Below are 113814 nucleotides of genomic sequence, written 5' to 3'. Positions count from 1 at the left end.
CCCGGCGGCAACAGAGGATACCCGCCCCGCGCTCCCATTGCCGTCTGATCTTGCCGCCCCGGCTTTGCCGGAAAGCACGCCACAGGCGGATGTCAGCGACCGCAGGCCCCAAGCAGTCACCCTGTCGCAACGGCCTGTGGCCCGGCCCGCTGACCGCCCGCAGCGCGCCCCTCAAGCATCAACCTCGCCCGGTCCGGCACAGACCCGCCGAACCGCAGCAGGACAAGGCAATGGCGCGGCACGGGGCGCATCAGAAACCGCGCCTGTGGCAACCTTGTCCTCAGCCGCACGTCAAAGCCTGATGGCCCGCTGGGGCGCGCAGATCAATGCGCGGATTGAACGACGCAAACCCCGGGTGACCGGGCAGGGCGTCGTGACCCTGCAATTGCGCATCGGGCGGGATGGCCGGTTGCAACATGTGGCTGTGGCCCGGTCATCGGGCAATGCGCAGATTGATCAGGCGGGCCTGCGCGCGGTGCAGCGCGCGGGCCATTTCCCCGCCGCGCCCGAGGGCCTGTCAGAACCGAGTTACAGGTTTGATCTGCCAATTCGGTTTCTGTAACGCAAAAACAAGACGGGCGACATCAGGGATGCGCCCGTCTGTAAAAGCCCCGCAACCGGGGTATGGGGCCGATCAATCGACCGCGTCGATATACATCGCTGTCAGTTCAGCCGTGGTATAATCGGCTGCGTTCACACCCAGAAAAGCCGCCAGTTGCTGATCGCCCTGATTGGTCACGCTGTTCTGTGTCGACACTGTTTCGCGCCCGTCCCGCAGGATGTGGTTCACGGTGATCGCATCGTCATCAGCCAGCGCGTTGGACAGCTGAATCAGCTCTGACGTGGTGTAAACACCGGGTTCAACACCAACCGACGCCGCCAGTTGGGCATCGTCAGCAACAGCAGGCAGGGCAAGGGTAACGGCCAGAACGGCGCCGAGGGGAAGAAATGTGCGTGTCATGATCTTATCTCCGTTGATCATCTGGCAGACCGCTCTGGCCTGCGCTTCATGAATGGGAGATGGGGATGGGCAGAGGATGAAACTTGAACCGGTCCGGCAGGTTTTTGAACCAAACTGTTTAGTTTAATTTTGTGCCTGTAATTCAAGCCTGATCAGGGCTGAACCTCAGCTCATCAGAGGCTCCGCCGCTCTTATGCGACAGCTTTCGCCACGATATCAGGGTGCTGCCCAATAACCTGCACATAGGCCACAGCAAAGTCGGGGGCTGTCGCCCGTGCCTGCTCCCAATCACGAAGTGTACCGACAGGCACGTGGAAGCGGCTGGCAAATTCAGTCTGCGAAAGGCCAAGCCCGGTTCTGGTCTTGCGTATCAGCCGGGCCCGCTGACCACGATCCATTGCCTTTTGTGTCACTTCAAAATCTTCTGGGTCCGATGGATCAGAAGACAAAATAATATGCTCTTTCTTCACCTTTGTTGCTCCTTCTCACAGAAATGAAGCGGGGCCGTTCATCCTGCCAGGTGAACACGCCGGTAAACACCTTCTCATCCACAACGCCGATCACCTTGAACCTGTCTTCTCCAGAGACTGTTGCATTAATCGGTTGAGGCTGCGCTGCTTTTACCCGCAAAGGTGCTGGCCAGGATGTCGGCCAGATTATCGGCATCTTCCGTGGTGAACGCATCCGGTTGATCACTGTCGATATCGAAAACCGCGATCAGATTCCCCGCAGCATTCCAGACCGGGAGAACAAGCTCTGACCGGGTGGAAGACGCGCAGGCGATATGGCCCGGAAACGCCTCCACATCCTTCACAAGTTGCACCTGACCCGTGCGTGCCGCCGCGCCGCAGACACCCCGGGAAAACGGGATTTGCAGACAGCCATGGCCACCCTGATAGGGGCCGATTTTCATCATCTGCGGGGCGGTGACCCGGTAAAACCCGGTCCAGTCGAACCGGTCATCCGAATGGTGAACCTCGCAGACAAGGGTTGCCATGAGCGCGACCTCATCAGTTTCGCCCTCGGTGAGGCTTGCGATTGTTTTTGCGAGGGCTGTGTAATCCGCATGCATGGCCTGAGCCTTTGGTATGTGACAGGAGCGCGGGGTGGGATTGGAGAACCTCACGCTTTCCGGGATATTTATGAAGCAGAGAAGGTCAGACCCGTTCAATGGCAATCGCGGTGCCTTCGCCGCCGCCGATACAAATAGTGGCGATACCGCGTTTCAGATCACGTTTTTCCAGCGCGTTGAGAAGCGTCACCATGATACGGGCCCCGGACGCGCCAATCGGATGACCAAGCGCACAGGCCCCGCCATTCACATTGACCTTGTCGCGCGTCAGGTTGAAGGCCTGCATGAAAGCCATGGGAACGACGGCAAAGGCCTCGTTGATCTCCCAGAGGTCCACATCTTCGGGCGTCCAGCCAAGGCGGGTGAGAAGCTTTTCGGCGGCGGGTACGGGGGCAGTGGTAAACCAGCCCGGTTCCTGCGCGTGGGAGGCATGGCCAAGGATGCGGGCGCGGATCGGCAGGCCCTTTTCACCGGCAGCGGTTTCGCGGGCAAGGAGCAGGGCCGCGGCCCCATCAGAGATGGAGGAGGCATTGGCCGCCGTGACCGTACCGTCTTTGCGAAACGCGGGTTTCAGCTGCGGGATCTTGTCGGGGCGGGCATTGCCGGGCTGTTCATCGACGGAAATCTCTGTGCTGCCCTTGCGGGTCGCAACCGTCACCGGCGTCACCTCATCGGCGAAGGCACCGCTGTCGATCGCCGCCAGCGCGTTGGACAAAGAGGTCAGCGCATATTCATCCTGCGCCGCGCGGGTGAACTGATATTTCTCGGCGCAATCCTCGGCAAAACTGCCCATCAGGCGGCCCTTGTCATAGGCATCTTCAAGACCATCCAGGAACATATGGTCGATGGTCCCGCCATGGCCGATGCGGGCCCCGCCGCGCATATCGGGCAAAAGGTAAGGCGCGTTGGTCATGCTTTCCATGCCACCTGCGACGACCAGATCGGTCTGTCCAAGCGCCAGCTGGTCATAGGCGATCATCGCGGCCTTCATGCCGGAACCGCACATCTTGTTCAGCGTGGTGGCCGGCACCTCCTGACCAAGGCCCGCCTTGAACCCGGCCTGCCGGGCCGGGGCCTGCCCCTGACCGGCGGGCAGAACACAGCCCATCAGCAGTTCATCGACCTGATCGGGCGCGGCGCCTGCCTGCGCCAGCGCCGCCTTGATCGCAACACCCCCCAGATCCGCCGCAGGGACCGGTGCGAACGCACCCTGAAACCCACCCATCGGTGTGCGGGCGGCACCGCAGATCACAACCTTTTCCATGTCATCCTCCACATCTCATCCGTTCCCCTTCGATACCGAATGGTAAGGATTGCCGTCTAGGCTGTACCGCAGCAAAGGCGGAAGGAACAGCTATGAACCTCGTCAGAGAAACCGCAGGGCCGATCACGATCATCCATGTGGAGGAAGACCGGATAGACGCCTCGGTCGCGATTCAGTTCAAAGACAGTTTTCGCGCCCTGATCGAAGACGACACAGGCCCGGTTGTGCTGAACCTGGGAAAGGTGAATTTTCTGGATTCAAGCGGTCTGGGCGCGCTGGTCGCAGCCCGTAAATTGCTGGGCGCGGGCCGGGTGCTGGATCTGGCAGGGCTGCAACCGACCGTCACCAAGGTGATGACATTGACCCGGATGAACACGGTTTTCAATATTCACGAGGATGTACCACAGGCGGTTGCAGCCCATGGGGCGACACTTTCGGCCGGGTGACGGGAACCTTTGAACAGCAAGACCACCCGTGAGCAAAGCAATGACGCCGTGACCGAGCCTGCCAGACAGATCGAAACCCGGGCGGATATGACCCTCTGCCTCGATTTTCCGGGCCACCCGAATGAGATTCGCCGCGCCCTGACCCGGATCGGCAGGCATATGGACCGGCGGAAAATCAGCCGGGATCATGCCCGGGCAGTGACACTGGTGCTGGCCGAAGTGCTGAACAACATCGTGGAACATGCCTATGCGCATCGGGATGACGCGACGATCTATATCTCCGTGACCGCCGCAACCGCGCTGGTGACCTGCGCCGTCTGCGATTGCGGCTGCGCCATGCCCAACGACCAACTGCCGCAACCCAAGGCCCATCACCTTGATCAGACCAAGGTTGAAACCCTGCCCGAAGGTGGCTTTGGCTGGGGGCTTATTCACCAGCTTGCCTCGGATTTGCGCTATAGCAGGCAGGGCTACGAAAATCATCTGAGCTTCTCGATTGCCCCCCCGCCAGGGCCGCTCGACTGACATGTCAGGAATGCTTTGCATGGGGGCAAATTGCCACGATAGGGTCACAATCGCTCCGCAAACTGGCCCTTATACACAGCCATAAACGGTTTTGTAGCTGCATAGGCTTCCCTCGGCGTCGTGTCTTAAAGCCCCCACCCAGCGGCGCGACGTCGAGGTACTATGCAGGTTTCCCGCTTGTTCCCCACCGCACATCGCCTAATTTGATCCCAGAACAGATATCGGGAGCATAACGGGCATGCGCGATTTCCATCATCCGGGCCGGTCACCGGTTTTCGCCGAAAACGGGATGTGTGCAACATCGCATCCTCTGGCCGCGAAAACCGCGATCAACCTGCTGGAACAGGGTGGCAATGCGGTGGATGCGGCCATTGGCGCGGCGGTTCTGCTGGGGTTCTGCGAACCGCAGATGACCGGGCTGGGCGGCGACATGTTTGCGCTGGTCAAACCGGGCAACAGTGATCGGATCATCGGATTAAACGCCTCGGGCCGCGCACCGGCTGGCCTGTCCGCCGATACCCTGCGCGCAGCAGGGCATGACATCATACCCCTGAACCATCCGGCCGCCGTGACCGTGCCCGGCGCGGTGGACGGGTTTTGCCGCCTGCACAGCGATCTGGGGCAGATGCCGCTGCCCGATATTCTGGCCCCGGCAATCCACTATGCCGAAGCCGGCGTGCCCGTCGCCCCGCGTGTCTCCGCGGATTGGGCGGAAAGCGATGCGGCGCTTACGGGGGTGGCCCGGGACCGGTTCCTGCTGAAGGGTGCGGTGCCGCAACCGGGGCAGATATTCCGCGCGCAGGGCCAGGCCGACGTTCTGCGCAGGATCGCCGCCGAGGGTCGCGCCGGGTTTTACGAAGGTGAGGTCGCGGCCGATATGGTGGACAGTCTGCAAGCGCTTGGCGGCACCCATACCAGGGATGATTTTGCCGCAACCGCCTGTGACAGCGTGACCCCGGTCCGCACGCATTATAAGGGGGCGGAACTGATTGAACTGCCGCCCAATGGTCAGGGGTCCACCGCGATCCTGCTGGCCAATATGCTGTCCGGCTTCGATATCGCGGAAATGGCGCCCTGGGGGGTCGAACGCGCGCATCTTGAGCTGGAAGCCACCAAACTGGCCTATGATGCGCGGAACCGCTTTATCGGCGACCCGGGCCACAGCCCCCGCGCCGATCACCTGACCGCGTCTGACACCGCCAAAGCGCTGGCCGCCCTGATCGACCCGGACCGGGCAATGGCCAATCCGACAGCCCTGTCAGATGCCGTACATAAAGAGACGATCTATATCACCGTGGTCGACCGGGATCGGATGGCCGTGTCGCTGATCTATTCGATCTTCCACAGTTTCGGATCAGGTCTGGCCAGCAACAAATTCGGCATTCTGTTCCAGAACCGGGGTGCCGGGTTCAACCTGATCAAGGGCCACCCGAACGAGGCCGGGCCGGGCAAACGCCCGATGCACACCATCATTCCCGGCATGATCCGCGAGTCAGGTGGCAGTGTGATGCCCTTTGGCGTCATGGGGGGCCAGTATCAGGCGACAGGACATGCCCGTTTTCTGAGCAATATCGTCGATTTCGGGATGAGCCCACAGGCCGCAATTGATGCGCCGCGCCTGTTTGCCGATGGCGGCCATGTGAATATCGAACGCGGCTATGCGCCGGATGTGCGGCAGGCGCTGGAGGCCAAAGGCCACAAGCTCAACATCCCGGCCCTGCCGATCGGCGGGGCGCAGGCCATTCGCATCGATGCCGCCACCGGGGTGTTGCAAGGTGGGTCTGACCCGCGCAAAGACGGTTGCGCACTTGGATATTGAGAGAAACCGCCATGCCTGTCACACCTGTAAAAACACCTGTCGCCAACGCCAGGGCGGAGATCACCTCGCTTTCGCCGGCCCAGACGCAGGCAGAGGTCGCCGGCGTCCGGTCTGCCGATTGATAAACCCGAAAGCTGACCAAAAGCGTTTCGGGTAAACCTTGCATCGAAAAAGCTGCATCTCAAGCACCGGTCCAAAATTTTGCAACATACATGTATGACACGGAGGGCAGCGCCCGAACCGAGGGGTGGGCGAGAAGCGCCCGCCCGTGGGGCGGTCCGGGCGGGAAGGTGATGTGGGGTTGAGCAGAGTTCCAGGCCGAAGCTATCGCCTTTGGCTCGAACGCGTTTTTCAATACGATCTGTTTCAGGTGAAACCCGAAAAGCCGTAACTCAGTTCAGCTGATATTCCAGCGGATAACGACCATCCTGAAAATCCCCGAAAAGCTCGGGCAGGTCGGGGTGATCAACCGGTTCCCCGGTATTGTCAGGCACCAGATTTTGTTCAGACACATAGGCCACGTAATAGGTCTGATCATTCTCGGCCAGAAGATGATAGAATGGCTGCGCACGGGACGGGCGGCTGCCCTCGGGGATGGCATCATACCATTCCTCGGTATTGGAAAACTCAGGGTCTATATCAAACACAACCCCGCGAAACGGGTGTTTTTTGTGCCGAACCACCTGGCCCAGATTGTATTTCGCATGGCTCTTAAGCATAGCGGCGCCCCTTTGAACCCTGACTAAACCGAGCTACGGGGCCTTGTCCATCCAACTGTGCCGAAATAGGGAGAAACAGATTGTGAACTCAGGTTTGACAGTTCCGGCCCTGACCAGCCCCCTGTTTCTTCTGAAACTCTGCCCGTCATCCGCCTGCTGATCATGTTGGCGCCGATGTGATGGGCCGCACTGCATGTGGCCATTCCCACAGACCAAAAATTCCCGTATACTGTGACAAAATATAAGATGAACCTGAGCAGGCAGATTTTATGAGACAGGCGGTATTCTTCCTGATTCTACTGGTATTGGCAGGCTGTGGGCGCAATTACTCCGCCCCGCGCGACCTGGATAATGCCTGTTCCATCATCAATGAACGCCCGGCCTATTTCCGCGCGATGCGTGCGACAGAACGCAATTGGGGGGTGCCGGTGCATGTGCAGATGGCCACGATCTATCAGGAAAGCCGGTTCATCGGCGATGCGCGCACGCCATTCCGCTATGCGCTTGGGGTGATCCCGCTTGGGCGCCAAAGTTCAGCCTATGGGTACAGTCAGGCGCTGGATGGCACCTGGGACGAATACCGCCAGCAAACCGGCAACCGCGGCGCGCGGCGTCATAACATCAATGATGCGACCGATTTCATGGGATGGTATATGACCCGGACGGTGGAACGGAACAACGTGCCCCTGAATGACGCCCGCAACCAGTATCTGGCCTATCATGAAGGGCATACAGGCTATAACCGGGGCAGCTATAACGCCAAACCATGGCTGTTGCGCGTTGCTGATGAAGTTGCCGCCCGCGCCCAGACCTATCAGGTGCAACTGGTCAGCTGTCGCCGCTGAACCGGAGGTTTTATCGCTCTATAGCTTCGGCCTGAAAGCCTGAATCACCCCGCACCATGCTCCTGCCCGGCGGTTCGGGCTCTGCCCTCCGCGCAATGCATATGTGTTGCAGAATTTTTGTCTGGGGCTTCAGTCGTCCAGACCCCGGGCCCGTATTTCCTGCGGGATATTGAACAGCCGTGCGCCGACACGGGCGTCGGTATCCAGATCTCCCAGGATAACCGTGGTGTCACTCCCCGCCTCATCGGTGATGATCCACTGGCGCAATTCCACCGGGTCGCCGGTGAAGACAAGGGTGATCTGGCCGATCTCGGGACGTTCGGGGTCCTGCGCCACAACCCGGGTCGATGTGCCGTCGCTATTATGCCCGATCACCATGCCCGAGCGGCCCAGATCCACATTGCGCGCCAGGATCAGATGCAGGGGTGTGCGCCGTAGCGGGTATTGTTCAGGCCGCGCGTTTGACCTTGCGTCAAAGATCGCCACCTGACCGCCGCCTGCGATGACCAGCAGGTCATCATCGCCGCCGCCATATTCGAACCGCACCCGTCCGGGGCGTTGCAGATACAATGTACCGGTCGAGATCGAGCCATCGGCATTGATCTGGGTGAAATCACCCTCGGCGCTGCGCAGAGTGTTGAGATAGCCGGACAATTGCGACAGCGGAATCGCTTGTGCAAAAGCCGGAAAGGCGGTGGTCATGGCCAGCGCCAGGGACAGAAGAAACCGTTTCATAAGGTCAATTTAGTCAATCCAACCGCCAGTTACACCTTACCTGCGCAGGATCGGCGGAAATTCACCCTTGTTCCGGCACCAGAATCTCGCGTTTGCCCACATGATTGGCCGGTGAAACCAACCCGCTTTCTTCCATCTGCTCCACCAGACGGGCGGCCTTGTTATAGCCGATCGCCAGTTTGCGCTGGATATACGAGGTGGAGCATTTGCGGTCATTGATCACGATCTGCACCGCCTGATCATAAAGCGCATCTTCCCCATCGGTGTTGCCGCCCAGGCCAAGCACCAGATCGATATCGCTTTCCTTGTCATCATCGGGCCCGTCCAGAACCGAGGCTGCGTAATCCGGCGGGCCGAAACTTTTCAGGTGGCGGACGATTTCTTCAACCTCTTCATCGCTGACGAACGGCCCGTGCACACGGGTGATTTTCGCGCCGCCGGCCATGTAAAGCATATCGCCCATACCCAGAAGCTGTTCAGCCCCCTGTTCGCCCAGAATGGTACGGCTGTCGACTTTCGAGGTCACATGGAACGAAATCCGCGTCGGGAAATTCGCCTTGATCGTGCCGGTGATCACATCGACCGAGGGGCGTTGCGTCGCCATGACAATATGAATGCCGCTGGCCCGTGCCATCTGTGCCAGACGTTGGATACAGGCCTCGATCTCTTTGCCCGCAACCATCATCAGATCGGCCATTTCGTCAACGATGACGACGATATAGGGCATTTTCTCGGGCGCGAATTCCTCGGTCTCGAAAACCGGTTCGCCGGTCTCATCGTCAAACCCGGTCTGGAAAGTGCGGCTGAACATCTCTCCCTTGGCAAGCGCTTCGGCGACGCGGCTGTTATAGCCGTCGATATTGCGCACACCCATCTTGGACATCTTGCGATAGCGTTCTTCCATCTCGCCCACGGTCCATTTCAACGCGACCACGGCCTTTTTCGGATCTGTCACAACCGGCGAAAGCAGATGCGGGATCCCGTCATAGACGCTGAGTTCCAGCATCTTGGGGTCAATCATGATCATCCGGCAATCCTCGGGCGAAAGCTTGTACAGCAGGCTGAGGATCATCGTGTTGATCGCCACGGATTTCCCCGAACCGGTGGTCCCCGCGATCAGCAGATGGGGCATTTTCGCCAGATTGGCGACAACCGGGTCTCCGCCGATATCCTTGCCAAGCGCCAGGGGCAGTTTCTGGGTGCCGTCGCCAAAATCCCGGCTCGACAATATCTCGCGCAGGACCACTTTTTCGCGATGCTGGTTGGGCAGTTCGATGCCAATCACGCTGCGCCCCGGCACGGTTGAAACCCGGGCTGACAGGGCCGACATCGACCGGGCGATATCATCGGCCAGGCCGATCACGCGGGAGGCTTTGAGACCCGGCGCCGGTTCCAGTTCATACATGGTGACAACCGGGCCCGGGCGCACGCTGACGATCTCGCCCTTTACGCCGTAATCATCCAGCACGTTTTCCAGCATCCGGGCATTTTCCTCCAATGCCTCGTCGCTGAGATGATGCCGTTCCACCGTGGTTTCGCTGGACAGAAGCGACAGCGGCGGGAATTCATAGGCGGGCGTCTCTGCCTCCAGCGGCAAAGAGGGTTGCGCATCTGCCATCGCCGCCCGCGAGGGGGCGGCTTTGCGGGCCGGGTGTTGCACAACTTTCTTAGGCTCTGCCGGTGGCACCGCAAACCCGGCGGCGGGTGACGGGGCCGCATCCAGTTCAGCCACCCGTTCGGAATGGGGCAGTTGGATCATATCATGCGCCGCCTCATCGGCAGCGGTGGCGGTCAGGGGCGGCTCTACCCGGGCCAGGGGCGGAACACCGTGCTGGGCGATCCCGGCTTTGTGCCGGGCCATGGCGGCCTGTGGCGCGGTCAGCGGGCGGCGGACACGGTTCTTGATCACATCGGCGATTTTCTCGCGAATCCGGTCATCATCGGGCGCATCGATATCCGCGCCCGCAACCGCCTGGCGTTCCGGCAGTTCGGGTTCCAGTTCGGGCACCCGGTCACGGCTGCGCAACAGCGGCACCCGGTCAAACAGGCTGGACCGCGCGGCGGGGGCCGTCAGGTCCGGCTCCACCCGCGCAAAGCTGTCATCCTCGTAGTCCATCGCCTCTTGCCGGGCGGCGGCCCGGGTCTGGCGCCGCTCCTGCAAAGACAGGGCAGCCTGCCCCGCGCCCCGGCCCGCATGGCCGAAAACCGTGGCCAGGCCCGCGATGGTCGAAATCAGACCGATAATCAGAAACCGCAGGCCCACGCGCATCTCGGCCCCGTTCACACCCAGAACAAAAAGCCCAAAACCGATCACAGCCCCAAAACTCAACGCGGCCAGAAGTTTCAGACCAAAGGCCGCACCGAAGGGCAGAATATTCAGCAAAGCGCCCAGAACCGTATCTCCGAACAGGCCACCCAGTCCGAAACTGTGGGTCCAGCCCGCAGGCGGGGCATAGCTGGCCGCATAAATCGCGGCCAAAGCCACGGCAATCGGCAGAAACACAACCCGCCCGATGGCCCGCTCAGACCCGTAACAGAACATGAACCGCACACCCCAGACAAAGGCGCCGATCGCCAGACCATAGGCGCCATAGCCCACGATCAGCATCAGAATGGCGGCCACGGAAGCCCCCATATGACCCAGAACATTCTGCGGCACCGCATCGGTGGCGGCTGTCCAGTTCGGATCCTCAGGCGTGTAAGAGACCAGCATCAGCGCCAGCCCCACACCCAACAGGCACAGCGCCAGCCCCATGATCTCTTTGCAGCGCTTTTCAAGCATCGCCTGCATGCGGCTGTCCAGAAGCGGGTCACGCTGTCGTGTCTGATAGGCCATAGTCTTACCTCACCGATACAGGCAGTCGCGCAGCTTGATCAGCCCGCGCTGCATTTCTTGTTTTTCTGCCACCATGGCGACGCGAATCCGGTCTGCACCCGGGATATGCCCGCCAACCTCGCGCGCCAGATACGCGCCCGGCAGCACCCGAACACCGGTTTCGCGCCAGAGTTTCATGGTGGCCGCCTCGCCATCATCCACGGGCAACCACAGAAAGAACCCGGCCTCGGGCGGGGCATAGCCCTGAATATCGCCAAGCACCTCATCGGCGATGGCATATTTCTCGGCATAAAGCGCGCGGTTGGCGATCACATGATCCTCGTCCCGCCAGACCTGTTCGGCCACCGCCTGCAGCGGCATCGGCAGCGGCGCGCCCGCATAGGCGCGCAATTGTTTCAGCCGCGCGATACTGTCCTTGCCACCGACGGCAAAGCCCGATCGCAGACCCGGCAGGTTGGAGCGTTTGGACAGGGAATGGAAAATCACCACCCGGTCCGGGTCCGCGCCGATCTCATGAGCCACCTGCAACGCACCCGGAGGTGGCGTGCTGCGATAGATTTCCGAATAGCATTCATCCGCGAAAATCTTGAAATCATACTGTTCGGCCAAGGCGATCAGATCGGCCCAGTAGGCCCGGTCTGCAACCGCGCCCTGCGGGTTTGCAGGGGAACAGATATAGGCCACGGCCACCCGCGCCAGCACATCCCCGGGCAGGCTGGTATAATCGGGCAGATTGCCGGTTGCCTCGGTCGCGGGCACATAGACCGGTTCGGCCCCCACGGCCAGGGCGGCCACGGCATAGACCTGATAAAACGGGTTCGGCGTCAGCACCACGGGCTGTTTTCCACCCCTGGTCTCGGGGCAAAGTGCGATCAGTGCGTTGAACAACCCCTCGCGGGTGCCGTTCAGGGGCAGGACCTGGCTGGCTGCATCAACCGGCACGCCATAGCGCATCTTCACCCAATCGGCGATGGCCTGTTGCAGGCCGGGCGCGCCGTCATTCGCGGGGTACTGGCCAAAGCTGCCGATATTTTCAGCCAGCACATCCTTGACCCAACCGGGGAAGGCGTGGCGCGGCTCGCCGATGGTCATCGCAATCGGCTTGGCCCCCGGTTCATGGGAATCAAGCAAGGTCCGCAAACGCGGAAACGCATATTCTGGCAGGTTCGAAAACCGCTGGGGGAAATCCATATGTGCCTCGGTTTCAGGATCATGACGCCCTGATTTGCCCATAGGTTACCGCCCGGGAGGCCTCGGGTCCAGAAAAACGCGCCATTTCAGGGCGTAAAGGGGCCGTGCCTGTGGCGCTTAGGTCAATGCGGCCTCAGCAGCGGCTGCGATGCGCAGAAGTTGTGGCTCTGCCATCGGCGGACACAAGATCATGATACCGGTTGAGGGCACACCGGTTGGCAATGTGACAGCGCAAAGCCCCATCAGGTTGCCAATCCGGGTATTGCGCAGGGTCAGAAGGTTTTCTGTCACGAAATAATCGTCATCGCTCAGCAACCGGGCGGCATTGGCGGGCAGGTTTGCCGCCGAGGGCAGCAGCACCGCGTCATAGGCGGCAGTGTCGCGCAACCAATCCTGCCGCAGCCGGCGCAGCCGCCGCCATCCGGCAACGAAATCCGGGCCGCTGACATTGCGCCCCTGGCGAAACCGCTCCCGGATACGGTCAAACATCTTGTCAGGCGCGGCCTCGATCGCGTCGCCCCAGATGCCATAGGCCTCGGCGGTGTAAAGCATCAGCGTGGTTTCCATCGCCTCCTCGATGGCAGGCACAGGCCCGGTGTCGATACTGGCACCTGCGGCACGCATCCGCGCCACCGCAGACTGGAACGCGGCGCCGGGCGCATCGCGGACATTGCCGGAATAGGGCTCTAGCACCAGAAACCGCTTGCCCGACAGGCTCGCATTGCCAAGGTCGACCGGGTTTGTGCCGCCCAGAACCGCCAGCAGACGGGCCGCATCCTCCACCGTTCTGGTCAGCGGGCCAACCGTGTCGAACCGTTCAACCAAAGGCACAACACCTTTCAGGCTCAACTGCCCATGGGTGGGTTTCAGCCCGACCAGATCATTATAGGCCGCAGGCAGGCGCACCGAGCCGCCGGTATCCGAGCCGATGGCCCCGGCGGCCAGACCGAACGCCACCGAGGTCGCCGCCCCGGAAGAGGAGCCACCGGGCACCAGATCAGGATCATTCACATTGGGCGGTGTCGCCGTGCTTGGGTTCAGCCCCAGCCCGGAAAACGCCAGTTCCGTCATATGGGTCTTGCCCAGACAGACCAGCCCGGCCCGCGTGGCACGGGCCAGAACCTCCGCATCCTCCTCCGGCACACGGCCTTTCAGAAGCAGCGATCCGGCCTCGGTCGGCAGGCCCGCCGTATCAAACAGGTCTTTCCACGAGATGGGCACCCCGTCCAGCAGCCCGCGCCGCACACCGGCCCGCGCCCGCGCGGCCGCCGCCGCCGCTTCGGCCCGGGCCCGGTCCGGCGTCAGCATGGTATAGATGCGATCCGTATCGGGATGCGCGGCGCAGGCCTGCAGATACGCCTCGGTCAGATCCCGCGGGTCAATCTCCCCCGCGCCGATGGCGCGCCCCAGATCACTTGCGCTTAAGCCCTGCCAGTCGTCCCGCATCGTCCCGCCCTCGTCATGGTGTCGCGGCTGACGCTATCTTGGTGGCTTCCGTTGGACAATCCTCGGTGCAGCTGCATAGTCGCCCATATGGCATATGACGCGGATATCCTGATTGTCGGTGGCGGGCTGAACGGCCCCTGCCTGGCGCTGGCCCTTGCCCGGGTGGGGATATCCTCGATGGTGCTGGATGCGCTTGGTGCCGAAACGCAGGCGGCAGATACATTCGACGGGCGCTCTTATGCGCTGGCGCTTGCCTCCACCCGGTTGCTGGATGCTTTGGGCCTTTGGGGCGATCTGTCTGACCATTCCCAGCCAATGCTTGAGATCACCGCCAGCGATGGCCGCGCAGGCGAAGGCCCGGCGCCGTTTTTCCTGCATCTGGACCATGCCGAGATTGAAGAAGGCCCGATGGGCCATATGCTGGAAGACCGCTATCTGCGGCAGGCGCTGCTGAAGGCGATGACGGCTGAACCGCTGATTACCCACCGCAGCGGCGCAAGGGTGACCGGCCAGGACATCAGAACCCATGCAAGGGTCACACTGGAAGATGGCACAAAGCTGACCGGCCGCCTGCTGGTCGGGGCGGATGGCCGGCAAAGCGGCACCGCCGCCCGCGCCGGGATCAAGCGGACAGGGTGGGATTACGGGCAAACCGCGCTGGTCTGTGCCATCGCCCATGAAAAGCCCCATAATGGCATCGCCCATCAGTTTTTCATGCCGCCCGGGCCGCTGGCCATCCTGCCGCTGCCGGGCAACCGGTCGTCGATTGTGTGGAGCGAAACACACAAAGCCGCCACGCGGATCCATGCACTGGATGGTGCAGGGTATCTTGCCCATCTGCGCCCCCGGTTCGGTGATTTTCTGGGAGAGATCAGCCTGGCAGGTGCGCGGTTCAGCTATCCGCTTGGACTGAGCCTCGCCAACAGCTTTGTCGCCCCCGTCTGGCGCTGGTCGGCGATGCGGCCCATGGGGTGCATCCGATTGCGGGTCAGGGGCTGAACCTGGGCCTTCGCGATGTGGCGGCGCTGGCCGAGGTGCTGACCGATGCCAAACGCCGGGGCGAGGATTACGCCGCGCTGGATGTGCTGGAACGCTACCAGAGCTGGCGCCGGTTCGACACGGCAAGCATGGCCGCCGCGACAGATGCGTTCAACCGTCTGTTTTCCAATGACAATCCGATTCTGCGCGCAGGCCGCGATCTGGGCATGGGCATGGTGAACGCCCTGCCCGGCCTGCGGCGGCGATTCATCCGCGAGGCCGCAGGCCTCACCGGTGATGTGCCCCGCTTGCTGCAGGGGCGGCCGTTATAGTCCCGGCATCGGAGTATGATGGGATGTTCAGAACACTGCCATATGCTCAGGCGGGGCCGGTCAGGAGTGAGGCAGCGTCGTTCTTATTGGATCCGGCGTTTCACTCCAGCTTCCTCGCCTCATCTTCCAGCATGATCGGAATGCCATTGCGGATTGGAAAGGCCAGATGCGCGGCTTTCGAGATCAGCTCCTGCGCCCCGGCATCATAGCTGAGCGGTGCATGGGTGACCGGGCAGACCAGCGCCTCTAACATGTGCCGATCAATCGGGGCTTCCGGCCTCATTGCAGAATATCCTCACCCGTGCCGCCCCGCAGTGCAAATTCGATCAATGTGACAAGTGTTTCCCGCCGGGTGGTCAGCGATGGCGCCTCCAGCAGCGCCTGCTTTTCTTCGGGGTCAAAGGGGCACAGCATCGAAAGCGAGTTGATCAGCAATTCATCTTCCGCGTCTTTCAGGCTGTCCCAATCCGTCGACAGATCAAGCGCTTCGAAATACCGTGACAACAGGGTCAGAAACTGCGGGCGATCAAATGTTCTGTCTTTTTCAACCCCGCCCAGATCATCATCGAACCCGGCCCAGGACACATCAGCCTTCAGATAGGGGCTGAAACCCGAGACCTCACGGGTCACGCGATAGCGCGATATCCCTGCCAGCGTGATCATATAGCGCCCGTCTTCGGTTTCCGAAAACTGCGTCACCCGGCCGGCACAACCGATGGAATGCAACCGTGTCTCGGTCTTTCCGGGGGTTTCCATGGGCTGCACCATTCCGATCATCCGGTGCCCGGTTTTCAGCGTATCATCCATCATCGCCAGATAGCGCGGCTCGAAAAGATGCAGGGGCAGGCGCGCGCGGGGCAAAAGCAGGGCCCCGGGCAGGGGAAAGACCGGAATTGTCTCAGGAAGATCCGCAGGGGATATCAGACCGGACATATCGCGCCCGCCGCTCAGGCGAAGATCATCGAGCTGAGCTTCCGGCGCCCGGCCAGAACAATCGGGTCTTCCGGTTTAAGCGCATCGAAAATGGTGAAAAGCTGAGATTTGGCGGCGCCGTCATTCCACTCCCGGTCGCGCCGGAACAGATCAAGCAGTTGCTCCACGGCATCCGGCACCTGACCGGCGGCATGCAGCGCCAGCGCATAATCGAACCGGGCCTGATGATTGGTCGGGTCAGCCTCAACCGCGGCGGCCAGTTCACTCAGCGGCCCGGCATCTTCGGCCTGCCGGGCAAGCTCCAACTGCGCGCGGGCGGCTTCAACCTCGGCGGCGCTGGCAATTGCGGCGGGCGCATTGTTCAGCAGCGCCTCGACCCGGTCCAGTTCACCCAAAGCCAGATGGGCGCGCGCCAGCCCGCCAAGGGCAGCGGGGTTTTCCGGCTCTTCCCCGAGGATCGCGGCAAAGGTCTGTGCCGCGTCCACCACGGCCCCCTCGTCCAGCATCGCCTCTGCGGCTTCAAGCGCCTCGGCCAGCCCGTTATCTTCACCTGACAGGGCGCTCAGCTTTTCGACAAACTGTTTCACTTCGGCCTCTGTTACGGCGCCCTGAAACCCATCCACCGGTTGACCCTGATGGAAGGCATAGACCATGGGGATCGACTGCACCCGCAACTGCCCGGCGATCTGCTGGTTCTGGTCTATATCGACCTTGACCATTTTCACCTTGCCCCTGGCCGCTTTCACCGCCGCCTCAAGCTGCGGCCCAAGGGTTTTGCAGGGCCCGCACCAGGGGGCCCAGAAATCGACGATGACAGGCACGGTCTGACTGGCCTCGATCACATCGGCCATGAAACTGGCATCGGTGCTGTCTTTGATCAGATCGGCCGCGCCCGGGGCATCCTGCGTCTGTCCAAATTCAAGCATGGCATGTCTCCTGAAATCCGTGTTGCCCGTTATATGCCTGTACGCATGGCTGTCGCCAAGGGGTCAAAGATCGAATGTGGCAAAGACCGGCGCGTGATCCGAGGGTTTCTCCCACCCGCGGACATCGCGCAGCACGCGGGAGCCATGGGCGGCAGCGGCAATATCGGGCGTGGCCCAGACATGATCAAGCCTGCGGCCCTTGTCGGCCGCATCCCAATCGCGCGCACGATAGGACCACCAGCTGTAAAGCGGCCCTTCGGGGATATCCTTGCGGGTGACATCCACCCATCCTGCGCTGTCCTGCACCTCGGCCAGATGTGTCACCTCAATCGGCGTGTGGCTGACAACTTTCAGCAGTTGTTTGTGAGACCAGACATCATCTTCACGCGGGGCGATATTCAGATCCCCCACCAGAATGCTTCTGGCGGGTGTCTCCCCATGGAACCAATCCCGCATCTCGGTCAGGAAATCGAGCTTATGGCCGAATTTCTCGTTGATCTCCCGATCCGGCACATCGCCACCTGCGGGCACATAGAAATTATGCACGGTGACGCCGTTTTCCAGCCTGGCGGCCACATGGCGGGCATCGCCCTTGCCCACGAAATCGCGATGACCCACATCTTCCAGCGGCTGTTTCGACAGGATCGCCACACCGTTATAGCCTTTCTGCCCCCGGGCTACGATATGGCCATAGCCCGCATTGGCGAACACCTCGGCAGGGATCAGATCGACCGGCGATTTACACTCCTGCAGGCACAGAATATCGGGGGCCTCTTCGCGCAACAGTCTGGTCACGAGATCGGCGCGCAAACGAACCGAGTTGATATTCCAGGTGGCAAGGGTGAAGGACATCGGCAATTTCTCCTCTGGCAGAGAGCGTGGCCCTATAGCGTTTCGACGTATTGTTGAAACGCCTTTCGCCTTCGGCTCAAACACCAAAGCCGTTGTCTCTGCATCCATGTAAACTCGAAACGCTTTAGCCTGCCACCCCGCCTGTCTTCAACCCATGTTCGTGTTTTGGTCTATTTGATCTTTGAAATTTCGCCGACATGATAAAAAAGGCCCGAACCAAAAGGCCCGGGCCAGTCCAACAGGGAGGTTGGGAGTAATGCGTCACGCAATTATGGGCTGTCGCCGGATTGCCCTCAAGCCGAACAATGCAAACGTCACGCAATCAGCCGGTACCCGCCGGATTCCGTCACCAACAGACGGGCATTCGAGGGATCGGGCTCAATTTTCTGACGCAGACGGTAGATATGTGTCTCCAGCGTATGGGTGGTGACACCGGCATTATAGCCCCAGACTTCATGCAAAAGAATGTCACGGGCCACAACGCCATCCTGCGCGCGGTAGAGGAATTTCAGAATATTCGTCTCTTTCTCGGTCAGGCGAATCTTCTTGTTATCTTCGGTTTCCAGCATTTTCATCGCAGGCTTGAATGTATACGGCCCAAGCTGGAACACCGCATCCTCGGATTGCTCATGCTGGCGCAACTGCGCGCGGATACGCGCCAGAAGCACCGGAAATTTGAACGGTTTGGTGACATAATCATTGGCGCCCGCATCAAGGCCCAGGATCGTATCGGCGTCGCTGTCATGGCCGGTCAGCATCAGAACCGGGCATTTGACACCCTGTTTGCGCATCAGACGACACAACTCACGACCATCGGTGTCGGGCAGGCCCACATCCAGGATCACCAGATCGTAAATCGCCTCTTTCGCGCGCTCCATCGCGCCGACACCATTGCCAGCTTCGAACACGTCGAATTCTTCGGTCATCACAAGCTGTTCAGACAGCGCCTCGCGCAGGTCCTCATCATCGTCGACCAGCAGGATCTTCCGTAAAGTGGCCATGGTGTCTACCTCATTTCCCTGTTCCTGAACACCGACATGCGCGCCTTACGTCAACTTGGCAAGATGGTCGAAAAGAACCTCACGCAGCCGTGTCACTGCGGGAGGGAATGTTTCAAAATACGACAACACAGGGTATGGGACTGAAAACACCCCGCTATGGGAGAAAAGATGAGCCTGATCCCCACCCCGTCGGAACTGATGGCCCGTGCCCGCACTGATCTGCATGTGGGGCTGCCTGTTGTGTTGGGGCATACAGGTGGTGGTGGCATTGTCGCTTTGGCCGCCGAACGGGTCACTGATACAAGACTGGACGATTTGCGCGTTCTGTCGGCCGAAATCACAATTGCCATCACCGCCCGCCGGGCGGAAACCCTGAAAGCGCGCGCCTATGACGGAGATCTGGCCCGCCTGCATCTGCCTGTCGATGCCGATGCCCTATGGGTACACAACATCGCAGAACCCGCCGATGACCTGCGGGCGCCGTTGAAAGGGCCGCTGCACAGCCAGCGTGATGGCACTGCGGGGCTGCACCGTCTGGCGCTGTTGCTGGCAAAATCGGCGCAGCTTTTGCCAGCGGCGGTTATTGTTACCATCCCCGACCCGCGAGCCGTCGCCGATGATCACGGCCTGACATTGCTTTGGTCCGAATCTGCCGCGGCCGATCTGGCTGCCCACCACCCGCTGCATCCGGTGGCCGCCGCGCGCCTGCCGATGGAGGCCGCCGAGGCCGGGCGCCTGCATATCTTCCGACCCGAAAATGGCGGGATCGAACATTACGCGATCGAAATCGGCCGCCCCGACCGCACCAGGCCGGTTCTGACCCGGCTGCATTCGGCCTGTTTCACCGGCGATGTGCTGGGCTCGCTGAAATGCGATTGCGGGCCGCAATTACACACGGCACTGGCCGAGATCGGCAAGGAAGGCGCGGGCATATTGCTGTATCTCAACCAGGAGGGGCGCGGGATCGGGCTTACCAACAAGATGCGCGCCTATTCTCTTCAGGATCAGGGGTTTGATACGGTTGAGGCCAATCACCGGCTTGGCTTTGAAGACGATGAGCGGGATTTCCGCCTTGGGGCCGGGTTGCTGAAGACCATGGGGTTCAAGGCCGTGCGGTTGATGACGAACAACCCCCGCAAGGTCGAAATCATGGGTCAGATGGGTGTCACAGTGACAGAGCGTGTGCCGCTGATCACCGGCACCAACCGCCATAACGCCCATTATCTGGCAACCAAGGCCAAAAAATCAGGGCATCTTCTGTGACGCCCGCCGATCTGGTGTTGACCCCGACCGGCCTGCGCTTCATGGGGCGCAGCTTGCCTTGCGTGATCGGGCGGAGCGGTATCACAACCGCAAAACGCGAAGGTGATGGCGCAACGCCCGCAGGTGCCCACCGGATCATCGGCTGCCTCTACCGCCCTGACCGGATCGCCCGCCCCTGTCCATGGACCGTACCGCTTGCACCGGGGGATTTGTGGTCCGATGATCCAAGGGACGCGGATTACAACCTGATGGTCCGGGCGCCCCATGCATTCAGCCATGAACGGCTGTGCCGCGCCGATCCGCTCTATGATCTGGTCCTGCTGACCGACTGGAACTGGCCCCGGGCCAGGCCCGGTCGTGGCTCCGCGATTTTCCTGCATCAGTGGCGCCGGCCCGGATACCCGACCGAGGGCTGCATCGCCTTTGACCGGCGCGATCTCAACTGGATCACCCGTCGGATTACACCTGACAGCCGGGTGATCGTGCCGCCCCTTTCTTCTTGGTGAAAATACGCCGGGGGTGTGGGGGCTGGCCCCACTGCGCCGACCCTGCCCGTTTTATTCCGGGTAACGCCGCTCAGCCCGCGCTTCACCCAACACCTGATTGCCCGCCCGCGCGGTGGCGCGCCATTCATAGGTATGGGTCTGACCCGGCGGGCACGGGCTGCGATAGGTGAACAGCCCTTCGGGAACTGTACCGCTGCCGCTGATCCGCAATCGCCCGCCACCATGGTTGTAAGACGGCACATCCAGATCGACGAGGCGGAATTCAATTGTCTCGGTCCCCGCAGGCACATCGGTAAGGATGAAGGCAGGATTACCCACAGTGTTGGGTCGCCCCGTTGTGCAAAGGGGAATATCGCCCCAATCGAAACTCAGCCTGAATTCGGCAAGGGCAGCGCTGCTTGTGAGGACAAGGGCGAACAAGGCGACAAGACTGGTTTTCATGCGTTTACTCCGATCTCTGTTACATGTCAGTCTGCGTGACCCGCTGTGTTGGTTCAATCTTTTGGCGCAACCCGTTCACCGAAAATCGCCGACCCGACCCGGACATAGGTGGCGCCAAAGGCAATCGCCTTGTCGAAATCCGCACTCATCCCCATGCTCAGCTCGGGCAGTCCATTGCGCTCGGCCAGCTTTGCCAATAGCGCGAAATGCAGGCTCGCCTCCTCCTCTGCGGGCGGGATGCACATCAGCCCTGTCACCGGCAGATCCATGGCGCGGGCCTCTGCCACGAAAGCATCGGTTTCAACAGGCAGGATGCCCGATTTTTGCGGCTCTTCCCCGGTATTCACCTGGATCAGCAATTCAGGGCAACTGCCCCGTTCCTGTGCCAGATCGGCAAAGCGACGGGCCAGTTTTGGCCGGTCCAGCGTGTGAATCGCGTCGAACATTTCGACTGCCTGCCGGGCCTTGTTGGTCTGTAACGGGCCGATCAGATGCAGCGAGATATCGTCATAAAGCTCCTGAAACGCGGGCCAGCGCCCGGCAGCCTCCTGCACGCGGTTCTCTCCGAACAGCCGATGGCCCTGCTTCAGAACATGGGCAACGCGTTCGGCAGGCTGCACCTTGGAGACAGCAATCAATCTGACGGATCCGGGCGCACGCCCGGCCCTGGATTCCGCGCTGGCCAAAGCGCTGCCAATCTCGGACAGAGACATCTTTCGTCACCCCCAAACAGAAAAGAGCGGGCCTAAGCCCGCTCTTCCCTTACCAAATAATCCGGTTGGATTAGAAGGACATTGCGATACCAAGCGACCAGAAGTCTTCATTGGCATTATCGCTGCTGCCATAACCCAGGCGGATACCTGCGCCACCGCCAAGATCGTAAGACGCGGACAGACCGTAACCTGAGTCACCGGAGCCGAATTCACCATAGTTGGCGTGAATTGCGTACGGGCCGAATTCATAGCCTGCACCGATACCGATGTGGTCATCGTCATTGCCGAGAACACCACCGCGATCTGTCCAGTCGCTATACTGGAAGCCAACGGAGAAACCGGAGGCAAAGGTCGCGTTTGCGCTGATACCCCAGATTTCCTGATCTGTCGTTGTGAAATCGGTGGACTGATAACCCAGGCCGAGATTGATATCGACGCCGGACCAGTCAGTGCTGTAGCGGAAACCAAGGGCATAAGACCCATCACGCGAGTCAGACTGAACCTGACCAGTGGTGCCGTTCGTAACCAGAGTACTCGAAGCATCCTGCTCGTAAGAGATCGCAACACCAAAATCGCCGAAGGTGTTGTCATAGCGGACAATCTGACCATCGCCAGCACCGTCGCCATAGGAACCCAGATAACCCTCATGCGAGGTTTCATCATCTGCAAGGCTGCCCGGGTTGGAGATGTTACCCGCTTCGGTCAGGGCCCAGTCCAGAGCGCCATCGGTGTCACCCAGGGTGACCGTACCGAAATCGCCCGAGATGAACACGGCAACGCCGCCATGACCGTAATCATTGTCGAAGGCGTTGTTGGGTCTGGTCGCAGTCCCGGGAGTGTCAAGCGCCTGGTCAGCCGACTCGTCGATGTCGATGGATGCGCCAAATGTCAGGCCGTTATCGGTTGTGCCGGACAAGGTGAAGGTGACGTCGATATCCTGGATGAACTGCGTCTCCAGGTTGTCCCCACCACGGATACCCATTTCGGCGGAGCCGGACAGGGTAACATCCGCAGATGCGAATCCTGCCGAGGCAACCAATGCCGTGGTAGCGAAGAGAACCTTTTTCATGGTTTTTCCCTCGTATTCTTGAATAAGGTGCACCTCAACACGGGGAATTCCGAATTGAGTATGCTCTTTCCTCTCTCTTCGCCCCTCGAAATGCAAGAAAGGCCAAAGGGATGCCCCCATCTTGCCCCCGGATGGTGCAGACTTGCCACAGTGTGGTATTCACCCGTCAAGCGAAGCCCCTTGCCGCGCTGAGAGGGCTAAGATACCAAGCGGTGAGGCTTTGACGAAAAAAGGGCAATGCAGCATGACATTTTCGGGTATTGCGCGGATTTTATGCGGTCTTTTGCTTGTCAGCACGGTTGCGGCCTGTGGTGGCAGGTCCGGCGGTCTGTTCGGTGGCGGGCTGGATAATGAGATGAGTCCCGAAACCCGTGAACGGCTGATCGAATCGGGTGCACTGGAAGATCCTGACCGCAATACGGTCTGGGATCTGTTCCAGAACACAAACGATCCGAATGTCACGGTAGAGGTCAGCCGCTACCTCTGGAATGCCTCGCTTGAAATCCTTGATTTCATGCCGATCGAGGGCGCAGACCCGTTTTCCGGCGTGATCGTCTTTGGTTATGGCACCCCGCCGGGGTCAGGCCGGGCCTATCGCGCGACGGTCTATATCACCGACCCCGCCCTTGATGCGCGCAGCCTGCGCGTGGCGTTGCAAAGCCGGGGCGGCACGGCGGTCAGCCGTGAAACCGCCCGTCAGATCGAAGATGCGATCCTGACCCGGGCGCGCCAGCTACGGATTCGCGACGCGGATCTCTGACGCGGTTTTCGGTGTAACGGCCTTGCCTAAACCCAAACCCCTATAGACCAGCGCCTGCGCGCCGCCTAAACACACCGCCGGGCCTTCAGATGCCCTGCGTTTTGCGTTCGACCTTCATAAGGAAGCCCGATGTCCCGCTATCAACCGTCCCAGTTGGAACCCAAATGGCAAAAAGCCTGGGAAGAGGCCGGCACGTTCCGCGCCACGCGGATCGCTGACAGGCCCAAATATTACGTGCTTGAGATGTTTCCCTACCCGTCCGGGCGCATTCATATCGGCCATGTGCGCAACTATACGATGGGCGACGTGATCGCGCGCTACAAGCGGGCGACCGGCCATAATGTGCTGCATCCGATGGGCTGGGATGCCTTTGGCCTGGCCGCGGAAAACGCCGCGATGGAACGCGGGATTCACCCGGCTGACTGGACGCATCAGAATATCGCCGACATGCGCGACCAGATGAAACCGCTTGGCTTTTCCATTGACTGGTCGCGTGAGTTCGCCACCTGCGCGCCGGAATATTACGGCCAGCAGCAGGCGCTGTTCATCGACATGATGGGGGCCGGGCTGATCGACCGTAAAAACGCCGTGATCAACTGGGACCCGGTGGATATGACGGTTCTGGCCAATGAACAGGTCATCGACGGCAGGGGCTGGCGCTCAAACGCGGTGGTGGAACGGCGCGAGCTGACCCAGTGGTTCTTCAAAATCTCGGATATGGCCGATGATCTGTTGCAGGCGCTGGACGGGCTCGACAACTGGCCCGAGAAGGTCAAGCTGATGCAGGCCAACTGGATTGGCAAATCCCGGGGTTTGCAGTTTTCCTTCGGCCTGACCGAGGCCATGGGCGGCCATGACCGGGTGGAGGTTTACACCACCCGTCCCGACACGTTGATGGGGGCCAGTTTCATCGGCATCTCACCCGATCATCCGCTGGCCAGAGAACTGGAAGCCCATACCCCCGAGATCGCGGCTTTCTGCGCGGATTGCCGGGCCACCGGCACCACCGAAGAGGCACTGGAAACCGCCGAGAAGAAAGGCTTTGATACCGGGCTGCGGGTGCGCCACCCGTTTGATACCGCCTGGGAATTGCCCGTCTATATCGCCAATTTCATCTTGATGGAGTATGGCACCGGCGCAATTTTCGGCTGCCCTGCCCATGATCAGCGCGACCTTGATTTTGCGCGGAAATACGGGCTGGATGTAACCTCCACCTATGTGCCCATGGCAGAAACCGACGGGGTCACCCGGCCCGAGGATGGCGGCGATGCCTATGTGCCTCCGAAGCCCGAAAAGGTGCGGTATGTCAAAGGGTTCGCCGGGGAGGAGGTGCAAACCGGCGCCGAAGGTATCGACAGCGCCATCGCGTTCTGCGAACAGAACGGCGTTGGTCAGGGCGTCACCAGATTTCGCCTGCGCGACTGGGGCCTCAGTCGTCAGCGGTATTGGGGCTGCCCGATCCCGGTTGTCCATTGCGAAAGCTGTGGCGTGGTGCCCGAGAAAAAGGAAAACCTGCCTGTTGAGCTGCCCAAGGATGTCAGTTTCGACATCCCCGGCAACCCGCTTGACCGGCATCCGACCTGGCGTGATGTGCCTTGCCCGTCCTGCGGCGCGCCTGCCAAACGCGAAACCGACACGATGGATACATTTGTTGATTCATCCTGGTATTTCGCGCGCTTCACCGCCCCCCATGCCGACACCCCCACCGTGGCGGAAGACGCCGCTTACTGGATGAATGTCGATCAGTATATCGGCGGCGTTGAACATGCGATTCTGCATCTGCTCTATTCCCGCTTCTTTGCCCGGGCGATGCAGATCACCGGCCATCTGCCTGCCAGCGCGATTGAGCCTTTTGACGCGCTGTTTACGCAGGGCATGGTCACCCATGCGATTTACCAGACCAAGTTGGGGCAGGACGGACGGCCGGTTTACCATTACCCCGAAGAGGTTGACCTGCGCGATGGCGGCGCGTTTCTCAAAGAAGATGGCAGCACGGTGGAGGTCATCCCCTCGGCCAAAATGTCGAAATCCAAGAACAACGTGGTCGATCCGGTGGCGATCATCGACCAATACGGGGCCGATACCGCCCGCTGGTTCGTGTTGAGTGACTCCCCCCCGAACGCGATGTGGAATGGACCGCCGCAGGCGCAGAGGCGACGTTCAAACACCTCAATCGGGTCTGGACGCTGTGCGACCGGATCAGCGGCATGGACAAGGCCGCGGCAGGGGAAGGCGATGAGGCGTTGCGCCGGGCGCTGCACAAAACCATCTTCGATGTGACCCAGGGCGTGGAATCCTTCGGCTTCAATGCCGCTATCGCCAAGCTTTACGCCTTCACCAACACGCTGGCGAAATCAAAGGCCGGCCATGGGGCCCAACGGGGCGCGATCATGACACTGGCACAGCTGATGTCACCGATGACCCCGCATCTGGCCGAGGATATCTGGGCCCATCAGGGCGGCGAGGGCCTGATTGCCAATGCGCCCTGGCCGGTGGCGGACCCGGCGCTGCTGGTATCCGATGATGTCACCCTGCCGATCCAGATCAACGGCAAACGCCGTTCGGAAATCACCGTTGCCAAGGACCTGCCCAAGGAAGAGCTTGAAAAGCTGGCGCTGGCGGACAAGGCTGTGATCAGAGCCCTGAATGGCGGGGCCCCCAAGAAACTGATCGTTGTTCCGGGCCGGATCATCAATGTCGTTATCTGACCGCCGCACCGTCCTGACATGTCTCGCCGCAGTGCCGCTTGCGGCCTGCGGTTTCGCGCCGGTCTATGCCCCCGGCGGGTCGGGCAGTGTGCTGCGCAATCAGATACTGGTGGAACCGCCCGAAACCCGGGCTGAATTTCTGCTGGTCGCCCGGCTGGAGGAACGGCTTGGCCGAGCCGACAGCCCGCGCTATGCGATGACCCTGGCCACCACAATCGTGGCAAGAGGCACCGCAATCACCGGATCAAATGACATCACCCGGATCAACCTGACCGGAACAAGCCGGTTTCGCGTGGTCGAGGCGGGAAGCGATGTTCAGGTCCATGCGGCCAGCGTGCGCAGCTTCACCTCCTATTCCACCACCGGTTCCACCATCGCCACAGCTACCGCTGAACGCGATGCAGAGGAACGGCTGATGGTGGCGCTGGGTGATCAGATCGTCTCGAACCTTCTGGCCAATGCCGGCCGCTGGTCATGAAACTCTCCCCCCGGGAGGCATCGGGCTATTTCGCTAGGCCCGACCCGGATGCGACCGGACTGTTGATCTATGGCGCGGATGCCATGCGTGTGGCCCTGAAACGCCAGCAGGTGCTGGAGGCGCTGCTTGGCCCCGAGGCTGAGGCCGAGATGCGCCTGACGCGCATCCCCGCCCCGGACCTGCGATCAGACAGTGCCGCGCTTCTGGATGCGGTCAAGGCGCAGGGCTTTTTCCCCGGTCCCCGTGCGGTTTTCGTTGAAGACGCGGGCGACGGGCTGGCCCCGGTGATCCGGATCGCGCTGGAAGACTGGGCACCGGGCGATGCGCAGATCATCGTGACCGCCCGGCAACTGGCCGCGCGTTCTGCCCTGCGCAAACTGTTTGAGGGGCACAAGACCGCCTATGCGGTTGGCATCTATGATGACCCGCCCTCGCGCCACGAGATCGAGGAGACCCTGCAAAAAGCCGGGGTGACGCAGATCGGACCGGAAGCGATGGCCGATCTGACCACGCTGGCGCAATCGCTGGACCCGGGCGATTTTCGCCAGACCGTGACCAAGCTGGCGCTTTACAAACATCAGGATCCGGCGCCGGTCACGCCCGGGGATGTGGCCGCCTGTGCGCCTGCCACCATCGAGGCCGAGCTTGACGACATCCTGCATGCGGCCGCCGAAGCCCAGGCCGGGGCGATCGGCCCGCTGGTCACCCGGCTTGGCGGTCAGGGGGTGCAGCCGGTGGGTTTATGTATCGCGGCGCTTCGCCATTTTCGCATATTGCACAGCGCCTCGGCCCATCCGGGCGGCGCTTCGGCGGGCATCGCCTCGGCCCGCCCGCCGATCTTCGGGCCCCGGCGCGAGAGGATGATCCGGCAGGCACAGGCCTGGGGCCTGCATAATCTGGAGACGGCGCTTGGTCTGCTGGTCGAAACCGATTTAACATTGCGTTCCAGCCAGCAGGCCCCGCAAATGGCCCTTATGGAACGCGCGCTGATCCGTCTGGCGATGATGCCGCGCCACTGAAATGATGTGAGGAAGACAGCATGTATCAGGTGATTGGCGGCGTCAAAAGCCGCACGCTCCGGGTTTTGTGGACACTGGAAGAGCTGGGTCTGGACTATGAGCATGTCGCCGCGCCGCCGCGATCTGACGAGGTGATCGCCTTCAACCCCGCAGGCAAGATACCTGTTCTGGTGTCGGGCGGGGTGCCAATCACCGATTCCGTGGCGATCATGACCTATCTGGCCGACAAACACGGATCACTGACCTTTCCCGCCGGCACGGTGGAACGGGCGAGGCAGGACAGTCTGACCCAGTTCATCATTGATGAGTTCGACGCGCTGATCTGGACCGCCGCGCGGCATAGTTTCATCCTGCCCGAGGACAGGCGCGTGCCCGCGATCAAGGACAGTCTGAAATGGGAGTTTGAACGCTCTCAACACGCGCTGATCCCGCGTATGGCAGAGGATGGACCGTTCCTGATGGGCGAGACCATGACAATCGCCGATATTCTGCTGGCCCATTGCGGGGGCTGGGCGGCCGTTGCAAAATTCCCGATTGTGGAACCCCGGCTTGGCGATTTTGTACGGATGATGCAGGCGCGCCCTGCCTTTGCCCGCGCCATGGCGGCGTAACGAAAGCTCCCGCCCAGGACAGAATGACGGGTCTTTGGTTGGGCCCGGCAGGCGCTGCGCGCCTGTGCCTGCGGCGCGCGTATTTTTGACAAGAAGAAGGGGCGGGGCGCGTTTCAGGGCGCGGCCCAGTTTGCCGCATGTTGCCCTGCCCATCGGCCCGTGGCGAGACAGGCGGTGATCAGATAGCCGCCGGTGGGAGCCTCCCAATCCAGCATTTCACCGGCACAGAAAATGCCGGGCAGGGCGCGTAGCATCAGCCCGTCGTCAAAAGCCGCACGCATGACCCCGCCTGCGGTGGAGATCGCCTCCTCCATCGGGCGCGGCCCCTGATGGGGAATAGGCAATGCCTTGATCAGGGAGGCCAGCGCCGCAGCATCAGGCAGGGGCCGGGCGAACTCCTGCAACAGGGCCAGACGCGCGCCCGTCAGGCGCAGGGTTTTGCGCAGGTAATTGGCCTGACTTTCCTTGCCGTTGGTGCGGGACAACCGGGCTGTCACCTCTGTGTGGGTCAGATCGGGCAGCAGATCCAGCGACAGGGGGGCGCCTTCACGCAGGGCCCGCGATACGGCATAGATGCCGCCGCCTTCCAGCCCGCGCGCGGAAATCACGAACTCACCGCGATGTCTTTTCGCCCCCGCCATCAGGGCCACATTCTTCACCGGGGCGCCGAAATGCATCGCCATATGCTGGGACCAGCTCACGGAAACCCCCATATTCGCAGGCTTGAATGGCGCGATCCCGACCCCTTTCGCGGCCAGCCAGGACGCCCAGGCTCCGTCAGAGCCAAGCCGTGTCCAACTGGCCCCGCCAAGCGCCAGAACCGTGACTTTCGGGTGCAAAACCTGCCGCCCCCCGGGGGTGTCAAAAGCAAGCCCGCCCGTTTCCTCCCAGCCCTGCCAGTGCCAGCGGGTGCGCAAGGTGATCTCCATCCGCGACATCCAGGCGCGCAGGAGGGGAGAGGCCTTCATCGCCACGGGAAACACCCGCCCGGTGGTGCCGGTGAACAGATCCTGCCCCAGACTGCCTGCCCAACCCTGTACCTGTTTCGGGCCAAACGCATCCAGCATCGGGGCCAGCCAGGGGGTGGCCTCCTGATACCGGGCATAGAACTGCGTCTCAGGCTCGATCCGGGTCAGGTTCAGCCCCGATTTGCCCGCCATCAGAAATTTGCGCCCGGCAGAGGGTTTGCCCTCGGCCAGCAGCACCTGCCGCCCGGCGCGCGCCAGGGTTTCCGCCGCCATCAGCCCCGCAGGCCCGGCCCCGATCACCAGCGCATCACTCATGCAGGATCGCGCGGGTCTTGCCCGGCTTTCCACTCCAGCACGCGATGCGGATAGGGGATTTCGATATTGTTCTCTTTCAACGCATTCCAGATCAGGAACAGCACGTCGGAGGTGTATTTGTTATCGCCGTCATCCAGACCGTTCACCCAGAACTCGACACTGAAATCAACACCGCTGTCGCCAAAGCCGCGCAATTCGCAATCGGGCGGATAAGGTGCATCAAGAACACCGGGATGGGTTGCGACCGCCGCCTCGATCAGGGCCGGGATCCGATTGATATCGGTGTCATAACTGACAGAGAAGGGCGCTTCATACCGGTTGGCGCTGCCACTGTCGGAGTAATTCACCACCCGGGTGGTGATGAAATCCTCGTTCGGGACCACAATCCAGCGGCCGTCAAATGTCTCCAGCACCGCTGCGCGCGCCGTCATCCTGACGATCTTGCCCTGCTCCCCGCCATCCAGTTCGACATAGTCGCCCACCGTGGCCTGCCCCTCCAGCAGCAGGATCACCCCTGAGATGAAATTGGAGGCGATCCTTTGCAGGCCAAAGCCCAGCCCCACACCGATGGCACCCCCCAGCACGGCCAGGGTTGTCAGGTCGATGCCCATGATGCTCATCAACAGCAGGAAAGCGGCGCCGAAGATGATGATCTCAACCGTCTTGATCGCCAGTTCCCGGGTTGCGGGGCGCATATCTTCCTGCCGGCCGATATACTCCGTGCTGTGCCGGGTGGACCAGCGACCCAGCCAGAACAGCAGACTGCCTGCAATCCCCCCACGGATCAGCGCCATGACCGAGAAGGAGATATTGCCCAGCGACACCTGTAACTCGGTCAGCGCAAGGGTCACGTCATCAAGCAGGCCCAGGGCATAAAGCGCCGCAGCCGGGATCAGCACATAGCGGCCCAGAAGCTTCAGGAACGGATCATTGAGGATTTGGGTGACCAGGCTGCGCGCGGCCAGAAACAGGAACACCCGTTTGCCGAACGCGATCACCGCGCCGCTGTCGAACAGCGAGACCACAATGGATTCGCCGATTGCGGTGAACCCATAGGCCAGCAGCGGCAGCAGCAGGGGGAGGAACCGCACCAGAAACCGCCGCGCGATGGAAAGCACTGTCTGGTGGTCTTCAGCCGGGGTCAGCAGTTTTTTCAGCGCGGGCATCAGGCGGCGCGACACCAGAAGCGCCGCCAGAAATGCGGTGACCAAAAGCGCGAATTGCGACCAGGCGACCGGGCTGGTCAGCCAGTCACGCGCAAGTGTCGAGCCATCTTCGGCAAGCTCCAGCGCCTGCTGGATGATCTCTGGTTGGTTTTCCATGGTGACGCCTTGTCCCCGACCTCTTTTCTGACCGGTCTAAGGGGGTTTGCCGTGGAAGGGAAACACCATTCGCAGGCCCCGGCCTCGGCCCTGCGCCGGATGTGGCAGGGGCTGTCGCCTGTTGGCCCCGGTCTCAGCGCCCGGTGATCAGGTGTTTTATCCCCCGCAGATTGGCCGCATCGCCGGCCATCGCATCCGTGGCCAGATCCCGCGCGACCTGCAACAGCGTGTCAGGTTCCACAATCCGGTCGATCAGCCCAAACCCCAAAGCCTCCTCGGTCGTCAGCTTCTGCCCGGCCAGCAACACCAGTTTGGTCCGCGCCGGGCCCATCAGGGAAACCATGCGTTTGGGGTCAGATGGTTGCGGCAGGAAGCCCAGCTTTGCCACCGGATAGAAAAACCGCGCGCCGGGCACCGCGATCCGCAGATCGCAGGCCAGCGCCATGCCGAACGCGCCGCCGGCCAATGTGCCGTTCAGGGCGGCAATCGTCAGGCAGGGCAAATCCGCAATCGCGGTCGAAACGCGCTCCCACAGGGGGGAGGTTGCAAGCCCGGCTCTGGCGGCTTCCAGATCGGCCCCTGCGCTGAACACGCGGTTGCCCGCACCGGTCAGCAGCAGCGCCCGCACACCCGGGTCCTGCCCCGCCTCTTCGGCAATCCCGGCCAGTTGGCGCAACATGTCTTCGGTCAGGGAGTTGGCCTTGTCAGGCCGGTTCAGCACCACCTGCCACAGACCATCCTCGCGGTTCAATGCAATCATGCGGACAGACCAAGCCGGGCGCGGATGCCCTTGTCACGCAGGGAAATCTCTTCGCCCAGATATTCATCGGCTTCTGCCGAGCACATCCAGACCAGCGCCTTTGCGGGCCAGTCCGCCGGAATATGATCGGACCAGTCCAGCTTGCTGACCGGGTTCAGGCCGCTGGCCTTGATCTCATGCTGCATTTCGGTGGCCACCGTGCCCGGCGACAGGCCCATGGCGCGAATCCCCTTATCAGCGCCTTCCTTATGCAGGCACATGGTCAGCATCGCCGCCCCGGCTTTTGAGCTGCAATAATGGCTCCACCCTTCCAGGGCGTTATGGGCCGCGCCGGAACTGATGGTGATAATCGTGCCGCCGCCACGGTCCACCATGCCCGGCATCGCCGCGCGCATGCCATGGAAAACACCTTTCAGATTGATGTCGATCACATGGCCCCAGGCCTCGGGGTCGGCCTCTGCCAAGTGAGAGATCGGTTCGATCACACCGGCATTGTTGATCAGCACATCCAGCCCGCCAAAGGTCTCTACGGCAGCAGTCACGGCGGCCTCCACCTCCCAGTAGCGGCTGACATCGCAGGGCACCGCCAGGGCCTGATCTCCGATCTCGCCTGCCAGATCCGTGATGCTTTCCCGCGACCGGGCCAAAAGCACCACATTGGCACCTTCATCGGCGAAGGCGCGCGCCGCTGCGGCGCCGATCCCCCGGCTGGCCCCTGTAATCATGACCGTTTTCCCGCGCATATCTTTCATTATCCCCCGATTTTTAGAAAGTTCTGTCAGCTTCCGGGCCAATCTGCTCTTGACGCCTACGGGCCTTGGACCGAACATCCCGCCATTCAATTCACCTTTGGTAGGTTATTATGTCAAAAATCAAATCCCTTTCTATCAGTATTTCCACAGTGGCAGTTATTGCCGCATCCCCGGCATTTGCCGATGTCGATGCCCAGGAGCTTTGGGCCGAATGGCAGGCACAAACCGCCTTTTCCGGCCAGACCCTGACCGCCGATTCGGTCACGGAAACCGCCACCGGGCTGGTGATCACCGGCCTGACCTCCACAAGTGTGCAGGGGGAAACGACCTCCACCGGTCAGATCGATCAGGTCACCCTGACCGAAAATGACGATGGCACGTTGAGTGTGGGCCTGTCCGAAGTCTACCGGATCACCTCAAATACGCAGGTTCAAAACGCCCCGCCGGTCAGCGTGGTGATGGATATGCGCCATGAGGGCCTGACCATCACCGTCTCGGGCGACCCGGGCGCGCGCCAGTATGATTACAGCGCCGATGCCCTGTCGGTTACAACTGATCAGATCAGTATTGCGGGTGACACCGGTGGAGATTTGGATATCTCCGCCACAGTCAATGATCTGCTGGTGCAGTATAACATCACCGGCGACACGCCCGAAACAACCAGCTTCACCTCAACCGGGGGCTTTTCAAGTGCGACCGGCACCGTAGATGCCTCTTCCTCCGGGGGAACACCGGGCAGCTTCAAAATGAGCTTCAATATGGGGGCCACAACCTCATCGGGGTCCGGCACGCTGTCCTCGATGGCGGCAATGTCGCAAATCTCGTCCGGCGCTGCCCTGCCCGAGGATTTCAACCTTGAAGGCCAGGCAGATTATGAACGGTTGAGCTATGAGGTCACGTTTGAGGAACCCGAAACCAGCTTCCATATGACCTTCGCCAATGAAGGCGGCAACATGGCCGTGGCCTTTGCAGAGGGCGGGCTGACCTATGATCTGTCGGCGCAAAATGTCGATGCAACCGTGCAGACATCGGAATTTCCGCTGCCGATCGAGGTCAGCGCTGCCTCAACCGGCTTCCTTCTGACCCTGCCGCTGATGCCACAGCCTGACCCCTCTGATATGGCGCTTCGCCTCGATTATCAGGAGCTTGAGGTGAATGACGCGCTATGGGCCATGATTGACCCCGGTGCGGCGATCCCGCGCGATCCGGCATCGCTGATCGTGGATATCACCGGCAAGGTGCAGATGTTCGTCAATCTGATGGCAGGTGATCCTGCCGCCTTGCAGGGCCCTCCGGGAGAGTTGCGCGAGGTCACGCTGAATGAATTGCAACTGTCCCTCGCCGGTGCCTCTCTGGAAGGGGAGGGTGATCTGGATTTCGCAGCGGGTCAGGTCATTCCGATGCCCGTCGGCACCATTGATCTGCGTGCCGCAGGGCTGAGCGCGCTTCTCGAACGGCTGACAACCGCCGGGCTTCTGCCGGAGGAACAGGCTGCCATGGCGCGCGGTGTCTCGGGCATGTTTGCCCGGCCCGGTCCTAGCCCGGACACGCTGGAAACCACCATCGAGTTCCTGCCCGGCGGCGGGATCACCGCCAACGGCATACCACTGCAATAAACGGATCAAAAATCCATTCGGACCGCCCGGTGCCAGCCATGGCCCCGGGCGGTTTTCACGAGTGCCATCTTGCACCCCCGCCATCTGCGGCCTACAGCAGCACATCACCCGGCAGGATATGTACCCCGCATGACCCGATCCCTTTCCGATCTGACCAGCGCCCTTCTGGACGCAGCCACCAAGGCCGGAGCCGAAGCCGCCGATGCCATTGCCGTGGAGGGTACATCGGTATCCATTGATGTGCTGAACGGCACGCTGGAACAGGCCGAACGCGCCGAGGGGATCGAGATCGGCCTGCGCGTCATGACCGGCCCGCGTCAGGCCTGCGTATCAGCCTCTGACATCAACCCCGATACACTTGCCGAAATGGCCGAACGCGCGGTTGCCATGGCCCGCCTGTCACCCGAAGATCCGACCATCGGCCTGGCCGAACCCGCGCAACTGGCCCGGAATTGGGACATCAACAGCCTGGATCTGATCGACCCCGCGCCGGAACCCTCTGCCGCCGCCCTGGAAGAGGCTGCGCTAAGCGCCGAAGCCGCAGCGCTGGCCGTCAAAGGCATTTCTCAGGTGCAGTCCGCCAGCGCCACCTATGGCCAGCGCCGGATGCATCTGGCCGCCACAAACGGGTTTGCCGGTGGCTATGGCCGCACCGATCACGGGCTTGGCTGCGTTGCCATCACCGGTGAAGGCACGGGGATGGAGCGCGATTATTATGGCGAAGGCCGCAGCCATGCGGAGGATATGATCAGCGCTGAAGAGGTCGGGCGGCTGGCGGCAGAGCGCACCATCGCCCGCGCCGGGGCCCGCAAACCCCCGACCGGAGCCTTCCCGGTGCTCTATGACGAGCGTATTTCCTCCTCCCTCATCGGGCATCTGCTGCAAGCCTCGAATGGCAGCGCCATCGCCCGTGGCAGTTCCTGGTTGCGTGATGGGCTGGGCGATCAGGTTCTGCCCAAAGGCCTGTCCGTCACCGAAGACCCGCACCGTCCCCGCATCACCGGATCACGCCCCTTCGACGGAGAAGGATTGCCCACCGCAAAACGCGACATTGTTGCCGATGGCATGCTCACCGGCTGGACCCTGGACCTTGCGACGGCGCGCAAGCTGAACATGCCGTCCACAGGCAATGCCGCGCGCGGCACTTCGGCGCCGCCTTCCCCTCGGTCAGCAATATCGCGCTGACACAGGGGGATCTCAGCCAGGAGGCGTTGCTGGCCCAGATGGGCACCGGCCTTCTGATCACCTCGATGATCGGCGCGTCGATCAACCCCACCACCGGGGATTATTCCCGCGGTGCCTCGGGCTTCTGGGTCGAAAACGGGCAGATCACCTATGCGGTCAATGAATGCACGGTGGCGGGCAATCTGCGCGAGATGCTGCGCCGCATCGTGCCCGCCAATGATGCCCGCGCGCATCTGTCCCGTGTCGTGCCCTCACTATTGGTCGAGGGGCTGACGATTGCCGGGGCCTGAAAGCGACCTGACCCTGCTGATCACCGCCGCCGAAGACGCCGGCAGGATCGCCGCGAAACACTGGAAATCAGACCCGAAGGTCTGGGACAAACCGGATGGCGAGGGCCCGGTCACAGCTGCCGATCTGGAAGTTGATGAGATGTTGCGGACCACGCTGAGTGCCGCGCGCCCGGATTATGGCTGGCTATCGGAGGAAACGCCCGACACGGCCACCCGCCTGTCCCGGCGCAGAACCTTCATTGTCGATCCGATTGACGGCACCCGCGCCTTTATCGACGGATCGCGCAATTTCGCCCATTCCCTCGCGATCTCGGATCAGGGGCAGATCACCGCCGCCGTTGTCTACCTGCCGGTCAAGGAGCAGCTTTTCGCCGCCGCCCTTGGTCAGGGTGCAACCCTGAATGGAACCCCGCTTGAAGCCTCTGCCCGTGAAAAGGAACATCAGGCCGCCATCCTGACCACCAAAGTCAATCTTGCGCCCGCGCGCTGGCCCGGCGGGGTGCCCCCGGTTGAACCGCATTTCCGCTCATCACTGGCCTATCGTCTTGCGCTGGTCGGTCAGGGCCGGTTTGACGGGATGATCACGCTTCGCGACAGCTGGGAATGGGACATCGCCGCCGGGGCTTTGATCGCCGCCGAAGCCGGTGCTGCGGTCAGCACCCGAACGGGTGCGGCGCTTCACTTCAACAACCCTCTGCCGCAATTGCCCGGCATTCTGGCCGCTGCCCCCAGGCTGCACCACAAATTACTTGCACGGCTCACCCTCACAGCTTGACGTGAAACCCCATATCCGTAGGTTGCGCAGCAACGCGAAACCCTTAACACAAGGCCGGGACCCCATGACCCAACGCTTGCATCTTGTCTTCGGTGGAGAGTTGAAAGACCCCACCAAAAACGAATTCAAAGATGCCGATGACATCCATATGGTCGGCATGTTCCCTGATTATGCCAGCGCCTATGCTGCATGGAAATCTGAGGCACAGCGCACGGTGGATGACGCGCATATGCGCTATTTCATTGCCCATATTCACCGCCTTCGGGACGAAGAAACCGAAGCGTCCCCCACCGAAGAACTGGGATAATCCACATTGGGTACATCCCTCGCCCTTGCCGGATATCTGTTTTTCGCAGCCCGCGCCGAAGCCTTTGCCGAACGCAAACTGGCGCAACGCCTGAAAATCGACAAGGAAGATGAGGCCCGGCTGGATGAACGTCGCGGTTTCGCGTCACGGGCGCGTCCCGATACGCCCCTGATCTGGTTTCACGCCGCCAGTGTGGGTGAATCTCTGGCGCTGCTGGAGCTGATCCGCCGCCTGATAGAAGAGCGGCCCGAGATCTCGGTGCTGGTCACCACCGGCACCGTCACCTCGGCCAAAGTGATGGACAGCCGCCTGCCCGAAGGCGCATTTCACCAATACGCGCCGCTGGATGCGCTGCCCTTTGTCCGCCGTTTCCTTGATTTCTGGAAACCCGATCTTGCGGTCTGGACCGAAAGCGAGCTTTGGCCCGCCCTGATCACCGAAACCCATACCCGCGCCATTCCGATGCTGCTGATCAACGCGCGGATGTCCAAGGCCAGTCATGACAAATGGCGGTTTCTGCGCGGCATGGCCCGCAGCCTGCTGGACCGGTTCGATTTCGCCCATGTTCAGGATGTCACCACCGCCAATTATCTGCGCAATCTGGGCCTGCCGGGCCAACGCCTTGAGATCGCGGGCACCCTGAAGGAAGGCGCCGCCGCCCTGCCCTATGAAGAGGCTGAGCGGGAACGCATCGCCGCGCGCCTGTCGGGGCGCCCGGTCTGGCTTGCGGCCTCCACCCATGAGGGTGAAGAGAAAAAGGTGCTTGAGGCCCACAATCTTGCCCTGCGCGGCAACCCCCGCCTGTTGCTGATCCTTGTGCCGCGCCACCCCGAACGGGGCGATGCGCTGGCCGATCTGCTTCAGCGGGGCGATTGGAGCTATATGCGCCGCACGGCGGATGAACTGCCCGATGCGGATACCCAGGTTTATCTGGCCGACACGATGGGGGAACTGGGCCTGTGGTATCGCATTGCCCCGATCAGTTTTGTCGGCGGGTCACTGGAACCGATCGGCGGGCATAACCCGTTTGAACCCGCCGCTTTGGGGTCTGCCATTCTGCACGGGCCCTATGTCACCAATTTCGTCGATATCTATCAACGGCTGACCGAATCCCGGGCGGCCCGTCTGGTATCCGCTCCTGACAGTCTGGCCGTGGCCGTCAATGACCTGATGAACCCCGATTACGCCGCCGCCATGGCCAATGCCGCCTGGGAGGTCTCTTCCTCCGGCGCGGGTGTCACGGATATGGCCGTGGACCTGCTGCTCAGCACCCTTGATGACGCCCCGTCCCGCAGACTGCCGGGACCCACCTGATGCAGGCCCCGGGTTTCTGGCACCAGCCGCCCGGGCTGCGCGCGGCGCTTCTGTCTCCCCTCGCGGCGCTTTATGCTGCCGCCACCGCGCGGCGGCTGCGCACCGGCCCGCGCGATACTGTGGGTGTGCCCGTGATCTGCGTCGGCAATCTGAATGCGGGTGGCACCGGGAAAACCCCGACAGTGATCGCTTTGGCTGAGTGCCTCAAAGCCAGAGACCGCAACCCTCATGTGGTCAGCACAGGCTATGGCGGCGCGTTGGACGGCCCTGTTCAGGTCTCGGAAACCGGCCACCATGCAGGCCAGACCGGGGATGAACCCCTGTTGCTGGCCGCCTTCCTGCCCACCTGGGTCGCCAAGGACCGCAGGGCCGGGGCGCGCGCCGCAGTCAATGCCGGGGCTGATCTGATCCTGCTGGATGACGGGTTTCAGAACCCCACGCTTGCCCATGACCTTTCACTGATCGTTGTTGATGCCGCCCACGGGTTCGGCAATGGCAAGGTCATCCCCGCGGGCCCCCTGCGTGAACCCGTCGCCACCGGGTTTGCCCGCGCCGATCTGCTTCTGTCGATTGGCCCGGAAGAGGCGCAAACAGGGTTTGCCGACACCTGGGGGCAGGCCGTGACCCTGCCACATCTGACGGCCAGACTTGTCCCACTTCCCACCGGCCTGCCCCTGACCGGCCTGCCGGTTCTGGCCTTTGCCGGTATCGGCCATCCTGAAAAGTTCTTTGCCACGCTCCGCGCGATGGGGGCCGATCTTGTCCGCGTCGAAGCGCTTTCAGACCATCAGCCGCTGACAGAGACCCTGATGACACGCCTGCAGAAAGAGGCGAAACGCCTTGGCGCACAATTGGTCACCACGGAGAAAGACGCCGTCCGCCTGCCCAAAGGTTTCCGTCAGGCTGTGATGACGGTTCCCGTGCGGCTGGAGTTTGACAATGCCGCAGCTCTCGACGCGGCATTGGATCGGGTCCTGGGGATACAGGTTTGAGGGCGCGGCGCTTTATTCAGCAGCGGCCACCTGCGCATCCAGTATCTCGGCAAAATCAGGATAGTTCATATTGCTGTGCAGCTCCCCGTTGATGATGAAGCTGGGCGTGCCGGAAATATTGTCTTCGGCCTGATTGCCTTCATACCAGTTGATCAGGGCCTGGGCCATATCGCCATCGCTCAGGCAGGCCTCCAGCTCGGCCTCGCCCAGACCGACGGAACGCCCGATCCGGCGCAGGTTTTCGGCCACTGTGGCCGGTTCGCCCTGCACCCAGTCACGCTGCGTTTCATAAAGCCGGTCAACCACGGCGAAATACCGGTCTTCACCGGCGCAACGCGCCATCATTCCGGCCCAAAGGCCGAACCGGTCGAAATAGACCTCGCGATAGATGAAGCGCACCTTGCCGGTGTCGATATAGTTTTCCTTGATCAGGGGCAGAACCGTCTGGTGGAAAGACGCACAATGGTGGCAGGTGAAAGAGGCATATTCGATCACCGTCACCGGCGCATCCGCATCGCCCAGCACCATTTCCACCACTTCCGGCGCTTCGGTCGCCTGCGCGCCCGCCGCACCTATCGGTGGCAAAAGCGGGGCCTGCCGGGCCTGCCAGGGCGCAACCAAAGCCGTACCGCCAACGGCAAGGCCTGCGGCCCCAATGCCGGTCAAAATGGTCCTGCGCTTCATCAATCGCTCCTTCAAGATTTCGAATGTTGCAAAATATTCCGCGCCAGCCGGGTCAGCGCCGCTTTCAGTTCCGGGCTGTCCACTGCTTCAGTCGCGGCCTCGGCAGCGGCGTCAATCTCAGGCGATGGCCGGGCTGCGGCTTTCGGTCTGGCCGCGAATGCCACCCGGCCCTCGGCAAATCCCGTGGGCGCGGTCTGGGTGATCTGCACCCGGGTCACGGCGCGATAGCCGTAACAGGCATTCACCCGGTCCCTGATCTGCTCTTTCTGCATCTCCAGCACCGGGGCATGGGCCCCCGTTGTCAACAGAACCAAAGTGCCCCCCAACCCATCGCGCCTGCCATAGCGGATTTTCACAGGCTGGGCGATCTGCGCGATCTCGTCGCCCACAATCCCGGCCCAATGGGTCAACAGCTTGGTCTCGGAAAATCCGCGCTTTTCGAACGGTCCGCGCAATTGCGCGGCAATCAGCCGGCTTGCGGGCTGAAAACCACGGCCCCGGCGGGGCCGGGAATTGGGCGGAGTGGAAGACATTATTGTACTCGGGCTTTCCTTGGTTGCCGATCAATGTATCTCTGGGCCAGATGTCATCCAATAACAAGCAGGCGAGCGGGCAAATAAACCTTGCGTGATGAAGACAAAAATACAGCATTGCTGGACTGGTATGACATCCATGCCCGCAATCTTCCCTGGCGCGAGCCGCCCGGCGCGGCCATACAACCAGACCCGTATCGCGTCTGGCTGTCTGAAGTCATGTTGCAGCAAACCACCGTTGCGGCGGTGAAATCCTATTTTGAGCGGTTCACCATGCTCTGGCCCGGTGTCACCGATCTTGCCGCCGCCGAAGACGCCCATGTCATGGGGGAATGGGCCGGTCTTGGCTATTATGCCCGCGCCCGCAACCTGCTGAAATGCGCACGTGTGGTGGCCCATGATCTGAATGGCCGGTTTCCCGACAGTGAAGAGGCGCTGTTGCTCCTGCCCGGCATCGGCCCCTATACCGCCGCCGCCATCGCGTCGATTGCCTTTGACCGCCCGGCCACGGTGATGGATGGCAATGTGGAACGGGTCATGGCCCGCCTGTTCGCGGTTGAAACCCCGCTGCCGGCGGCCAAACCAAAGCTGAAAGCGCTGGCTGGCAGGCTGACCCCACGGGTCCGGCCCGGCGATTATGCCCAGGCGGTCATGGATCTTGGCGCCACGATCTGCACCCCGCGCAACCCTGCCTGCGGCCTCTGCCCGCTGCGCGACCCGTGTCAGGCCCGCGCACAAGGCATCGCCGCTGATCTGCCGAAGAAAACCCCCAGAAAACCCAAACCCACCCGTCAAGGCATTGTCTATCTCGCCCGGCGCGATGATGGTGCCTGGCTGCTGGAAACCCGCCCCGACAAGGGGCTTCTGGGGGGCATGCTGGGCTGGCCCGGCAGTGACTGGGCCGAAACCGCACCACAGGAAACACCGCCGATGGAGGCCCGATGGCACGACCCCGGCGCCGAGGTGCGCCATACCTTCACCCATTTCCACCTGCGCCTGTCGCTGAGGCTGGCCCATGTGCCGCAAGACGCCCGGCCCGAACGCGGCCAGTTCCTGCCCCTTGCGCGCTTTCGGCCCTCGGACCTGCCGACAGTGATGCGCAAAGCCTTTGACTTTGCGTCGAAAGTGGCCATGCTCGATTGAAATTAGCCTCAATCTGGGCCAGACTGTCCCCATTCTTTCGTGGAGAGCGCTGCCATGATCCCCGCCGCCAGAATTGCCAAACTGCACAACGCCCTGCCTTTCTGGCTGTCGCTTGGCCTGATCCCGTTGATCGCCTTTGTCGCGCATCAGGGCGGGCTCTGGCTTCTGCTTATGCCCCTGTCCACCTGGTGGCTGTTTTCGATGCTGGACGCGGTGATCGGCCTTAACCTTGAAAACGCAGACCCGGAGACCGGCGAGGATCAGCTTTTCTGGTATCGCCTTGTCACGCTGATCTGGGCACCGCTGCAAATCGGCGTCATCTTCGGCGCGCTCTGGTATGTTTCACACAGCACCCATCTGAACGGGTTGGAAAAAATCCTGCTGTTTTTCGGCGTTGGCATCATCACCGGCACGATCGGCATCAATTACAGCCATGAGCTGATGCATCAGACCAACAAGACAGAACGCTGGCTGGCTGATCTGCTTCTGGCCTCTGTGCTTTATTCCCATTTCCGGTCGGAACATCTGCTGGTCCATCACCGCTATGTGGGCACCCGGCGTGACCCGGTCACCGCCCGCTATAATGAAGGGTTTCACCGTTTCTTCCCCGGGTGCTGCGCCAGTGCTGGGCCTCGGCCTTCCGTGCCGAACAGGCGATGCTGGCCCGCAAGGGCCTGTCCTGGACGGATATTTCAAACCCGTTCTGGCGCTATTGGGCCTTGCAGGCCGGTTTTCTGGCTCTCGCCTTCGCCATCGGCGGGGTTGCGGGCCTTGGCCTGTTCATCTTTCAGGCCGTGATTGCGATCTGGCAGCTTGAACTGACCAATTATGTGGAACATTACGGCCTGACCCGCAAACATCTGGGCGATGGCAAATATGAACATGTTCTGCCCCGCCACAGCTGGAATGCGGCCTACAAAGCCTCCAACTGGCTGCTGATCAATCTGCAACGCCATTCGGATCACCATTATAAACCCGACCGGCGGTTCCCGCTGCTGCAAAACTATACCGAGGCCGAGGCGCCGCAACTTCCCTATGGCTATTCAGTGATGACGGCGGCAGCGATGATCCCGCCGCTCTGGAAACGCGTCATGAACCCGCGCGTCCGCAAATGGCGGCAGATGTATTACCCCGAAATCACCGACTGGCATGCCTATAACAAAGCGCTCCACCCGGCGCCGCGATAGCGCCTGCAGGCCATGAAAAAACCCCGCCAGTCCCCAGGACCGGCGGGGCAAGGGTCGTGCCAGACCCCAAGGGGGCCGCAGGCACGGGCGGTATTCTTTGAAATGGGCCGAAAGTCTGTAACCGGCGTCAGCCTTGCATCTCGGCGCGGATCTGCTGGCGCAGGATGTCGATCGGCACGGTCTTGCCCTCGCGCCGGAAATGCCAATAGGTCCAGCCATTGCAGCTTGGCGCGCCTTCCAGCCTTGCGCCCACCTGATGGATTGACCCTTTGGTATCCAGCGCCACCAGCGTGCCATCGGCCCGGATGCGGGCACTATGCCGGCCATTCAGGCTGGTCAGTTCCTCACCGGGGTTGAGAAGCCCACGCTCCACCACCTGGCCGAAGGGCACGCGCGGCTCGGCCCGTTTGCTTTGGCTCACCTCCAAAGACGCGCGATCGAACTTCCGCGTTTTGGAAATCCGCGCCTCGGCAATCTTGCGATATTTCGCTTCGCGTTCGATCCCGATGAAATCGCGGCCCAGTTTCTTGGCCACAGCCCCGGTTGTGCCGGTGCCGAAGAACGGGTCCAGCACCACATCGCCGGGATTGGTCGAGGCCACCAGCACCCGGTGCAGCAGTGCCTCGGGCTTTTGCGTCGGATGGGCCTTGTCGCCCTTTTCATCCTTCAGACGTTCGCCACCATTGCAGATCGGCAGCACCCAGTCGCTGCGCATCTGGATACCCTCGTTCAGCGCCTTCAGCGCCTCGTAATTGAAGGTGTATTTCGCCGCTTCGGATTTGCTGGCCCAGATCATCGTTTCATGGGCATTGGTCAGGCGTTTGCCCCGGAAATTCGGCATCGGGTTCGATTTGCGCCACACCACATCGTTCAGAATCCAATACCCCTGATCCTGAAGCGCGGCGCCGACCCGGAAGATATTGTGATAACTGCCGATGACCCAGATCGCCCCATGGGGTTTCAGCAACCGCTGCGCCGCTTTCAGCCAGGCGCGGGTGAATGCGTCGTAAACCGCGAAACTGTCGAACTGGTCCCAGGCATCATCCACCGCATCCACCCGGCTGTTATTGGGCCGGTGCAGATCACCCTTGAGCTGAAGGTTATAGGGCGGGTCCGCAAAGATCAGATCAACTGACGCCTCGGGCAGACTGTTCATCCTCTCGATGCAGTCGCCGGACAGAATTGTATTCAGCGGAAGCGCTTTCGCCTCCGTGGGTTTGGTCTTTGTGGTCATCTCTGCCTCGGTGATAGGCGCCTCTGATGGGCGTTGTTTTTCTATCCACAAGGATGAGTCAAAGGTGATTCGCCGTCAATTTCTTTTTTGAATCAGCGGGTTACTGATTTCTCTTGATACAAGATATTGTGGACGGGCCTGAAAGAACGTCTATGAGCAGGGGTTACACCAAGGGTTTTCAAAGCAGCCAGATGCTCAGCCGTGCCATAGCCGGCATTGCGTTCCCACCCATAGCCCGGATGCTGTTGCGCCAGCGCCACCATCACACGATCCCGCGCCACTTTCGCCACAATTGACGCCGCCGCGATCGAGACTGATCGCGCATCCCCCTTCACCAAAGCCGTGGCCGGGCAGGCCAGGCCCGGCGGCACGGCATTTCCGTCAATCAGGGCATGGTCCGGCGACCGCGCCAGCCCCTCCACCGCGCGGCGCATCGCCAGTAATGATGCACCGCGTATGTTCAACGCCTCGATCTCTTCGATACTTGCCCAGCCAAGCGACACATCGGCCAGATCATGCAGCCTGCCGAACAAGACCTCCCGCCGGGGCGCAGACAGTTTCTTGGAATCGTTCAGCCCGTCAGGGATGCGCGTGGCATCCAGCACCACCGCCGCCGCCGTCACCGGCCCTGCCAGCGGGCCGCGCCCCACCTCATCAACCCCGGCGATCACCCCGCCAAGGGCTGCCTCATGACTGTAATCCGGTCCATCACCCATGGGGTCAGAAACCATGTCATGCGCGCCGGTACAAGCAAAGGCGGCGATGCTTTCACACCGCCGCCGCCTGCCTCACTGCTCGATCCCTTTGTGGATCAGGGGTTAGTTAAATCCTGCCTCCCGCTCCCACCCGTTGCGCACAAGGCAGCGCCCTCGATAGAGATTGCGGTTGCCGCGATGGGTCTGAACCTGGCGGATACATTGCGGCGGCAACAGGCCCGGGCGGCGCACATGGTTCTGCATGCAGCGCGCGCCATATCCACGGACCTGACCGTTGCGCGTGTTCAACTCGCGGAAACAGCGTGCCGGCGCGACACGGGCGTTGTGGTGCGGGCGTGGCGGGACAACTGCCGCCCGTTCGTCTCGTCGGTCATTGCGCCGGTCAACCGCGCGGCCAATCGCGTAAAGGGCAATGATGCCTGCAATCACTGCGGCGGCATCTTCGCTATCGGCGCGCGCGGTGGTCGGGGTTGCGGCCACCCCTGTCAGGGCAAGGGCCAGCGACAGGGCCGCTGCGGTGAATGTTTTTGGCAGAACTCTCAACATGGTATCCTCCGGGTGGTCTTTGGCTGGGTGAAGCGTTCGTGATGTGAAACGCGATAACCCAATCCTGCCCCCTGGTGCTGACGTCGCTCAATAACGGCGCGGCGCTATCCGATAACCCTGGGTCCAAGCCCTTGCGGTTATTGAATAACGGCCCGGTTTCCCCCATCGTGCCTTTATGAGACACGCTTTTCATACACTCGGGTTTGCCCTTGCCCTGACGCTGGCCACCACGCCACTGCATGCCGCCTGTTATGCGGATTACAAAGCCAAGATGGATAACCCGCTCAGGCTGCATTACGGGGTGATCGCGCTGCCAGATACGGCCTGCGATGCCGGGGTTGCCTTTGGCGTTATCGCGCCGCGCGTTGCCGCAGGCGGTTGGGAATTGCTGGAAGTGATGTCGATCTTCGATGACACCGGTCTGGATGGAAGGAGAGGCGATGCAGGGCAATTCTACCTCCGCTTCTGACACCCGCGCCACCGGCACGCGGGTGGTTCAGATCGGCATCGCCGCCATCGTCGTGATCCTTCTGGGCGCGGTGATTCTGCTGTTTGTGAACCTGCCGGATGCCAATGCGTTCAACGAACGGGTGGAACGGATCTTTGTGGAAAACGATGCGCTGACATCCGGTGAATCAATCCGTCTGCTGGAAGTGCTGGCCCAGTCCGGCACCAGTTTTTCTGAGGTTCTGACCAGCTATCGGGCAATCATCTTCGTGCTTCTGGTCTTCGCCACGGCACTTCTGATCGCCTGTCTGGTGTTTCTTGTCACCATCATCGCACTGAACCGCCGGATGGGAGAGATTGAACGCTCAGGCATTCAGGTCTCCTCACTCATCCTCAGCCGTGAGGAACGGGTGGTTCTGCTGAACAATATGGAATTCAAGCTGACCGATGCGGCGATGGAAACCCTGTCGGTGCTGGCCGAGGCACGGATGGATGACGATGTGCTGTCCGGGGCAGAGATCGAGGCCATGGTTTCCGGCAAATCCGCCGTGGATTGTGAAGAGGCGGCAGGGGCCACCCGCATCAAGCGCCTGCGCGACACGCTTGGCAATCAGATGGTCAGCGAGTTGCTGGTGAAAAACATCGCCCGGCGGGGGTATATGCTGGCCATCGACAAAGACGTGATCCGCATGGTCTGAAAAGCCCCCTGAAACCAGGACCTGCCAAACGTGGAAAAGACGCGGCTTGCACAGCCACGCCTTTCAGGAAACGCATCTATAGCATCGTCCATGTAATCTGCAACGCACATGCATTTCGTGGAGGGCATCGCCCGAACCGAGGGGGGGGCGGTGCGGCGCTGCCCGGCGGTGCCGCCGGGCGGGAGCATGGTGCAGGGTGGTGCAGGATTTCAGGCCGAGGCTCTAAAATACAGGTTCAGCAGTAAGGCGCGCCCCGGCCATAACCGCCCTGATCGGTCATGGCGCCATTATCCGCATCGGTCACACCGGTGAACACACCGCCGCTGCCCCTCGGGCAACTGCCACTATCTGTCCATTGGCCGTTATCCGCATCTGCGGCCTGCGCCTGATTGGCCGAGCCGACAACCGTCACAGCCGCACCACCCACAACCATGAGGCCCAAAAACCCCCGACGCCCTGTAGCGCGCGCGGTGCAGATCTCAGTATCTGTAAGACTCTTCGATATTTTTTTACACGTCTCGGACATAAATGTCTCTCCATACTCTCAAAGCGGTAGCTCAATTGCTGCCTGCGCCAGACCGTAAGGCACCCCTTGCAGTTGCGTCAATGACGATGGTTCTGTCCTGATCCCTGGGGCATTGCCTAACCCGGGCTGGCATGGTCTGACTGTTCCCAGTTGCAAAGCCAGGCCCCGAAGAGGACCCAGATGACACAAACGGATTTCGGATTTGACTGGGCCATTTCGCCCCTGTCCCGCGACGAGTTCTTCACCAATATCTTCGAAAAGAAACATATGGTCGTAAAGCGCGGCCAGCCGGATTACTACGCCAGTCTTCTGTCATTCGCGCAGATCGACCATGTGGTCACAACCATGGGGCTTTACAGCCCCGAGATTACCGTGACCAAATCGGGCGGTCATGGCCACGGCACCGATCATGACACCGCCCCGGCCACCGATAGTGATACGGCCCCGAAGGCAACTGACAGCGACAGCGCCCCTGACCGGGATACCGCTTCCGATACGGATGCAGATGCCCATGGCGGTGGCGCCCACGGGGTCCACACCATTCAGCCCGGCGATTACAGCTATGACAGCGGCTATATCGACCCGGTGCGCGTGGCCCGATTGTTCGATGACGGCGCCACGGTGATCCTGTCAGGTCTGCATGACCGGTTGCCGCAACTGGGCCAGTTTTGCCGCGCTTTGGAAAACGTCATTTCCAGCCGGGTGCAGACCAATATCTACATGACCCCGACCCAGTCCCAGGGGTTCAACCCCCATTATGACAGCCATGATGTGCTGGTTCTCCAGATCGAGGGCACCAAGGAATGGCGGATCTATGACACCCCGGTCGAATTGCCGATGAACTCGCAGGGGTTCAACCCTCATGATGTGCCCATTGGCGAGGAAACAGACAGGTTCACCCTGGAGCCGGGTGATATGTGCTATATCCCCCGGGGTGTTGCCCATGACGCGGTGGCGACAGATCAGACCTCTTTGCATATCACAACCGGGATCATGGTGCAGACCTGGGCCGATCTGATGGCCGAGGCGGTGAATGTGATGGCCCATAAAGACGCAACCTTCCGTCATGCCCTGCCACCTGGCTATGCGGCCCCCGGTTTCGATGCGGCCCGGTTTGAACAGACCTTTCGGGACCTGATGACCCGGCTGGCAGAAACCGCCCCCTTCCAGCCCCTGCTTGGCGGGTTCAAACAGGATTTCATCTCGAACCGCGTGCCGCGCGTGCAGGGCCAGATGGCACAGCTTGCCAAACTCTCCGGCCTGACCGCTGACAGCCTTGTCGGTGCCCGCCCGCATCTGGTTTATGATATCGCCGTGCTGGACGGTTCAGACGGCAAGGACCCGATGGTCAGCATCCTCTGCCATGGCTCGGAAATAACACTGCCCGCCCATGCGGAAGAGGCCCTGCGCTACGCCCTGACAACCCCATCTTTCAAACCGGGGGATATGGCCGGCAATCTGGATGAGGATGGGAACCTGGTGCTGGTCAAACGCCTGGTTCGCGAAGGGCTTATGATGGTGCACTGACAGATCGGGTTATGGGCGCGCATTTAACGATTGGGGGCTTGCCCGAACGGCAGACTGCGTTTACAGGCAAGCCCGGCGTCGCCGCATTAGCTCAGCTGGTAGAGCAATCGCTTCGTAAGCGATGGGTCGGGGGTTCAAGTCCCTCATGCGGCACCATTTCTCAAATCCAAGGTCCCAACACCTCTTAACGGCTTGGAGATTGGCGGAGTTCTATAGCTTCGGCCTGAAATCCTGAATCACCCCGCACCATGCTCCCGCCCGGCGGCACCGCCGGGCGGCGTCTGAGCCGCCCCCACGGGGCGGGCGATGCCCTCCACGAAATGCATGTGCGTTGCAGATTACATGGACGATGCTCAAGCTCCCTCAAACAGGTGGTGTTGGATGGGTTCCATGAAGGCCAGTTTCAGCACCAGACGCCGGGTGTGGACGTGGACGCTTTCCCAAATTTTCCAAGGGCTTGAGAGGAAGCGCAGGGTGAGTTCTCGTTTTTATCGTATGCGCGTTGCGATGGCGATCAGGCCCAGCATTGGCTCCAGATCCTTGAAGGTCTCGCCAAGGTCCCTCTCCAGCTTGTCACGCGGGATCGGTTTCACCTGCCGGATATATCCGAGAACCTGAGAGTTCGCCTGCGCGCTCAGCTTAACTAGATATTGGGGTTTCCCGGTTACAGACAGTGCCTCTGCCCGCTGCGTGCAGGGCGATAGATGTAAATGCATCAACATGGTGCAAAAATCTTAACAATTGTTAACTTTTGTGTACTACACTACATCTTGTGGTAAAGATGCTGTCACCACATAATGTTTGGGAGACATAACCCGATGTCAAAATCTGCAATATTTCACTCTTTTTTGTTGGTTTCTGTCACCACGACCGGCGCGACAGCACAAGTATTTGAGGAACCGGTCGGATTTGTTGGGACGCAACTGAACTTCAGTAATATCACCGAGACGCGCTCTCCGGACAGCCAGCAATCCTATTTGCCAATCGTTCTGGAAGGTCAGTACGCCTTTCCGATCTTTGAGAACGGCATCCTGGGTGCAACAGGCTATTACAGCTACGCAGAATGGGATGAAAACGCCGTGAATTTCGACGAGGATTTTCCGGAACGGGAACTGCGTTTGTCACTTCACTATTCTCATGCAATCACACCGGATTTCAGGTTGGGTGGCTTCGCGGCCTATTCCCGGTCGCGCTTATTCGGAGACGACCTGCAAAAAGAGTCTTACGAAACGGTTTATGGTGGGCTTGAGGCGCAGTACTTCATCGGGGATAGTTTCATGCTATTCGGTCAGGCTGGCATCGGTGACAGCGTCGCACTTCCGCCTGATCAGGCGATGGCCGACCCAGAAGGGTTCATTGACGGAACATTTATTCGTGCGGGCGTTACATGGTTTCCCGTTGACAGTACAGCGATCAGCCTTGATCTCGAACGGGCTCAGACAAATGAATATCTTGATGGAGGCACTGACTCTGGCGATTTCTACTCGGTCGGGCTGTCAGGGGAGACCCGGCTTCCAACCGAGGCACCGTTGTCCCTTACATATTTTGTGCGTCGCGATTTTTATAAGATCAGCGCCGGCAATATCGACCTGGCGGATGTGACCGCTGGCATCGGCCTTAGGATTCTTTTTGGAGCAGATACCCCGCGGGAGAGCTGGCGGAACGGACGTCTGCTTAGCGCGCCCAGACTGCCAGGACGGTCAGTGGATTGGCTTGAGGCGCTTGATTAAGACCACAGGCGTCTGATGATCTGAGACAAGTGTTCGACCGCCCCCTGAAACAGCGTTTACGTAATATGACGCATTCAGGGGGCGGTCGGATTCTATATCCTTCAGGCCATACTCAATAGCTTTTCGGGTTCACCCTGAAACAGGTCATATTGCGCGCAACCACCCGGCTGGCCGAATGCTCAGCACATACCCCCCGACAAAGAAAATACCTGCGCCTTCAGGTCCTGAATTGACCGGGGAAGGCGCAGGTATGTCATGGTTTTGAGAGGCAAGCCTCTCAGACGTATATTTTCTGAACCGACAGGGCCGACACGGCACTATCACCGTATCACGCCTCTGTCTTCAGCAGATCAGTAGGGGAATGTACGGTCCACAACCTCAGCCAGAGGACCTTCGCCAAGCAGCGATACAATTAGAGTAATGCACTGGTTATTGGGGTCAGATCCCAACAGCGCGGAAAGTTCATCCTGAAGCGCTGCACGATCTTCGATCTGCATCACGCCCTGGCAAGCCTGTTCAAGGCCTGCAGCATCCTGCGCAAGTGCTGTTGTGGGGATTCCTGCCTGAGCCGTAAGGACAGCCAGGGCAGAGATGACGCTCGTTTTATGTTTCATTCAAATTATTCCTAAATCTATATCCAGACGCCGGTTTCCGGCTCCCTGAACCTCCAGTGTGATCGAAGCCAGAACGGCCCCGCTTCCCTCGAAGTCTCCACCGTTCAGGAATGTGCCAAAATTGTGTTAACTTTTCAACAATTTTCAGGGGAAATGCGGCTTTTCTTGGTAAATCCCAAATATTGGGGCCTCGATTCATGCCAACTGAAAATCAAAAGATCATTGTTTACAGAGGTTTACCTAGGGGAAGGTGAAATTGTGCCACACTCGCACATATTTCAAGACGATGTGCGTTTCGCCTTCATTCTCACACATCCGCACCATGCCAGGCCGTCGAAATACGGGCATAGCTGGCCTTCAGGTGGCGAATCTCTTCCTTTGGATTCAAGGAGGTGGAAGAGTATCCCGGAGGCTCTGCCGGGATACGGCCAGCACCTTAGAGAGATACCCATTTGCCGGGGCAGCCGAACAGGGCCTCGATCTCTTCCCGGGTGGGCATTCTGCGCTGATGACCATCGAAAAACTCTGCGATGGTCAGCTCCGGGCCACTCAACACCGCAACAGATTTGGCCTCAAAATCGGGCACACCGTCAACAGGATGGTGAATAATGTAAGGATTGCACAGCACCGCCTCGACCGCCTGCACCTTCTGGAAAGCGCTGATCTGGGCAATCGCACCCTCATCTATAAGCTGCGCGATGCTTTCATCGAGGTCATCGTTCCAGGTGGTGTAATAGTCCGGCCAGTGGAACAGGCCCATGGCTTTCCCCTCGGCGATCCGGCCAAGAATATGCGCCTTGATCTCGCTGATAGAGACCGCGCTTGCAGAGAAGTCACCGACAAAAACCGTATCCAGCCGCTCAACCTGCGCAGTATCATCCGATAAAAGCGCTGGCACCGGCACCGGATCGGTTTCTGCGGCCGTGTCGTCAACCTCTTCCAATGATTTTGAGATACGGATCAGGCGGCGCAACTCGTCACGCCGTTTCCCATAAGGGAAATCAAGATGCGTGGGCTCACGATTGTCTGGCTCGACAATGCTCAGCGAGAGCGGAATACCGGGCTGGATGTCCTGGAAAGAGGGTTTATCGCTTCGCTTTTTCAGGCGCCATTTCAGAAAGGCATCGGGGTCATCGGCAACCGCATCCCATCCACCCGCCTCTCGAAGGGTATCTGTGGGCAACATCATGCTGGCATCATGAACCGAACACATCGCGAATTCGGGGAACCAGCCGCCAATGATATGCAGATCAGCGGTGGCTTCCACATGATGGGTGACGGTCCCAAGGCCGGTGCCGGATGTCAGGGCTTCGATCTGGGCCTTGATCCTGATGGGATGGGCCAGTTCATTTGCCTTTTGAACGGTCACGAATGTCCCGTCCACATGTTCAAGCGCCGCGTTCCGCGCACCATATTCGGCAAGCCCGGGATCAAGCTTCAACACCTCGATACGTGCGTCCGAACGGGCGTGCTTCGATGCGATCTGGCTGATTTCGGGCATGTCGGAATAATCGGCAATCAGGATTTGCAGATTGCGCCAGCTTTGGTTTTGCAACGATGTCAGGGCAGAGGCAAAAACGCCGGCCCCTGGCCCCACCGGAAGAATAACCGTGACCCGCGGGTCTGATGTCTGCTGGCTTTCCGCCCTGTAATCCACCGCCAGATTGATCGGCGCGCCTGATGCCTCATCTTCTGCGGCCAGAAGATCCGACAATCCGGCCTGACGGAAAATCCTGTTCACCCAATACGTGCCTTGCCGCTCCTCTGCAGAGGTTTCCGCCTCGGGCAGATCGCTGCAGATATTCGCCATCGCCAGGCAAAGGCTCGTATCCCGGGGGAAATATGACAATGTATGGCGGATCATCTGGCCCGCGGCCTCCTGCTGGCCCAGATGGTCCAGACAGCAGGAGCGCAACAGGCTCCGCTCCCGCTCGGCCGCGACGCCAAGCTGTTGCATGGCGTCGATATTTTTCAGCGTCTCGGCATAATCGCCCGCCGTGAAATACCAGCGCGCAAGCGTGCGTGCCGCGCGGTTGATATCCTTATGGCCAAGGCTTGCATCATCGCGGATGGCGGCAAGTTCCGATCTGGCCTCGGCGGAAAATCCGCCCCAGAGTTTCTTGTCAAGCGACCGGACATCGGGGGCTTTCTGCGCGACAAATCCCGAGCCGAAACAGATCTCGAAAACCGGCGCCTCCAGCCTGTGGATTTTCCCGGCCAGCTCTTTCCAGGGCTTCGATTCTGCGGTTTTTCGGGGCTGTTTTCCAAGCATCCAGAACGGTTTGATCCCGTCATGGGCGAAAAACAGCGGTTTGACCTGATTGGCCCGTGCCAACCTGACGCCGCCCGTTAGCGGCAGCCGATCACGCGCCGCAAAGAACAGCGGCAGGAAACGCCCCCGGTCAAAGGGTTCGATTTGCTGATAGGGCCATTTTTGCTGCGCCAGATGGGGCAGAAGCCAGCCGAAGACACGGGCCAGCCCGCGCCCGTTCTCCCCCTCGAAATACCACAGGTTGTCGCCGCAGGCCTCGGCGAGATTGGCAAGGTTTATCCAGCCCTGAAGGTTGAAACAGCAGTAATGCGCGGTCTGCGTCCGCTTCATTTCATGGGGTTGCTGGCCGTCATTGGTGAACTGCTCCAGAATCCGCTCGCGGCTGGTTCTGAACGTGGATTGCAACAGATCCGCATCACCAAGATAGGCTGCGATCGACGCAGTTTGCAGATCATAACAGGTGCCGTGATTGTTCGGTGACACTCTCTCGGCCATGCCCTGTTCGCTGGTTTGCAGCCATTCAAGATATTCGGCAAACCACGCGCGCAGGGCGGCTTTTTCCGCATCGTCCAGCTTGCCCGCCCGTTCCACAAGGCGGACGGCATCCAGAAAATAATACAGATCCTTCATTTCGATCAGGCCGGATTTCGAGCCCTGATCATGGGCCGTCTGCGACCGCACCTGCGAATACAGAAGATGCGGGTTCATCCGGCTGTCTTCGGCGATGAACCAGGTGCGGATCAGGTTTGCGGCATGTGTCACATAGGCATCCTGGTCCGATGCAACCCAGGCCAGGGCCAGCGTCGTCGTATCATCAAACAGCCGTTGCAGGCGGGTGCGGTCATAGCTGTCGCTTTCCGGTTCATACAGCCGGGTGCCCGGTATCCGCTCCCCATCCTTGAAGATGAAGGGCATGCCATTGGGGGTTGCGGGGTTCGGCCACCAATAGGGGGCCGGGTTGTAATAATCATGCGGGTCGCCACTGGGTGGCAGTGCCGTTTTTGCGACGACGGAATAGGGGCCGCGTTGCAGCGCAATATCCGCCTCCTGAAGCAGACGCCCCTGAATCCGGTGCTCAGGCGAGCCTTCTTCGGCCTTGGCCAGCGCCCTGATCTGCGCCTCGTCATAGGCAACCAGATTATCGGGATCGTAGGTCAGGCCTGCGGCCTTGACGTCAAGCCGGTCAAGCATCTGGGTGATGGCACTGATCCGCGCCTCGCCACGGGACCGCAGGCCGGTCGGCTTGTCGACTTCCAGTTCTTTCTGGCCGGAATACAGCCGGGCGACCCAGCCGACACGCCCGCTTGAGCCCGCATCTTCCGATCGTTCGGCGCGGGGCCTGTCCCAGACATCATCAGGCCAACTGTCCCATTTTCCGGGAATCCCGAGACGATAGAACAATTCCACCTTGGGTCTGCGGCCATAATAGAAGGTTTCGTCGAAATCTTCCTGCGCGTCGCTGCGGAACAGCATCTGCGGCTCTTCCTCGGCCTCCGGGCGATACTCCGGGTCAAGCAGTTCGGCATTATCAAGCGTGCGCGACATCGGCACGATGAAGTATTTCAGATAAGGCTGGGAGGTGACGCCATCGACGATCTCGGCCCAGGCGGCCTCTGTCAGGAAGCAATTGCCATCCCAGGGCAAAACCCATTTGGCCCGGCCCTGCCCGTCATGCAGCGCGGCGTTGCGGGCACCGTTATTGTTGATCACATAGCCATTCTTGAACCGGCGGGAATGGGCCTGGGCGCGCAACTGGTCATACTCGTTCATCTCCCCATAGCGGCCACTCAGAAAAAACGCGTCCTGCGGAAAACTTTCCAGATCCCAGTCAACATCCGCATATTCCTCCAGCAGGAAGGGGATGCGCAGAGAAGGCTGCTTGAACTCCTCCAGAAGCGCCAGAATGGCCGCTTCCTGTTCCGGGTCGACCACGCGGTTCACAACCCACCGCTTTTCACAGCGTTCAAGCGGTGGTTCGTTTTCCAGAATAAAGCGAAGGTTTTTCAGTGTCTGGCCGGATTCATGGCGCGGCGGCAGATCATTGCCCAATATCCGGTAGAGCACAAAATTATCCGGCACCTGATCCAGCTTTTTCGACATGTATTCAGCGCGCAGCGCGATGATGTCGGTCGGCGCCGGCCGCATGGGTGCAGGGCGCTTTTTGCGCGGATCAAACCGCCCGTCGGCGAATTCGTCGCGCTTGATATAGACCTCAAGGTTTTCGACCCGTTCGGCCAGAAAGCCCGGCGCGCTGAAATCAATCAGATAGCCGCCCTTCCACTTGCGCCAAAGCTGGTGAAACCGGGCCTCGAAAAGCGGCTGCTGGTCTTCTGCGCAATACATATTGGGCGGGAAATATTCATAATTATAAGCGAAATGCCGGAATATGGTCGTATCGGCATTATCCGTCAGAAACAGAGGGACGAAATTGCGTGCGGTGCGGTGGTGCCGCTCGATCTGGCGCACGGCGGTCTGAAGTTTGGCAGTATCCAGACCGAAAAGCGTGATGATCATAACCGATAGCGGCTTTTTGTCAGCTATGGCGGGAACCACGAAACCGGGCCGCGGCGTAAGCGCCTTGCGCGGCATTCCAAGGGAAGGCCACGCCGCCTCAACCTCTTCGGGAAGTGCCTGGGTCTTGCCGATCCATGGGGCGGGTTTACGATCGGTTTTCCAGGCCACCTCGATCACATTGGCATCGGTCTCTGTTCCCGCCCGTCGTTCGTGAATTTCAACAGGGTGCAGGGGCAAATCCATATCCGCACCAAAACCTGCATCATTACCCTGTCCGGTGCCGTTATTATGTTTGGAACTGTTCATTATGCGCCTACCAATCGTTTGATGGCAGCGGCGGCCTCATGCGCGCCATTTGTCTTGTCGAAACCATGACATTTCTGCCGGATGAAGGCGTTGGCCTTCTCATTCAGAAGCGCCTCGCAAAGTGCCGGCAGATGGTGCAGCTCCTCCACCGGCAAATCGAAACCGACGCTTTCATCCTGCGCATATTCGGCCCGCGCCCCCTGATCATCCATCGACGGGTTGCGGTTTGCCAGGAAGATCGTCGGCAGGCCAAAGCCCAGAACCTCGTGAAACGTGTTATACCCCGCAGCCGCGACGGAAAAATCAAACGCATTGAAATACTGGCTTATGGGGAACCCGCGCAGCACCTTTGTATTGGGCCAGTGCGGCAACTGAACCGCGCCATTCTTCCATTCGGCAATGACGATCTGAAGGGCTGGAAACCTGCCCAGATCGCGGACAACCCGGTCAATCAGATCCAGAATATCGCGATTGGCCCCGGCCCCCAGATGCAGCAGAACCGCAGGTTTGTCCGGCGCAAGGCCAAGCTCTTTGCGGGCGGCATCCTTTGGCAGCAATTCACCCTCGTCCAGCAGGCGGATCGGGGACACAAGCGTTGCCTCATGCCTGCGGAAAGATGTCGGGCCGGTATCGCGTTCACCGGCATATTCGCCAGGTTCAATGATGCAGTCAAAAAACCGCGCATTTTCCAGAAATGGCGACGGGGTTGGCGGGCACATGGCACGCCGCACCCAGGCCAGTTGGCAATGCCCGTTCGTCAGCGCCGCATTGACAAGGCCGGGCGTGGGGTTGTTGCCGTCATAGATGACAATATCGGGTGCGTGCCGTTCCACAAGCGCGCCAAGCTCATAGCGCAGCCAGGCATCCCAATCCGCAAGATTGGCACCGATATCGGATTGCGAGGGAAGATAGTCGGCGTGATAGCCGAAAGAATCGATGATCGAAACCGCCTGTCCAAGGGTCGCGAAAACCGGCTCGATCTCCTCATCCAGACGCCGCGCAATTGCCAGAAGACGTGTCACATGGCCCAGGCCGATGCCATTCGAGGGCACCAGCAAGGCGCGTTTGCGCGCGGCCGGTTTTGATTTGCGCCGGGGCGGCGATGGCAGGGGGTCTCCGGCCAGGGCCTTGATCTTGGTCATGTGATCTGTGGCAGAGAACTGGAACCGGCAATTTTCAATCGCGGCCTTGCGCGCCTCTGCCAGCGCGACCTCATCATCAAAAAGCGCCCGGATCGCGGCAAGCGCCTCTTTCGGTTCGGCGTAAAGCGCGCCGGGGCCGAAATGGGGCCGCAGATGCGGCGGAAGCACGACAATCTTCCCCGATGCCATCGCGGTCGAAATCGCGGCCTCGGGCAATTCCGGGGTTCTGGCTCCGGGGTAATAGATGAACACATCCAGCATGCCGATGAAGCGTTCCACGGCCACATCGCTGAATTTCAGGATCGACCAGTTTGAGGCCGCCTTGCTCGCTTTCAGAAGGTCCGGGGGCGGGCTGCCCAACACGCGAAAGTCGATGGATACATCCGTCGGGTATGTGGCTTCCAGCTCAGCCGCGGTTTTCGGCCATTGCGCGGCGCCAATGGCGCTGACCCGGCCCATCACAAGACGCCGGCCAGCAGGTTTTGGATCGACCGGCGCAGGCAGCGCAAGGCCCGCCGATCGCCAGTCTTCCGCCTCCACAGGCACCTGAAACCCCAGATCGTCCAGCTTTGCCCGCACCCAGCGGTTTGTCGGCGCCCAGGACATGGGGCCGAAATTGAAGCTGAACCAAAGGCCCATCTGTTTGATATCCGGCACCCGGTCATGGACCAGAACCACCTTGTCCGCGCGTATCTCGGAAAGCCCCTCCACCGGGGCTTTCAGCAGACCTGGTGAAAAAACGATGGCCAATCTGGAGCGCACGCCCTGTCCCGGGCACAGCCTTTCGGTAATGCCCTCCCGGATACAGCGTTGAATATCAGGCGAAATTGACGCCCGTTTCTCAGGGTCCCGCAGATGGAAAACCCCGGTCCGATACCCGGCCTTGTGATACATCTGAAGTTCCTGCCGAATCCTCAGACCGCAGTCACTTTGACGGGCCATGTCCGCAAGTATGATCACGTCATGGGTCAGGGGGTCGGTCGATGCAGGCATCATTTTATATGTAACGGGTCAGAATGAAGCTTTTTAGTGAATACTGGAATTGTTAATATGCCATATGCATCCGTTAACTTATCTGTGTCAACGAGATCGGCTTCTGCCCCGTGCGAGCCGGGATGCACAGGCTCCAGTCGTCTTCCCGAACGGTGCGGCGAACCTGTTTCGTCAGAACCCGCCGCATGTTTTGCGTCTTCTGCCATTCGTTCCCGCGCTATCAGATGCGCCGAACAGCAGCCCAGGCATGAAAAGTCTATGACCGGGCCGCAGCCAGACTGCGCGCGGCTTGCCCACAGGGGGGGATGAACCGGGCGGCGTAGGCATAATTCATCCGTAACAGCCGGTCCGACAAACCGCCACGGTCGGCGATCCAGCGCCGCACCCAGACAGGATATCCCGACATCATGTATTCCGTGCCCCATTGGTTAAAATCTTCGGATGCCCCATAGGCGCGGTGAAATGTGAAGGATGCGCCCGGCATGATGCAGGTGCGTGAGGCGGGCAATGACAGGAACATGGTACAGGCGGATTCGCATCTGCCGCTGAATTGCACCTGCGCGTTCTGCATTCTGATATTGGACACCAGCCGCGCATATTCGATGACGCTGCCCCCCGGGCCGGTGGCGATAACCGCCCTGGATGCCAGGGCGAACCTCTCTGCTGCGGCCGAAAGTGGCAAACACAAAGCGATGGCCATGATCAACGCCACAAGTCTTCCGGATCTCATACTCAAACCTCATTTGCCCCAAGAATGTACCGGTGCCTATTAAAATATCCTGAAGCGCCAGCCATTTTTGACCTCTGCTGGCTTATCCCTGAACGGTTACACCACAGGTATACAGATAGCTGTGGATACAGGCGAAACTTGGGCGAAATTCCGCCCCGTCCCTGACAATGCGATGTCAAAGATACAGCCGCGGCGCGGGTGGATTTCAGCAGGTTTTGGAAGATGCGCAGACATGGGTGGCGCACCGGTTCTGACCCGGGTCAGGCGGCTATCACCACAACATGCAGGCGAAAATCGCCCGGGTTTTCTCTATCTTGAAAATACTTCGGGGGGAGGCCGAAGGCCGGGGGGCTGGCCCCCGGTTGAGATCACCGCCCCCTGAATACGCTACCCGCGTCCGACGGCGGCATAGGCGTCGAACCCGGCCCGCTCCGCATCCGCCGCAGAATAGATATTGCGCAGATCGGCCATGCGCGGGCTGGCCATCTTCCCGGCCATCCGCGACAGGTCCAGCGCCCGGAACTCGTTCCATTCGGTCAGGATCACCACCAGATCAGCGTCACGCGCGGCCGCATAGGGGTCATCCATCCAGCTGACACCGGGCAGCAAAGCCTCGCCCTCGCGCTGCCCCTGGGGATCGACCACGCGCACCTTGGCACCGCCGCCCACCAGAGCAGGCACAATGCTCAACGCCGGGGCATCGCGCATGTCATCGGTGTTCGGCTTGAACGTCACCCCAAGCACCGCGATGGTCTTGCCGTTGAAACTGTCATCACACAGATCGCGCAGCTTCCCGATCATCCGGTGTTTCACATCTTCATTCACACGGATCACCGTTTCGGTGATGTTCTGCGGCACCGCATGTTCCTGCCCGATCCGGGCCAACGCCGAGGTATCCTTGGGGAAACAGGAGCCGCCATAGCCGGGGCCCGCATGCAGGAATTTATTGCCGATCCGGCCATCCAGCCCCATGCCACGCGACACTTCCTTCACATCGGCGCCGACTTTCTCGCACAGGGCCGCAATCTCGTTGATGAAGGTGATCTTGGTCGCCAGAAACGCGTTTGCGGCATATTTGATCATCTCGGCACTTTCCAGATCCGTGGTCAGAATCGGGAAATCGCGCAGGAAAAGCGGGCGGTAAATCTCGGCCATCACATCACCGGCCCGTTCGGTCTGAACCCCGACAACCACCCGGTCAGGACGCATGAAATCATCAATGGCCGCCCCTTCACGCAGGAATTCGGGGTTTGAGGCCACGTCGAAATCTGCCGCCGGGTTGGCTTGGGCCATCACCTCTTTCACCTGGCGATTCGTGCCCACGGGAACCGTGGATTTGGTCACGATCACCGCATAGCCGGTCAGGGCCTGCGCCACCTCTTCGGCGGCGGCCATCACATAGGTCAGATCCGCATGGCCATCACCACGCCGCGTCGGCGTGCCCACCGCGATGAACACCGCATCGGCGCCCGCCACCGCTGCCGCCAGATCCGTGGTGAAGGACAGGCGCCCTGCCTCCACATTCCGGGCCATCAGCGCATCAAGCCCCGGTTCGTAAATCGGCACCTCGCCGGCGGTCAGCATCTCGATCTTCTGCGGCGCCTTGTCGACACAGATCACATCATGGCCGAAATCCGAAAAACACACACCCGATACAAGACCAACATAGCCTGTGCCGATCATCGCGATACGCATCTGAAAACTCCTTAGTCAATAACGGCCCGCGTCAGACATGCGGCACCTTCAATCCGGCCTGACCCTTCGCCTTTTTGCAAAGACGGCGAACCAGACTACCAGTTGCAAAGTGTTCTGAGGGGGCTCACAGCCGCCTCAAGACCCTCGATGGAAAAACTTGCGGTCAATGTGCGCCCGGTGAAGGCTGTCGCACTGATAAACAGGCGCTCTGCTCCAAAAAGGCTCACGATGAAAGGAATCGCCTGGGTGCCCACGTAAAGCCCAAGCGCGGTGTTGTCCTCAGATGCCTGTGTTGCAAGCGCCACCGGCGCCTGGTCATCCACCTTATAGATCAGGGTGGCAAAATCCCCGATATCGGACATGAAGTTCTCACCAAAGCGCACCTCGAACCGGGTGGTGTTTTCGACGCAGGACAAGATCAGTGTCGCCTCTTCCTCGCGCCCGAAGATGCCTGGCAGCGGCTGGAAAGAGGTTGAAGACATCTGAAGCGCGTTCTGGCTTCCGACGGGCGGTACAACTTCTTCTATTGCCCATGGGCCGATGACATCGCGCATTTCCACGCAATGAACGCCAACCGTTTCGGCACTGCAATCGGGGGGCGGTTCATCCGCAGCAAGCGGGGCCGCGCCCCAGATCATGAAGAGCGCACACACCACAGCGGTCCTGGACAGTCTCATCTCCAAACGCCTCCGTTCAAAATCAGTTTCAGGCCTCGCCTTTGCCGCACTGGCCCAGAATGAACAACATCAAATTGGCATGAACGTGACATGAAGCGCAGGAGATTTGAAGCACTTACCGGCCTGTCCACAACCATTTGCCTGCAATGCGACCAACGGCGGCGATTCGCGCAACAAACGTTCTCTGGCTGCACAAGAAGTTGACAAACGTGGCAGAAAAGTGTTTTAGAACGGGCATATTTAGGGCCGATTTACGTCAAAAACACAACAAACTGTGTTAAATTTTAGGATATATTGCGGCGTGATGTTTATGACATAGTGGATGAGTACCTGATTAAACGATTTCGATTTTGAGCCGGACGGGTCAGCACTTTGCCCCTTTCCAGGCACATTTCTATGAGGCTGCCATGACGATATTGAAGGAAGTTGGGAGGGATCACTCCTATTTGGTTGATCCACAGGGTCAGCTTACGTCGCGGGGTGACGCGCGTATCACAGCAAGCCGGGCCGCGCGTCGTTTGGAACGACCGATCTCGGGCATGCCTGCCCCGGCCCCCCGGCGCGACAGGACGTACCGCGTTCTGAACCGGTCATATGACCTGATTGTTGCGTCAGTCGCGCTTATTCTGCTGGCGCCGTTCTTTCTGTTTGCTGCAATCGCGATCAAGCTGGGCAGCCGCGGACCTGTGTTTTTCCGGCAAGACCGCCACGGTTTGAACGGTAATCTGTTTCGCATCTACAAGTTTCGCACGATGCGCACGGAAAGTGCGGATGTGACCGGTGTTGCACAAACCGTCAAAAACGACCCGCGCGTAACACCCATCGGCCGGCTGCTGAGAAAAACCAGCTTTGATGAGCTGCCCCAGATCCTGAACATTCTGCGGGGTGATATGTCTGTTGTCGGGCCCCGGCCACATGTGCCCGGGATGCTGGCAAACGGCACCGCCTATGAAGAGTTCGATTTGCGCTACATGGAGCGGCATGTGGTGCGCCCCGGTCTTACCGGTCTGGCCCAGGTGAACGGGTTTCGCGGCGAGACGGCAACGGAATATTCTGCGCGCATGCGTCTGGAATACGATCTTGAGTATATCCGGCAGCAGTCGATCCTGCTTGACATCAAGATCACGTTCCAGACGTTCTGGAGAGAGTTCTTCAGAGGGTCCGGGTATTAGAGTACCCTGCCTTAAACCTGAGACATCGCTCATCACAAATGTCCCGAGAACGCGAAGCGTGGCAGGGTATTTGTGATTCAAGTTTAAGGCAGGGTGCTTTAAGACCCTTCAGGATTAGGGCTTATACGCAAGACTACTGACACATTCAGACCTGTGATGGGCAGCCTCTGAATCCTCAAATCACATATACCCGCAGGAATATGCAACTGATATTCACTTGCAGCAAGACCTAAGACCGACGTCTCGCGACGTCGGTCTTATATGAGAAAATGGATCAGAAGATAGATCAGAGAACAGCTTACCAGCGCGGACCCCCAGAACATGATGTTCCGAAGCACCATAGCCACCCAATCCGTTTGCCTGCTTTCATGCAGGCCATGCGCATCGGGGCGCGCAACGATATCTGCTTGTGAGTGTGCGCCTGCTAGGCTTCGATTCTCGTACACTTTCCTCACCAATCCCATTGGTTACCTCAGCACTCATTAACGTTACAGAATCACCTATGGCAGATTTTCGTTCACCAAAGGTTAACAAGACTGAAAACGTTAAAGCGCCGTTTTTGAATCATGACACCAACATTGTGGCGATACAAAGGCCTGTTTACTGAAACTTCTGAATGCGAGGAATTCCGCCGTTTATGGTGCGCGTAGTGGCGCAGAAATGAGCAAAACTGGCAATGTCCACATTTGACATATATATGACATAGTGACTGTCATATTCTGGCATAAATCTTAATTTCCTGATGGGCGTCACATCTGCAGGCCCGTTCACACCATATTTTATGACATAAAAATTGACGGGGATCACTTTGGCAAACGCAAACGACCCGACAGGCCGGATACTCTATGTTTTACAGGGCGCAAAGCGCGGTGACGGCTCCGAAGACTCCCCTTACGGCAGAATCAAAAATGCGATCAAAGCCGCCAAGCCCGGGGATACAGTTGTTGTCGCTGACGGCATCTATCACGAGAATCTGGTTTTCCGCCGCAGCGGCACCGAGGATGCTCCGATCCGCCTGGTTTCAGCAAACGGCGCTGACGCGGTTGAGATTTACCCGGATAAAACCTCGCAGGACACGATCCGGATTTCCGGGGCTGATAATATCATTATCGAAGGGTTTACGCTCCACGCGCCCGAAAAGGCGGATCGTTACGCGGTGCATATTGAAGACAAGAATTCCGACACCGACCTTGCCGACAATATCGTGATTGCCAACAATATCATCCATCCCGGGGAGGATGGTGAGGGGATTAAACAGGGCAAATCCGCCGATGTCACGATCCGCGACAATATGATGACGGGGGAGGATAGCCCGGAGCCGGGAAGCGGTGAGGACGAACCCGAGCCCGAGGATGACCAACCCGAAGAGACCGACGAAGATGCCGGGGAAGATCAGGGCGGAACGGATGAACCCGGTGACACCCCGACGACACCGCCGGAAAATGAGCCGGCAGGGCGCATTATCTACGTGGCCGAGGGCGCAAAGCGCGGGGATGGTTCAGTTGATTCCCCGTTCGGTCGGATCAATGACGCCATCAAGGAGGCCGAGCCCGGCGATACGATTCTGGTGGGGGAGGGCACATATCATGAGAATGTTGTCTTCCGTCAGGGCGGTACGGAAGACAACCCGGTCCGCCTGATCTCGGCAAACGGCCCCGGCTCGGTCGAGATTCACCCCGATAACGACTCCAAAGACACGATTCGGGTGTCCGGGGCCGATAACATCATCATTGAAGGCTTCACACTTTATGGCTCCGACAACCCGAGCCGTCAGGTGGTGCAGATACATGCCCAAAGCTCCAACACCGATCCGGCCAGCAACATCGTCATTGCCAATAACGTCATTCATCGCGGCGAAGGCGATGGCATCAAGGCCAGCAAATCCGTTGATATCACCATCACCGACAATCTGATCACTGGCGGCGGCAACGGCGAAGCGGCGATTGATTTTGTGGGGGTCAGCGGCGCCTATATTGCGCAGAACGAGATGCGCGACATCCCCAATATTGCCCTGATGATCAAGGGCGGGTCGAGCGATATCGAGATCACCGGCAACGCGTTTTCCGACATCGGCAAAAACGCGGTCGAGATCGGCGGCTACAGCCCGCTGAAATTCTACCCGCCTGATTTTGTCGAATCGGGAAACGCCTATGAGGCGCGCAATGTCACCTTCTCGGGCAATATGATCGACGGGGCCGACAACACGGCGATCCGCGTGATCGGGGCCCAGAATGTCGCGGTCCTGAACAACAGCGTCACAAATGCGGATAAGGTTGTCACGATTGATGACTCCTCCAAATTTCACGAGACCTGGTATGCGGATGACATCTATTTTGCAGGCAACACGTTCGAAGGGGGGGATTGGCTGCTGGATCGCTCTGCCGGGGCCGATATCTCTTACGGGCCGGCAGGCGTGAGCGGCGCGGAAGCGGGTGATACCTTTGTTTTCCAGGATGGCCCCGCATCTGCCGAAATGGCGCTTATGGCCGATATCCCGCTTGCTGCACCAGCGGCTGCCTCAGATGGCGACGGTGCGGGTCTCACCCCATGGCTTTTGGGTTCTGATGACGGCAGCGATTCAGGCGCCTCGTCCATCTCTGATGATTTCTTCTGATCCGGCCAGTCTGCCTTGCATGCCGTTGCGGAATGCGCGACTTTCCAGATGATTTTATAAGGCGCGAGTCTGTCGCGCCCGCGCTGTTTGAAAAGGCAATTTGGATGAAGGTTTGTGTTATCGGTCTACGCGGCCTGCCGGATGTATCGGGCGGGATCGAGACACATTGTGAGAACCTGTATGAAAGGCTGGCCCGCGCGCGGCCCGATCTTGATATCGTCGTCTATGGCCGCACGCCCTATATCGGCAAAAAACCCTATGAAACCAGTGCGGGCATACGTGTGGTTCCGGCCTTTGCCCTGCGCAACAAATATCTGGAAACGATCACCAATACATTTGTTGCGATCATCCGCGCGCGGTTCGGGGAACGCGCCGATTGCGTCCATATTCATGCCATCGGGCCCGGCCTGCTGGCCCCGTTCGCGCGGCTTTTGGGCATGCCGGTGATCCTCACCCATCACGGGGATGATTTTCTCCGCGACAAGTGGAATTCCTTTGCTCGCACGATCCTCCGCTTTGGGGAACGGATCGGTGTTGCAAGCGCCAAACGGGTCATCGCGGTTTCCCCCTCGCTGGCAGAGCGGCTGAAACAGGATTATCCCGGTCGCGCGGATCGCATCCACTATATCCCCAATGGGGCAGATCATATCGTGGCGCGCGGGCTTGCCGCCGATGGTGATGCGGTTCTGCAGAAATTCGACCTGTCCGAAGGCAAATACATCATCTCCGTCGGGCGGCTTGTGCCTGAAAAGGGGTTTGCTGATCTGATCCGCGCGCATAAAGCGTCGGGCACCGATCTGCCGCTGGTGATCGTGGGCGGGCAAAGCAATTCGGACCATGATCAGGAACTGGCCGCGCTGGATCACGACAACCTGCTGATGACCGGCACCCTGCCACAGGCAGAGGTGGCGCAGCTTCTGGTAAAGACTCGGCTTTTCATTCTTGCCTCCCATCACGAAGGCCTGCCGATTGCGGCGCTGGAAGCCTGGGCGATGGGCGCCCCGCTTTTGCTGAGCGATATCGTGCCCAATCGCGACCTGGGATTGCCGCAGGACCATTACTTTCCCGTCCGCGATGTGGACGCGCTGGCAGAGCGGTTGCGCACAGATGCGCTTGGCCTGCCCGCGATTGAGCTTCTGGCTGCGTTCAACTGGACGTCAATTGCGCGTCACACTGCAGATATCTATGATCTTCTCCATGATCCGCAGCCTGCCGAAGCCGCAGGGGGGTGACCCCCGAATGATCGCGCCCCGACGCATCGGGCGGCGGTTGTTTATCGCCGGTCTTCTGTCCTCGACAGCGGGCATACTGGGTCCCGTCAGGGGGAAGGCAACGCCCACCAATCCTGACGCATTGCATTTTCTGCCCCGCAGTCAGGGTGCTGGAACCGGGGCGACCTGGGCCGATGCCGCCGGGTTTCGCCGGGCAAGCGCCATTGCGGCACAGGCAGAGCATGCGCAATCCTGTCTTTTCGGGGTCGCTGAGCCTGATCTGCCCCATCTCTGGACAGGTCAGCAAATGCTGTGGGGTCAGGCGGGGACAGAGACAGACCCGCTTTGCCTTGCATTCGGGGCACGCGATGGGGACGGGGCGGTTCATCAGCCGCAGACCTATACCGATCCGCCGCTGTTTGAGATGACCGGCCATGACATCCGGCCCGGGGAAAGGCCCAATCTGGGCGGTGCGCCGTTTCTGGTTTTCGGGTCGGACAGTGCGCATCTGCGTATCTCGGGCCCGGTTTTTGACCGCTCCGGCGGCGACGGGTTTTTCAAGATTGATGCCGGGGATATGGTGCAAAACCTCAGCTTTTCCGACATTCATGCGCGCCGTGCCGGGCGGGTGATCGAAACAGAGCGGGGGACATGTATCGAAGGGCTTGTTGTCGAACGCTGCACCGCCCTTGGCCTGATCCGGGGGTTCGCGCGGTTCTTTGACCTGTCAGAGGCCGCGTTTTGCGATCTGGATCTCGACGCCGATTTTCTTGACGGCGGCGGCGGCGCGGTCTGCCAGATCATCAGTGTGACCCGGGGCCATGACCTCGGGTTTCGCAATATCCGGTTGGCCAAAGCAGTAAACACGCTTGCCGCGGAAGAACGCGGGTCGTCCTATATTCAGGGCGATGGCATCGTGCTTGAGGAAGACACCCGTGATGTGCGGATCGCGGATTGCCATGCGGAAGATATGGGCGACGGGGGGTTTGACCTGAAATCCGACGGCGTCCACATGACCAACTGCACCGCCACCCGTTGCAAGCTTGGCATCCGCATCTGGAGCCATAATGCCGGTAATCTGATCGAGAACTGCACCCTGACCGAGCCGGTGTCGCGGCCCTTCAACGAAGGCTCCTGCCTTTGGGTGGCGGGCAATCTGACCGCGCGGGACTGTACCCTGCATTCGACCGGGGATATGTCGCCGATCCGCTTTGGCGGCGGAACCGACCGCGACCGGGACGCGACGCTGAAAATCGAGGGGGGCGTGATCACCCATACCGAAGGCGTGTCCCTGGCGACCGGAACACCGGGTGAGATTGAACTGGTGAATGTCAGGATCAACGACACCGAAACCAGCGGCCGGTTCTACTGGAACGGGCGGCGGTTGCGGCGGCGCCGGTGGTGATCACTTTGAGGGCCAGACTCAAATTCTGTGCCACGCCTTATCACCTTTTCGCCCGGCGGCACCGCCGGGCAGCGCCTGACCCGACCCCACGGGTCGGGCGCTGCCCTCTGCGCAGTGCATATATGTTGCAGAATTTTGGGCCGGTGTTTTAGAGATCGCGCCAACTGTCCGGGTCATAGCCGAACAGGTCAAAATCCTTTGCGTAAAAGCTGTGGATTCGGGCCGCCGCCGCTTCGGGGATGGCGGTTGCGGTCTTGATCGAGGGGTTTTTGCGCGGCACATCGGCCTGCAATATGACACCGGTCAGCGTGGCAAGACGGTCGCGCAGGGGGTCAAGCCCGTCTTCCAGCCTGAAAAACTCCGTATCCCTGATCATGTACTCATGCTGGGGCCGGATGTGGTTGGAATGAACATAGGGGTTGCGCCCGAACCCTGAAAACGCCCGGTTCAGCCAGCGTTCAAAAGACGGTTTCGGCAGGATCTTGTTTTTCAGGCGCGGGCGGGTGATGCGGTAATTATATTCGCTGAGAATACGCGCATAGGGGTTGCGGGTGACGCAGAAGGAATAATCGAAAAACCCCGGCGCAAACAGCGTGTCGATCAGGGCGCCGTGAAAATGCTGCGGCACGCAGGGAAAGACCTTGGGCCGGTGTTTCTGGTACAGGCTTTCGGGGGCCTGTTCCGAAAGCCAGGCCTCGATCGACGTCCCTCCCGCCTTGGGGATGTGAAGAAAAAGGATCAGTTTGCCATCAAAACGGAATGCCGGCATCGCGCTCTCCTGCCTGCTCTAGCTCTGCTTGCCGCGTTTGCGGCGCAGAACCCTAGTCAATTGCTCTCTGAGAATTTCGCCTTCGGGGCCGAAGAGTTTCGGCATTGCGGCGAACAGGCCCAGATAGGCCAGACCGAACCCGCCGCAGAGGATGACAAGCAGCCAAATGCCTTCTCCTCCCAGGGTCATCAGTGCCGCTTTCGCCGGGATCAGCGCCAGCGCGAAAACCGCGCCCAGACCGGCATACACCACCAGCCGGATCATGCAGTCCCGGCTGCCCACACCGATCACCCTGTGGACAAGGAACAACCCGAAGAGATGGCAGAAGATCACCGCGCCCGACACGCCCAGGGACACCCCCCAAAGCCCGAAAGCCTGACCAAAGATCGCGCCCGCCAGAACCGCCGCTGCATGGCTCCATTGCCAAAGCGCGGCCACATAAACCTTGCCTGCCGCCCGCAGGATCGCGCCCACGAATTTATAGGCGGTGCGGAAGAACAGAACCCCCACCAGTATCTGAAAGGGCAGAACCGCCGGCCCCCATTGCGGACCCATCAGCGTCAGAATGATCTCGGGCGCGGTGACAACCAGAAGCACGCTCAGCGGCACCTGCGTCATCGCCACCAGCGACAGGGCCCGGTTCAGCGCCCGTTCCATGCGCGGCCTGTCATCCTGAATCGTGGCAAGTGCCGGAAACAGAACCTGATCGCCCATCCGGCCCACCAGTTGCGCCGGTTGCTTCAACAGCAGATAGGCCCGCGAGTAATAGCCAAGCGCATCCGCCCCCAGCCATCTGCCGACAACGAAGTAATCCGCGTTCTGCGAGATGTAATTGCCGATCTGGGTCAGGGTGACGCCGAAACCAAAGCGGAACATCGTGGTGAAAGTGGCCCATCTGAACCCGAAGGCCAGCCCGTCGCGGGCAAACAGGAAATAGAGCAGGGTCTGCAACCCGGCCTGCGCCAGCTGGCCCAGAACAAGCGCCCAGGCCCCGAAATCCAGCACCGCCAGCACAATCGCAACAGCGGCATATCCAAACAGATAGCTGGCCAGCCGGATCAGTGCGAGTTCCCGGAACCGCATATTGCGTTGCAAAAGTGCATCACTGACAAGCCCCGCCCCCTTGATCAGGAACAGCAGCGCAAAGACCTCAACAAAGGGTTTCAGCTCGGGCATCCGGTACAGAACCGCGATGGGACCGGCCAGGAAATAGACAATCCCGGCCATCAGAAGACCCATCACAAGCGTGGCCACCATGCCGGTTGCCACATGATCGCGGGTCAGGGTTTTGATCTGCACGATGGACGGGGCGACACCGATCCGCCCGGTCACCTCGGCCAGGGCCACCACGGTCAGGGCCGCGCTGACAAGGCCGAATTCCGCAGGCAGAAGCAAGCGGGCAAGGACAATCAGCACAACAATCTTGAGTACGGCCTCAACCCCGCCGCCCCCGAACATCCAGAGAAAATTCCCCAGGGTCTTGCGGGTCAGGTTGCGGTCTTTGCGGTTCGGCGGGTCTTCGCCGCCGGGCGCTGTGCCCTCAAGCCCGGTCATCGGCGTGCCTCGCGCTTGCGCGCCCGTAACAGGGTGGCGACTGTGCTGGTTTCATAATATCTGAACAAAATGCTGCCTCGCAGCAATCTATTGCGCAGCAGACTTGCCTTACCGCCTGTGAGGAGTCAACACTGGGCTATTGATGTGATTTCTTAACGGATTTATAGCCTGCTCACTGGTGTGGTGGCCGGGCAACAAAATTGATTGGGTCTTGGAATGGTGCCTTTGGCACAGCACGATGCTGTACATTTCTATCTGCCGTCTTTTGCCGGCGGTGGCGCCGAGCGTATTTTCATCCGCCTGGCCAACCATATCGCGTCTCGCGGGCGGGATGTTCATTTCATCGTCAATCATGAGGCTGGCCCGCTGCGCGATCTGTTATCGGGTGATGTGACGCTGCATTCGCTTGGCACCCGGCGCGCGGTGCAGGCGGTGCCACGGCTTGTGGCCTATCTGAAATCGGCGCGGCCTTCGGTTCTGATCTCGGCCCTGACGCGCACCAATCTCGCCGCGCTTCTGGCCGCACGGTTTGCAAGAACAGGCACACGGATGATCGTGTGTGAGAGGAACCAGTACAGCGTTTTCAGCCGTGGTCTTGGCCCGATGCGCCGTGTGCTGATCACCAGACTTGTGCGCTGGCTCTATCCCAAAGCCTATGCGGTCATCGGCAACACCGCCGGGGTGACACATGATATTGCCCTTGTGGCGGGGCTTGAGGCAGACAAAACCGGTGTCATCCACAACCCGGCCCCCGATCTGGCACAGATCGAGGCCGCCCGCGACGAACCTGCCGATCATCCCTGGCTTGACGAAGACAGGCCGGTTGCCGTCGCGATCGGCCGGCTTATGCCGCAGAAAGACTATCGCACCATGCTGGCCGCGCTGGCCGCATCCGCCCCCGATCTGAGACTTCTGGTGCTGGGTGACGGGCCAGACCGTGCCGCGCTTGAGGCGCTGGCCCGGGAATATGGCATCAGCGACCGGGTCGATTTTCTGGGCTTTCGGATGAACCGGTTTGCCTATCTGGTGCGCGCCGATCTCTTCCTGATCAGTTCCCTGACCGAAGGCTTCCCGAACGCGCTGATCGAGGCTGTCGCGGCAGGTGTTCCCGCCATTTCCACCGATTGCGCGGGCGGTGGCGCGCGCGAGATCATGGGCGCGGATTTCCCGGACCGGATCGTGCCTGTCGCCGATGCCGAGGCGATGGCCCGGGTGATCGGCGATGTCCTTGCCTCCCGCGATGGCGCAAAGGCCGATCTTGACCGACAGCGCATCGCCCATATCGCCCGGCGCTATGAGATCAGCCAGATCGCGGATGCCTTTCTTGCGAGGGCTGCCATATGACATCTCTTTCAAGGCTGGTGGAATACGGTATTGCGCTGTTCGGTCTGTTTTTCATGTCCGGCACGCTGACCTCTTTTCTGACGCCGCAAGGCTCTGCAACCGCGCCACTGGTACAGGCCATCGGCGCGGCGCTGGGGCTGTATTCGGTCGTGGCACTGTTGTTCACACCCAATTCCATCCCCCGTGTCCTTGGCCTGTACTGGCCCGCCCTCTTGCCGGTTCTTCTGGCTGTGATGTCCCTGGGATGGACCGAAGATACCTCCCTCACCCTGCGTCGCGCGGGCAGTCTGGGACTGACCACCGCCTTTGCCTTCTGGCTGGTCTTCCGCTTCACGCCGATCCAGATTTTCCAGCTTGTGGTGACGATGGCCGTCTCTATCATCGCGGTGAATTTCGCGATCATCCAGATTCAGCCGACGCGCGGCATTCACCAATCCTATGATATCATCAACGCCCATCACGCGGGCAGCTGGCGCGGCCTGTTCGGCCACAAGAACGATTTTGGCCGGCTGACCGCACTCAGCACGGCGATCCTTGTCATGGGGTTCGTCTTTGGCGTCGGCGGACGATATCTGCGCTGGGGGATGATCCCGCTGATCGGCATCGCGATTGTGATGATCACGCAATCCAGTTCCTCCCAGGCCACGCTTCTGGCCTCAACCGTGCCGACCTCGGTGGCAGCACTTTTGCTGATGCGGCGCATATCTCCTGCCGGGCGGTCCATCATGCTGGTGGTTGCCCTGCCCTTCGCCATCATTGCAGCGCTTTCGGCGCAACTGGTCTTTGAATATGTTCTGGGCCTGCTGGGCCGCGACGCCACCCTGACCGGGCGGACCGAGATTTGGGAAGGTGTGATCCTGTCCCTTGGCGGCCACGGGGTGCTTGGCGGCGGCTATGGTGCGGGATGGCAGATTGTCGGCCCCCGTCTTGCCGGTCTGACGGGCATCGAAGTGGGCCATGCCCATAACGGCTTTCTTGATCTCGCCGTCGATATCGGCGCGGTGGGTCTGGGTCTGACCCTTGTGTTCATGCTGTGGCTTGGCACGCTGGCGTTCCGTAGCCTGATGCAGGGGGTCGAGCCCGAGATATCCGTGCTCGCGCTCTCGGTCATCCTGTTTGCGCTTATCGGCAATGTGGCAGGGTCTTTCCTGCTGCTCCATAACAGCCTGTACTGGGTGTTGCCGGTCGTCACCTTCGCGAAACTGCGCGATGTGCCCTATGCCAGCTATCAGACAGGGATTGCGCGCGACGCGGGTGAAACGCATCAGGCCGATCCCTCTGCGGCAGAGCCGGGATACCCATGATGACACGCCCCGAAACCCGGATCACATCACCCGATACCGCCCTGCCCGCAGGCGGGCGCATCAGTTTTCTGATCAACTCGATGGAAGGCGGCGGGGCGGAGCGGGCGATGGCCAATCTTCTGGGGCATCTTCAACCGCATCTGGCGGGCTATCAGGTTGACCTTTTGCTGCTGGATGATCTGCCCCGGAAACAGACCCTGCCGGGCGGGCTTGCGGTTCACACGCTTGACGGGCGCGGCAAGATGCTGCGCAGCTATGCCGAACTGGCGCGCCACTGGAAACATCCCGACCACCGGCCGGATATCTGCGTCAGCTTTCTGGCGCGGGCCAATGTGCTGAATGTCTGGCTGGCGCGGCGCTTTGGCCACCGGGCGATCATCAGCGAACGGGTTCAGACCTCAAGCCATATCGCGGCATCCCGCGCCGCGCCGCTTCTGGCGGCGATCACCAGGGTAAGCTATCCGCGCGCCGATCATGTGATCGCGGTCAGCCCCGGTGTGGCCGATGATCTGGCCACACGGTTTGCGGTCCCCCGGGCGCGGATGTCGGTGATCGGCAATGCCATTGACGGCGCGCGTCTGATGAAGATGGCCGATGAGGCGCCTGCCATCGACCTGCCCGAGGATTTTCTGGTCGGTCTTGGCCGTCTGGTGCCGAACAAGAATTTCGCCCTTCTGCTGAAAGCCTATGCACAGGTGCCGCAGGCCCCGCCGCTGGTGATTTTGGGGCAGGGGCCGGAGGAAGAGGCGTTGCGCCGCCAGGCAGGCCAGCTTGGCCTTGGCGACAGGGTGCAATTCGCGGGCTTTCTGGAAAATCCCTACCCTGTTGTGCAGCGCGCCCGCGCCCTGATCTCTGCATCGCGGGCCGAAGGCTTCCCCAACACGCTGATCGAGGCGATGAGCCTTGGCTGCCCGGTTATCGCAACCGATTGCCCGTCGGGCCCGGCCGATGTTCTGGCCTCTGCCCCGGTGACACGCCCGCCCTGGCCGGACACAGCCCATGGCATTCTGATCCCGATGGAGGATGATCTGGCGATGGCTGCGGCGATTGAGCTGATCTGTGACGATACGGCCCGGGCCGATTACGCAGAACGCGCCGCAAAGCGGGCCGCATTCTATGGCGTTTCGACCGTTGTCGAGGCATATCTTGCACTGTTGCGTCACGGCAGAAACACAGTGTTCATCCCAGAGGGAAAACGCGGATTATCATGACAATATTGAGCGAATCGTGCAAAACTCCACAGCATTGATTAAGGGAATGGTACAGATGCGGTTTGGTATAAAACTGGCATATGCCCTGCTTGTCTGGTTTGGCGTGATTTCGTCAATGACATCAGCGGCTGCCGCGCAAGACAGCTATCCGATTGGCCCCGGCGACATACTGAATGTGTCCTTCCTGTCGAACCCGGATTTCAACCGGACTTTGACGGTTGGGATCGACGGCAGTGTTTTCATCCCGCTGATCGGCGAGGTGAATGTTCAGGGGCAGTCAATCAATGCCCTGCGCGAGCAGATCCCGCTTCTGATGACCGGCGCCGTGTTCCGCGAGCGGATCAACGGCGAATACCTGCTTGTCACGGTTGAGCCGGAAGAGGTGATGATCGAGATCGACGAATATCGCCCCATCTATGTGGATGGGTCCGTTATCTCGGCAGGTCGCCAGCCTTTTGAAATCGGAATGACCGCACGTCAGGCGATTGCCGGCGCCGATGGTCTGTCGGATGACGGGCTGATTGATGGCGCGGGCGTCGCGGTGCGCAACCACCCGCGTGTGCTGATGGCCGAACTTGTGGGTGTTCTGGCAGAGATGGCCGTGCATGAAGCCATCCTCAGCGGGTCGGATACGATTGATGCGGCAGGGTTTGAGGGACTGAATGCCCCGCCATCACTGATCGAGAATGCGATCAGTCTGGCCCGCAGTCAGGTCGCCACATCGACCGAAATATTGAGCGAGGAACTCGCCTTTCTGGAAACCAGCGTGACCGAGGCCGAGGCCCGGGTGATCGCCTCGCTTCGTCATGAAGAAGTGATGACAGCTATTGCCGAGACCGAGGAGACCGAGGTTGAGCGGGTCGAAAACCTTGTCGCGCGCCGGGTTGTCTCCAGCGAGCTTCTGACCCAGACACGTCGTCTGTATTTGCAGGCCGTGGAACGGCTGGGCAATGTGCAGGCCGACCGGCTGGCAGCCGAGGCGGATCGCCGGGAGCTGGTGCTTGAACGCAACCAGGCCCTGCGGGAACGCGCGCTTCAGACCCAGGCCCGGCTTCAGGAATTGTCGCAGCAGGCGTCGCAATTGCGGGTCAGGATCGGGCTCAGCTCGACCGGGCCGATGACGCTTGATCTTGACCAGACCAGCAGCCGTGCGCCGCGTATCGTTATTTTCCGCCAGACTGGCGGCCAGGCACAAGAGATCGAGGCTGCACCGGAAACGCTACTCTTACCGGGTGATGTGTTGAATGTCAGTTTCGCAAGTTGAACCATGCGGGACCGCCCGCTGACGAACATATAATGGCCTGTCAGGCTGGTTATGCGATTGCCCGGGGGGCAACGCAGAAAACCGGGGGCGGGCATTTTGAACACCGGAGGCTGAAGAATGTCACGCCCCGGTTTGAAGGAGAAATTTGATGGATGAGTTCAACCGCGCTGGGAGGCGCAGTCCACGGTTTCGGCCGCCGACGCTTCTCCTCACGCCCGGCGATGGCCATTCGGGTGGAACCACCGGGCAGCAGCAGGCACCGCTGTTTGATTTTGCGGCTGTCTGGCGCTTGTTGCGGCGCCGGATCGGGATGATTGTTGTTTTCACGATGGTCTGCATCGCGATTACTGTGTTCCTGCATTCTCTCTCCCCCAAAGTGTATTCCGCGCATACCCGCGTTCTTCTTGATGAACAGAACGTCAATCCGTTCGGAAATGACGAGATCTTTGCCGATCTGCGGCTGACCAACCCCGTGGTGGAAAGCCAGATGCAGGTGATGCGGGCCCCCTATCTGCTGTCGCAGGTCGTGGATCGTCTGAACCTCAGCGAGAATGCCGATTTTATGGCAGAGCCGACCACGCCGATGCGCGAACGGCTGTCAGCCCTGCGCGGCGCGATCCTGTCAGGCAATGATGAGGCGCCGGCGCCGGTGTCCGAGGCCGAACAGTTTCAGGCCGCTGTTGATCGGCTGCGCGACAACCTGCGTGTCAGCCGGAATGCGCAGACCCTGGTGATCCGCATCGAATTTACATCGGCCTCTCCTGAACTGGCCGCGAATGTCGTGAATGCCGTCGCCGAGAGTTATATCGACAACCGCCTTGACCTCAGACAGAACACAGCCGAACGCGCCGGTGAGTGGTTTGATGACCGCATGGCCGAACTCAACGCCCGCGCGCTTGAGGCGGAGCAACGGATCGAACGGTTAAGCGGTGGCGGCACCGAAGCGCTTGATGCGTCGCAATCAGCCGCGACGCTGCAGGCCGCGCGCCAGCAATTGCAGGACAGCATGGCGCAACGCGCCCGTGCCCGGACCGAAGCTTTGCGCCTTCAGACCATCCTCGACAGTGGCCGGGGGCTGCGCGGTGTTCCTTCAAGCCTTGCCACCGGTGCGATCCGCACCCTGATGGATGAAGCCGCCATTGCCCGCAGTGAACTGGCCGAGGCGCTGCTGGCGGAACCGGCGGATGCCGCCCATATCGAAACCCTTCAGGCGCGGCTTGACTCGCTTGATGCGGCGGGCACTTCGCTTTTGTCATCGCTTCTGCAGGATGCGGAAACCCGCGCGGCCGAGGCCGAAGAGGCCGAAACCGCCGCGCAGGCCGCATTTGAAGCCGCGCGCGTTGCCGGGGGTGGCAGTGTCACCAACTCGATCGAGGTGGAATTGCGCACCCTTGAGGGAGAAGCGCGCATTTACCGGGAACTGCATGACAGCTATCTGGAAAGCTATCTGCGGACGATCCAGCAACAAAGCTTCCCCTCGACCGAGGCCACCATCATCGAGGTTGCCCGGATACCGGAATTCTCTGACAATCCGGGTCTGTCCCGGCTTGGTCTGCTGGCTGTTCTGGTTGGCCTGACGCTTGGTGCCGGTGGTGCATTTCTGGTTGAGGCCGCCGATGGCCGGGTGCGCACCATGTCACAGCTTTCGCGCGCCGCCGGTGCCCCGGTGCTGGGTATTCTGCCCAGCCGGGGCAATGACCGCCCCCATGTTCCCGGGCGCAGCCCGCAACTGAAACTGCCCGCGATCCGGCAACCCCACCGGACCCGCAAAACCGGGCAGGAGATCATTGCGCTCCCCGAAAACCGGGTGTCCCTGACCAAGGATGCACCGCAGATGTATGCGGCGATCAGCAATCCGCTGTCGCATTATTCAGAATCGATTCGCCGGGTGAAGGTTGAGGCTGACAATGTTCAGGCCCTTCTGGAAGAAGACCACCGCAACACCAGGATCATCGGCTTCATTTCCGATCAGGAAAGCCGCGGCCGCAGCATTGCCGCGGTGAACTATGCCGAAATGCTGGCCGTTGGCGGCAGTCAGACACTTCTGATCGACTTTGACTGGACCGGCCTGTTCCTGACCGAGAAAATCACCCCCGCAGCGCAGTTCGGGCTGGCGGATCTGGCGATGCCAAACGCGGATTCGAAATCAGAACAGGCTTTCTGGTATGATGAGCGGACATCGCTTTACTTCCTTCCCAACCGGTCGCTGGCCAAGGATGCAGCCCTTGACCCGGGCGTGTTTGACCAGACCCGGCTTAAGGCGTTGGTCCTGGCGCTCGCGGGTAAATTCGACAATGTCGTGTTTGATCTGTCCCCGCTTTCAGCCTCCTCAGATGCCGCCGCGATGGCCGAGATTGTCTCGGGCTTTGTGGCTGTCGCGGAATGGGGGGAAACCAAATCTTCATCGCTTGCGGCAGAGTTGCGACGCGCCTCCATCTATCCGCCCAAACTGCTGGGCACGCTGCTGAACGGCGTGTCGACCAAGCAGTTGGAGAAATACGCCACCGCTGCCTGAGCATTTCGATTTTAGACAAGGGTTTTATTCTATGGCGATCAGTCCACCTTTCGCGTTGTTCGTGGGTCCGACGAAATCGGGCACGACATGGATTCACGCCTATCTGGAAGCGCGGGGTGACATTGCGCTGCCCTCGGGCATGAAAGAGACTTTCTTTTTCGACAAGGTCTATGAACGGGGTGTGACCTGGTATCAGGGGCTTTTCCCGGGTGCGGAAGATACCCGTCTGAGGGTCGAGGTTGCGCCCTCATTGTTTCACAAACCCGTTGCCTGCGAACGGGCACAGGAACATGTGCCCTATGCCAAGATCATCTGCACCGTGCGGGACCCGTTTGACCGGGCCGTGTCGCATTATTTCCACTATCGAAAGCGCGGCGCCCCACAGATGAGCTTGCGTGAGATGGCCGAAACCTATCCCGATGTGATCGAGGCCGGGCTTTATGCTCGCCACGCCGTCCAGTGGGAGGAGGCTTTTGGCAGCGATCAGGTCTATCTGATGTCTTACCAGCTTTTGCGCGAAGACCCCGAGGCCTTCTGTCGCCAGCTTTGCGAGATACTGGAGATCGACTATGTCGCGCCCGACCCGGGCCTGAGCGGTAAACAGGTCAATGCCGCCAAAGTTCCACGCAATCTTGTTGCCGCCCGGATGGTTCAGGCCGTGTCGTCAGGGCTGCGCCGTCATGGGGCACATAAGGTGGTGAACACGCTCAAACATCTGCCGATCAAGCGCTGGCTCTACTCTGGCGGGGCAGGTCTTACCGAAGAACGCCGTGAAATTAAGCAGCAGGCTGTTTCGGTTTCGGAAAAAATGACCGGCGATTGGGAAACATTCCGGCATCGGGAGGATTTTCCAGTCAGAAATGAGCAGATGGAAAGCGCCTGAACGGCCAAAAAAACTCCCTCAAGATATTGAAATAACATAACATTATAGTGCCAGACCCATCCACCCGGATCATGAGAATTTTCGAGAGATCCAACCTGTATTTACAAATCGGCGGCTGTTTCAACGCAAGCGAGCCTGCGGGTCTGCATATTTATTTCGTATCGAATCGTGTAAGCATTAACAGATATTAACAGAGGTTTTTTTATGTCCCGAAAAGTAACAAAAGCAATTTTTCCGGTGGCGGGTCTTGGAACCCGGTTCCTGCCCGCCACCAAATCCATTCCCAAGGAAATCATGACGCTCGTTGATCGCCCGTTGATCCAATATGCGATCGACGAGGCACGGGCCGCCGGTATCAAAGAGTTCATCTTCGTCACCTCGCGCGGGAAAAGCGCGCTTGAGGATTATTTCGACCACTCGCCCGAACTTGCCCAAGCGTTGCGCAAGAAGGGCAAGACAGATTTGCTGGACCTTCTGGAAGACACCAATATGGATAGCGGCGCCATCGCCTATATCCGGCAGCACAAGGCGCTTGGCCTTGGGCATGCGGTCTGGTGCGCGCGGCGTCTGCTGGCGGATGAGCCTTTCGCGGTGATCCTGCCCGATGATGTCATCATGAATGACAAACCCTGCCTGCAGCAGATGGTCGAGGCTTATGCAGAGACCGGCGGGTCTGTCGTGGCCGCGATGGAGGTTCCGACGCCCCAGACCTCTTCCTATGGCATTCTGGATGTCGAGGACGATATGGGCTCGGTCGTGTCGATCAAGGGCATGGTCGAAAAACCTGCTGCGGAAGATGCGCCTTCCAATCTTGCGGTGATCGGCCGTTATATCCTGTCACCGGATGTGATGCGCAATCTTGGCCAGACCCAGCGTGGTGTCGGTGGTGAAATTCAGCTGACCGATGCGATTGCGAAAGAGATGGAGGATGGCCGCCCGGTTTACGGCTTCCGCTTCCGTGGGCAGCGCTTCGATTGCGGTTCGAAAATCGGGTTCCTGAAGGCGACGGTTGCCGTTGCTCTGGAACGCGCGGATCTGGGTGCGGAATTCGGAACGTTTCTTGAGGATTATATCGATCAGAACAGCCTGCAGCACACCCAGACAAAAGCGGGCTGAAGCCGGTTTCCAATTCTATCGTGGCATGTGGTTTCTCGCCCTTCGGATCAACCGGTCCGAAGGGCGATACATGTTTGGTTACAGTGTCTGATCCAGCGCCGCTTCCATCTGGTCCAGAAGCTCTTCGATCATCTGACGGCAGGCTGGCCAATCGCCCGCACTGACATAGTCTGACAAACGGCTTTCGACCCGCAGCGCAATCTCGCCAAGGTCCTTGAAGCCGAGGGTCGGGGAAATGCCAGCCGTTTTATGGGCGCGCATGGCGATTTCCTTGATCAGCCTTTGCTCAGGCCTCCGGTCGTCAACTGCCAGCATCAGCGTCTCGATTTCGAGGCACCGTTCCCCCAGCCGGTCAAGAAACCGGTCCCGAACACCTCTGATCGCTATATCCACATGTTTGGTCAGGGCCGTCATCCGCGATGTTCCAGAACCGGTTCAGAGGGCATTACTTCGCCATGCTTTCCGCAAATCCCGTGAAGTGCCGCGCCGCAGAGCGTGCATTCAGGATTGCTTCGTCCAGGATGCGGGTCGGGGATGCCATATGCAAAGCCTTGCAGCCAACAGAGGGGCCAACGGCCACCATGGGAAGGTGAATGTTCAACTCATCATAGATATGGCCGAACTCTGCAATGTTCATCCGCAATTCACCGCCAAGCTCGAAGGGATCGACCGTCTCGACACGGGACAGAAGGCAGACAAAGTCACCCTTGCCAGCATAGCTGATCATCCGGCTGTTGGTTTTCAGGCAATCCGAGATGCAGGTGGCCACGTCGATCATCACTTCACTGAAAATCGAAGACCCGGCTTCGTCGAAAAGCTGCTGCCCGTTCAGCACGTGAAACCCGACCGCCTTGGTCGACAAGGCCCGGAACACGCCAAGGGTTTTCAGATAGTTTTCCAGCGCGATATATTCGATCGTTCCGGCCACCCGTTGCATCGGAATGTGGTCGGCAAAGCGATAAGACGGCCCGGCAAAAGCATCTGCACCGCCATGGCTGATCGCATGTTGCGTGCGCAGCCGTTCGCGCACCAGGCTGTGCAACACACCCAGGCGTGTGTTGATCTCGATCTCGTCAATCGGTTTGGTCAGATAATCGGTTGCACCTGCCGCGAAGGCCCGGTCAATATGGCCCCGGTCGGCCATGATCGTATTCATCACGATCGGCGCCTTGTCATATTCCGGCATCGCCCTGATGGCTTCGCACAGCTCGATCCCGTCCATTTCCGGCATCTGGATATCCAGGATGAAACAGTCAAATGGAATCTGCGCCTGAGCGATCATATTCAATGCCGCAGCACCGGATTCGACAAAGGTCACATTGGAATAACCCAACTGGGACAGCGTGTTCTCGAACAGCGCCAGGAACTCAGGATCATCGTCAACAGCCAGGATTTTCATTCTTGCCTCAATTATTTAGACGCAGAATGCCGGGCGGCATTGTTGCGCGTGGGTCAATCTCCTCTGTCAAACTAGCCAGAGACAATGGCATAATTTTGGCGCGATTGTTCGTTATTTTAGGTAATAATGGTCTAAAATTGGGCCGATTGGCAGGGCCAAACCCTGCCTGCACCCATTATAACGTTGCCCAGGCGTCGCGAATTTGTGCGCCCAGGGCCATCGGGTCAAACGGTTTTGTAATCACCGCCAAAGCCCCCATTTTCAGCAGATCCTGCGACAGGGAATCTTCGGCCTTTGCTGTCATGAAAATTGTCGGAACACTGGCATAGTCAGGCATCGCCTTGATCTGTTCCCACAGGTCAGGGCCGGTCATTCCGGGCATCATCACATCCAGAAGCAGCAGTTGCGGCGCGGCCTCCGCAATCTCATTTAACGCTGCGGGGCCGTTATTGCATTGATGCACCGTGAAACTGTCGACCATTTCAAGGGCCATCCGGGCAATCTCGAGAATGTCATCATCATCGTCGACGTGTAAAATTTTATTTAAATCAGACACTTTCGGGTCATCTCCAATTTGTACCGGGTGCGTTTTGGTCTTTATCTGCTGACCTTAGGCAACTGCAGATTGTGCCGGCCCTTCAGCCTCTGCCGCGTCTGCGCGCTCCTTGGCAAGTTCAAAATAGAACACCGTGCCCACTCCCAGTTCAGTTTCGAAGGCAATGGTTCCGCCGTGACGCTGGATGATCTTTTTGCTGATCGTCAGGCCCAGGCCCGTACCCGGGCGTGAGTGCTCTTCGGTGTTTTCAACCTGAAAGAAGCTGTCAAACAGGGTTTTATGGGCCGCTTCGGGAATGCCCGGGCCCTGGTCGGCCACGCAGACACGCCACGCCTCGGCGCGGTCTTCGATATCAAGCCGCACATCCGCGCCCGCGGGCGAGAATTTGGCCGCATTTGACATCAGATTTGACATCACCTGCATCAGGCGTGGCATGTCGGCCGCGACCAGGGCGGGGGTTTCCATCTGGCCGACAACAAATTGCACACCACATTCCTCGCCATAGCCCGCATTGGATTCAGCGGCTTCGTGCAACAGATCGCGCAAATCCAACGTCTCGCGCTCGAAATCCATTTCGCCGGAGTCGATTTTCTCCAGTGCCAGAATGTCATTCACAATCGCCAAAAGACGGTCACTGTTGCGATGTGCAACCGAAATCATACGCAGAATGTCAGGGCGAAGTTCTCCCAATGCGCCGGATTCAATCAGGCGCAACGCCCCTTTGATCGAGGTGAGAGGCGTGCGCAACTCATGGCTGACCATGGACACGGAGTTCAGTTTCAGTTGGTCGGCCTGTTTGCGCTCGGCGATATCGCGGACAACCGAGATAAGGGTGGGTTTGCCTTCGGGACCGGTGTCGAAATGGGTGAGAATCTCCACCGGGCCCGCGTCATGCATCACTTCTATCTTCACCTCTTTGGCTTCACCATTCAGAAGCGGTGCAAGATAGCGTTGGAAAAGGCTGTTATCGAACTTGTCAAAGGTTTCAGCCATCGTCCGGCCTTCAACATCTTCTGATGACCAGCCAAGGCGGGTCCGACCGTTCCTGTTCACATAGATGATTTTAAATGTATGCGGGTCATAAACGATCACACCATCGGGCAACCCTTCGATCACCGCATTGCGCCCTTCAACGGCAGCTTCGGCGCGGGCCCGGGTCTGATCGGTACGGATCGCAATGCTGCCGATATAGACACCTGCGGTATCAAAGCGGGGAATGATCGTGGTTTGAACAGTGATGATCCGGCCATCCTTGGCGATCAGGCGCTGCTCTCCGTTCCAGGTCTTGGCCTGTGAGACAACCTCCCAGACATCGTCAAAGCTGTTATGATCATCCGCATCGTCAGAGTAGAGGATCGAGGGCTGTTGTCCCAGAATTTCATCGGGTTCATAGCCAAAGGCGTTGATGAAATTCTCATTCACTTCTTTGAACCGGCCGTCGGCATGGGACATGCTGACAATAGTATGCTCGTTCAGCGCATTTTCCCTCAGATCAATGGCTTCTTCGAAAGCCCCGTAGAGGTTCGGGTCTGAAGTTTCCGTCATCTCAACGGATTTTGCGTAGGCGATACTGACTGTGGTGATCAGGGCAACCAGTGCCGATGTGAGCAGAAAAAGCAGAATGAAGCGTTCAGGTCCGGCTTCTGTAAGGGCTGGCAGCCAGGTATGAAAAAGCATGGTCAGGCCAAGAGAGATGGCCGTGTTGCTCAACACCAGAGCAAAAAGCGATATCTTTCGTATCCGTTTCATACGTCTGCCTCAGTACTAGCGTTACTCGTGCGACATGTCTTGCGTCTATCATTTATATACAGACGAAAGCTCGCGCGAAAATCAGGCCGAAATAAGACACAATCGTAAAGCGAGAAGGCGATTGTCAGGCAATTTGTGTCACCCTGCAACAGCGCCCTGGGCTGGCACAGGTGCATTGAACTCTACCCGGAAGATACTCCCCTGACCCTCGGTACTCGTTACACTGATCGCTCCGCCGTGCAGCTCAGCCAAATGCTTTGCGATCGGCAGGCCAAGTCCGATGCCACCATGCTTGCGACTGCTTGAGGCGTCAACCTGTCCAAAACGCTCAAAAATCATCTCCAGATGCTCAGGCGGAATGCCACAGCCGGTGTCTTCAACCTCGATCCAGGTGCGTCCCAGCTCCGAATTCGTGCGCACCGTCACCTTGCCTTCATCGGTGAACTTCACTGCATTGCCGATCAGGTTCAGAAGCACCTGGCGCAAGCGCTGCGGGTCGGCAAGTATCTCTGCCGCCTGATTGTCGACCTCTATTTCCACTCCTTTCTTGTCAGCTTCCAGTTGGAATTGTTCCACCACCTCCAGGATGATCGGTTCCAGCTCCAGACAATCCGGGTCAAGATTAAGCGTCCCTTCCTCGATCGCGGACAGATCCAGAATGCTTGAGATCAGCGCCATCAGCTGCTGGCCCGAAACCTCGATCTGTTTCGAGAATTTCTCCAGATCGGCCTTGAACCTCTCGATATCCTCAAGGGCGCCTTTGGTATCGTTGGTTTTCAAACTGTTCAGTGTTTTCTTGAAACTCGGCAGCGAGTCAGGATGTCTCAGAAAGGCGTTGTACCCCAGGACAACGGTCAATGGTGTCCGCAACTCGTGGCTTACAGTGTTCAGAAACTCGCTTTTGGCGGCATTTGCAGCCTCCGATTTGGCGAGGGCTTCTTTCAGCTCGGTGATATCCACCCTGAAGCCCGCCACACTGCCCGAGGCCGTGCGCCGTTCCACCATGCGCAGCCAGCGACCATCGGACAATTGCGTTTCTATCATCTGCCCGGGGGATTGCTGTGCCAGAACCCGTTCCCTGATCCAGTCCTCTTCACGCCCCATGGCTTCCAGATACTGCCCGGTTTCCACACCCCGCCGCAGGATATCTTCAAACCTGGCCCCAGGCTCCATAAGGTCTGCGGTAGTGGGGTAAAGTTTTTTGTACTTCTGATTGCACATGACCAGACGGCTTGAGGAATCATAGAGCGCAAACCCGTCATCAATCGCCTCAATCGCCTCGTGAAGCTGCGTTTCGGCGGCATCCTTCCGGTCAACAATCCATTGAAAGACTCTCATCAGCAGCATGACCGCTGCGAGCAGGCCCAATACAGTGGCCCAAAGACTTGTCCGGTTCGGCGGGGTAATCACCCATCCATCTGCCGGCACCATCGACAGGGTCCAGGAAATGCCAGGGGACACTACCGAGGTCGACACCGGATCCATGAACAGAACATTGCTTGACCCCGACAGGATTTGACCCTGTGCATTCTGTACAACATGTGCCACCTCGGCATCATCTGCACCAAGGCCCGCGGTTCTGAACAACCCATCCGCATCTATGACAAGTGACACCACACCCCAGAACCGGTTCTCGAAACCGCCGGTATAATATTCCATGACGGCAGAGCGGGTTATAAAACCACGACCGCCCTGAACCAGATCAAATGGACCATCAATGGTTGTTTCACCGGTCTGAATGGCCCTGTGCACGGCAGTCATCAGGTCGGGCCGCTGACGAATATCAAGCCCAACCGCTGCTGCATTCGGTGCGTAGGGGTAGACGTATTCGATAACAAGATCGGGGGCAGCCGCCACGTTGATCACGTCATCGGCATTTCTGACCAACTGGCTGGCCACGCGCACAAAATCAGGGGAAGACATATCGGGTTGCGCTGCAAACGCAGCCATAACCCCTTCGGTAATAAGGATTTTCTCGTTGATCTCGCGCTCAAGCGCCGACTGAAACTCGTTATTCGCCTCGATCAGAGCCAGCCTTTGATTGACCCGGAAATGTTCAGAGTTTTCCCGGTCGAGAATCGCACCGAACCCGATCGCGATCACCAGGACTGCGAGATATCGCGTATAAGGGACGATTGCCTTAAAAAGCGTCATTGCGATCCTAACATACACATAGTGAGAAGCGTGTCGCTGGCCTGTTGTAAGCTGGGCTGCCCCAATCTTATTTACGTTAAAGAGTATTAGGAAGTGTTAACAAAACGTTAACAGACTGGATTATCTCTTGCAATCAGCATGTTCACGACACAGTCAGACATTTTGATGATGGATATACGCCTCCAGTTAATGAAGATTGAAAATGGAGAGCTCACTGTAGATAATCAAAAATGATTTAAATCAAACGTGACCTGCTCCCCTGAAATGTCCTCGGTTTGAGGTTAGCCTGTTCTCCACCTGAGGAGACAGACGATGAAGAGAAGCCGTTTCAGCGAAGAACAGATCATTGGTATCTTGAAGGAACATCAAGCCGGGCTTGGCGCAAAGGAATTGTGCCGCAAGCATGGGATCAGCGATGCGACCTTCTACAAGTGGCGCTCCAAGTACGGCGGCATGGAAGTGTCTGACGCCCGGCGATTGAAGACGCTGGAAACTGAGAACGCCAAGCTGAAGAAGATGTTGGCCGAGCAGATGATGGACGTGGCGACACTGAAAGAGATGCCCGGAAAAAACTTCTGAAGCCCAATTCGAGGAGGAATGCTGTGGATTGGGCGATGAAGACCAAGGGCTATAATCAACGACGCGCCTGCGCGTTGGCCGGGATCGATCCGCGTGTGTATCGACGGACGTCGAAGCGGCCGCTGGACACTGCGCTACGAGCGAGAATGAAAGAACTGGCGTCTGAACGGCGGCGCTTCGGCTATCGGCGGCTGCATATCTTACTGAGGCGCGAAGGCTGGGACCTGAACTGGAAGAAGCTGTACCGGCTCTACCGTGAAGAAGGGTTAACCGTCCGTAAACGAGGTGGTCGCAAGCGTGCCGTGGGAACCAGAACGCCCATGGTGATCCCGCAAGGGCCGAACCAGAGATGGTCGCTCGACTTCATGTCGGATGCTCTCGAAGACGGGCGCAGGTTCCGGGTACTGAACGTCATCGACGACTTCAGCCGGGAATGCCTGCCACTTAATTGCGGCATGGCGAAACGACTACAATCACAACCGCCCACATTCGAGCCTCGACGGGCTCACCCCGTGGGAGTATCACCAACGGTCAAGCGAGGACCAAAACCTGAACAGAGCTAACTGAAAAACGCGGACTCACAGGGGAGCAGGTCAGCTTCGTCCCGCTGTCCGACGCTGGTCAACTCGGCTGACAGATTGGTAATCCGGTAAGCCACCAGATGGACCACGTCTCCCTCTCGCTGAATGCGATCACGCACGGCCATCATGCGGGCCGACAGGGCTGTGCGCCGGTTCGCCTTGAAGACCTTCGGCCAGACGACGAGGTTCGCGGTCCCGATCTCATCTTCCAATGTGATGAACATAACGCCTTAGCACTACCAGGACGCTGACGGACGAGGACGATGCCAGCAGCCTCGTGCCAATGACCGTTCGGGGCTGCCATGGCCGCCGCACAAGTTGTGATCCGGCGCCGCTGCAGGTCCTCCCGCAGGAAGGAGAGTGGATGCGCGCGAAGCGACAGGCCCACACGGCCATAATCCTCGATCACCTCGCGGCCCGCTGCCATAGGACGGAGCAGGATTGTGGGCTCGATTATCTCCGGGACGAACCGCTCCTCACGCTCCGTCGCGGTTGCGAAGAGAGGCAGCGGCTCGTCGCGCATCGGCTGACTGGCTACTGGGAGATCGAGGCTATGACGCAGACTGGTTCCGCGAAGCCCTTAATGACAGGGGAATTAGGCCCTGCATCCCAGGTCGAAAATCACGCGACAAGCCTGTTCGATACGACAAGCGGCGCTACAAACGCAGAAACCGCATCGAGATAATGTTCGGACGCCTAAAGCGTTTCGACTTTATGTTGAAACGCCTTTCGCTGTCTTTCGCCTTTGGCTCAAACGCTAAAGCCGTTGCACTGCTTCAATGTAAAGTCGAAACGCTATAAAGGACTGGCGCCGCGTCGCAACACGATATGACAGATGCCCAAAGGTATTCCTCTCGGCTATCACTCTCGCTGCTACAGTCCTATTCTGGCTGTAAATTAGAGCGTTTTTCGGCTGACCGGATTCGGGATTCCCAAATGGTTTGAACCGTGATTCCTTGTTTTCAAACAACAAGGGCGGTCTTTATGGGGAAACCTCATCCGATGGAGCTTCGGCAACGTGTTGTTGCGCATGTCGAGGCAGGTAACACGCATCACTCAGCGGCGACGCGGTTCGACGTTTCCGTCAAATTCGTCAATGACATGGTCAAGCTGAAGCGCGGGACGGGATCGCTTGCGCCGACACGCCAGGGTCATCGCGGTATCGGCAAGCTGACGCCTCACAAAGATTGGGTGCGCGCGCAGGTGGACGCCAAAGGCGAGATCACGCTTGACGAAATGGCGGCGCGTTTACAGGCAGAGCGCGGCGTGTCTGTCGCTCCTACAGCATGCTGCCTTAAACCTGAGACATCGCACATCACAAATGTCCCGGGAACGCGAAGCGTGGCAGGGTATTTGTGAGTCAAGTTTAAGGCAGGGTGCTTTAGCTCGGTCTGGCGACTTTTTCAGCGGCTCGGGCTGACGCATAAAAAAAGACCTGCAAGCTCTTGAGCAGAAGCGTGCCAAGGTTGCCCGGCAAAGGCATATCTGGATCACACACAGCCAGCCGTTCATGGCACATATGCTGGAACGTATTGGCTTCATTGACGAAACCTGGCTGAAAACCAACATGGCCAAGACGACCGGCTGGGCACCGCGCGGTCAGCGGCTGGTCGATCACGCGCCTTTCGGGCACTGGCGCACGCAAACCTTTGTCGCGGCGTTGCGACATAACAGGCTGGACGCGCCATGGGTCATCGACGGTGCCATGAACCGCGTGACATTCGATACCTACGTCGAAACCCAACTCGCACCGACCCTGAGCAAGGGGGACGTGATCATCCTGGACAACCTTTCCAGCCACAAAAGTGCGCGGGCCGCCGAAATGTTGCGCGATGTCGGTGCGTGGTTCTTGTTCTTGCCGCCATACTCGCCCGATCTCAACCCCATAGAGATGGCTTTCTCAAAGCTCAAAACGCTGATCCGAAAAGCCGCAGCAAGAACATATGACGCGTTATGGAACGCGGTCGGTCAAGTGTGCGATCTCTTCACGGACGAAGAAGGCTTCAACTTCTTCAAAGCCGCAGGATATGGAACCAATTAAACGCAAAACGCTCTAAGGTGGATATGATCGACCAATCGGCCCTTATGAATTTCCATGACTTGCTCTCCTGCAGCGATTGTCGTTAGTATAGCTAATGACTGACATGAACCCCAGTAAATTTTTCGCCGCGCAAGCGTTGCATCAGGTTTTGCCAATGCTGGACCGTACGATGCGACAGATCGAACAACGTGCGGGGGCCACAGGCCAACAGCTTTCCGCAATCGCTGCCATCTCGGAGTTTGGAAAGGACCGTCTCCATCTGCTTGCCAGCCATGAAGGCGTCAGTCGCCCGACCATGAGCCGTCTGGTCAACACACTCGAAGCGCGTGGCTGGGTCGAAAAACACAGTGATAAAGGGGATCGTCGGACACCTAGACTATCCGTGACCGAAACGGGTCAGACCATCCTTGTAGAAAGCTGCGAAGAACGGACACAAATTCTGATGACCTTGATGAACGGGCTGAGCGACGAAGAGTGCGCAATGCTCAACAATTGCCTCAGAAAGTTGAGCGCAGCCCATCGCTCAAGAAGTCGCTGAAACCAGAGAATTTACCGATAGGAGACATTGGCCCATTGGCAGCAAAGTCCGCAACTCAGACGTCAAAGTAACTTTAGCTGGCGCATCAAGCCCTGACTTTTGATGCATGAACACCAATAAAAAATGCGCCTATTATCAGCGACGAAAATCCTGGTATTGCGGAAAGCCAAAACCCTACCTCGTAGGCCTCAGCGCCTGAAAGGTCACCCAAACCTACATATTCTGTCCATTTGGCATGTTCATCATATGACTGTCGGATCAGAAAACTGCCCGATACCATCATGATGAAGAGAAAAGTGCGATACAAGATTACAGAAGTTTTGGACGTCATGTTGCCCCCTTTGTGTGGCACCTCATCGTAACCCAAAGCTCTTTTGGTCCAAAGGTCTGCTTTGAGCTCATCTTGACTGATGCTGCGCACAGCATGAGCGTCCGGTTTTCAAGAAGTGACAAGGGGCCTATGTCCGTTGTGTGGGGCGAACCCATCATTGTCGATTTGCCAACTCTGCGGCGGCAAACTCCGCCACCCCTTCATCTGTCCCGTCTGTGAAACAGGCAATCGTCATCGGGTCGGCTAGGTCAGGGTAGTGATAGACAGCGTTTACGCTGAAAGGTCCTCCGCCAGAATGTCCGACACCTCGTCCTGCGCCGCTAATCCCACCGGACATCAGACCCAAGGCATACCCGCACTCCGTCCATGGACGACCGGGAATGGCACCGCCAAGCGAGCGTCGGTTCAGCATCTCCGCCAGCGTGTCTGATCTGAGCAAATCATTTGAGAAGAGAGCATGTAGCAAGTGTGATGCGTCCGAAGCCGATCCAATGAGACAGCCGTGGTATACCCACCCCGGATCATAGCCAGTCGCAGCATCCCAATGCAGTGCAGCAGATTGTTCAAGATTTTCCCAAAACGTCACATTTTCCAAACCCAACGGCTTGCAAATCATATCGGAAATGGCGTCTCCAAGCGACTTTCCAGTTTTCTGTTCGATCAAACCCCGTGTAAGCAGATAACCGATATTGGAGTATGACCATCCCTCACCCGGCGCGAACAGCATGCCCTGCGCCAGCGTCGCATCAAGCAACTGTTCGCGCGACCACGGTTCATCTGCTCGCGCAACTGCCGCATGGTACTCTGGTAGTGACCCATAGTCAGGGAGGCCAGAGGTATGGCCGAGTAACTGGCGAAGCGTGAATGGGTGGTCTTCGAGTAACGCATCCAAAGCCAAAACCTGCGCTTCGACCAACTTGAGTGCACAGATCGCAATCGCGGTTTTTGAAAAGCTCCAGTATGGGAAAAGCGCGCCGTCATTGCCGTTCCCGCCTTCACGACCTGACGTAGAAAGCCAGTGTGAACATATTTCTTGATCGCTCATACAAGCAGGGTCTGTGATCCTCGTGACCTTGTCAATTTGGATGCGAACCCGATCCCGAAAGCAGCCATTGGTGCAGCCGCAGCGAAGATCGGCTGCGTCCGCACACCGGACCCTCACCGCATTGGGCCTGAACTCAACAGATGCGGACAAATCAGCCATTGGTCCCTTTAAATCAGACGTCTGCTTAGGATGAAAACACCTCTGGAGGCCACGTGAGTTTTTCAGACCGCTGAAAGGCCGGGCGTTCCTTCAATCTTTCAACGTAGTCATTCAAGATCTGGCTTTCAGGAAGTAGGTTATTGAATCGAGCCATTGCAATGATCGACCCGATAGCGACATCTGCAGCTGTGAACCAGTCACCCAGCAACCAAGTTTGACCGTCAAGCGCATGTTCAAGAATTTCGACCGCGCCTTGTGCAGTGTCCCAGGTCGTATGTTGGAGTGGTGCATCAAGATCCGAAGCGCGAACCGCAATTGCTGGATCAACAACAGTAGTCGCGTAGACCAACCATTTGAGATAGGGGCCACGATCTTGGCAGTCGATTTTGGGTGCTAGAGAGCCATACCCAAATCGATCAGCGAGAAGAGCGCAGATCGCTGGGCGTTCGCTAACGATCATTCCATCAACGGAGACCACTGGCACCCGACCTGAGGGATTGATCTTAAGGAATTCGGGTTCCAGGTGCTTGCGCGCTCGGAGATCAACATCGACGACGGTGTAGGGAATGCCCAGCTCTTCCAGCACCCAATACCCGGCCAGTGAACGTGACGCCTTAGATGCATAAAGAGTAATTTTGGCCATTGGGATCGCCCTTTGATTTGGATCACATGTCGATCATAGAACATCTAATCTCTACGGGCGACTTGGTAGCTGACATCCGCTGCCATGCTCCAATTTGGGACGTATCATCCGATGCTTTCTATCCTGTATTTTTCGCCGTTCGTAGCTGCTCTGCGTGACTTTGCGAACTGCAGCAAAGTCCGAAGATTGTCTACACGCAGCAACTGAATGAAGGTAGTTATCGCGGCCAAAAGGCAACTCACAGGTTGCATAAAATAGGGATTCATGTCAATATGCAACCAAGGAGTTGCGCATGAAAAACCATATTGAGAGAGTAGTAAATCTGAACGCATCCGTTGAACGGGTTTGGATTGCCTTAACAGATCACAACGAATTCGGGTCCTGGTTCCGCTTGTCGTTGCATAGCCCATTTAAAGTCGGCGAAGTGACGCATGGCGAAGTCACATACCCTGGGCACGAAGGCTTACCATTCTGGGCGCGTGTGGAAGCAATGGCTGAACCGCATCGCTTCAGCTTTGTTTGGCCAGTGGACGAAACGGTCCAACCGGATGATCAACGCCTCGACCAAAAGTCGACATTGGTCGAGTTCATTCTTGAACCATCAGGCAACGGTTCGAAACTTACCATACGAGAGAGCGGCTTTGAAAAATTACCTAAAAACAAGTCGGTGCAAGCATTTCGCGACAACGAGGGCGGCTGGGATGCACAGACCAAGAACATTAGGGATTTCTTGGAATGATAGTTGATGACGACCTCCAACAACCGGGGCTTGCGACTACATTCGCTTCACTTGGTGACCCTCGCCGTCTTGCCTTGATCGCTCGACTACAACAGGAGGACTCGCTGTCGGTTTCGTCTCTATGCGAAGGCATGAATGTGTCTCGTCAAGCTGTCAGTAAGCACCTCAAAACCCTGACAGAAGCTCAACTCGTTTCTGCGGTAAAATCCGGGAGGGAAACGCGATACAGCCTGGAGTTGCCACGCGTGAACGAGGCGAACGAATTTCTTGTGCAGATAGGTACGAAATGGGACCGCGCTCTGGAGCGGCTGAAGACACACGTCGAATGAAATTTCAAAGGGACCGAGTTCGCCGAATTTCCCAAATGCCGACATTCGCTGCGTTGCGGAGTTCTGGAAAGGTGGGCTCGATCCGGACCTTCTCCGCACCGCACGCAGGATCAACTAGGCAGCGTACTTACAAAGAGCTTCACGTTTCCAGCCTGTTATGATTCATTTCCCGCAAGACAATATGCGGAGCAGTGGAATGGCGCGGTCAGATTTGAGCGATTTGGAGTGGGAGTTCATCAAAGCAGTGCTCCCAAATAACAGCCGAGGGGTTAAGCGTGTCGATGATCGGCGTGTGATCAATGGCATCTTCTATGTCTTGCGCACAGGCATCCCGTGGCGCGATTTGCCCGATCAATACGGCCCCTACACAACGATCTACAACCGTTTCAACCGATGGACTTATGCGGGCATTTGGGATCGGGTAATGGAGGCGGTCGCCGATGCGCACAATATCGACACCGTGATGGTGGATGGCACATCGGTTCGGGTTCACCATTCTGCAGCGACGCTCAAAAAAACGACCCGCGTCGTTGCATGGGCCGGTCGCGGGGTGGGTTAACCACGAAAATACATGCACTTACCAATCAGGACGGGTTGCCGATCCGCTATGAACTGACGCCGGGCCAAGCCCACGATGCACCCCCATGCGAACAGCTTTTGGACGGGCTGCAACCTGGCCAATACGTTCTGGCTGACAAGGCATATGACGCGGATTGGATCCGCAAGATGATCTGGGAACAGGGCGCCATCGACGTCATCCCGTCCAAATCCAACCGCAAACTGCCCGCCGAGTTCGACGTCGATATCTATCGCGAGCGCAACAAGATCGAGCGGTTCTTTGGCCGCCTCAAAGCTTCCTTCCGCCGTATAGCCACCCGATACGAAAAGACATCTGCCAACTTCTTGGCGATGATCAAACTCGCATCCGTCAGGCTATGGTGCCAGTTTTATGAGTCCGCTGCCTAAATGACGCGCAGCTTCACGCAGCGCGACGTTCGCCATTGAAGAAGCGGGCCAAACGTTCGAACGATGCAGTCCAACCAGCTTTAATTACGCCTCGAAGCTCTGCGGGCACCATGGATTGCGTCAGCGTGACTTCCGTTTGGCCATCTCTATCTTTGAACGAGACATTCACTTGCATGATCTCGCCCTCGCTCATACCTGGCATCTCGTAGGCCAAGCGTACTGGCGGTTCATACGCGGTCAGCTTGCCCTTGATAGGATGTACGCCCACTCCGGTGATCGTCATCGCATGTTCGTATTTTCCACCAACTTCAGTTTCGATCTCTGAAGTTACATGGGTTGTGTTCTCGCAGCCCCACCATTCTCGCGTTTTGCCGGCGTCCACCCAAGCGGAAAAGACTTCGTCTAGTGGGTGGTCATATTGCCGCGAAATCGTCAGGATTCCTTTTTCAAATGAAGTATCAACGCTCATCTTGCTTGCTCCCATTTTGTTGTAGGATTTGATCAACCGCATCAAAATGCTGCTGCCAAAATTTCGAATAGTGGGTGATCCATGAGACTGCTTCTTGAGCAGTATCTGCTCGGGCCCGCACACGGGTTTCCCGACCAACCCTCCAGCGTTGAACCAGCCCGGCGGCCTCCAATACCTTTAGGTGTTTGGTGATAGCGGGCTGCGACATGTCATAGGGCTTCGCCAGTTGGACGACGTTAGCCTCGCCTTCCGCAAGCTGGGCAAGTATGCCTCGTCGCGTCTCATCAGACAACGCTCCGAACACCCTGTTGAGTCGATGCGAATCAATAACCATATGGTTATGTTACTGTACTGAAGAGCACTTGGCAATGCGGAGAATCTTATGCCGCTGCGTGGATCAAATTCGAAATCGGACACAAGACGTTTGGGGTTGTCATAATTCTTGAATCATAGCCGACATTCGACGCATGGCAGAAAATCTGCAAGGGCTCTTTTTCCTCTTTCGCCGCGCCTAACCTGAAGGACCGGTTTCCATGCTTCGGTGAAACATGATCCTGTGATCCCGGCTGTGTGCCGGTCTCGCTTTGAGCGATAGACAGGGCAGGGGATCGACGGGCTGACGCCCGCTCACCCCGGCCCTGACGTTTTCCAAATTCTATTGATCCGCCTGCCACCCCGGCAGGTCCGAGAAAACCGGCAAGCGCCGCCGTTGGCGTCGGTTCCGGTCGAGAATGCCGGTTCCTCCCACACGCGATGCGCGCGGTTCCCTCCCAAATTCACGCCCTCCATCCGGTTGTCACGGCTCTGCCAGGCCGCAGGACGGGCTTTGCCCTTACCTGCTCTGCCCTTCGGAATGCATGGGCATTCCAAACAACAGAAGCAGGAAGGCCCGCCCATTGGCGGAAAGGGGGAAGAGACCCGGCCCGCGTCACGCAAGGAGGGTCACAAATGACCGCAGAGAAGTTTGACGTTTACACCCATGTTACCAATCAGATTGTTGCACAGATCGAGGCGGGAACACCGCCCTGGCGCAAGCCGTGGACCGGTGGCGGGGTATCGGTCAGCTTGCCGGAACGGTTCAACGGCGAAGCCTATCGGGGCATCAACATCCTGATGCTTTGGGCCACGGCGATGGCCAGGGACTACAACTCAGCCCGTTGGATGACGTTCAATCAGGCAAAGCAGCTTGGGGGCCATGTTCGCAAGGGTGAGAAATCCGCCACCGTTGTGAAGTACGGCAAGCCCATGAGCCGCATCAGACGCCCGATCCGCTTTTCATTGACCAAATGACCGTCGTTGCGCAGATGCCAGGTCATTTGGCGAACACCAAAGAACGGCGTTTCCAGGAACTGCTCGTCGATCTGGCGCATCAACATCAGGTTCATCGCCGTCTCGCCTTTGGGCTGGTAGTAAAACGACGACCGCGAGATCGACAGCAGATTGCACTGCTTGCCAATCGACAAATTGGGATTGTCCTTCTCGACCATGCCGCGCCTCACTTCAGGCCCCAGGGCTTGAGCTTTCGTGACAAAAAATCGTTGGCCACCGCCCGCTCCCCAATCTTTGCGTGCAGCTCTTTGACCTGTTCTTCGTCGATCTCTGGGGCTTTCTTTCCACCCCGCTCAAACACGCCTGACGCGCCTTCCAACAGCGCCCGCTTCCAACTGTGGATCATCGTGGGATGGACGCCAAACTGGCTCGACAGCTCAGCAACAGTGCGTTCCCCCTTCAAAGCTTCAAGCGCAACTTTCGCCTTGAACTCAGCGCTGTGGTTCTTCCGTTTCGACATCTCTGATCTCCTCTTCGTCGGAGATCAGCAGACAGCAAATCATAGCTTACGTCAGTGTCCAAATTTCGGGGGGTAGCTCACTCAAAGCTCAAGACGTTGATCCGAAGAGCCGCAGCCAGAACATACGATACGCTGTGGAATGCGGTTGGCCACGTCTGCGATCTCTTCACCGACGAAGCAGGCTTCAATTTCTTCAAAGCAGCAGGCTACAGAACCGATTAAACGCAAAACGCTCTAATGGGTCTGGAACCTACAGCATGCTGCCTTAAACCTGAGACATCGCGCATCACAAATGTCCCGAGAACGCGAAGCGTGGCAGGGCATTTGTGATTCAAGTTTCAGGCAGGGTGCTTTAGGGTCAGGCCCCCTTAAATCCATGCCCCCAGCGCCAGCATCGCGGGCGTCACGTGCCGTCTTGGTTTCACGGTCAAAGCCGTGTCTTGAGATCCCGCGCCTTGGCCCGAGAACATCTTGAAGCCGTAAATCAGGCACAGGGCCTGCAGGTGCTGTTGGCGGGTCTGGCGACACGCGGTCATATGTTCTATAGCTTCGGCCTGAAATCCTGAATCACCCCGCACCATGCTCCCGCCCGGCGGCACCGCCGGGCAGCGTCTGAGCCGCCCCCACGGGGCGGGCGCTTCGCTTCCTGCCCCTCGGTTCGGGCGATGCCCTCCACGAAATGCATGTGCGTTACAGATTACATGGACGATGCTATAGCCGCGCGTCAATCAGGTTCCACGTTACAGATTTTCTACAGGTGTGCCGCCTAGACGTTGAGCCGGGCGCTTCGTTCTACCTATGCGTATCAGGCGCCGTTTCCCGGTTGGCGAAAGACAGAACTGTCCCGTAAGTGATCAGGGCGTAGCCGAGCAATTCCAATCCTTCCTGCACAACGGTTTTTACAGACGGGTCATATCCGGCACCCATAACCGCTTGCCACAGCGAACCCGTCCCGAAGAGGCGGCTGAATACCAGCAGCAGCAGAAGGCCAATGAAAATGAATGTGGTGTGACGCTCCTGAAAATGACGGGCAAGCGGCCCTGCAAGGCTATCCCTGTAGCGACACACACTTATGATGCCAAAGCATGCGATCATCCCCACCGGAACAATCCAGAATCCGTGGCGGATGTGATCCAGTAACGCGTCATTCTCCCGGACAAACATGCAGGCGAACAAGGTTGCGACTGCGATAAAATATCCCCGTGATCTGATGTGCCGCCATGCCCGCCATGCGAATATCATAGCAGAGACCAATATGAATACGCTTTGCAGAATCTCCGTCACAGAAACTTCGGACAGGTTGTTTTCAAGAATTACAACGTCGATGTTGATCGCAAGGACGACTGCTATCAACAGGACCAAAAGCACCAAAAATTCTATCAGGATGGGGAATACCAGGCGATGTGTACCCGTTCCTGAATGGGTCGTTTTGTAACGGTTCGTTCCCGCTAATATGCTCATTTATACTGCTCCGGCCCTTGTGTTTATCTGAAATCTGTTCGGGCACCCGAACGGGAGTTGCTTATATCGTGAATGAGAATCGTATTCGTCTCTGCCTGAAGGCAAAGACCTTACAAAGGATCTCGTGTTTATGTTCAGACACTATAGCACGGACAGGCTCTGTTGAGCTTCATCACGAATTGATGAGGCTGCGCATGGGCAGATCATTGCTGAGAATCTGGTATCGGTCTTGTCGCCGCGCATGGCGATGCGGCGGAAGGAGGTAAGTAAGCTGAGAGGAACCACGTTCCAATAGTCTATATAATGGTTATTCCCTGCCCAAAAGTAAAGTCAGGCCCATAGGCCTAACTGCCCCCCGTTACCGGCCTCATGCTCGTAAATATGCTCTGAAACCGCAAAAACGGCTCAATATGGCAGGTCGCTCGGAGCCATGTTCAAATAATCAGGCGGCGGTGTGGTGATCAGCTGTCGCGCCGGGATGGTATCATGCCCATCACCCAGCGCTTTCATCACCCGGTGCATCCCGTCCATCACCCGGCCCTCGGCACACAGGAGGATCGGGTAGGTGATATCAACCCCGGCCACCTGTGTCGCATGGGCCATGATTGCGCGGCAGGTGGCGGGCCTGTCCGCTTCGCTGAACCAATAGGGTTCATCAATCTCACCGATCCCGGACAGGGGCACCGGGGTCACCGGTAACTCCCCGGCCCGTTCAAGCAGTTTGCGCACATCCCAGATATGGATGTCTTCGCCGACCCGGCGAAAGTGATATTGCGGGCGGATTATAGCTGCCTCAGCAGTTCGGGTGTCGGCCAGGCATCCGCAGGCAACCCCAGACGCCGCTGTTCGGCCTGCACGGCGGCGCGGGTCATCCGGCCCAGAATGCCATCAACCCCGCCCACATCATGGCCACGCGCCACCAGACGTTCCTGCAACTGGCGCATCTGATCCGGGCTTAACCCGTTTGTGGCACCGCCCGCATTATAGACCGGGGCGCCTTCCAGCCTCGTGGCGAAATAGGCCGCGGTGGTGACATAGACAAAGCTTTGGTTCCATTCAAAGAAGACGTTGAAATTCGGATAGGCCAGAAAAGCCGGGCCGTTGCGCCCCTGTGGCAGTAGCACCGAGGCAGGTAAATTTCCGCCCGGCAGGCTGCCGGAACGCGCGCGAATGCCTGCGGCCTCCCACTCGGATACGCGGCGCGTGGTGTCGAGACCGGTTGCCGCCCAGTCCAGATTGCCGGGCACGGTGACCTCGACCAGCCAGGGTTCATTGGCCCGCCAGCCCAGACTGCGCAGCATATTGGCGCCAGACAGCAACGCATCGGCGGGTGAGGTTTTCAGCGTCACATGCCCGTCGCCATCGCCATCGACCCCCGGGTCAGGATGTCTTCGGGCAGCATCTGCACCATGCCGATTTCGCCCGCCCAGGCCCCGGTTGTGGTGGCCGGATTGAAATCGCCGTTTTCGAACAGTTCAAGGGCTGCAAAGACCTGCGGGCGGAAAAGCTGCGGCCGGCGGCAATCATGGGACAAGGTGACAAGCGCGTTCAATGTGTTGAAATCGCCCTGAACCGCACCGTAATCGGTTTCCAGCGCCCAGAAGGCCAGCAGCACACCGCGCGAGACGCCATATTGCCGTTCGGCCACGTCAAAGACGCTGTCATAGCGCTGATCGTTGCGGGCACCATTGGTGATCCGGTTCTGGCTGATCACCCGGCGGGAAAACTCGGTGAAGGGCAATTGAAAGACGCCCTGACGCCGGTCGGCATTGATCACCGACTGGTCAAACCGGGCAGAACGGAAAAACGCATCGACATTTGCCTGGGAATGGCCCCGGCCAACCGCCTCTGCACGAAGGGCATCGACAAAGCTGCTGAATGAGCCGCCGCATTGCTGGGCAAATCCCGGGGCGGTGGTGAGCGTAAGGCTGAGGGCAAAAAAGGCCGTGGTTAGAAATCGCATGGGACAATCCTGTTTTAAAATCTGCCACAGCCTATCGCGTTTCGATTTGATTTTGAAATGTCTTTCGCCTTCGGCTCAAACACGAAAGCGGTGGCATCCGCATCCATGTAACCTGCGAAACGCATTCGCAAGGATGCCGGGCGGCGCAAACCGTCAGAAAAGCGCCAGACTGAAAACCAGTGCGGTCATCAGCGCCCATACCCGCCAGAGAACGCCTGTGGCGGCGTCAATGTCGCGGGCGCCGGGGTTGCGGGCCCCTTGCGCATTCACGAAGGGGAAATCCTTGCGTTCGCCGTGATAACTGCGCGGCCCGGACAGCGCGATGTTGAGAACAGCAGCCATCGCCGCCTCGGGCCAGCCCGCATTGGGGGAGCGATGCAGATACGCCTCCCGCCGGGCCAGATGCCAGGCCCGCGGATTGGCACAGGCCAGTGCAACCAGACAGGCGGTCAGCCGGGCGGGCAGCCAGTTCAGCACATCGTCCAGCCGCGCGGCGGCCTTGCCGAATTGTTCATATTGCGGGGTGCGGTGGCCGATCATGCTGTCAGCCGTGTTCACGATCTTGTAGATCAGAATGCCCGGCAGGCCGAGGGCAAGAAACCAGAACGCAGGCGCAATCACCCCGTCAGAGAGGTTTTCGGCGGCGCTTTCAATCGCGGCGCGGCTGATCTCGGCCTCTGACATATCGGCAGTATCCCGGCCGACAATCATGGCAACAGCCCGGCGCGCAGGCACAGGCCCATAGCGAAGGGCATCGGCCACCGCCTGGACATGCTGCACAAGGCTGCGCTGCGCCAGAAGGATCGCGGCAAGCAGAGTATCGACAATCTGCCCGGGCAGCGCCATCAGCCCAAAGCCAACCCCGCCGGCAAGGCCGACAAGCGCCAGAAGCAAGATCACCCCTTTAAGCTGTCGCCCGGCCCCCTGGTTGACCGTTGCATCGGCCCAACCCACGGCACGCCCCATCAGTACCGCCGGATGCGGAAGGCGGGACCAGAGCCAGCGGGGCTCACCAAAAGCGGCGTCAAGAAGAAGGGCGACAAACAGGGCCATGGAGTGTCAACTGCCGCCGGGCCGCGCCATCACCGCACTTGCCGCAACGGCCTTTTCAAGCCGGGGCCAGTGGTCGGGATGGGGCAGACCAAGGCGCAGCCAGGTCCTGTTATACGGGAAAATACGGGTCCAGATATGATGTTGTGCAAGCCGGGTTTGCCAGCTTTGCGCATTTGTCACCTCATAAGTGCGGAACAGGCTTGTCCCGCCCACAAGGCGCGCGCCCGTCTCTGTGAGCATCCGGTCCAGCCGGTCGGTCTCTTCCTTCAAGCGGCTGCGTGTATCCTCTGCCCAGCCCATGTCTTCCAAAGCCCGCGCGCCAATCTCCAATGCGGGGCCAGAGACCGGCCAGGGGCCAAGCGCGGCTTTGAGATCATCGGCGTTGACCCCTGATGCGCCATGATGGGGGCGCAGCATATCCGGGCGCCCGATTGCGAAGCCCAGACGCAGGCCCGCTAGCCCCCAGAATTTCCCGAAGCTTTTGATGACGATAACACCATCCTCGGCGGTCCGGGCCATGTGGCTCAACTCCGGCGCCGTATCGCAAAAGCTTTCATCGACAATGGTGATTGCCCGACCCCCGATCGCGGTGGCTTGTGTCAGGCGACCATCCGGATTGTTGGGATGCACATAGATATGGATATCAGCCTCGGGGCCCGGCGCATCGGCATCGGGTGAAACCGGGAAAGCCGCGCGCCATTCATTATAAGTGGGTTCGGGAATATAGGCCGCCATCGGGCTGGCACCCGCTGTGCATAGCACAGGGTGCAACCGGCGGATCAACGATGACGCACCGGGTGCGGCGATGATCATGGCACCATCGGGTACGTTCCAGAACGCGCGCGCGGCGGCAAGCAGACGGTCCATCGCCGCCTGATCCGGCAGAGCCGTCCACGCCCCGGCTGAAATCCCGTTCACCGGGTAGGGCACCGGGTTGATCCCGGTCGACAGGTCCAGCCAGTCAGCGCGGCTGCCGCCATAGCGGGCAATGGCGGCATCAAGGCCGCCACCATGATCAAGGGGTTGGGTCGCATCACGCATGACCCTTCGGCTTGAACCCGATTTTCAGGCGGCCTGCAATGCTTCTCGGCCATGGGGGGCCATCCAGTCGATCACCGGATTGATCGGCACGATCCGATGCGGATTAACGCTTTCATGGCTGTAATGGTAATGGCGCACGATATGATCGAAATTGATTGTGTCGGCGACACCGGGCCATTGATAAAGCTCCCGCGTATAGGCCCAGAGGTTCGGATAGTCGATCAACCGGTGCCGGTTGCATTTGAAATGCAGGTGATACACCAGATCGAACCGGACCAGCGTTGTCAGCAGCCGCCAATCGGCCTCTGTCACCTGACCGCCCGCCAGATAGCGGTTTTCAGACAAAATCCCCTCCACCCAGCCCAGCGTATCGAAAAGCGCGTGAACGGCGGTGTCATAAGCCTCCTGCGTGGTCGCGAACCCGGATTTGTAGACCCCGTTATTGATGTCGGAATAGATGCGGGCATTGATCGGGTCGATCCGGTCGCGCAGCGCTTGCGGGTAGAAATCCTGCGTATCGCCGGTGATCTCATTGAAGGCGGAGTTGAACATCCGGATGATTTCAGAGGATTCGTTTGAAACGATGGTGCCCTGCGTCTTGTCCCAGAGGATCGGCACGGTCACGCGGCCCGTCATATCCGGCCTGGCTTTCAGATAGATGTCGCGGGCGAAAGGCAGACCGAATTGCCGGTCGCCTGTGGCACCGTCAAAACCGGTCTCGAAGGTCCAGCCATCCGACAGCATATCGGGATGCATGACCGAGATATCTATATGCGGCTCCAGCCCCTTCAGGGTACGGAAGATCAGCGTGCGGTTGGCCCAGGGGCAGGCATGGGCGACATAAAGATGGTACCGCCCGCTTTCCGCCCTGAACCCGCCATCACCGGTTGGCCCCGGGCTGCCATCTACGGTGATCCAGTTGCGAAACTGCGCCTCCTGGCGTTTGAACGCACCGCCAGAGGATTTGGTGTTATACCAGTTGTCCTGCCAGGTTCCGTCAACAAGCAATCCCATATCGGCCGTCCTTACATCCTGTGGTCACAGCTTTCAGGTAGTGTCACCCGCCGCCCGAGGGAAACCGGAATCCGCGCAGAGGCATATCTGCATGGCTGCACATCCCACTGTGGCACGGCTGCGACGATTGCCCCCGTTTGGCAGAGACATGTTGACGGTAAAGGTGGTTGCGGCATGTTAACCTTATCTGGGATAGGATGCTGCCATGACTGATTTCCTGCCGAAAGACGTGCTGGAAGGGCTGAAAGCCGCCCGCAAGCGTGACCTGAAACGCCGGGCCCATCGCCGCGTTCATGTCGGTGATGAGGTCTATCCGATCCTTGACTATGGCGAGGATGGGTTTGCCGTGGATGCCGAAACCGCCCCGCGTTTGCGGGGGCTGGTCGATATATATGACGGGCCAAGGCATCTGTATCAGGCGCTGATCATGGCCTCGGCGCATGAAGGCGATTTGATGCGCTATGAATACAAACGCAACACCCCCGCCGCCGATCACCCCCCGGTGGATTTCGAACATCCCGATCTCAGTGCCATCGCCCTCTTGTCTGACCGGTCCGGAAAGACATAGGCGATTCGTCCGGCCGCCTGTCAGGGCGGCGGAACTTGCACAATTATTGCGCGAAATGATCGGGCTACCCGATAAACTCCGATCAAACCCGCTGTATGATGACAAAACTGCGAAGTCTTTTCGGGAACCGTCCTCTAATCTTGCGCGACGCCTTACACCCGTTTCGGAGAGTGCAACATGATCAAGACCCCCTATCTTCTGTTTCTGGGCGACGCGCCTGATGATCTGGCAGCAAAGGTGGCGCGCGGTATCCGGGACTGGCGACCGGATAATTGCGTGGGTCAGATCAGAATGGCAGGGTGTCAGGCAGATGTGGGTCTGCCCGATATGACCCTGGCCGAGGCGAAAGCGGCGGGTGCGAAAACCGTTGTCGTGGGGGTGGCCAACCGCGGCGGGGTAATCTCGGCGGCGTGGAAAAAGGTGCTGGTGATGGCGCTGGAGGAAGGGTTCGACCTTGCCTCGGGCCTGCATAATCTGTTGCGCGATGAAACCGATCTGGCCGCCGTGGCCAAGGCGACGGGCCGGGCCCTGCATGATGTCAGGGTGCCCGACACTGCCTATCCGATTGCCAATGGCATCAAACGTACCGGCAAGCGCTGTCTGGCTGTCGGCACCGATTGTTCGGTCGGCAAGATGTATACCGGGCTTGCCATGGATCAGGAGATGATGGCGCGGGGCCTGAAATCAAGCTTTCGGGCCACCGGGCAGACCGGCATTCTGATCACCGGCAATGGCGTGCCGCTGGATGCGGTGGTTGCCGATTTCATGGCCGGTGCCGTTGAATGGCTGACCCCCGATAATGACGATGATCACTGGGATCATATCGAGGGGCAGGGCAGCCTGTTCCATGTCTCCTATTCCGGGGTCACCATGGCGCTGATCCATGGCGGGCAGCCCGATGCGCTGATCCTCAGCCATGAACCGACGCGCAGCCATATGCGGGGTTTGCCGGGTTATGATCTGCCCGGGCTTGAGGCGCTGCGGGATATGGCCCTGCCACTGGCACAGATCGCCAACCCGGCCTGCGCGGTGGCGGGCATTTCCGTCAACACCGCCGCAATGGCAGAGGACGAGGCGCTGACCTATCTGGCCGAGGTGGAAACCCGCATGGGCTTGCCCACGGTTGATCCGTTCCGTCAGGGGGCCGGGCGGCTGGTTGATGCCCTGACAGTCCTGTGATTTCGGTTACGCCCGACAGGTTACGCCTGGCCGAGGTTTTCACCATCGCGCGCGGGTCGCGAAGCGAGGCGCAGGTGCTGACCGCGCGGGTGATCCGCGACGGGATCATCGGTCAGGGGGAATGTTTGCCGTATGCGCGTTATGGCGAAACGCCGGAAACTGTGACGGCCCAGATCGAAGACCTGCCGCCGGATATCTCGCGCCAGGATTTGCAGGATGCCCTGCCTGCGGGGGCCGCACGGAATGCCGTTGACTGCGCCTTGTGGGACTGGCAGGCGAAACAGACCGGTGTGCCGGTCTGGCAGCTTGCCGGCCAGCCCCGGCCAAAGGCCCAGACCACGGCCTTTACCCTGTCGCTCGACACAGCCGAAAACATGGAAGCCGCTGCGGCGAAACACAGCGCCCGGCCCCTGCTGAAAATCAAACTCGGCACTCCGGAAGACATGCCCCGGCTGGAGGCCGTGCGCCGGGGTGCCCCCAAATCGCGCATCATCGTCGACGCCAATGAGGGGTGGAGCGCAGAGGTCTATACCGATCTGGCCCCGCATCTGTTGCGGCTGGGGGTCGAGATGGTGGAACAACCCCTGCCCGCCGGGGCGGATGATCTTCTACAGGAGATTGAGCGGCCGCTGCCCGTCTGCGCCGATGAAGCCTGCCATGACCGGGCCAGCCTGCCGGGTCTGGCGGGCAAATACGATATGGCCAATATCAAGCTGGACAAGACCGGCGGCCTGACCGAGGCGCTGGCCCTGCGACAGGCGGCCGAGGCCAAGGGCTACAGGATCATGGTGGGCTGCATGGTCGGATCATCCCTTGCGATGGCCCCGGCGATGCTGGTGGCACAGGGCGTCGATCTGGTCGATCTGGACGGGCCGCTTTTGCTGGCCGAAGACCGTGACACGCCGCTGGTCTTCACCGGCAGCACGATTGCCCCGGCCCGGCCCGAGCTTTGGGGGTGATGACCTCACGCGGATGACCTCACGCGCGCGGATGACCTCACGCGACTGTGCGGTGCAATCCGAGAGCCAGCGCATCAGGATTGCGCCGGAACACCCAAAGGATATTCTTGCCATGCGCTTTCTTGCTTTGCTTCTGACCTTTCTTGCCGCCAGCCCCGCCCTGGCCTGTGGATCCGACACTGATTGCGTGATCGGGGACCGTAGCTATCGGCTTTATGTGCCCGATGGGCTGGGGGCCACGCCGATGGGCGCAATTGTCTATGCCCATGGCTATCGCGGCAGTGCCGCAAACGCGATGCGCAACCCCTCGCTCAGGGCGCTGGCCGATGATCTGGGAATGGCCATCATCGCCCTGAAATCCGCCGGTGATGACTGGAACCTGGCCCATCGCCCGGCCAATCCGGGCCAGAGCGAAGCGGCGGAATACAGCTATGTTGCCGCCGTGCTGGAGGATGTGGCCCGGCAAATCCCGCTTGATCGCGACCGCCTGGTCTCCACCGGCTTTTCCGCAGGGGGATGATGACCTGGACCCTGGCCTGCGGCATGTCCGAAAGCTTTGCGGGTTTTGTGCCGATGTCAGGCACATTCTGGGCACCTGTTCCTGACAACTGCCCCACACCGCCCGCCAGTCTGGTGCATATCCATGGCACCGAGGACGGGGTGGTGCCGCTTGGCGGCCGCCCGATCGCGCAGACCAGACAGGGCGATGTGCTGACCGCGCTTGCGCTTTACGCGGATCATGGGCGGTTTACCGAGACGGGAACCGTCACCGCGCCGGGCAACATGACCTGCCGCCAGTCACAAAACCCCGCCGGTCAGCTGCTTGATTTCTGCACTTTCCCCGGCGGTCACAGCTTTTCCGCCACACGCCTGAATTATGGCATTCACCGGGTGCTTGACCTCTGACATTGGCTTGACAGAAACACCCCTGCCAGCGCAGCTGTGCGGGACAGGAAAAGGAAGATTGCACATGTCCCGTATTGTCTATGTGAACGGCACATACCTGCCCGACGAACAGGCCACCATATCCATCTTTGACCGGGGGTTTCTGTTTGCAGATGGCGTCTATGAAGTGACCAGCGTGCTGGATGGCAAGCTGATCGACTTTGACGGGCACGCGACACGGCTGCAACGCTCGTTGAGCGAGCTGGACATGAACACGCCGGTCACGATGGAGACATTGCTGGAGATCAACCGCGAGTTGGTGGCCCGCAATGACATCACCGATGGGCTGGTCTATCTGCAGATCACCCGGGGTGCCGCCGCCGACAGGGATTTCGCCTTTCCCGATCCGGACACGCCGCCGACCATCGTGCTGTTCACCCAGAACAAACCCGGCCTGGCCGACAGCCCGGCTGCGAAAACCGGGATCAAGGTGATCTCGATCGAAGATCAGCGCTGGGGCCGGCGCGACATCAAGACGGTGCAGCTTCTCTACCCCTCGATGGGCAAGATGATGGCCAAGGCGGCAGGCGCCGATGATGCCTGGATGGTCGAAGATGGCGCGGTGACCGAGGGCACCTCGAACAATGCCTATATCGTCAAGGGCAACACCATCATCACCCGGCAGTTGAGCCATGATATCCTGCACGGGATCACCCGCGCCGCCGTGTTGCGCTTTGCCCGCGAGGCGCAGATGAAGGTGGAAGAACGCGCCTTCACGGTGGAGGAGGCGAAAGCGGCGGATGAGGCATTTGTCACCTCGGCCAGCAGTTTTGTGATGCCCGTGGTCGAAATGGATGACGCGCCAATCGGCACCGGCACCCCCGGCCCGGTGGCAGCCCGCCTGCGGGAGATCTATCTGGAGGAAAGCCGCAAAACCGCCATCTGATATCCGCGGGTCAGGACTGGTGTTACGACGGGCCCGACCAATCCGGGTCTTTTGCCACCAGTTCGACCGTATTGCCTTCGGGGTCTTCGGTGAACACCCCGCGCCAGCCGGTCCAGTCAAACAGCTCCACCCGGTAATTCAGGCCTTTGGCCTCATACCAGGCCATCACCGCCTCCTGCTCGGCAAAGGGCAGGGAGAGTGCGATATGGTGCAGCGAGGATTTTGCGCCGGTTTCCGGCCTGTCCGGTTCCGTCGGGTGAGGCCCGGGATTCCGGCTCAGGGCCTTGTCGAACAGGGCCAGCACGGCGGTGTGGCCGCCAAACCCCTCGGCAATGCGGAAAAAGACAATCCTGTCGCGGGTGCCGCCGGTCATTCTTTCCAGCCCCAGAATCTCTTCGTAGAACGCGACCATCGGGGCCAGATCGTTGCAGCGAATGGCAATTTCCCCCAGGCCACGCACCTGAAACCCGCGTGTCATCCGGCTGTTCCTTTCCCGCCATTCACCGCAATTGCTGCAATATCCGCAGCGAGGCGTAGCCATCGGGTATTGCGCCGATCGAGGCCTGATAGCGGCGCACCGCCTCAATCGTTTCGGGGCCGACAATGCCGTCGATCCCGTTGGTCGTAAAACCGGCCCGCGTCAGACGGCGCTGAAGCTCTTCGCGTTCCCCGAAACTAAGCGCCCGGTCGTCCCGGGGCCAATTGGCGCGAAAGCCGGGGCCGCCGGTGATCCGGTCTGACAAATGGCCCACGGCAATCACATAGGCATCAGCGGTGTTATAGCGTTCGATCACGTGGAAATTGTTGAAGATGACCAGGGCCACCCCCTCGGCCCCCGCAGGCAGCAGGATCGAAGAGGGGCCATGATCGGGCAGCGGGCGGCCATCGCTCAGGCGCACGCCCATGTCATTCCAGTGGCGCGCATTGCGTTTGATCCGCTCCCCGCTTTGGGCATAGTCGAAGCCGCGCGGCAGGGTCACCTCCATCCCCCAGGGCTGGCCTTGGGTCCAGCCGAAGCTGCGCAGATAATTCGCGGTCGAGGCCAGAGCATCCGCCGGGTTGTCCGACCAGATGTCGCGCCGACCATCGCCGGTCAGATCCACCGCATATTCCAGATAGCTGTTGGGCATGAATTGCGTATGGCCCATCGCACCCGCCCAGGACCCGGTCATCTGTTCCGGCTGCACATCGCCGGATTGCAGAATTTGTAATGCATCCAGCAATTGCGCCTCGAAAAACGCCTGCCTGCGGCCTTCATAGGCCAGGGTGGCCATGGCCTCTATGATGTTGGTATCGCCGCGGATATTCCCATAGGCGCTTTCCAGCCCCCAGATCGCGGCGACCACCTCGGCCTCCACCTGATATCTGCGTTCCACCTGTTGCAGTATCTGCTGGTATTGCGTCAATGCGTTGCGCCCGTTGCGCACCCGTGTGTCGGAAACGGCGGTATCCAGATAGTCCCAAAGGGCGCGGGAGAATTCTGACTGGTTTCGGTCCCGCTCGATAACAGTGCTGTTCAGGTGAACATCGCGAAAGGCGCGATCCAGGGTGGCTTGCGTGATGCCAGCCGCACGGGCGCGGGGCTGAAACGCCTGAATCCACTGCCGAAACCCGGCATCATCAGCGGTGTCCTGAGCCAGAGATATCTGCTGTACAGGCGAGGTAAGGCTGCGCGCAACCGGGCGCAGGGATGCACGGCTGGCCAGATCCGCCTGCTGTGTGGAAACGGTGACCGGCAAAGACGCCGGGCGCTGAGCCGGGCGTTGCGAGACATCCGGGGGCAGTGCCAGAGACGCGGCTGACCACATGCTGAAAAGAATACCGAATCCGGCCCATGCCCCACGCATAGCTGCCCCTGTCATATTATTGCTCTGCTCGGGTGCAGTATAACGCGATTGGCCCGGGGCAAGAAGCGGAATGCAGAGGCATGGGCGGGCAGTTGCCGGGTGTGGGATAGGTTTTAAACCACGGGACTGAAATTCTGCACCACATATGCATTACACAGAGGGCCGCGCCCGAACCGAGGGGCAGGAAGCGAAGCGCCCGCGCCCCTTGGGGGCGGTTCGGGCGCGGCCCGGCGGTGCCGCCGGGCAGGAGGGTGATGCGGGGTGGTGCAGAAGTTCAGTCCCGTGGTTCAGGTCTTGAGGTGATGGGAAAGGGGCCGGTTCTGACCTGCGGGGTTTGTCCGAAGATTGCCATTCATCTTGCGGATCACAGGCTGCTATTGGCCTCTGTTGTTCCAAGGCCCGCCCTTGGTAAGGTGTTGCTGGCCAGACCCATAAGGACGCCCATGAAGTCGCACTTGCCCCCTCTCCGCTCGTTACAGGCATTTGAAGCGTTTGGCCGTTTGGGTTCGATCGCGGGTGCAGCGCAGGAATTGAATGTGACCCCGGGCGCCATCAGCCAACACCTTAAGGCACTGGAAAATCACGTTGGTGTTCAGATCATTCTCAAAGATGGCCGCAAATCGGTTCTGACCAGTGTCGGGCGATCCTATTTCGAATTGCTTGCTTCCGGATTTGATCGGTTCGCAAAAGCCCAAACCTTGATTGAAGAGGCGAAGACCGGGAAGGATTTGAGGGTTTCCGGGCTTCCAACATTGCTTCTGAAATGGCTCAACCCGCATCTTCAGACATTTCAGACATCCGCCAAAGAGGTTCCTGTCAGGCTTGTGTCAACATATGCGGAGCCTGACCGTCTGATGATCGGGGAGATGTTTCGCCTGACATATGGCGCAGTCGCCAGACAATACCCATATTTCCGGGAGTTGTTTACGGATATATGTTTTCCCGTCTGTTCACCTGAATTCGCAGACAGGCATCCGCATGCAATGACCTTGCACGGGTTAAGGGATCTGCCGTATTTCGAGATTGACTGGGGCCCAAACTATCCAAACGTGCCGCGTTGGCGCGATTGGTTCTTGCATCATCAGACAGACCCGCCTGACAACCGCCCGGTTTCGGTTCACTCGCTTTCCGGCTCTGCATTGGAAGCGGCGGCGGCAGGTCAGGGCGTTGTGCTGGCCCAGCATTCATTCGCCAGGCTTGACCTGATGCATGGAAGGCTGGTCCGGTTGTCAGAGAAATCTCTCCCCATGCCTGAGCCTTACTATGTGTGCTGGGGGGAGCATACGCTTGAACAACCCGCCGCAAGAGAATTCCTTGTCTGGCTGGAGGGTCTGGCTGCCGGGCTGAGTCAGACATAGTTTAGAAAAAATAATGTTTATATATTTTTCTTCTCACCCGCCAAAATGCAGACTGCGCTAAACCCTTGGGAAACTGGAGCAGAGGATATCACCCATGTTTCTGAAAAATGCCTGGTACGTCGCGGCCTGGGATCATGAAATCACCAGAGAACTGCAACAAATCCTCGTCCTGGGTGAAAAAATCTGCGTGTTTCGTACCCGGGATGGGGAATTGGTTGCCCTTGAAGACGCGTGTCCCCATCGCAAGTTGCCACTGTCCAAGGGCCGTCTGAAGGATGACCAGCTGGAATGCGGCTATCATGGGCTCACATTTGACTGCGCAGGAAAATGTGTCTGGGCCCCGGGCATGGGCCGCATCCCTTCCAATGCCAAGGTTCATGCCTTTCCGTTACATGAAAAATACGGGCTGGTCTGGATTTGGATGGGCAATCCGGCACTGGCTGACCCGAACGACATTTTTGAGATCGAAAATTACGATGATCCCAACTGGGGGATCAATCGGGGCGCGGCCATGGAACTGGACTGCAATTACCTTTTGATGTGCGACAATCTGCTTGATCCGACCCATGTCGCATGGGTGCATGAAAGCAGTTTTGCCGCAGATGCGACCAAGGACACGCCACTTCGGATCACCAAGACCGATGATGGCATCATTGTTCACCGCTGGATGATGGATCATGAGCCCGCCCCGTTCTACAAGAAAGTCGTCGAGTTTTCGGGCAATTGTGACCGGCTTCAGCATTACGAGGTGCGCTACCCTTCTCATGCGTTGATAAAGGCTGTTTTCACACCCGCCGGAACAGGCGGGCCGGACGGCCCGCTGCACGAAAAGACTTTCGTGATGGACAGCTACAATTTCATGACGCCGACGACAGACGGCAAGACGCGCTATTACTGGTTCCAGCTGCGCAATATCCGGCCGGACGATGAAGCCCTGTCAAAGATGATGAGTGAAGATGTCCAGCACGCATTCGAAGAAGATCGGGCTGTTCTCAATGAGGTGCAGATCGGAATGCGCGAAAAACGCTCACCCCATATTGATTTGCCGATTGATGGCGGGCAACTCCGGTTTCGCCGTAAGCTGCAGGCCATGATCAATGAAGAGCAGGAAGTCGATCTGCAAATGGCGGAGTAACCTCTGCGATTGGTCCGCCCGGCGTCGCTGAAAATACCTGCGCCATTGCCACCAACGCGAACCTGATCAGCGGCGTTTGCGCAGGGTTTTCTTTTTGCCTTTTGCCGCTTTGGCGCGGGACTGGCCGGCTTTGCGCCGTGGGGGTTTGCCGCGTCGCGCATTGGCAGGGCCGTGGCGCACGGTCTCTCCATCTATGGAAACCAGGTCCAGCGTCAGCCCGCCGGTGACGGGCACAGCCTCGGCCAGTTTCACGGTTACCTCCTGACCGATGCCGATGATCAGCCCGGTATCGGCCCCCATCAGGGTTTGCGCCTCGGCATCATGGTGGAAATATTCCCGCCCCAGGGCGCGCATGGGCAACAGCCCGTCAGCCCCGGTTTCCGCCAGTTTCACAAACGCCCCGAAACGGGCAATGCCAGAGATGCGCCCGGTAAACTCTGCCCCCACGCGATCTGACAGATAGGCCGCAAGATAGCGGTCATTGGTGTCGCGTTCCGCCACCATCGACCGGCGCTCGGTATCCGAGATATGTTTGGCCGTGTCGTCAAACCGGTCAATCTCTTCCGAGCTCAACCCGTCACGGCCCCAGCCATGGGCGCTGACCAGCGCCCGATGCACGATCAGATCCGCATAGCGCCGGATCGGCGAGGTGAAATGAGCATAGGATTTCAACGCCAGGCCGAAATGGCCGAAATTCTCTGCATTGTAATAGGCCTGCTGCATGGAGCGCAGGGTAGAGATGTTGATCAGCTCGCTGAACTCTGTGTCATCGGCGACGCTTAGCAACGCATTCAGATGGCGGGTTTGCAGAACCTGCCCCTTGGCAAGGTTGAAGCCCGAGCTTTGGGCGGTTTCGCGCAGGCTTTCCAGCCTCTGCGGGTCCGGCTCTTCATGGACGCGAAACAGAAGCGGCGTGCGTTTGGCGATCAGGGTTTCGGCTGCGGCGACATTGGCCAGCACCATGAATTCCTCGATCAGCTTATGGGCGTCCAGCCGGTCTTTGAACGCAACGGACGTCACCTGACCCGCATCGCTGAGCATGATCCGGCGTTCGGGCAGGTCCAGTTCCAGCGGTTGCCGGGTGGCCCGGGCGCGTTTCAGGGCACCGTAAGCGGCATAAAGCGGCGCGATGACCGGCTCCAGCAGCGGCTGACATCTGTCATTGGGCGCGCCATCCTGTGCCTGTTGCACCTCTTCATAAGTCAGCGAGGCGGCAGAGCGCATCAGCCCGCGATGAAAGCTGTGGCCAAGCTTGTTGCCCTCGGCGTCGATCACCATGCGGGCGGCGATACAGGCGCGCGGCACCCCTTCATGAAGCGAGCAGAGATCACCTGACAGCCGGTCGGGCAGCATCGGCACAACCCGGTCGGGGAAATAGGTGGAATTGCCGCGTTTCCGGGCCTCCCGGTCGAGGGCAGAGCCGGGGCGAACATATTGGGCCACATCGGCAATGGCGACCCAGATGACAAAACCGCCCTTGTTTTTCGGGTCGTCATCCGCATGGGCATAGCAGGCATCATCATGGTCGCGGGCATCGCCTGGGTCGATGGTGACCAGCGGCATGTCGCGCAGATCCTCACGACCCGACGACAGGTCTGCGGGTTTGGCGGCGTCTGCCTCTGCGATCACCGGATCGGGGAAAGCGTCTGGGATGCCATGTTCATGGATCGCGATCAGGCTGACGGCTTTCGGCGCACCGGGGTCGCCCAGCCGGTCGGTGACACGCGCGCGCGGCAGGCCCATGCGGGTTTTCGGACCCGCCTGTTCCGCCTCCACCAACTCCCCGTCTTTGGCGCCATGGGTGGCATCCGCGGCGACCACCCATTCCCTGTCGCTGCCCTTGGCGATCGGCACGATGCGCCCGCCCTCGGCAGAGCTGCGGAAAATGCCCAGAAGCTTTCGGGGGTTGGTGCCGATCCGGCGGATCAGACGGGCGATATACTGGTGGTCTTCACCACGGGTCTCTTGCAGACGGGCGAGAATACGGTCCCCCGCCCCCAGCGCCGGATCGGTTGCGCGGGCCGAGAACAGGATGCGCGGTTCCGGCCCCTCCCCATGCCATTCCAGCGGTCTGGCGAACAGATCGCCCAGATCATCGGGGGGCAGCATTTGCAGCACCGAGACCGGCGGCAGTTTATCCGGGTCGCGATAGGTTTTGCGGCGCTTTTCCAGATGCCCCTCCTGCTCCAGCTCACGCAGGAGACGTTTCAGGTCGATCCGTGCCGCGCCCTTGATGTGAAAGGCCTTGGCGATATCGCGTTTGGAGGTCTGGCTGGGATGCTCGGCAATCCAGGCGAGGATGTCTGATTTTGTGGGGAGGCGGCTCATAAAGGGGAGGTAGCACGGGCGGCGGCGCGCGTCATGCGGGAAGTGATGGCTGATAAGCGATGGTGCAGAATGGAACGTTTTCTCTCTAAGCCGGACGGATGGCGTGGTTTTGTGGGTCCGCAGTCTCCCCCGGGCAAGTGTGTTTATGAAGTATGCTGATATGGTCTGTTTTCTCGGATCATTGCGTTTAGGATGGTGAGCAATTTGCGCGTGACGGCGATGATTGCCTGTTTTGGTGCTTTTCCTTTGGCTTTGAGCCGCTGGGCAAAGGCGCGCAGGTTTGGATCGTGGCGTGCAGCACTCAGGCCGGCCATGTATAGCACGTCGCGCAGCGCTTTTCGGCCGCCACCGATGCGTCGTTTTCCGCAGCGCAGCCCGCTATCGCGCGATATCGGAGCCAGGCCCGCCAGCGCCGCAGCCTGGCGCGGTGTCAGCCCGCCAAGTTCGGGCATGTCTGCCAGAAGGGCGGTGGCCGAGACCGGCCCCACCCCCGGTGCCGTCCGCAACAGCTCAGCCTTCCCGCGCAAATCCGCAGATGCCGCAATAAGCTTGGCAATGGCGGCTTCGATCTGCAGAATTTCTCGCCGCAACAGACGCAGAACCCGCTGGGCAGAGGCGCGCATCGCAGCATGGGACGTCTGGGTCAGGCGGGTCTTCTCGCGTTTTGCATCCTCCACCAACTGGCGGCG

108 protein-coding genes, 1 tRNA gene and 8 pseudogenes (2 of these 117 cut by a window edge) are annotated in these 113814 nt (G+C 59.5%); 57 read left to right on the top strand and 60 right to left on the bottom strand.

Annotated elements, in window-relative coordinates:
- Positions 1 to 562: the 3' portion of a TonB family protein gene (locus E2K80_RS14935; protein ID WP_135375714.1), read on the top strand. Its footprint begins 242 nt before the window's first position; 562 of the gene's 804 nt are visible here — the last part of the coding sequence; its start codon lies off the left edge, out of view; the stop codon is at positions 560 to 562.
- 72 nt (positions 563 to 634) lie between these two features.
- Here the strand turns inward: E2K80_RS14935 and E2K80_RS14930 are convergent, their stop codons facing one another.
- The 5 genes from E2K80_RS14930 to E2K80_RS14910 all read right to left on the bottom strand — a co-directional run bounded on the left by E2K80_RS14930 (position 635) and on the right by E2K80_RS14910 (position 3297).
- On the bottom strand, positions 635 to 961 hold the full coding sequence (locus E2K80_RS14930) for a hypothetical protein (RefSeq protein WP_135375713.1): 327 nt from the start codon (positions 959 to 961) through the stop codon (positions 635 to 637).
- A gap of 191 nt (positions 962 to 1152) precedes the next feature.
- Positions 1153 to 1431 carry a helix-turn-helix domain-containing protein gene (locus E2K80_RS14925; RefSeq protein WP_135375712.1) on the bottom strand — a complete coding sequence of 93 codons (279 nt, stop codon included), beginning with the start codon at positions 1429 to 1431 and terminating at the stop codon, positions 1153 to 1155.
- Positions 1400 to 1627: a BrnT family toxin gene (locus E2K80_RS14920; protein ID WP_238475556.1), complete on the bottom strand. Its 228-nt coding sequence runs from the start codon at positions 1625 to 1627 to the stop codon at positions 1400 to 1402. The genes E2K80_RS14925 and E2K80_RS14920 overlap by 32 nt, the downstream gene beginning before the upstream one ends.
- Positions 1557 to 2033, bottom strand: coding sequence for a GAF domain-containing protein (locus tag E2K80_RS14915; RefSeq protein WP_135375710.1), 477 nt, complete (start codon positions 2031 to 2033; stop codon positions 1557 to 1559). The genes E2K80_RS14920 and E2K80_RS14915 overlap by 71 nt, the downstream gene beginning before the upstream one ends.
- Before the next feature lie 85 nt (positions 2034 to 2118).
- Positions 2119 to 3297, bottom strand: coding sequence for a thiolase family protein (locus E2K80_RS14910; protein WP_135375709.1), 1179 nt, complete (start codon positions 3295 to 3297; stop codon positions 2119 to 2121).
- Positions 3298 to 3389: 92 nt separating this feature from the next.
- Here E2K80_RS14910 and E2K80_RS14905 point away from each other — a divergent pair, with 92 nt between their 5' ends.
- The 3 genes from E2K80_RS14905 to E2K80_RS14895 all read left to right on the top strand — a co-directional run bounded on the left by E2K80_RS14905 (position 3390) and on the right by E2K80_RS14895 (position 6087).
- On the top strand, positions 3390 to 3743 hold the full coding sequence (locus tag E2K80_RS14905) for an STAS domain-containing protein (protein ID WP_135375708.1): 354 nt from the start codon (positions 3390 to 3392) through the stop codon (positions 3741 to 3743).
- A gap of 9 nt (positions 3744 to 3752) precedes the next feature.
- Positions 3753 to 4268 carry an ATP-binding protein gene (locus tag E2K80_RS14900; RefSeq protein WP_135375707.1) on the top strand — a complete coding sequence of 172 codons (516 nt, stop codon included), beginning with the start codon at positions 3753 to 3755 and terminating at the stop codon, positions 4266 to 4268.
- A gap of 238 nt (positions 4269 to 4506) precedes the next feature.
- Positions 4507 to 6087, top strand: coding sequence for a gamma-glutamyltransferase family protein (locus E2K80_RS14895; protein ID WP_135375706.1), 1581 nt, complete (start codon positions 4507 to 4509; stop codon positions 6085 to 6087).
- Between the two features lie 392 nt (positions 6088 to 6479).
- On the opposite strand, the gene hspQ is transcribed toward E2K80_RS14895, so the two are convergent.
- Complete coding sequence (gene hspQ, locus E2K80_RS14890) at positions 6480 to 6806, bottom strand: heat shock protein HspQ (protein WP_135375705.1); 327 nt, start codon at positions 6804 to 6806, stop codon at positions 6480 to 6482.
- Positions 6807 to 7075: 269 nt separating this feature from the next.
- Between hspQ and E2K80_RS14885 the strand changes: the two genes are divergently transcribed.
- Positions 7076 to 7651: a transglycosylase SLT domain-containing protein gene (locus tag E2K80_RS14885; protein WP_135375704.1), complete on the top strand. Its 576-nt coding sequence runs from the start codon at positions 7076 to 7078 to the stop codon at positions 7649 to 7651.
- Positions 7652 to 7780: 129 nt separating this feature from the next.
- On the opposite strand, the gene E2K80_RS14880 is transcribed toward E2K80_RS14885, so the two are convergent.
- From E2K80_RS14880 to E2K80_RS14865, 4 genes are all read right to left on the bottom strand, one after another.
- A complete protein-coding gene (locus tag E2K80_RS14880; RefSeq protein ID WP_135375703.1) occupies positions 7781 to 8386 on the bottom strand; it encodes a LolA family protein in 606 nt (201 codons plus the stop codon).
- 61 nt (positions 8387 to 8447) lie between these two features.
- Positions 8448 to 11222 carry a DNA translocase FtsK gene (locus E2K80_RS14875; RefSeq protein WP_135375702.1) on the bottom strand — a complete coding sequence of 925 codons (2775 nt, stop codon included), beginning with the start codon at positions 11220 to 11222 and terminating at the stop codon, positions 8448 to 8450.
- A 9-nt stretch (positions 11223 to 11231) separates the two neighbouring features.
- Positions 11232 to 12413, bottom strand: coding sequence for an aminotransferase class I/II-fold pyridoxal phosphate-dependent enzyme (locus E2K80_RS14870; protein ID WP_135376645.1), 1182 nt, complete (start codon positions 12411 to 12413; stop codon positions 11232 to 11234).
- A gap of 117 nt (positions 12414 to 12530) precedes the next feature.
- Entirely contained in the window at positions 12531 to 13859 is a 1329-nt protein-coding gene (locus tag E2K80_RS14865; RefSeq protein ID WP_135375701.1) for an amidase, read from the bottom strand.
- A gap of 87 nt (positions 13860 to 13946) precedes the next feature.
- On the opposite strand from E2K80_RS14865, the pseudogene E2K80_RS14860 reads away from it, so the two are divergent.
- Positions 13947 to 15169: pseudogene (locus tag E2K80_RS14860) on the top strand (FAD-dependent monooxygenase).
- A 100-nt stretch (positions 15170 to 15269) separates the two neighbouring features.
- Here the strand turns inward: E2K80_RS14860 and E2K80_RS14855 are convergent.
- The 5 genes from E2K80_RS14855 to E2K80_RS14835 all read right to left on the bottom strand — a co-directional run bounded on the left by E2K80_RS14855 (position 15270) and on the right by E2K80_RS14835 (position 18881).
- A complete protein-coding gene (locus E2K80_RS14855) occupies positions 15270 to 15452 on the bottom strand; it encodes a Trm112 family protein (protein ID WP_135375700.1) in 183 nt (60 codons plus the stop codon).
- Positions 15449 to 16093 carry an LON peptidase substrate-binding domain-containing protein gene (locus tag E2K80_RS14850; protein WP_135376644.1) on the bottom strand — a complete coding sequence of 215 codons (645 nt, stop codon included), beginning with the start codon at positions 16091 to 16093 and terminating at the stop codon, positions 15449 to 15451. The genes E2K80_RS14855 and E2K80_RS14850 overlap by 4 nt, the downstream gene beginning before the upstream one ends.
- A 23-nt stretch (positions 16094 to 16116) precedes the next feature.
- Positions 16117 to 17028 (bottom strand): thioredoxin, encoded by a 912-nt coding sequence (gene trxA / locus E2K80_RS14845; RefSeq protein WP_135375699.1) that lies wholly within the window; start codon positions 17026 to 17028, stop codon positions 16117 to 16119.
- 63 nt (positions 17029 to 17091) lie between these two features.
- Positions 17092 to 17880, bottom strand: a complete 789-nt coding sequence (locus E2K80_RS14840) for an exodeoxyribonuclease III (protein WP_135375698.1) — start codon at positions 17878 to 17880, stop codon at positions 17092 to 17094.
- 314 nt (positions 17881 to 18194) lie between these two features.
- Positions 18195 to 18881, bottom strand: coding sequence for a response regulator transcription factor (locus E2K80_RS14835; protein WP_135375697.1), 687 nt, complete (start codon positions 18879 to 18881; stop codon positions 18195 to 18197).
- Between the two features lie 168 nt (positions 18882 to 19049).
- Between E2K80_RS14835 and ribA the strand changes: the two genes are divergently transcribed.
- Positions 19050 to 20144 (top strand): GTP cyclohydrolase II, encoded by a 1095-nt coding sequence (ribA, locus tag E2K80_RS14830; RefSeq protein WP_135375696.1) that lies wholly within the window; start codon positions 19050 to 19052, stop codon positions 20142 to 20144.
- Positions 20141 to 20650, top strand: coding sequence for a L,D-transpeptidase family protein (locus tag E2K80_RS14825; protein WP_135375695.1), 510 nt, complete (start codon positions 20141 to 20143; stop codon positions 20648 to 20650). Before ribA ends, E2K80_RS14825 begins: the two co-directional genes overlap by 4 nt.
- A 51-nt stretch (positions 20651 to 20701) precedes the next feature.
- Here E2K80_RS14825 and E2K80_RS14820 read toward each other — a convergent pair whose 3' ends face one another.
- The 3 genes from E2K80_RS14820 to E2K80_RS14810 form a co-directional block, all read right to left on the bottom strand.
- On the bottom strand, positions 20702 to 21091 hold the full coding sequence (locus E2K80_RS14820; RefSeq protein ID WP_135375694.1) for a phospholipid-binding protein: 390 nt from the start codon (positions 21089 to 21091) through the stop codon (positions 20702 to 20704).
- 53 nt (positions 21092 to 21144) lie between these two features.
- Positions 21145 to 21804, bottom strand: a complete 660-nt coding sequence (locus E2K80_RS14815; protein WP_135375693.1) for a YggS family pyridoxal phosphate-dependent enzyme — start codon at positions 21802 to 21804, stop codon at positions 21145 to 21147.
- A 70-nt stretch (positions 21805 to 21874) separates the two neighbouring features.
- Positions 21875 to 22873 carry a porin gene (locus E2K80_RS14810; protein ID WP_135375692.1) on the bottom strand — a complete coding sequence of 333 codons (999 nt, stop codon included), beginning with the start codon at positions 22871 to 22873 and terminating at the stop codon, positions 21875 to 21877.
- Positions 22874 to 23117: 244 nt separating this feature from the next.
- Between E2K80_RS14810 and E2K80_RS14805 the strand changes: the two genes are divergently transcribed.
- From E2K80_RS14805 to E2K80_RS14785, 6 genes and pseudogenes are all read left to right on the top strand, one after another.
- A complete protein-coding gene (locus tag E2K80_RS14805) occupies positions 23118 to 23633 on the top strand; it encodes a DUF3576 domain-containing protein (protein ID WP_135375691.1) in 516 nt (171 codons plus the stop codon).
- Between the two features lie 129 nt (positions 23634 to 23762).
- Positions 23763 to 25766: pseudogene (gene leuS, locus E2K80_RS14800) on the top strand (leucine--tRNA ligase); the annotation flags it as partial.
- Between the two features lie 74 nt (positions 25767 to 25840).
- A complete protein-coding gene (locus E2K80_RS20100) occupies positions 25841 to 26341 on the top strand; it encodes a class I tRNA ligase family protein (RefSeq protein WP_443216534.1) in 501 nt (166 codons plus the stop codon).
- Entirely contained in the window at positions 26328 to 26819 is a 492-nt protein-coding gene (gene lptE / locus E2K80_RS14795) for an LPS assembly lipoprotein LptE (protein ID WP_135375690.1), read from the top strand. The genes E2K80_RS20100 and lptE overlap by 14 nt, the downstream gene beginning before the upstream one ends.
- The gene (gene holA, locus E2K80_RS14790) at positions 26816 to 27838 is read left to right on the top strand and encodes a DNA polymerase III subunit delta (RefSeq protein ID WP_135375689.1); all 1023 of its coding nucleotides are present in this window, start codon (positions 26816 to 26818) and stop codon (positions 27836 to 27838) included. The genes lptE and holA overlap by 4 nt, the downstream gene beginning before the upstream one ends.
- Positions 27839 to 27858: 20 nt before the next feature.
- Complete coding sequence (locus tag E2K80_RS14785; RefSeq protein ID WP_135375688.1) at positions 27859 to 28449, top strand: glutathione S-transferase family protein; 591 nt, start codon at positions 27859 to 27861, stop codon at positions 28447 to 28449.
- A gap of 113 nt (positions 28450 to 28562) precedes the next feature.
- Here the strand turns inward: E2K80_RS14785 and E2K80_RS14780 are convergent, their stop codons facing one another.
- Together E2K80_RS14780 and E2K80_RS14775 are read right to left on the bottom strand one after the other, a co-directional pair.
- Entirely contained in the window at positions 28563 to 29732 is a 1170-nt protein-coding gene (locus tag E2K80_RS14780; protein WP_135375687.1) for a TIGR03862 family flavoprotein, read from the bottom strand.
- Positions 29729 to 31054, bottom strand: a complete 1326-nt coding sequence (locus E2K80_RS14775) for a mechanosensitive ion channel family protein (protein ID WP_135375686.1) — start codon at positions 31052 to 31054, stop codon at positions 29729 to 29731. Before E2K80_RS14775 ends, E2K80_RS14780 begins: the two co-directional genes overlap by 4 nt.
- Positions 31055 to 31063: 9 nt before the next feature.
- Here E2K80_RS14775 and E2K80_RS19180 point away from each other — a divergent pair, with 9 nt between their 5' ends.
- Complete coding sequence (locus E2K80_RS19180) at positions 31064 to 31201, top strand: hypothetical protein (protein ID WP_168193213.1); 138 nt, start codon at positions 31064 to 31066, stop codon at positions 31199 to 31201.
- On the opposite strand, the gene E2K80_RS14770 is transcribed toward E2K80_RS19180, so the two are convergent.
- Together E2K80_RS14770 and E2K80_RS14765 are read right to left on the bottom strand one after the other, a co-directional pair.
- Entirely contained in the window at positions 31188 to 31814 is a 627-nt protein-coding gene (locus E2K80_RS14770; RefSeq protein ID WP_135375685.1) for an enoyl-CoA hydratase/isomerase family protein, read from the bottom strand. The two genes, E2K80_RS19180 and E2K80_RS14770, sit on opposite strands and share 14 nt — an antisense overlap.
- The gene (locus E2K80_RS14765) at positions 31811 to 32566 is read right to left on the bottom strand and encodes an SDR family oxidoreductase (RefSeq protein WP_135375684.1); all 756 of its coding nucleotides are present in this window, start codon (positions 32564 to 32566) and stop codon (positions 31811 to 31813) included. The genes E2K80_RS14770 and E2K80_RS14765 overlap by 4 nt, the downstream gene beginning before the upstream one ends.
- A 149-nt stretch (positions 32567 to 32715) precedes the next feature.
- Here E2K80_RS14765 and E2K80_RS14760 point away from each other — a divergent pair, with 149 nt between their 5' ends.
- The 6 genes and pseudogenes from E2K80_RS14760 to lpxK all read left to right on the top strand — a co-directional run bounded on the left by E2K80_RS14760 (position 32716) and on the right by lpxK (position 39045).
- Positions 32716 to 34182 (top strand): DUF2125 domain-containing protein, encoded by a 1467-nt coding sequence (locus E2K80_RS14760; protein WP_168193212.1) that lies wholly within the window; start codon positions 32716 to 32718, stop codon positions 34180 to 34182.
- Positions 34183 to 34311: 129 nt separating this feature from the next.
- A pseudogene (locus tag E2K80_RS14755) lies at positions 34312 to 35657 on the top strand (TldD/PmbA family protein).
- Positions 35644 to 36432 (top strand): 3'(2'),5'-bisphosphate nucleotidase CysQ, encoded by a 789-nt coding sequence (locus E2K80_RS14750; protein ID WP_135375682.1) that lies wholly within the window; start codon positions 35644 to 35646, stop codon positions 36430 to 36432. Before E2K80_RS14755 ends, E2K80_RS14750 begins: the two are co-directional and overlap by 14 nt.
- A 64-nt stretch (positions 36433 to 36496) precedes the next feature.
- Positions 36497 to 36739, top strand: a complete 243-nt coding sequence (locus tag E2K80_RS14745; protein ID WP_135375681.1) for a DUF4170 domain-containing protein — start codon at positions 36497 to 36499, stop codon at positions 36737 to 36739.
- Positions 36740 to 36745: 6 nt separating this feature from the next.
- Positions 36746 to 38053 carry a 3-deoxy-D-manno-octulosonic acid transferase gene (locus E2K80_RS14740; protein ID WP_135375680.1) on the top strand — a complete coding sequence of 436 codons (1308 nt, stop codon included), beginning with the start codon at positions 36746 to 36748 and terminating at the stop codon, positions 38051 to 38053.
- Positions 38053 to 39045, top strand: a complete 993-nt coding sequence (lpxK, locus tag E2K80_RS14735) for a tetraacyldisaccharide 4'-kinase (protein WP_135375679.1) — start codon at positions 38053 to 38055, stop codon at positions 39043 to 39045. The genes E2K80_RS14740 and lpxK overlap by 1 nt, the downstream gene beginning before the upstream one ends.
- A gap of 12 nt (positions 39046 to 39057) precedes the next feature.
- Here the strand turns inward: lpxK and E2K80_RS14730 are convergent, their stop codons facing one another.
- Together E2K80_RS14730 and E2K80_RS14725 are read right to left on the bottom strand one after the other, a co-directional pair.
- A complete protein-coding gene (locus E2K80_RS14730; RefSeq protein ID WP_135375678.1) occupies positions 39058 to 39729 on the bottom strand; it encodes a DsbA family protein in 672 nt (223 codons plus the stop codon).
- 11 nt (positions 39730 to 39740) lie between these two features.
- Positions 39741 to 40262 (bottom strand): DUF721 domain-containing protein, encoded by a 522-nt coding sequence (locus E2K80_RS14725; protein WP_135375677.1) that lies wholly within the window; start codon positions 40260 to 40262, stop codon positions 39741 to 39743.
- A gap of 90 nt (positions 40263 to 40352) precedes the next feature.
- Between E2K80_RS14725 and mutY the strand changes: the two genes are divergently transcribed.
- A complete protein-coding gene (gene mutY, locus E2K80_RS14720; RefSeq protein ID WP_135375676.1) occupies positions 40353 to 41405 on the top strand; it encodes an A/G-specific adenine glycosylase in 1053 nt (350 codons plus the stop codon).
- Positions 41406 to 41459: 54 nt separating this feature from the next.
- Positions 41460 to 42592: pseudogene (locus E2K80_RS14715) on the top strand (alkane 1-monooxygenase).
- A gap of 127 nt (positions 42593 to 42719) precedes the next feature.
- Here the strand turns inward: E2K80_RS14715 and E2K80_RS14710 are convergent.
- The 3 genes from E2K80_RS14710 to E2K80_RS14700 form a co-directional block, all read right to left on the bottom strand.
- Complete coding sequence (locus E2K80_RS14710) at positions 42720 to 43826, bottom strand: site-specific DNA-methyltransferase (protein WP_135375675.1); 1107 nt, start codon at positions 43824 to 43826, stop codon at positions 42720 to 42722.
- 92 nt (positions 43827 to 43918) lie between these two features.
- Positions 43919 to 44542, bottom strand: a complete 624-nt coding sequence (locus E2K80_RS14705) for a ribonuclease HII (RefSeq protein WP_135375674.1) — start codon at positions 44540 to 44542, stop codon at positions 43919 to 43921.
- 102 nt (positions 44543 to 44644) lie between these two features.
- Positions 44645 to 45088: a hypothetical protein gene (locus E2K80_RS14700; RefSeq protein WP_135375673.1), complete on the bottom strand. Its 444-nt coding sequence runs from the start codon at positions 45086 to 45088 to the stop codon at positions 44645 to 44647.
- 175 nt (positions 45089 to 45263) lie between these two features.
- Between E2K80_RS14700 and E2K80_RS14695 the strand changes: the two genes are divergently transcribed.
- Complete coding sequence (locus E2K80_RS14695) at positions 45264 to 45557, top strand: hypothetical protein (RefSeq protein ID WP_135375672.1); 294 nt, start codon at positions 45264 to 45266, stop codon at positions 45555 to 45557.
- The gene (locus tag E2K80_RS14690) at positions 45529 to 46233 is read left to right on the top strand and encodes a winged helix-turn-helix domain-containing protein (protein ID WP_135375671.1); all 705 of its coding nucleotides are present in this window, start codon (positions 45529 to 45531) and stop codon (positions 46231 to 46233) included. The genes E2K80_RS14695 and E2K80_RS14690 overlap by 29 nt, the downstream gene beginning before the upstream one ends.
- A 235-nt stretch (positions 46234 to 46468) precedes the next feature.
- Here the strand turns inward: E2K80_RS14690 and E2K80_RS14685 are convergent, their stop codons facing one another.
- Positions 46469 to 46675, bottom strand: a complete 207-nt coding sequence (locus E2K80_RS14685) for a hypothetical protein (RefSeq protein WP_135375670.1) — start codon at positions 46673 to 46675, stop codon at positions 46469 to 46471.
- A 264-nt stretch (positions 46676 to 46939) separates the two neighbouring features.
- Here E2K80_RS14685 and E2K80_RS14680 point away from each other — a divergent pair, with 264 nt between their 5' ends.
- From E2K80_RS14680 to E2K80_RS14665, 3 genes are all read left to right on the top strand, one after another.
- Positions 46940 to 48286: a cupin domain-containing protein gene (locus E2K80_RS14680; protein WP_135375669.1), complete on the top strand. Its 1347-nt coding sequence runs from the start codon at positions 46940 to 46942 to the stop codon at positions 48284 to 48286.
- An 80-nt stretch (positions 48287 to 48366) separates the two neighbouring features.
- Positions 48367 to 48442 (top strand) — tRNA-Thr (locus tag E2K80_RS14675).
- A gap of 662 nt (positions 48443 to 49104) precedes the next feature.
- A complete protein-coding gene (locus E2K80_RS14665) occupies positions 49105 to 50016 on the top strand; it encodes a hypothetical protein (protein ID WP_135375667.1) in 912 nt (303 codons plus the stop codon).
- Between the two features lie 350 nt (positions 50017 to 50366).
- On the opposite strand, the gene E2K80_RS14660 is transcribed toward E2K80_RS14665, so the two are convergent.
- From E2K80_RS14660 to E2K80_RS14635, 7 genes are all read right to left on the bottom strand, one after another.
- Positions 50367 to 50630, bottom strand: a complete 264-nt coding sequence (locus E2K80_RS14660) for a hypothetical protein (RefSeq protein ID WP_135375666.1) — start codon at positions 50628 to 50630, stop codon at positions 50367 to 50369.
- Positions 50631 to 51066: 436 nt separating this feature from the next.
- Entirely contained in the window at positions 51067 to 55722 is a 4656-nt protein-coding gene (locus E2K80_RS14655) for an alginate lyase family protein (protein ID WP_135375665.1), read from the bottom strand.
- The gene (locus E2K80_RS14650; protein ID WP_210405397.1) at positions 55722 to 57857 is read right to left on the bottom strand and encodes a glycosyltransferase; all 2136 of its coding nucleotides are present in this window, start codon (positions 57855 to 57857) and stop codon (positions 55722 to 55724) included. The genes E2K80_RS14655 and E2K80_RS14650 overlap by 1 nt, the downstream gene beginning before the upstream one ends.
- The gene (locus E2K80_RS19175; RefSeq protein ID WP_168193211.1) at positions 57857 to 58063 is read right to left on the bottom strand and encodes a hypothetical protein; all 207 of its coding nucleotides are present in this window, start codon (positions 58061 to 58063) and stop codon (positions 57857 to 57859) included. The genes E2K80_RS14650 and E2K80_RS19175 overlap by 1 nt, the downstream gene beginning before the upstream one ends.
- Positions 58064 to 58113: 50 nt before the next feature.
- Positions 58114 to 58587: a hypothetical protein gene (locus E2K80_RS14645; RefSeq protein WP_135375663.1), complete on the bottom strand. Its 474-nt coding sequence runs from the start codon at positions 58585 to 58587 to the stop codon at positions 58114 to 58116.
- A 387-nt stretch (positions 58588 to 58974) separates the two neighbouring features.
- Complete coding sequence (locus tag E2K80_RS14640; RefSeq protein WP_135375662.1) at positions 58975 to 60282, bottom strand: UDP-glucose dehydrogenase family protein; 1308 nt, start codon at positions 60280 to 60282, stop codon at positions 58975 to 58977.
- A gap of 95 nt (positions 60283 to 60377) precedes the next feature.
- Positions 60378 to 60959, bottom strand: coding sequence for a type VI secretion system-associated protein TagO (locus tag E2K80_RS14635; RefSeq protein ID WP_135375661.1), 582 nt, complete (start codon positions 60957 to 60959; stop codon positions 60378 to 60380).
- A 539-nt stretch (positions 60960 to 61498) separates the two neighbouring features.
- On the opposite strand from E2K80_RS14635, the gene E2K80_RS14630 reads away from it, so the two are divergent.
- From E2K80_RS14630 to E2K80_RS14615, 4 genes are all read left to right on the top strand, one after another.
- A complete protein-coding gene (locus tag E2K80_RS14630; protein ID WP_135375660.1) occupies positions 61499 to 62131 on the top strand; it encodes a sugar transferase in 633 nt (210 codons plus the stop codon).
- A gap of 808 nt (positions 62132 to 62939) precedes the next feature.
- The gene (locus tag E2K80_RS14625; protein WP_168193210.1) at positions 62940 to 64745 is read left to right on the top strand and encodes a right-handed parallel beta-helix repeat-containing protein; all 1806 of its coding nucleotides are present in this window, start codon (positions 62940 to 62942) and stop codon (positions 64743 to 64745) included.
- A 104-nt stretch (positions 64746 to 64849) separates the two neighbouring features.
- Positions 64850 to 65977, top strand: coding sequence for a glycosyltransferase family 4 protein (locus E2K80_RS14620; protein WP_168193209.1), 1128 nt, complete (start codon positions 64850 to 64852; stop codon positions 65975 to 65977).
- A 7-nt stretch (positions 65978 to 65984) separates the two neighbouring features.
- Entirely contained in the window at positions 65985 to 67361 is a 1377-nt protein-coding gene (locus tag E2K80_RS14615) for a right-handed parallel beta-helix repeat-containing protein (protein WP_168193208.1), read from the top strand.
- A gap of 148 nt (positions 67362 to 67509) precedes the next feature.
- Here the strand turns inward: E2K80_RS14615 and E2K80_RS14610 are convergent, their stop codons facing one another.
- Both E2K80_RS14610 and E2K80_RS14605 read right to left on the bottom strand, forming a co-directional pair.
- Positions 67510 to 68130, bottom strand: coding sequence for a sulfotransferase family 2 domain-containing protein (locus E2K80_RS14610; RefSeq protein ID WP_135375656.1), 621 nt, complete (start codon positions 68128 to 68130; stop codon positions 67510 to 67512).
- Between the two features lie 18 nt (positions 68131 to 68148).
- A complete protein-coding gene (locus E2K80_RS14605) occupies positions 68149 to 69684 on the bottom strand; it encodes a lipopolysaccharide biosynthesis protein (RefSeq protein WP_135375655.1) in 1536 nt (511 codons plus the stop codon).
- A gap of 225 nt (positions 69685 to 69909) precedes the next feature.
- Between E2K80_RS14605 and E2K80_RS14600 the strand changes: the two genes are divergently transcribed.
- The 7 genes from E2K80_RS14600 (at position 69910) to galU (ending at position 79321) form a co-directional block, all read left to right on the top strand.
- The gene (locus tag E2K80_RS14600; protein WP_168193207.1) at positions 69910 to 71028 is read left to right on the top strand and encodes a glycosyltransferase; all 1119 of its coding nucleotides are present in this window, start codon (positions 69910 to 69912) and stop codon (positions 71026 to 71028) included.
- Positions 71025 to 72332: an O-antigen ligase family protein gene (locus E2K80_RS14595; protein WP_135375653.1), complete on the top strand. Its 1308-nt coding sequence runs from the start codon at positions 71025 to 71027 to the stop codon at positions 72330 to 72332. Before E2K80_RS14600 ends, E2K80_RS14595 begins: the two co-directional genes overlap by 4 nt.
- Positions 72332 to 73543: a glycosyltransferase gene (locus tag E2K80_RS14590; RefSeq protein ID WP_168193206.1), complete on the top strand. Its 1212-nt coding sequence runs from the start codon at positions 72332 to 72334 to the stop codon at positions 73541 to 73543. Before E2K80_RS14595 ends, E2K80_RS14590 begins: the two co-directional genes overlap by 1 nt.
- Positions 73544 to 73598: 55 nt before the next feature.
- The gene (locus E2K80_RS14585; protein WP_168193205.1) at positions 73599 to 74807 is read left to right on the top strand and encodes a polysaccharide biosynthesis/export family protein; all 1209 of its coding nucleotides are present in this window, start codon (positions 73599 to 73601) and stop codon (positions 74805 to 74807) included.
- Positions 74808 to 74955: 148 nt separating this feature from the next.
- A complete protein-coding gene (locus E2K80_RS14580; protein ID WP_135375650.1) occupies positions 74956 to 77322 on the top strand; it encodes an exopolysaccharide transport family protein in 2367 nt (788 codons plus the stop codon).
- A 31-nt stretch (positions 77323 to 77353) separates the two neighbouring features.
- Positions 77354 to 78205: a sulfotransferase domain-containing protein gene (locus E2K80_RS14575; RefSeq protein WP_135375649.1), complete on the top strand. Its 852-nt coding sequence runs from the start codon at positions 77354 to 77356 to the stop codon at positions 78203 to 78205.
- Positions 78206 to 78409: 204 nt separating this feature from the next.
- Positions 78410 to 79321 carry a UTP--glucose-1-phosphate uridylyltransferase GalU gene (galU, locus tag E2K80_RS14570; protein WP_135375648.1) on the top strand — a complete coding sequence of 304 codons (912 nt, stop codon included), beginning with the start codon at positions 78410 to 78412 and terminating at the stop codon, positions 79319 to 79321.
- Between the two features lie 78 nt (positions 79322 to 79399).
- Here galU and E2K80_RS14565 read toward each other — a convergent pair whose 3' ends face one another.
- The 5 genes from E2K80_RS14565 to E2K80_RS14545 all read right to left on the bottom strand — a co-directional run bounded on the left by E2K80_RS14565 (position 79400) and on the right by E2K80_RS14545 (position 85179).
- A complete protein-coding gene (locus E2K80_RS14565) occupies positions 79400 to 79735 on the bottom strand; it encodes an Hpt domain-containing protein (RefSeq protein WP_135375647.1) in 336 nt (111 codons plus the stop codon).
- Between the two features lie 31 nt (positions 79736 to 79766).
- Entirely contained in the window at positions 79767 to 80720 is a 954-nt protein-coding gene (locus E2K80_RS14560) for a response regulator (RefSeq protein WP_135375646.1), read from the bottom strand.
- Positions 80721 to 80895: 175 nt separating this feature from the next.
- Positions 80896 to 81276, bottom strand: a complete 381-nt coding sequence (locus E2K80_RS14555; RefSeq protein ID WP_135375645.1) for a response regulator — start codon at positions 81274 to 81276, stop codon at positions 80896 to 80898.
- Between the two features lie 54 nt (positions 81277 to 81330).
- The gene (locus E2K80_RS14550; RefSeq protein WP_135375644.1) at positions 81331 to 83025 is read right to left on the bottom strand and encodes a PAS domain-containing sensor histidine kinase; all 1695 of its coding nucleotides are present in this window, start codon (positions 83023 to 83025) and stop codon (positions 81331 to 81333) included.
- Between the two features lie 138 nt (positions 83026 to 83163).
- Positions 83164 to 85179 carry an ATP-binding protein gene (locus tag E2K80_RS14545; protein ID WP_135375643.1) on the bottom strand — a complete coding sequence of 672 codons (2016 nt, stop codon included), beginning with the start codon at positions 85177 to 85179 and terminating at the stop codon, positions 83164 to 83166.
- A gap of 312 nt (positions 85180 to 85491) precedes the next feature.
- On the opposite strand from E2K80_RS14545, the pseudogene E2K80_RS14540 reads away from it, so the two are divergent.
- A pseudogene (locus E2K80_RS14540) lies at positions 85492 to 86204 on the top strand (IS3 family transposase); the annotation flags it as partial.
- A gap of 1 nt (position 86205) precedes the next feature.
- A complete protein-coding gene (locus tag E2K80_RS19975) occupies positions 86206 to 86325 on the top strand; it encodes an integrase core domain-containing protein (RefSeq protein ID WP_443216559.1) in 120 nt (39 codons plus the stop codon).
- Here E2K80_RS19975 and E2K80_RS19335 read toward each other — a convergent pair.
- Positions 86318 to 86563, bottom strand: a complete 246-nt coding sequence (locus E2K80_RS19335) for a hypothetical protein (protein ID WP_210405396.1) — start codon at positions 86561 to 86563, stop codon at positions 86318 to 86320. The genes E2K80_RS19975 and E2K80_RS19335 overlap by 8 nt on opposite strands.
- Before the next feature lie 301 nt (positions 86564 to 86864).
- Between E2K80_RS19335 and E2K80_RS14530 the strand changes: the two are divergent.
- From E2K80_RS14530 to E2K80_RS14515, 4 genes and pseudogenes are all read left to right on the top strand, one after another.
- Positions 86865 to 87235 (top strand): annotated as a pseudogene (locus E2K80_RS14530) (transposase); the annotation flags it as partial.
- An 88-nt stretch (positions 87236 to 87323) separates the two neighbouring features.
- A complete protein-coding gene (locus E2K80_RS14525; protein ID WP_135371899.1) occupies positions 87324 to 87698 on the top strand; it encodes a transposase in 375 nt (124 codons plus the stop codon).
- Positions 87699 to 87762: 64 nt separating this feature from the next.
- Entirely contained in the window at positions 87763 to 88380 is a 618-nt protein-coding gene (locus E2K80_RS14520) for an IS630 family transposase (protein ID WP_135371897.1), read from the top strand.
- A gap of 94 nt (positions 88381 to 88474) precedes the next feature.
- On the top strand, positions 88475 to 88918 hold the full coding sequence (locus E2K80_RS14515) for a MarR family winged helix-turn-helix transcriptional regulator (protein WP_135375642.1): 444 nt from the start codon (positions 88475 to 88477) through the stop codon (positions 88916 to 88918).
- Positions 88919 to 89003: 85 nt separating this feature from the next.
- Here E2K80_RS14515 and E2K80_RS14510 read toward each other — a convergent pair whose 3' ends face one another.
- The 3 genes from E2K80_RS14510 to E2K80_RS14500 form a co-directional block, all read right to left on the bottom strand.
- Positions 89004 to 89339, bottom strand: a complete 336-nt coding sequence (locus E2K80_RS14510; RefSeq protein WP_135375641.1) for a hypothetical protein — start codon at positions 89337 to 89339, stop codon at positions 89004 to 89006.
- A gap of 64 nt (positions 89340 to 89403) precedes the next feature.
- Positions 89404 to 90294, bottom strand: a complete 891-nt coding sequence (locus tag E2K80_RS14505) for a serine hydrolase domain-containing protein (protein ID WP_135375640.1) — start codon at positions 90292 to 90294, stop codon at positions 89404 to 89406.
- A gap of 184 nt (positions 90295 to 90478) precedes the next feature.
- Positions 90479 to 91096: a glutathione S-transferase family protein gene (locus E2K80_RS14500; protein WP_135375639.1), complete on the bottom strand. Its 618-nt coding sequence runs from the start codon at positions 91094 to 91096 to the stop codon at positions 90479 to 90481.
- A gap of 292 nt (positions 91097 to 91388) precedes the next feature.
- On the opposite strand from E2K80_RS14500, the gene E2K80_RS14495 reads away from it, so the two are divergent.
- The 3 genes and pseudogenes from E2K80_RS14495 (at position 91389) to E2K80_RS14485 (ending at position 93130) form a co-directional block, all read left to right on the top strand.
- Positions 91389 to 91835, top strand: a complete 447-nt coding sequence (locus E2K80_RS14495) for an SRPBCC family protein (RefSeq protein WP_135375638.1) — start codon at positions 91389 to 91391, stop codon at positions 91833 to 91835.
- Positions 91832 to 92164 carry an ArsR/SmtB family transcription factor gene (locus E2K80_RS14490; protein WP_135373851.1) on the top strand — a complete coding sequence of 111 codons (333 nt, stop codon included), beginning with the start codon at positions 91832 to 91834 and terminating at the stop codon, positions 92162 to 92164. Before E2K80_RS14495 ends, E2K80_RS14490 begins: the two co-directional genes overlap by 4 nt.
- 157 nt (positions 92165 to 92321) lie before the next feature.
- Positions 92322 to 93130, top strand: a pseudogene (locus E2K80_RS14485) (IS5 family transposase).
- 13 nt (positions 93131 to 93143) lie between these two features.
- Here E2K80_RS14485 and E2K80_RS14480 read toward each other — a convergent pair.
- Positions 93144 to 93599, bottom strand: coding sequence for an SRPBCC family protein (locus E2K80_RS14480; RefSeq protein ID WP_168193203.1), 456 nt, complete (start codon positions 93597 to 93599; stop codon positions 93144 to 93146).
- Complete coding sequence (locus E2K80_RS14475) at positions 93589 to 93933, bottom strand: ArsR/SmtB family transcription factor (protein ID WP_135375636.1); 345 nt, start codon at positions 93931 to 93933, stop codon at positions 93589 to 93591. The genes E2K80_RS14480 and E2K80_RS14475 overlap by 11 nt, the downstream gene beginning before the upstream one ends.
- 419 nt (positions 93934 to 94352) lie before the next feature.
- On the opposite strand from E2K80_RS14475, the gene E2K80_RS19970 reads away from it, so the two are divergent.
- A complete protein-coding gene (locus E2K80_RS19970; RefSeq protein ID WP_338014550.1) occupies positions 94353 to 94889 on the top strand; it encodes an ArdC family protein in 537 nt (178 codons plus the stop codon).
- On the opposite strand, the gene E2K80_RS14465 is transcribed toward E2K80_RS19970, so the two are convergent.
- From E2K80_RS14465 to E2K80_RS14430, 8 genes and pseudogenes are all read right to left on the bottom strand, one after another.
- On the bottom strand, positions 94772 to 95086 hold the full coding sequence (locus E2K80_RS14465; protein WP_135375635.1) for an IS3 family transposase: 315 nt from the start codon (positions 95084 to 95086) through the stop codon (positions 94772 to 94774). The genes E2K80_RS19970 and E2K80_RS14465 overlap by 118 nt on opposite strands.
- An 8-nt stretch (positions 95087 to 95094) precedes the next feature.
- Positions 95095 to 95388 carry a transposase gene (locus E2K80_RS14460; protein ID WP_135372336.1) on the bottom strand — a complete coding sequence of 98 codons (294 nt, stop codon included), beginning with the start codon at positions 95386 to 95388 and terminating at the stop codon, positions 95095 to 95097.
- 792 nt (positions 95389 to 96180) lie between these two features.
- On the bottom strand, positions 96181 to 96849 hold the full coding sequence (locus E2K80_RS14455; RefSeq protein WP_135375634.1) for a hypothetical protein: 669 nt from the start codon (positions 96847 to 96849) through the stop codon (positions 96181 to 96183).
- Positions 96850 to 97254: 405 nt separating this feature from the next.
- On the bottom strand, positions 97255 to 97578 hold the full coding sequence (locus tag E2K80_RS14450) for a hypothetical protein (protein WP_210405395.1): 324 nt from the start codon (positions 97576 to 97578) through the stop codon (positions 97255 to 97257).
- A gap of 53 nt (positions 97579 to 97631) precedes the next feature.
- Positions 97632 to 98812: pseudogene (locus E2K80_RS14445) on the bottom strand (lytic murein transglycosylase).
- Positions 98813 to 98965: 153 nt separating this feature from the next.
- A complete protein-coding gene (gene cbiB / locus E2K80_RS14440; RefSeq protein ID WP_135375632.1) occupies positions 98966 to 99865 on the bottom strand; it encodes an adenosylcobinamide-phosphate synthase CbiB in 900 nt (299 codons plus the stop codon).
- 6 nt (positions 99866 to 99871) lie between these two features.
- Positions 99872 to 100906, bottom strand: coding sequence for a threonine-phosphate decarboxylase (locus E2K80_RS14435; protein ID WP_135375631.1), 1035 nt, complete (start codon positions 100904 to 100906; stop codon positions 99872 to 99874).
- A 24-nt stretch (positions 100907 to 100930) separates the two neighbouring features.
- Entirely contained in the window at positions 100931 to 101920 is a 990-nt protein-coding gene (locus E2K80_RS14430) for a glutathione S-transferase family protein (protein WP_135375630.1), read from the bottom strand.
- A gap of 205 nt (positions 101921 to 102125) precedes the next feature.
- On the opposite strand from E2K80_RS14430, the gene E2K80_RS14425 reads away from it, so the two are divergent.
- The 6 genes from E2K80_RS14425 (at position 102126) to E2K80_RS14405 (ending at position 106457) form a co-directional block, all read left to right on the top strand.
- Positions 102126 to 102488: a hypothetical protein gene (locus E2K80_RS14425; RefSeq protein ID WP_135375629.1), complete on the top strand. Its 363-nt coding sequence runs from the start codon at positions 102126 to 102128 to the stop codon at positions 102486 to 102488.
- A gap of 177 nt (positions 102489 to 102665) precedes the next feature.
- Positions 102666 to 103667, top strand: a complete 1002-nt coding sequence (dgcN, locus tag E2K80_RS14420) for an N-acetyltransferase DgcN (protein ID WP_135375628.1) — start codon at positions 102666 to 102668, stop codon at positions 103665 to 103667.
- Positions 103664 to 104626, top strand: coding sequence for an N-acetyl-D-Glu racemase DgcA (gene dgcA / locus E2K80_RS14415; RefSeq protein WP_135375627.1), 963 nt, complete (start codon positions 103664 to 103666; stop codon positions 104624 to 104626). Before dgcN ends, dgcA begins: the two co-directional genes overlap by 4 nt.
- Positions 104627 to 104639: 13 nt before the next feature.
- Positions 104640 to 105146 (top strand): PHB depolymerase family esterase, encoded by a 507-nt coding sequence (locus tag E2K80_RS19655; RefSeq protein WP_238475554.1) that lies wholly within the window; start codon positions 104640 to 104642, stop codon positions 105144 to 105146.
- A complete protein-coding gene (locus E2K80_RS19650) occupies positions 105146 to 105532 on the top strand; it encodes a hypothetical protein (RefSeq protein WP_238475553.1) in 387 nt (128 codons plus the stop codon). Before E2K80_RS19655 ends, E2K80_RS19650 begins: the two co-directional genes overlap by 1 nt.
- Positions 105533 to 105596: 64 nt before the next feature.
- Entirely contained in the window at positions 105597 to 106457 is an 861-nt protein-coding gene (locus tag E2K80_RS14405; protein WP_210405394.1) for a D-amino-acid transaminase, read from the top strand.
- Between the two features lie 22 nt (positions 106458 to 106479).
- Here E2K80_RS14405 and E2K80_RS14400 read toward each other — a convergent pair whose 3' ends face one another.
- Positions 106480 to 106935 (bottom strand): VOC family protein, encoded by a 456-nt coding sequence (locus E2K80_RS14400; protein ID WP_135375625.1) that lies wholly within the window; start codon positions 106933 to 106935, stop codon positions 106480 to 106482.
- 22 nt (positions 106936 to 106957) lie between these two features.
- A complete protein-coding gene (locus E2K80_RS14395) occupies positions 106958 to 108304 on the bottom strand; it encodes a lytic murein transglycosylase (protein ID WP_135375624.1) in 1347 nt (448 codons plus the stop codon).
- A gap of 443 nt (positions 108305 to 108747) precedes the next feature.
- On the opposite strand from E2K80_RS14395, the gene E2K80_RS14390 reads away from it, so the two are divergent.
- Together E2K80_RS14390 and E2K80_RS14385 are read left to right on the top strand one after the other, a co-directional pair.
- On the top strand, positions 108748 to 109662 hold the full coding sequence (locus E2K80_RS14390; protein ID WP_168193202.1) for a LysR family transcriptional regulator: 915 nt from the start codon (positions 108748 to 108750) through the stop codon (positions 109660 to 109662).
- A 94-nt stretch (positions 109663 to 109756) separates the two neighbouring features.
- Positions 109757 to 110797, top strand: coding sequence for an aromatic ring-hydroxylating dioxygenase subunit alpha (locus tag E2K80_RS14385; RefSeq protein ID WP_135375622.1), 1041 nt, complete (start codon positions 109757 to 109759; stop codon positions 110795 to 110797).
- A 66-nt stretch (positions 110798 to 110863) separates the two neighbouring features.
- Here E2K80_RS14385 and rnr read toward each other — a convergent pair whose 3' ends face one another.
- Complete coding sequence (gene rnr / locus E2K80_RS14380; protein ID WP_135375621.1) at positions 110864 to 113125, bottom strand: ribonuclease R; 2262 nt, start codon at positions 113123 to 113125, stop codon at positions 110864 to 110866.
- A gap of 143 nt (positions 113126 to 113268) precedes the next feature.
- Positions 113269 to 113814: the 3' portion of an IS110 family transposase gene (locus E2K80_RS14375; protein WP_135375620.1), read on the bottom strand. The gene runs 375 nt beyond the window's last position; 546 of the gene's 921 nt are visible here — the last part of the coding sequence; its start codon lies off the right edge, out of view; the stop codon is at positions 113269 to 113271.

It is taken from the genome of Rhodophyticola sp. CCM32 (assembly GCF_004751985.1).
Taxonomy (GTDB): Bacteria; Pseudomonadota; Alphaproteobacteria; order Rhodobacterales; family Rhodobacteraceae; genus Rhodophyticola.
This window is presented reverse-complemented; position numbering and strand designations above follow the sequence as displayed.

Coding starts and splice junctions, on each gene's coding strand:
- E2K80_RS14930 (WP_135375713.1), bottom strand. CDS start 961: ATGACACGCACATTTCTTCCCCTCGGCGCCGTTCTGGCCGTTACCCTT.
- E2K80_RS14920 (WP_238475556.1), bottom strand. CDS start 1,627: ATGCCGATAATCTGGCCGACATCCTGGCCAGCACCTTTGCGGGTAAAA.
- E2K80_RS14915 (WP_135375710.1), bottom strand. CDS start 2,033: ATGCATGCGGATTACACAGCCCTCGCAAAAACAATCGCAAGCCTCACC.
- E2K80_RS14910 (WP_135375709.1), bottom strand. CDS start 3,297: ATGGAAAAGGTTGTGATCTGCGGTGCCGCCCGCACACCGATGGGTGGG.
- E2K80_RS14905 (WP_135375708.1), top strand. CDS start 3,390: ATGAACCTCGTCAGAGAAACCGCAGGGCCGATCACGATCATCCATGTG.
- E2K80_RS14895 (WP_135375706.1), top strand. CDS start 4,507: ATGCGCGATTTCCATCATCCGGGCCGGTCACCGGTTTTCGCCGAAAAC.
- hspQ (WP_135375705.1), bottom strand. CDS start 6,806: ATGCTTAAGAGCCATGCGAAATACAATCTGGGCCAGGTGGTTCGGCAC.
- E2K80_RS14885 (WP_135375704.1), top strand. CDS start 7,076: ATGAGACAGGCGGTATTCTTCCTGATTCTACTGGTATTGGCAGGCTGT.
- E2K80_RS14880 (WP_135375703.1), bottom strand. CDS start 8,386: ATGAAACGGTTTCTTCTGTCCCTGGCGCTGGCCATGACCACCGCCTTT.
- E2K80_RS14875 (WP_135375702.1), bottom strand. CDS start 11,222: ATGGCCTATCAGACACGACAGCGTGACCCGCTTCTGGACAGCCGCATG.
- E2K80_RS14870 (WP_135376645.1), bottom strand. CDS start 12,413: ATGGATTTCCCCCAGCGGTTTTCGAACCTGCCAGAATATGCGTTTCCG.
- E2K80_RS14865 (WP_135375701.1), bottom strand. CDS start 13,859: ATGCGGGACGACTGGCAGGGCTTAAGCGCAAGTGATCTGGGGCGCGCC.
- E2K80_RS14855 (WP_135375700.1), bottom strand. CDS start 15,452: ATGAGGCCGGAAGCCCCGATTGATCGGCACATGTTAGAGGCGCTGGTC.
- trxA (WP_135375699.1), bottom strand. CDS start 17,028: ATGCTTGAATTTGGACAGACGCAGGATGCCCCGGGCGCGGCCGATCTG.
- E2K80_RS14840 (WP_135375698.1), bottom strand. CDS start 17,880: ATGTCCTTCACCCTTGCCACCTGGAATATCAACTCGGTTCGTTTGCGC.
- E2K80_RS14835 (WP_135375697.1), bottom strand. CDS start 18,881: ATGGCCACTTTACGGAAGATCCTGCTGGTCGACGATGATGAGGACCTG.
- ribA (WP_135375696.1), top strand. CDS start 19,050: ATGAGCCTGATCCCCACCCCGTCGGAACTGATGGCCCGTGCCCGCACT.
- E2K80_RS14820 (WP_135375694.1), bottom strand. CDS start 21,091: ATGAAAACCAGTCTTGTCGCCTTGTTCGCCCTTGTCCTCACAAGCAGC.
- E2K80_RS14815 (WP_135375693.1), bottom strand. CDS start 21,804: ATGTCTCTGTCCGAGATTGGCAGCGCTTTGGCCAGCGCGGAATCCAGG.
- E2K80_RS14810 (WP_135375692.1), bottom strand. CDS start 22,873: ATGAAAAAGGTTCTCTTCGCTACCACGGCATTGGTTGCCTCGGCAGGA.
- E2K80_RS14805 (WP_135375691.1), top strand. CDS start 23,118: ATGACATTTTCGGGTATTGCGCGGATTTTATGCGGTCTTTTGCTTGTC.
- E2K80_RS20100 (WP_443216534.1), top strand. CDS start 25,841: ATGGACAAGGCCGCGGCAGGGGAAGGCGATGAGGCGTTGCGCCGGGCG.
- lptE (WP_135375690.1), top strand. CDS start 26,328: ATGTCGTTATCTGACCGCCGCACCGTCCTGACATGTCTCGCCGCAGTG.
- holA (WP_135375689.1), top strand. CDS start 26,816: ATGAAACTCTCCCCCCGGGAGGCATCGGGCTATTTCGCTAGGCCCGAC.
- E2K80_RS14785 (WP_135375688.1), top strand. CDS start 27,859: ATGTATCAGGTGATTGGCGGCGTCAAAAGCCGCACGCTCCGGGTTTTG.
- E2K80_RS14780 (WP_135375687.1), bottom strand. CDS start 29,732: ATGAGTGATGCGCTGGTGATCGGGGCCGGGCCTGCGGGGCTGATGGCG.
- E2K80_RS14775 (WP_135375686.1), bottom strand. CDS start 31,054: ATGGAAAACCAACCAGAGATCATCCAGCAGGCGCTGGAGCTTGCCGAA.
- E2K80_RS14770 (WP_135375685.1), bottom strand. CDS start 31,814: ATGATTGCATTGAACCGCGAGGATGGTCTGTGGCAGGTGGTGCTGAAC.
- E2K80_RS14765 (WP_135375684.1), bottom strand. CDS start 32,566: ATGAAAGATATGCGCGGGAAAACGGTCATGATTACAGGGGCCAGCCGG.
- E2K80_RS14745 (WP_135375681.1), top strand. CDS start 36,497: ATGACCCAACGCTTGCATCTTGTCTTCGGTGGAGAGTTGAAAGACCCC.
- lpxK (WP_135375679.1), top strand. CDS start 38,053: ATGCAGGCCCCGGGTTTCTGGCACCAGCCGCCCGGGCTGCGCGCGGCG.
- E2K80_RS14730 (WP_135375678.1), bottom strand. CDS start 39,729: ATGAAGCGCAGGACCATTTTGACCGGCATTGGGGCCGCAGGCCTTGCC.
- E2K80_RS14725 (WP_135375677.1), bottom strand. CDS start 40,262: ATGTCTTCCACTCCGCCCAATTCCCGGCCCCGCCGGGGCCGTGGTTTT.
- E2K80_RS14710 (WP_135375675.1), bottom strand. CDS start 43,826: ATGACCACAAAGACCAAACCCACGGAGGCGAAAGCGCTTCCGCTGAAT.
- E2K80_RS14705 (WP_135375674.1), bottom strand. CDS start 44,542: ATGGGTGATGGACCGGATTACAGTCATGAGGCAGCCCTTGGCGGGGTG.
- E2K80_RS14700 (WP_135375673.1), bottom strand. CDS start 45,088: ATGTTGAGAGTTCTGCCAAAAACATTCACCGCAGCGGCCCTGTCGCTG.
- E2K80_RS14695 (WP_135375672.1), top strand. CDS start 45,264: ATGAGACACGCTTTTCATACACTCGGGTTTGCCCTTGCCCTGACGCTG.
- E2K80_RS14690 (WP_135375671.1), top strand. CDS start 45,529: ATGCAGGGCAATTCTACCTCCGCTTCTGACACCCGCGCCACCGGCACG.
- E2K80_RS14680 (WP_135375669.1), top strand. CDS start 46,940: ATGACACAAACGGATTTCGGATTTGACTGGGCCATTTCGCCCCTGTCC.
- E2K80_RS14665 (WP_135375667.1), top strand. CDS start 49,105: ATGTCAAAATCTGCAATATTTCACTCTTTTTTGTTGGTTTCTGTCACC.
- E2K80_RS14660 (WP_135375666.1), bottom strand. CDS start 50,630: ATGAAACATAAAACGAGCGTCATCTCTGCCCTGGCTGTCCTTACGGCT.
- E2K80_RS14655 (WP_135375665.1), bottom strand. CDS start 55,722: ATGAACAGTTCCAAACATAATAACGGCACCGGACAGGGTAATGATGCA.
- E2K80_RS14650 (WP_210405397.1), bottom strand. CDS start 57,857: ATGCCTGCATCGACCGACCCCCTGACCCATGACGTGATCATACTTGCG.
- E2K80_RS19175 (WP_168193211.1), bottom strand. CDS start 58,063: ATGGCAGAAGACGCAAAACATGCGGCGGGTTCTGACGAAACAGGTTCG.
- E2K80_RS14645 (WP_135375663.1), bottom strand. CDS start 58,587: ATGAGATCCGGAAGACTTGTGGCGTTGATCATGGCCATCGCTTTGTGT.
- E2K80_RS14640 (WP_135375662.1), bottom strand. CDS start 60,282: ATGCGTATCGCGATGATCGGCACAGGCTATGTTGGTCTTGTATCGGGT.
- E2K80_RS14635 (WP_135375661.1), bottom strand. CDS start 60,959: ATGAGACTGTCCAGGACCGCTGTGGTGTGTGCGCTCTTCATGATCTGG.
- E2K80_RS14630 (WP_135375660.1), top strand. CDS start 61,499: ATGCCTGCCCCGGCCCCCCGGCGCGACAGGACGTACCGCGTTCTGAAC.
- E2K80_RS14620 (WP_168193209.1), top strand. CDS start 64,850: ATGAAGGTTTGTGTTATCGGTCTACGCGGCCTGCCGGATGTATCGGGC.
- E2K80_RS14615 (WP_168193208.1), top strand. CDS start 65,985: ATGATCGCGCCCCGACGCATCGGGCGGCGGTTGTTTATCGCCGGTCTT.
- E2K80_RS14610 (WP_135375656.1), bottom strand. CDS start 68,130: ATGCCGGCATTCCGTTTTGATGGCAAACTGATCCTTTTTCTTCACATC.
- E2K80_RS14605 (WP_135375655.1), bottom strand. CDS start 69,684: ATGACCGGGCTTGAGGGCACAGCGCCCGGCGGCGAAGACCCGCCGAAC.
- E2K80_RS14595 (WP_135375653.1), top strand. CDS start 71,025: ATGACATCTCTTTCAAGGCTGGTGGAATACGGTATTGCGCTGTTCGGT.
- E2K80_RS14590 (WP_168193206.1), top strand. CDS start 72,332: ATGACACGCCCCGAAACCCGGATCACATCACCCGATACCGCCCTGCCC.
- E2K80_RS14585 (WP_168193205.1), top strand. CDS start 73,599: ATGCGGTTTGGTATAAAACTGGCATATGCCCTGCTTGTCTGGTTTGGC.
- E2K80_RS14580 (WP_135375650.1), top strand. CDS start 74,956: ATGGATGAGTTCAACCGCGCTGGGAGGCGCAGTCCACGGTTTCGGCCG.
- E2K80_RS14575 (WP_135375649.1), top strand. CDS start 77,354: ATGGCGATCAGTCCACCTTTCGCGTTGTTCGTGGGTCCGACGAAATCG.
- galU (WP_135375648.1), top strand. CDS start 78,410: ATGTCCCGAAAAGTAACAAAAGCAATTTTTCCGGTGGCGGGTCTTGGA.
- E2K80_RS14565 (WP_135375647.1), bottom strand. CDS start 79,735: ATGACGGCCCTGACCAAACATGTGGATATAGCGATCAGAGGTGTTCGG.
- E2K80_RS14560 (WP_135375646.1), bottom strand. CDS start 80,720: ATGAAAATCCTGGCTGTTGACGATGATCCTGAGTTCCTGGCGCTGTTC.
- E2K80_RS14550 (WP_135375644.1), bottom strand. CDS start 83,025: ATGAAACGGATACGAAAGATATCGCTTTTTGCTCTGGTGTTGAGCAAC.
- E2K80_RS14545 (WP_135375643.1), bottom strand. CDS start 85,179: ATGACGCTTTTTAAGGCAATCGTCCCTTATACGCGATATCTCGCAGTC.
- E2K80_RS19335 (WP_210405396.1), bottom strand. CDS start 86,563: ATGTTCATCACATTGGAAGATGAGATCGGGACCGCGAACCTCGTCGTC.
- E2K80_RS14525 (WP_135371899.1), top strand. CDS start 87,324: ATGGGGAAACCTCATCCGATGGAGCTTCGGCAACGTGTTGTTGCGCAT.
- E2K80_RS14515 (WP_135375642.1), top strand. CDS start 88,475: ATGACTGACATGAACCCCAGTAAATTTTTCGCCGCGCAAGCGTTGCAT.
- E2K80_RS14505 (WP_135375640.1), bottom strand. CDS start 90,294: ATGAGCGATCAAGAAATATGTTCACACTGGCTTTCTACGTCAGGTCGT.
- E2K80_RS14500 (WP_135375639.1), bottom strand. CDS start 91,096: ATGGCCAAAATTACTCTTTATGCATCTAAGGCGTCACGTTCACTGGCC.
- E2K80_RS14495 (WP_135375638.1), top strand. CDS start 91,389: ATGAAAAACCATATTGAGAGAGTAGTAAATCTGAACGCATCCGTTGAA.
- E2K80_RS14490 (WP_135373851.1), top strand. CDS start 91,832: ATGATAGTTGATGACGACCTCCAACAACCGGGGCTTGCGACTACATTC.
- E2K80_RS14480 (WP_168193203.1), bottom strand. CDS start 93,599: ATGAGCGTTGATACTTCATTTGAAAAAGGAATCCTGACGATTTCGCGG.
- E2K80_RS14475 (WP_135375636.1), bottom strand. CDS start 93,933: ATGGTTATTGATTCGCATCGACTCAACAGGGTGTTCGGAGCGTTGTCT.
- E2K80_RS19970 (WP_338014550.1), top strand. CDS start 94,353: ATGCGCGCGGTTCCCTCCCAAATTCACGCCCTCCATCCGGTTGTCACG.
- E2K80_RS14465 (WP_135375635.1), bottom strand. CDS start 95,086: ATGGTCGAGAAGGACAATCCCAATTTGTCGATTGGCAAGCAGTGCAAT.
- E2K80_RS14460 (WP_135372336.1), bottom strand. CDS start 95,388: ATGTCGAAACGGAAGAACCACAGCGCTGAGTTCAAGGCGAAAGTTGCG.
- E2K80_RS14455 (WP_135375634.1), bottom strand. CDS start 96,849: ATGAGCATATTAGCGGGAACGAACCGTTACAAAACGACCCATTCAGGA.
- cbiB (WP_135375632.1), bottom strand. CDS start 99,865: ATGGCCCTGTTTGTCGCCCTTCTTCTTGACGCCGCTTTTGGTGAGCCC.
- E2K80_RS14435 (WP_135375631.1), bottom strand. CDS start 100,906: ATGCGTGATGCGACCCAACCCCTTGATCATGGTGGCGGCCTTGATGCC.
- E2K80_RS14430 (WP_135375630.1), bottom strand. CDS start 101,920: ATGGGATTGCTTGTTGACGGAACCTGGCAGGACAACTGGTATAACACC.
- E2K80_RS14425 (WP_135375629.1), top strand. CDS start 102,126: ATGACTGATTTCCTGCCGAAAGACGTGCTGGAAGGGCTGAAAGCCGCC.
- dgcN (WP_135375628.1), top strand. CDS start 102,666: ATGATCAAGACCCCCTATCTTCTGTTTCTGGGCGACGCGCCTGATGAT.
- E2K80_RS19655 (WP_238475554.1), top strand. CDS start 104,640: ATGACCTCACGCGCGCGGATGACCTCACGCGACTGTGCGGTGCAATCC.
- E2K80_RS19650 (WP_238475553.1), top strand. CDS start 105,146: ATGACCTGGACCCTGGCCTGCGGCATGTCCGAAAGCTTTGCGGGTTTT.
- E2K80_RS14405 (WP_210405394.1), top strand. CDS start 105,597: ATGTCCCGTATTGTCTATGTGAACGGCACATACCTGCCCGACGAACAG.
- E2K80_RS14400 (WP_135375625.1), bottom strand. CDS start 106,935: ATGACACGCGGGTTTCAGGTGCGTGGCCTGGGGGAAATTGCCATTCGC.
- E2K80_RS14395 (WP_135375624.1), bottom strand. CDS start 108,304: ATGCGTGGGGCATGGGCCGGATTCGGTATTCTTTTCAGCATGTGGTCA.
- E2K80_RS14390 (WP_168193202.1), top strand. CDS start 108,748: ATGAAGTCGCACTTGCCCCCTCTCCGCTCGTTACAGGCATTTGAAGCG.
- E2K80_RS14385 (WP_135375622.1), top strand. CDS start 109,757: ATGTTTCTGAAAAATGCCTGGTACGTCGCGGCCTGGGATCATGAAATC.
- rnr (WP_135375621.1), bottom strand. CDS start 113,125: ATGAGCCGCCTCCCCACAAAATCAGACATCCTCGCCTGGATTGCCGAG.